This window comes from Pseudomonas sp. ME-P-057 (assembly GCF_030208975.1).
Classification (GTDB): Bacteria; Pseudomonadota; Gammaproteobacteria; order Pseudomonadales; family Pseudomonadaceae; genus Aquipseudomonas; species Aquipseudomonas lutea.
Genome location: NZ_JARVSX010000023.1, coordinates 1 through 114,753 on the forward strand (window position 1 = coordinate 1; position 114,753 = coordinate 114,753).

A 114,753-nucleotide genomic window follows, 5' to 3' on the forward strand; every position below is an offset into this window, starting at 1 on the left:
TCCCCCGTTTGCTGCGCGACAGCGCGGCGTCTGGACGACGGGGGATCTCCTACAGTCGTGTTGCAGGCCGAAAATGCGCCAGCAAGCCGGTTTCTGTGGTTGTGTTGCAAACGGACATGCACGGAGCGCCGGGGGCGGCATTCCCACGGGGACCGTGGGAACGGCCATCAACAACTGCGGCGCTTACCCCTTCCACACCTGCGCATTCACCAGGTCCTGCGGCTTTTCGCCCAGCAGCGCGGCACGCAGGTTTGCGTAGGCGCGGTCGGCCATGGCCTGACGGGTTTCGTCCGTCGCCGAGCCAATGTGCGGCAGCGTCACGGCGTTGCTCAACGCAAACAGCGGCGATTCGGACAGTGGCTCCTTCTCGTAGACATCCAGCCCGGCGCCGCGAATCGTGCCGTCCTGCAGGGCTTTGATCAGCGCAGGCTCATCAACGATAGGGCCGCGGGCGATATTGACCAGAATCGCGCTCTTCTTCATCAGCGACAGCTCTCGCGTGCTGATCATGTGTTTGGTTTTTTCACTGAGCGGCACCACCAGACAGACGAAGTCCGATTCGGCCAGCAGCTGATCGAGGGTACGAAACTGGGCGCCCAGCTCCTGTTCGATGGCAGTCTTGCGGCTGTTGCCGCTGTACAGAATTGGCATGTTGAAACCCAGCCGACCGCGACGCGCAACCGCTGCGCCGATGTTGCCCATGCCGACGATGCCCAGCGTCTTGCCGTAGACGTCCGTGCCGAAATGAGGCGCTTCGATGCTGCGCTTCCAGTTGCCTGCCTTTGTGTACGCGTCCAGTTCGGCGACGCGGCGGGCGCTGCTCATGATCAGCGAGAAGCCCAGGTCTGCGGTGCTTTCCGTCAGCACGTCGGGGGTGTTGGTCAGCATGATGCCGCGTTCGGTGAGGTAGCCGACGTCGTAGTTGTCGTAGCCAACCGAAATGCTCGAGACCACTTCCAGTTGCGTCGCGCTTTGCAGCTGTTCGCGACCCAGCTTGCGTCCGGCGCCAATCATGCCGTGGCTGTGGGGAAGGGCGTCGTTGAACTGCTCGTTGAGATCACCCTTTTTCGGGTCAGGGATGATCACATTGAAGTCTTGCTGCAGGCGCTCGGCCATTTCCGGGGACACGCGGCTGAAGGCAAGGACGGTCTTTTTCATCGGATAGCTTCTCTCGGGCGATTCAGAAGGGCGTTGCGTAGCACGCTAACATTCTTGCCGAGGGATTGGCAGGGCCCCACTGATCGCTCTCACAGGCAGGGTGGCCTTGCGTTTAACTGGTCTGTGGCAGCACATGGGTTTGCAGATCGGCTTCATGGGCCGCCATGATTTCCGGCAGCGAGCCGCGCAGGTATTCCACCCAGGTTTTGATCTTCGCATCCAGGTACTGCCGCGACGGATAGATCGCATACAGGTTCAGCTCGTGGGAGCGGTACTGCGGCAGCACCCGCACCAGCGAGCCATTGCGCAACCCTTCGATCGCCGAGTAGATCGGCAAGATGCCGATGCCCATTCCGCTGCTGATCGCTGCCTGCATGGCGTCGGCCGAATTCACCAGAAACGGCGAGTTGCCGATGGTCACAGTCTCCTGACCTTCAGGGCCGTCAAAGGCCCATTTTTCCAGCGGGAAGACCGGGCTGACCAGGCGCAGGCAGGCATGATTGAGCAAATCAGCCGGTCGGTGCGCCATGCCGAATGCCTTGATGTAGGCGGGTGAGGCGCAGACGATGCTGTACGTGATGCCCAATCGCTGGGACACGAAACCCGAGTCCGGCAGCTCGCTGGCGAGCACGATGGACACGTCATAGCCTTCTTCAAGCAGGTCCGGGACGCGGTTGGTCATGGTCAGGTCAAACGACACGTCCGGGTGATTGCGCCTGTACCGGGCAATCGCGTCAATGACGTAATGCTGACCCACGCCGGTCATTGAATGGACTTTCAGCTGCCCGGCCGGACGCGCATGGGCATCGCTGGCTTCTGCTTCCGCTTCTTCGACGTAGCCCAGAATCTGCTCGCAGCGCAGCAGGTAACGCTTGCCGGCTTCGGTCAGGGCAATACGCCGCGTGGTGCGGTTGAGGAGGCGGGTCTGCAGGTGGGCTTCAAGATTGGAGACAGCGCGCGAAACGTTGGCGGTGGTGGTGTCCAGTTGTGCGGCGGCAGCGGTGAAGCTGCCCGCTTGCGCCACGCACGTGAAGGCGCGCATGTTTTGCAGAGTGTCCATTGGCCGTTCTCAGGTGAGATAGCAAATTGTGACATGAAGTTACTGATCCATGTCAGCCATACCCGAGGATTATCTCCGGTTCGGTAACAAAGATTCGCAGAAGTCCCGGCTTATCGCCGTGCTAGACGCCCCCTAGAATCGCTGCACTCCAGATTCCCCTCCCATTCAGGTAATTGCAGCAGTGCCGCGTCGTCTCGTCAGAGGGCTCAAGCCCCTCAGTGTGTGGGCTTTAACGTTACTCATCAGCGGCTGCATCGGAACTGGCGGAATCGCCCCACAAGGCACCTCGTTGTCGCCTGACACACTGGCTACCGACGATGCCATCAAGGCAGCGGACAAAGACGCTCACTGGCCTGCCGGGCAGTGGTGGCGCGCTTATGGCGACGAACAACTCAACCGCTGGATCGAACTTGCCGCGCTTGGCAGTCCAAGCCTGGCGCTGGCGGCTGCACGCGTTCGTCAGGCCAAGGCCATGGCGGGCATTGCCGAATCCGCAGAGTCACTGCACGTCTCAGGCGACAGCACGCTGAAACGGCATAACTGGCCGACGGATCAGTTCTACGGGCCAGGTGAGCTCTCGAACACCAGCACGTGGGACAACAGCGCCTCGCTGGGCCTGAGCTATTCCCTTGACCTGTGGGGCCAGGAAAGCAATCACTCCGAGCAGGCGCTGGACATGGCGCACATGGGCGCGGCGCAAGAGCGTCAAGCCCAGCTGGAGTTGCAGGACAATATCGTCCGCGCGTACATCCAGTTGTCGCTCAATTACGCCCAGCGCGACATCGCCCAAGCCACGCTCGCTCAGCAGCAGCAGATCGTCGAACTGGCCCAGCGCCGTTTGAACGGCGGCATCGGTACTCATTTTGAGGTCAGTCAGGCCGAAGCCCCGTTGCCTGAAACCCGCCGCCAGATTGATGCGCTGGACGAAGCCATCACGCTGAGCCGCAATCAAATCGCCGCGCTGGCAGGCAAAGGGCCGGGCGAGGGCGCAAGTCTGCAGCGTCCGACGCTGTCCTTGAATACCGCGTTGAAGTTGCCGTCGGCGCTGCCGGCCAAACTGCTCGGGCAGCGGCCGGATGTGGTCGCCAGCCGCTGGCGCGTCGCTGCGCAGGCACGGGGCATCGATGTGGCCCACGCTGCGTTTTATCCAAATGTTGATCTGATGGGCAGCCTGGGCTACATGGCCACCGGCGGCGGCATGCTGGAATTTCTCGCGGGCAAGAAATTCAACTACAGCGTGGGTCCGGCGATCACGTTGCCGATTTTTGATGGCGGGCGCTTGCGATCTGAACTTGGCGTGGCGTCAGCGGGTTATGACGAAGCTGTCGCGCAGTACAACCAGACCCTGGTGATGGCGCTGAAGGGCATTTCCGATCAGTTGATCCGCCGTGAGTCGATGGACAAGCAGCAACAGTTCGCCGATCAGTCGGTGGCAGCGGCGCAGAAAACCTATGACATCGCGATGGTCGCCTACAAACGCGGCCTGACCGATTACCTCAACGTGCTCAACGCGCAAACGCTGCTGTTTCACCAACAGCAGGTACAGCAGCGCGTCCAGGCCGAGCGCCTGACGGTGCATGCGGAGTTGGTGGTGGCGCTCGGAGGCGGATTGATGGCCGGCCATGATTCGCCCTCGCCGGAAAAGACCGCCGTGCCGAAGACGCCGGTGTCGTTGGCGGTGTTTGATCGATGAACCAGATGATTTTGTGTTGCCTGCGCCGGCCCCATCGCGGGCAAGCGCGCTCCTACAGTGGTATGTGCTTGCCCATTGATGACCGATCCGCCATCGGCGCCGGTCGGGGTGGCCATAGGGCGGGATTTGCCATCGGCGCCGGCGGGGCGGATGACGATCGGGCGCGGTTTGGCATCAACGCCGGCGGGGCAGGCAGGACCCTGTCACCTGTAGGAGCGCGCTTGCCCGCGAATGCGGCGGGTCGGCCGCTGCAGGTCTTGGAACTGACATGAGCCAAGCCCTGCACTGGTTAAAAGCCCTGGAATGGCGCCGCGGTCTCAATGACTGGGCACGCAGCGACGGCGTGACCTGGATCTACATCTTCAAGGTGCTGGCTGCAGCGTTCCTGACCTACTGGATCGCCATGCGCCTGGAACTGCCGCAACCGCGCACGGCCATGATCACGGTGTTCATTGTCATGCAACCGCAAAGCGGTCAGGTGTTCGCCAAGAGTTTCTACCGTCTGCTCGGCACCGTCGCCGGCTCCGTGGTGATGGTCATGTTGATGGCCTTGTTTGCGCAGAACAGTGAGCTGTTCCTCGGCAGCCTGGCGATCTGGGTCGGCTTCTGCTGTGCAGGTGCTGCGCGCTATCGCAACTTTCGCGCGTACGGTTTCGTGCTCGCCGGCTACACCGCTGCAATGACTGGGTTGCCGGCCCTTGCGCACCCGGATACCTCGTTCATGGCGGCCATGTGGCGGGTCCTTGAAATCTCGCTCGGCATCGTCTGCTCGACATTGGTGAGCGCTGCCATCCTGCCGCAAAGTGCGGGTGCGGCGATGCGCAACACCCTGTACCAACGCTTTGGCACCTTCGCCCAATTCGTCATCACCGGCCTGCGCGGCGAAAGCGATCCGGCGTCCTTTGAAGCGAGCAACGTGCGCTTCATTGCCGATGCGATCGGGCTCGAAGGCCTGCGTGCGGTCACGGTGTTTGAAGACCCGCACATGCGTCGGCGCAACGGTCGGTTGAATCGGCTGAACAGCGAGTTCATGACCATCACCACGCGCTTCAACGCGCTGCACCAGTTGCTCGAACGCCTGCGTCGGCGCGGTGTGACACCGGCAGTTCAAGCCATTCAACCGGGCCTCGCTGCATTGACCCGGTTGCTGGAGCCCTTCGCCGGACGCGCGCTGACCAACGCCGACGCCGCGCTGCTCGCCAATCGGCTGAGTGTCTACAAGGCGGATTTGCCGGAGCACGTGCGCAGCCTTCGTGCCGAATTCGTCGGGACCGACCCAAGCGACGACGAGCTGCTGGATTTTCATACTGCCTACGAACTGCTGTATCGCTTCGTCGATGACCTGCATGACTACGCCCAGACTCACGCGTCGCTGGCCGATCACAACCATGTGCGGGAAAAGTGGGTCGAACCGTTTGTCTCCACCACCAGTTGGTTATCGTCCCTGGCATCGGGCGTGCGCGCGACGTTTATTCTCGCGGTCATGTCGGTGTATTGGGTAGCGACGGCCTGGCCAAGCGGCGCCTCGATGACCCTGGTGTCCGCCGCGACCGTGGCGCTTTCCGCGACCACGCCCAATCCCAGGCGCATGGCGTTTCAGATGGCCTGCGGGACATTTGCAGGCGCACTGCTGGGGTTCTTTATCACCTTTTTCGTGCTGCCGCGCATCGATGGTTTCCCGCTGTTGTGCGTGGTGCTGGCGCCGGTGTTCGTGTTCGGCACATTCCTGACCACCCGCCCGCAATGGGTCGGTTACGGGCTGGGGCTGTTGATCTTCTTCTGCATCGGATCCGCGCCGGACAACCTCACGGTGTACAACCCCTATGGGTTCATCAACGACTACATCGCAATGGTCCTCGGCATGCTTCTGTGCGCCGCAGCGGGGGCGATCATTTTGCCGCCCAACAGCCGCTGGTTGTGGCAACGGCTGGAAGGCAATCTTCGCCAGCAAGTCAGTTTTGCGATCAGCGCGCCGCTGCGCGGGATTCGGTCCCGTTTTGAAAGCCGCACGCGAGACTTGATGCACCAGGCGTACGGGCTGGCGGCCGGCAAGCCCGAGGTCCAGCGCAATCTATTACGCTGGATGTTTGTGGTGCTGGAAATCGGCCAGGCGATCATCGAACTGCGCCGTGAACAGGACATTCTCCCGGTGCATCCCAGCTACGCCGAATCGCAGCCCTGGCGGCAGGCGATTCGGGCCATGGGCCGTTCGCTGATTCGTCTGTTCATACAGCCGGACCGCCACAACCTGGCCCGCAGCCTGTCCGCTGTCGATCACGCGATTGTCTGCGTGCAAAACACCGACGAGCCCTTCGCCCCGCACTTCGACACCTCGGCGCTGCGCCGGGTAAAAAGTTACCTGCACTTCATCCGCACCTGTCTGCTCGACCCGCAATCGCCGCTGGCAGGTGATGGGGCAGAGCAGGCTGTCGAGGCCACGCCACAAGGACAACCCCATGCCACGTGAACTGGCCTTTCATGGCGTTTACATGCCCACCGTCACCGTCATGTTTCTGGCCGCGATGGTGCTGTCCTGGGCGCTGGACCGCTTCATGTCCGGCCTCGATCTGTACCGTTTTTTCTGGCATCCGGCGCTGCTGCGCCTGAGCCTGTTCAGCTGCATTTTCGGCGCCATGGCGCTCACTGTTTACCGTTGAGGCTCATGGTTTGAGATGAAAAAGTTTTTCAGTCTGATCGCGACTTTGTTGATTCTGGCGTTGGCCATCTGGATTGGCCGGCTGCTGTGGATTCACTACATGGACACGCCCTGGACGCGCGACGGTCGGGTGCGCGCCGACGTCATCAATGTCGCAGCGGACGTCAGCGGCGTGGTGATCGATGTCCCGGTCAAGGACAACCAGCCGGTGAAAAAAGGCGATCTGTTGATGCAGATCGATCCCGAGCATTACCAGTTAGCCGTCAAGCAGGCCGAAGCGATGGTCGCGTCGCGCAAGGCCACGTGGGAGATGCGCAAGGTCAATGCCAGCCGGCGCAAGGACATGGACGCCTTGGTGATCTCTGCTGAAAGCCGTGAAGACGCCAGCAATGTCGCCACCTCTGCCCAGGCGGATTACCAGTTGGCCATCGCCCAACTCGACGCGGCGAAGCTGAATTTGCAGCGCACCAGAGTGCTGGCGGCCGTTGATGGCTACGTCACCAACCTCAACGTGCACCGCGGCGATTACGCGCGAATGGGCGAGGCGAAGATGGCCGTCGTCGACCAGAACTCGTTTTGGGTGTACGGCTTTTTTGAGGAAACCAAACTGCCCCACGTCAGGATCGGTGATCCGGCGGACATGCAGCTGATGAGCGGCGAAGTGATGAAAGGCCACGTCGAAAGCATCGCCCGCGCCATTTACGACCGCGACAACCCCGAAAGCCGCGAGCTGATCGCCGACGTCAACCCGACGTTCAATTGGGTCCGGCTGGCCCAGCGGGTGCCCGTGCGCATTCATCTGGATCAAGTGCCGGAGGGTGTTGTGCTGGCGGCGGGGATTACCTGCACGGTGATCGTGAACCCCGAGACGGAAGGCCCGAAACACAACCTGTAGGAGCGCGCTTGCCCACGAAGGCATCAGCACGGACGACAGAGATGCGTCGGACACACCGGCGCCTTCGCGAGCAAGCTCGCTCCTACAGGACCGTGGGCGATCCGGCATTTCTTATCCGCTGACAGGACCGTGGGCGACTCGGCATTTCTCACCTGCTGACAGAGCCGGGTTGGACGCATGAACTCCGCACGCCGCAGGCATTGTGGGAGTGAGCTTGCTCGCGATGGCTGCATCCCGGCCGCTGGATATGTAGCGGATGTACCGACGTCTTCGCGGGCAAGCGCGCTCCTACAGCTGATATTGGCAACCACCCCAAACCTTCGGCGTGCCTCGGATTTGTAGGCGCGTGAGGGAGTCGGTATTTCTCACCTGCCGACAGAGCCGGGTTGGACCCAGGATGTCGGCACGCCGCAGGCATTGTGGGAGTGAGCTTGCTCGCGATGGCTGCATCCGGGCCGCGGGATATGTAGCGGATGTACCGACGTCTTCGCGGGCAAGCGCGCTCCTACAGCTGATATTGGTAGCCACCCGAAACCTTCGGCGTGCCTCGGATTTGTGGGAGTGAGCTTGCTCGCGATGGCTGTATCCCGGCCGCTGGATATGTAGCGGATGTACCGACGTTTTCGCGGGCAAGCGCGCTCCTACAGCTGATATTGGTAGCCACCCGAAACCTTCGGCGTGCCTCGGATTTGTGGGAGTGAGCTTGCTCGCGATGGCTGTATCCCGGCCGCTGGGTGTGTAGCGGATGTACCGACGTCTTCGCGGGCAAGCGCGCTCCTACAGCTGATATTGGTAGCCACCCGAAACCTTCGGCGTGCCTCAAGTTTGTGGGCGCGCGCTTTGAGTTGCGTCATGCGGCAGATTCCTGTCATCCGGCAGGTTGCGGTGCCGCCAGCAGCGTTCAGGGTGTTTTATCCAGTTTGAAACGCTTGCTCAGGATCCACTCAATCAGCGCCTTTGGCAGCAGGCGTTCTATCAGGGGCAAGGCGCGGCTGCCGTTGCCGGATCGCAGCAGGCGCGGCGGGTGGCGGCGCTGTACCGCATCAAGCACGTCGCGGGCAAAGTGGCCGGGCGGTGTTGGATTGCCCTGAGAGGCATTGGCCCTGGCACGAATGCTTTCACGCCATGGCCACCAGGGCGAATCCGGGTGGATGACCTGCTCGGCCTCGCGGCTGGCAGTTTGTGCAAATTGCGTGTCGATGGCGCCGGGCTGGACTTCCATTACGCGTATCCCGAAGGGTGCCAGTTCCATGCGCAATGCATCGCTCAACGCATGTACGGCGGCCTTTGACGCGCAATAGGCGCCGGCGAAAGGCGTCACCAGCACACCGGAAACGCTGCCGATGTTCACCACCAAACCTCGGTTGCGGCGCAGCAACGGAAACAACGCATCAGTCACCCCAACCACCGAAAACACGTTGGTCTCGAATTGCCTGCGCATGGCCTCAACGCCGCCGTCCAGCAAGGGCGCGATACCTCCGTAACCCGCATTGTTGATCAACACATCCAGCCCTTTGCCGTGCTCATCCAGACTCGCGGCCAACTGCTCAATCGCAACGCTATCGTTCACGTCCAGCGCGACAGCGTGAAACCCGGCTGCAACCAGCGCTGCTACGTCGGCGGGCTTGCGCGCCGTGGTCCACACGTCATGGCCCGCTTCCTTGAAAGCATCCGCCATGGCGCGGCCGATGCCGCTGGAACAACCGGTGATCAACACCACAGACATGATTCATTCCTTGGAAAAAAAAGGCTGGCGCTCAGCCCGAGAACGCGCCCTGCAGCCGTTCGGCCCGGAACTCCAGCGTCTGCGGCCGGTAACCTTGGCGGAGCGTCGGCAGCGGCAAGCAATCTTGCCACTGGCTACCGGGCAGCAATTCTCCGGGCCCGCGATAGCGCGGAGCGGTGTAGGTGTCTTCGGCCAGATTAACGGTGTCACCCGGCGCGTATGCCGCGATTTTCCAGCGCAGCTCAGTCAGTGCGACGCTATTGCCGTTGTCGATCAGCACCAACAACGGACGTCCCGCCGGACATTGCTGCGGCGCGTAGTCGACGCGCATCTGAAGACGCTCCAGGCGTTGCTCGTCGCGGCTGTCTTCCCAGACCACAAAAGCAGCCACGATGCCCAGGCCCAAGGCGGCCGCCAATGAGACTGGCAGCGCCCTGGACGGATAGCGCAACAGCAGGACCAGCCAGGTGAACAAAAGCACGGCGCCGAAAATCATCGTGTCGATCTCGCGATGGCAGAGGTGGGCATCGTACCGAAAGGGGAGGGGATTGAGCTAATGGTGGATCATCAGATCCAACCCAAATCTGTAGGAGCCGGCTTGCTGGCGAACCCGGTTCAAACGCCACTGGCGCAGTGGCTGAAGGTATTGGTTGGCCTGCAACTAACCGGCGCGGGGTCATGGAGCCGAGAGCGCGCATAAAAAAGCCCCCGAAAACCCTCTGCGGATGGGGAATACGCAGAGGATTGACGGGGGCTTAATACTACTGGGTGAAGCGGTATTAACGGGCGATGGTCTGAGTCTTCACGCCAGCTTCCAAGCCTGGGGTGGAGCGACCGTACACGTCTTCGAAGCGTTCGATGTCGTCTTCGCCCAAGTAGCTACCCGACTGGACTTCGATGATTTCCAACGGGATCTTGCCTGGGTTGCGCAGGCGGTGGACCGAGGCAATCGGGATGTACGTGGACTGGTTTTCGGTCAGCAGGAACACGTTGTCATCGCAAGTCACCTGAGCGGTACCCGACACAACGATCCAGTGCTCGGCACGGTGGTGGTGCATCTGCAGCGACAGGCTCGCGCCCGGCTTCACCGAAATGCGCTTGACCTGGAAACGGCCGCCCATGTCCACGGAGTCGTACGAGCCCCACGGGCGATACACTTCGAGGTGGTTCTGGGTTTCGCTGCGGCCTTGCTCGTTCAGCGTGTTGACCAGTTGCTTGACGCCCTGAACCTTGTCCTTGTGGGCAATCATCATGGCGTCTTTGGTTTCGACGACAACGATGTTGTCCAGGCCAATCACGGTGACCAGTTTGCCGTTGCCCTGAATCATGCAGTTGCGGCTGTCCTGGATAACCACGTCGCCTTTGGTGACGTTGCCGTTTTCGTCTTTCTTGTGCACGTCCCACAGCGACGACCAGCAGCCGACATCGCTCCAGCCCGCATCCAGTGGCACTACGCAGGCGCGTTGGGTTTTTTCCATCACGGCGTAGTCGATGGAATTGTCCGGGCAGCAAGCGAAGCTCGCCTCGTCCAGGGAGATGCTGTCGCCTTCATGCTTGCTGCGCTCAAGGGTCAGCAGGCAGTTGTCGTAGATGTCCGGATCGTGCTTTTTCAGCTCTTCCAGATAACGGCTGGCGCGGAACAGGAACATGCCGCTGTTCCAGTAGTAACCGCCGGCTTCAACGAACTCGATGGCGCGTTGCTCATCCGGTTTCTCAACGAACTGCTGCACGCGGCTTACGCCTTCAGGCAACAGCGCATCGGCGGTGGACTTGATGTAGCCATAGCCGGTTTCAGGCTTGGTCGCCGGAATCCCGAACAGCACCATCTCGCCGCGCTCTGCAGCAACGGTTGCCAGAGCGAGGGCGCGCTGCAGGGCTTTCTGATCGTCGATCACGTGGTCGGCTGGCAGCACCAGCATCAACTCGTCACGGCCTTCGTTGGCCAGCATCATTGCGGTGATGGCGACGGCAGGCGCAGTGTTGCGGCCAAACGGTTCCATGATCACAGCCTGAGTTTCCAGACCCAATGCACCGAGCTGCTCGGTGACGATGAAACGGTGGTCCTTGTTGCACACCACAACCGGGTGCTGCATGCCGTCGAACTGCAGGCGCTCAACGGTCTGCTGGAACAGGGTGTGTTCGCCGGTCAGTGCCAGGAACTGTTTAGGAAACTGTTTACGCGAAAGAGGCCAGAGTCGGGAACCGCTACCACCTGACAAGATCACTGGAATCATTTTGTTTCTCCGTTAAGCAAAAATCGTTCGAATGGGCTGTAGGTACTTCGGTCTTTCTGGTTTTTGTCTTGCATCGTTCGGCGTCCTCCTGGCTGGCTGCTTGCTCCGCAGTGCCTGACGCCGACCGCTTGATTCCGTGAATCTGGCGGCGCGCTCGGGATCAAGCGCGCCCGCGGTCTTTCGACCGGCTTCAAACCATTACTGAGTGGCAGTCGGGCGCTTGACCCAAACTGGCGACAGGTTGCTGCCGCTGCCGGTGACGTACAGCACGGCGGCTTCACCACGCTCCAGCGCAACAGGCTTCAGGTCGCTGACTTTCTTGTCACCGTCGAACAGCGCGAAGCTGACTTTGACCGGGTTGATTTCGCGCTCGCCGGTGCCCTTGGCAGCGACAGCCTTGACCACGTCGGTCTTGCCGTCAGCAGTTTTCAGGGTCAGCGACTTGTCGCTCAGGTTCTGTACGCGAACCAGCGACTTCTGCTTGTTCTTGAATGGCGGCTCTTCAACCAGCTGTGGAGCACCGGACGTGTTGTTCACGATGGTGTAGTAGTGATCGCTCGCCAGTTTCACCGGCAGGCTCTGGCTACCGATTTTGGCGGTGTAGTCGCCCTGTGGCATGAAGCCGAAGTCACTGCTGGCCAACGGGCCGATGTCGTTGAGGCTGGTGTTGCCGACGCTGGCGGTGATTTCGCTGTTGCTGGCGTTGTACACACGCACGAAGGTCGAACCTTTTGGTGCGGTTGGGCCGTACAGGGCTGCGTCACCACCGGCGAAAGCGGACAGGGACACAAAGCCCAGGCTTGCGGCGAGTACACAGGTTTTCAGCAGGTTGGTTTTGCGCGAACGAACTGGCATTGGGTTCTGCGAAGTCATAGTCAATAGTCCTCTCAGTTTTGCGCCCGAACGGGCGGCTTGGAGTTGTTGGCGTTGTCGGCCAGATTCTGTTGGGGGTCACGGGCCTTTTTGAGTTCAGCGATCCACTGGGGGTCGAACTCGGTCAGGTCGTTGTGAGCGGGCAGGTAACGCTCCGGGAATTCCCAGATGAGCACCTGCGGCGGGCTGCTCTTGAAGGCGTCGGTTTGCAGATACTTGAGCATCGGCAGGATCGGGCCATGGCCGTCTTCGGCGTAGTTCACGACGTCGGCGTGCAGGGCCTGCTTCAAGGCACCGGCAAAGTTCCAGTTGGGGTTGGCGCTGTAACTGGTGCCGACCAGGCCGACTGCGACCGAATTGTCTGCGAACAGCGCGTCGCCGCTTTCCCCACCGGCATCAGCCGGGTTGGTGCTGCGCTGTTGCAGATCGTCCGGCTTGGGCAGCAGGTTGCTGAACAGCGGATCCAGCGGCAGGAAGTTGGTCAGATCGCCCTTGTAGGGTTCAGTCGACTTGGCTTCGGTGACGAAGTTCTGCGGCTCAACGTTCAGCGGTGCCTGTTGCGCAATCACGGTGCCCAGCTGCTGAGCGACCACTTCGGCGCCCATCGGAGTCCAGTGAGTGTCGGTGCGCAGGAATACCTGGCCCTTCTCTTTGGCACCTTGCAGCGGCGTCAGCAGGTCAGGGGCGAGGATGCCGGCCTGATTCACTTGCGCGTGGAATTGCTGATACAGGTCGGTGTGCAGCGCAGCCGGCGTATTGTCGCCCACGTGCTCCGGGTACAGACGCGTCTTGGCCGGAACGATTGCCAGCACCAATTGCGTACCCTGCTTCTTCAGCGTGTCGCGTACGCCCTGGATGATTGCCAGGTTGTCTGCTTCGTTCTGCTCGCTGTTGGCGACGGCATCGAACTCTTCGTCGGTGTACAGCCACTGGTCCTTGCCGAGGATGACGCCCGGACGGCCTTCGTTGAACAGCTTGTAATCCAGCGCGGCCCAGAGGTTGGTGCCCAGACGCTTGATCGGAAACTCTTCGTCGTAGTGGGTCTCCACCGCCTTGGTCCAGTGACCATTGAGCACGGTGGTTTCCTTCGACGTCGAGAAGCCGACAAAGCTGCGCAGCGACCACAGGCCCAGCACCAGCAGAATCGCCAGGAACAGGAAGATGTAGAGGAAACGTAATGAACGGGTCATGTCAGGCTCCTCAGAACTGGAAGTAAAGGAACGGCGAGAAGCTGGCCGCCGAAAGTTTAAGAATCGAAGCAACGAACATCAGCAGGATCAGCGCGCGCATCAGATAGCGCGACCAGTCGACGGTCCAGTAGGCAGGCTGAACCTGCGCTTCGGTGCCGACGATGAAGCCCGGTTGATGAATGCTGCCCGGGTTGTCGCCCGGTACGGCCTTGATCAGGCCTGGCTCGGCAGCGGCAGGACCGTCGGTTTGAGCAGTCTTGTCTGTCGGCTTGGCGGGAGCACGGTTGCGGTAGAAGTCACGCAGGCCGAAGAAGGCGAGGGTGATGTACGCCACAACAAGCGTTGCAACCTGCAGACCGGTGAGGCTTGCGCGGTTGAGCTCCGAGAGGCCCAGATCGCTGAAGCTGAACATCGCGCCATACATGCGAGCGGCAACGTGCAGGTTTTCAGAGCGGAAGATGACCCAGCCCATGACCACCAGCAGGAAGGTGAATGCCCAGCGAACTACGTTGAAGGTGCGCGGTGCGGTGTTCAGACCGATCGCCTTTTCAATCGCCAGCCATACACCGTGCCAGGCGCCCCAGACGATGTAGGTGATGTTGGCGCCGTGCCACAGACCGCCCAACAGCATGGTCAGAAACAGGTTGCGGTAAGTTGCGACCTTGCCGCCACGGTTGCCGCCTAGGGTGATGTAGAGGTAATCACGCAGCCAGGTCGACAAGCTGATGTGCCAGCGACGCCAGAACTCGGTGATCGACTGGCTGATGTACGGCTGCTTGAAGTTTTCCATGAAGCGGAAACCCATCATCAAGCCCAGACCGATGGCCATGTCGCTATAACCGGAGAAGTCAAAGTACAGCTGTGCGGTGTACGCCAGTGCGCCCAGCCAGGCATCGCCCGTGGTGGGGTTTTGCAGTGCAAAGCAATGGTCGGCGACCACGGCCAGCGTGTCGGCAATGAAAACCTTCTTGATGAAGCCCTGCATGAACCGCGTGCAGCCCTCGGAGAACTTGTCCAGGGTGTGCGTGCGGTTGTTGAACTGGTCGACCAGATCGCGGAAACGCAGTACCGGCCCGGCAATCAGGTGCGGGAAGATCGCCACAAATGCCGCGAAGTCGATGAGGTTGCGGGTCGCTGGTGTGTCGCCGCGGTAGACGTCGATGATGTAGCTGATGGACTCGAAGATGTAGAACGAGATACCAATCGGCAGCAACACATGCGTGAGAATGAAAGGCTCAAGACCTACGGACGTCATCATCGCGTTGATGCTGTCCACGCCGAAGTTGGCGTACTTGAAGTAGCCGAGGATGCACAGGTCGACGGCCACGCCGAGCAGCAGCCAGCGCTGTGCCGGTTTGGTTCTGACCCCGGCGGCGCCTACGCGCAGGCCGATCCAGTAGTTCCATAGCGTCACAGCTGCAAACAGTGCCAGGAAGTCCACTCGCCACCACGCATAGAACACGTAGCTGGCGACCAGCAGCAGCAGGTTGCGATAGCGTTGCCCGCTCAGGTAGTACAAGCCGAGAAACACCGGCAAGAACAGGAACAGGAACACGTTGGATGAGAAAACCATCCTTTATCTCTCCATTTGTCCAACATCAAAGGCCGAAGCCCCCCAAACCCCCCATGAAAAAATGGAGGGGTGAAACATGCATCTGCCGACTCCCTGCAGGAGTGAGCTTGCTCGCGATGAGGCCAGTACATCCGACATCGTTATGTCGTCTGGAAAATCGCTTTCGCGGGCAAGCGCGCTCCTACAGGTCTTGCGTCCGCCGGACTACTCCGGCGCGGCTGCTCTCAAGAACCGCCCTTGTCACCCTTGTCATGCGTCGGGTCATAGGTACGGGTCAGGTCGCCGCCGAGGCGGAAGTTCTTGAACGGCTGCATCTTGTGTTTCTGTTCAAGCACATCCGGGCCGCAGTCGTACAGAGAGCAGTACGGTTCGAGCCAGGCAAATTTCATGTCGGTCTTGAGGTCCGTCATGTCCTGATCCTGACCGTCCCGGGCCTTAAACTCGCTGCCCGAGTTCTTCACGCCGGCCAGCACGCGATCACCCAGGCGCTTGAGCGCACCGTTGTTTTCCTGACGCAGATCGACGCCGTTGGCCTGCGCGAAACTCGCGATCATGGCCAGCGGAGGAAGTGCGTAGTTGTGGTACGCCAGCGCGCGTTGCTTGCGCTTCAACTCGTTCGGCAGGAAGCCTTGCGGGTCAACCTGATTGGCGGCGATCTTGAATTCCTTCACCGACCAGTCAAAGAGGTCCTGACGGTTGGTCGCCACTGCCGTCGACATCACGGCCCAGGCCGCCCAATACGAGTGGTTGTTAGTCTTGTCGAGCGGCAAATTGTTCCAGTCGCTGACGACGTGATCCGCAAGTTTGCTGAACCAGCTTTCGATGATCTGCGTTTCCTGCTGGCGGGCGGCCAACGGGTGCGATTCCGAGAACTTCAAGCGCAGATATGCAGAGGACATGCTGCCCAGTGCCCATTTGCGCATCGACTTGCCGGTGTGGTTGAAATCCGTGGACTCCAGCGCATCGGCCTTGGCCCAGGTTGTCAGCATGTTAAGTGCACAATCGAGCTGTTCCGGGCGACCATCACGCATGTATTGCATCACCACCTTGCTGGTGGCGCGTTCCATGGTAGTGATGTCTTTGGTCGCATCGCGAAAAGCCTGATCGGAGACGACATTCAATGTGGCGCGTGCCTTGTCCGAACCCTCGTACTTGCTGCGGAACTGCAGCGGGCCGGTGTAGGGCTGCGGAATGGCGTCACAGTTGAACTTGTTCTGACCGCTCTTGAATTTCTCGACACCCTCGTAGTAACCCTGCGGCGGCACAAGTGCCGACGCAGCGCTCGCGCTGGTGGCAAAGACTGTCGAGGACAGCATTGCCAGCGAGAGAAGGGTGGGGAGCATCAGTTTTGGAGTGTGCATAGGAGCCTCATAACCCGGCTTGCGCGGTTTGATGCGCGACATTCGGGAACACGTTGCGTTTGCATACTTTCGCTTCGACCTGCTGAGGCGCAGTGCCCGCTTCCGGGCCCTGAACTTCCAGTGCAAGCAATTGCTGGTCAGCCCAGTCTTTGTCATCGCGCAGTTCGAAGGAGAAGCGCCCGTCGGTTTCAGATGTTTCAGGTTTCTCGATCTTCAAGTCTTCGTGGCGACCGTTCATGTACCAGAGGCGCGCCTGAAGAGTCTTCACCGAGTTGTCGGCGAACTTGATGTCGATCTGATTACTGCCGTTGCGCACATCCTTGATGCCGTTTTTGCCGTTGACCAGCAACTCGTTGATCCCTGGTTTGAGGGTGGTGCTGCTGCTCATGATTGCCGGTTTGCCTTCACAGCCGTTGTCCAGCAGCGACATCATCTGGCGATAGATAGTCTCCTGGTCCAGGCGATAAAGCGGCGAGAATTCCCAGATCAGAATCTTGGGAGGGTGTTTCTGGAAGTCTTCGCTGCCCAGGTACTGCAGCATCGAACCTTCGAGGCCGCCGCCCGGGAAGGCGACGTTCAGCACATCAGCACCAATGAATTCCTGCAAGAAGCCGGCGAAGTTGTAGTTCTTGCCGCTGTGGCTGGTACCGACCAGGGTAATTTCCGGGTTACCGGAATCACCAAACAGGTCGCCGTCGGCAGCTTCGCCTTTGGGTTCCGTCTCAAACTGGTCCATGTACTGGATGGCGTAACTCGTGCCGCACAATTGACCCGCCATATTGTGAAGAGTGCCCTTCTTGCCCATGCGACCTGACAAGTGGGTCTCGAATTCACGACGCGGAACACCGGCAAACGCCTGCATCTTCTTCACGGATTCGGCCACGATTTTCGCCGTGCGCTGGGCGCCATACGGCGTCCAGTGCTGGTCACCGCGGAAGTAGAAATCGTGAGCCTGCTGCTCGTTGGTCAACGGCGACAGGTCCGGCACGGTGTAGCCCATTTTCGCGAAGCGACCGAGCATGGCCTGGTAGTTGCGCAGCGCGGTGTTGTAATCGAACTTGTCGCGCTCGGCCGGGAACAGCTTGTTACGGTCAACCAACCCGCGGGTCGGCTGGTAAACGACCACCAACTCCACGCCCTTGCTCTTGAAGGCATCGTGCAGTTGCTGCATGCGGCGATAGCCTTCCGGCGTGGTGTCGAATTCGGTGCGCAGGTCTTCGCGGGTCCGGAACAGCCAGTCGCCCTGGGCCTGAACCAGCGTGGTGAAGTTCTGCTGGTAGCGGCTGACGTAGTTTTTCTCGTCGTGTGCTTCAGGGCACAGGCTGCAGCAAGGCTCGGCAGTAAAGCTCGGGGCAGTCGTGTCTGCGGCGTACGCCGCGTTGCTGGCGGCGAACAGTGCAGCGGTCAGGCCCGAGAGGCTGAGCAGTTTGATCAAGTGTGCGTGCATAGAAATATCTTCCTCAGTCCCGGAGTTGTTTCTGGCTTTCTACCGGGTCGATCAACACGGCTTTCTGCTGGCGCACCAGCAGATCGAGGATTTCGTCCTGACGATCGCCCAGAACACCGTTGAAGCTGATCCCGCTGGCTTTGGTCGGTGCAAGCATCGCGACCTTGTACAGCTCGACGCTCAGTGGCGAATCGATGGACAGCGGTCCTGAACCGTTGGAGGTCAGTTCACCGCCGACCATGATCATCGAGACTTCTGCATCGAACGGATCGAGCTTGATGTCCCGGTCAGTGTCCGACAGGTCTTTGATGTGGCCGTAGACGCCCATCAGGCCGTTGCCGATGGCCAGGTTTTCGTACAGCTTGATGTTGGTGCTATTACGTACCCGGATGCCGTGACGTTTGTTGGCGAACACGCGGTTGCCCCACAGCAGGTTGTCGGCGCTCTCGTACAACGTGATGCCGTCTGTGTGGTTGCGATAGATCTCGTTGTACGCAACCAGGTTGTTCACGCTGTTACGGTCAAGGACGATGCCGGACAGGTGGTTGTCGTAGCTTTTGTTGTTGATGATGAAGCTGTCGTTCACCTCACGGGAGACGATGATCCCGTGCTTCTTCTTCGTGCCGTACACCGTGTTTTCAGCAATGATCAGACCGTGCGAACGGTCGTGTGGGTCGATGCCGTAAACGATGTTGTCGTGGTAGGTGCTGCCCTTCACCACGAAGTCGCGGGTTTCATAGCAGTAGAAGCCGTACCACATGTCCGAGAATTCGGAGTTGACGATCCAGCCCGTAGGGTCCGGGCGGTTCATCTTCGCCTTGGTGTTCGGGGTGTACTGGGAAATACTGATCCCGTACGACTTGCTGTTGTTGTAACCCAGGCTCGCCACTTTGGTGTTGAACATGTAGGTCTGGGTACCGCCCCACGACAACAGGAACGGACGGAATTCCTTCGGCGACTTGTACGTCGACGGGCCGTTGGCCGCTTCGCTCCAGCCGGTCAGCTTGGTGTCGGACATGAACAGCATGTTGTCGTTGACCAGGAACGCACCGGCGTCCTGGGACAGACGCAGCTCGACGGTTCTCTTGTCGATTTCAAGAATGCCTTTTCTGCCGACCACGATCGGCAGACGTGCCAGGAACACGCCCGGCGACGTTTCGCTCAGGTACTGCTTGGGCACCTTTTTAGCGAGGTCCTGCAGGGTCATGTAGCCGTCGTCCACGAAGATGGCTTCGGGAATGCCGTGCTGACGCGCAACCCATTCGGCCATCTTGTTATCGCCGCCGATGAACTCCTTGAGCGAGTCCTCCTGCATCATGCGTTTGATCGAAGCCTTGCCGGGCTTGGTGCGCACGATCTTTTTCTGCATGGCCTGCTGGGTGTAACCGGACAGGTCGGGCAACTTGGGCTTGTCCATGAGCAACGGCTCGATGGGCGCGCTGGTGATGGAGTAGGTCTTGGCCTGATGCAGGCCTTTGACCACTTCACCCTTGCCGTCAGCTGGGTGCGCCGCCGGTGCAGGCACCGGCAGAGGACTGTTGGCCATCGCAGTCGTGCTGGCCAATAGCAAGGCGCTGCTCAGCACCGCGCTTCTCAGCACGGAGCTTTCCAGCAGGGCATGTGGCCATGCCCGGTGACGCAATCTGCTTGCTTGACTGTTCATCTCATTGCACTCCTATCGCGGCTTGCATCAGAAGCGCCAGATGACGTCGACGATGGCGCGGTGCATGTAGTTGTCCACACCGCTTTGGTACGCATCGCCCGGCTTGAAAACGCCTGCGCGGAGACGGATCAGCGCCGACGGTTCGTCGAACGACTGGCTCACCGCCGCGGGCAGCAGGCCCTGCTTGAAGTACTTGGTGACGACCAGATCCATCTCCTGGCCCAGGTCCTTGTTGCCGTCTTGCAGCTGCAAAGACTGGAGAACGCCGGAAACGTCTGTACTTTCTGGCGCTGGATTGACGCCGGCGCCGCCGATAGGGGAGTGGCCATCAACGCGGCGGAACTTGTGGTAGATCAGCGAGGCGTCGTACTCGTCCTGCATCTGCCAGGAGGCAAACAGCGAGCCGGACTCTACGTTGGCCATCTCGCCCTGGAACGCTTCACCGAAGCGATGCACGCGCGAGCGGGTACCGGTCCAGTTCGAGCGGTTGCTTTCCAGACCGTTCTGTTCGTAGTTCTTGCTGGCGCGGGAGTAAGCGCCGCCCACTTGCCACATCGGATCCAGACGGAAACGCAGACCCAGGTCAGTCGCCCAGCCGTTGACGTTTTCGTCGGTCTTTTCGCCCGCCACGTCCTGATCGCCAATGGCGTCGAAGCGGCTGCCGATGCGATCGCGGTCGCCGGTCAGCCAGGTCAGGCTGCCCCAGTAGTTGACGGTGTTCAGATTGCGGTAGTTGTACGCGTCGCTGTTGGCCTGCAGACCCAGCCAGGTCAGATCACCGCGGCTGGTCTTGTCGAGGTCATCGATGGGTTCGCCCTGGTGTTTCAGGCTGCCGCCGTCGTGACTGTGGTGCGCGCGAATCCCTGCCCATTGGCCGGGTGTCCACTGGTATTCCACGTCGCCGTACAGGTGCGAGCGGTCCTTGTCCTGCGCCGAAAGCTCGGTCAGGTCAGTACGGTATTCGCTGAAGCGTTGCGCGGCACCCACTTCGGCTTTGAGCAGCGTGGTGTCGAAGGTCCAGTTGACGGCTTCGATGTTGGTGTCGTGCCACTGACCGTCGTCATTGCGCAGGCGCTGACGGCCCACTTTCAGGATCTCGCCAGGGTAGGCCGTGAAGCCGCTGTAACCGATCCAGAATTCGCGCAGCGCGGCATAGCTGTCATCCACTTTGCGGCTGTTGGAAGTGCTGCGCGAGCGTTGGGTGCTCTGGCCGTTCGCGTCGGTAACCTGCTGATCCAGCGGGTCAGTCTGAATGGTGTCGGTAGCAGCGACTACCTGGCCCATCGCGTAAGCGCTCCAGTCGCCCGACTCGCCATACGCCCATGGGCGCAGGTCCAGACCGACACCATTGACGTCGCCACCGCTGCGGGTGCCGAGGTCACGGTCGTCTTCCATCTGCCCGGTCACCTTGACTTCGAGGCCGAAATTCTGAGTGTCGGTCAGGGCTGCCAGAGTCGGCGTGGCCCACATCATGGAAAAACCCAGGCCCACTCCAGCTGCCATCAGAGGGTTCAACTTAAGCTTCATAGAGGTGCGTCCCCGCCGTCTTTTTCTTCTTGCAGGGTCTGCAAGGCCAGCGCATTTTGTGCTGTGGTGCCTCGGACCTGCTGTTCACGCTGGAGAAGACTCTGCGCCTGGGCGCGCTTCTCAGGCGGCAATTGTTCGTTAAGTTGTTGCGCAAGATCCGTCGCTTGCGGCGTGCCCTGAGCCAGTGCGAGCTGACCGAAGACCCACGCGTTGACCGGATCAGGCTTGATGCCTTTGCCTTGCGAGAACAACTGCGCGAGGGCGAAGTCGGCACTGTTCTGGCCACCGCGTGCGGAGGTCAGCAGCTGGTCGACAGCTTTCTGCGGGTCTGGGTGGCCCAGATAACCCCGGCGATAAAGCTGACCCAGGTAGTAATGCGCGGAGATCTGCGTCGCAGCGGCCTTGGTCAGGTGCTCTTCGGCTTTCTTCGCGTCCGGCAAGACCAGCTTGCCTTCGTAATACAGTTTGCCCAGCAACAGTTCGGCGCGCGGTTGGTCCGCGGCACGGCCGTTGTCCAGGTATTCCATCATCTTGTTGACGTCGCCCAGTTCCGGGTAGTCGTACAGCAACTGCGCCAGGCTCACCCATGAAGCGGGGTAGCCGGGAGCCACTTTTTCGAGCAGCGTTTGCGCAGTCTTTTCGTCCGGCTTGCCCAGGGTCGAATCAGCCAGCACCCGGGCAACGCTGTCCACGCGCATGGCAGGTACGCTGCCCATGGCGTAGCCGCTTTGCATCTGCTGGATCAGCGCAGCCTGCTTGTCGGTTTCGCCACGCTTCTGGTAAACGGTCGCCAGCTCGGTGTAGCAAACGTCCGTCGTGCGCAGCGCCTGCTTGCAGATGCTTTCCACGTCGGCCAGATGCTGGTCATAGGTGCCTTGAGTGCGATACAGCAGCACCTGGGCCAGGCCAGCTTCCGGGTAACCGGTGGCGCGCCACTCGTTGATCTTCTGCTGCGCGTTCACGTTCGGGAACGTGTGCGGGTATTGCAGATAGAGCATGGCCAGCGGGATCAGCGTACCGGCTTCGCCGTTGGCGAAAGCGGTCTTCAACAGGCCTTCGGCTTCACGTTGCTCGGCTTCGGTGGAGTTCGGCTTGACCGCCAGCAGCTTGCCCAGGCGCGATTGCGCCCGGGGCGAAGTGGCGGCCGCAGCGCGGTAAGTCGCCTCGGCCTGCTTGATCAGCTCCGGGTCGCGGGTACCCACCTGGATGTCCGCGAGGCCGACCTGTGCGTCGCTGTAGCCCAGGTCCGCCAGTTGCCGATAGTTTTGCTCCGCCAGCGCGGTGTCGCCGCGTTTCAGGGCTTCGTTGGCCAGGCGCTGATCGGGCAGGCCGGCACAGCCGCCCAAACCGATAGCGATCGCCAGGCTCAACAATGTAGGGGCTGACAAGCTTCGTAGTGGGCTAGCCATGTTTAGAAACCTGCCGCCGTGGCTTTGTCGATCAGCCAGTTCAGCGATGGGCCACGGTTGCTCACCACTTCAACCGGACGACCTGCCAGGTTGCTGTTGATGGCTTCGTCTGGCTGGATCTGAACGCGGATGTCGGAAGACAGGTCAGCCGGGCTCAATGCCGTGGCGCTGACGATCTTGCCGCTGTGGTTGCCTTCTTCGCCCGCGACCTGGAAGTTCACGCTGGCGCCCGGCTGGACGTCGGCGAACTGGCGGTAGGTGAAGCGTGCTTCGACGTTGGCGGCAACATTGCGCGGCACCATCTGGAAGATCACTTGGCCCTTGCTGGCGTACTGACCGTCGGCGACCAGTTGCTTGGCCACGACGCAGTCGCATGGGCTGGTCATGGTGCCGGCCAGCTGACGACCGAACAGCTCTTCGATCTTGGCAGGCTGCATTTCGTCCGGGTCCAGGTTGCCTTTCAACATGTCCAGCATGCTGGTGTTGAAAGTGGCCAGCGGAGCGCCTTTGGCCACTTCGCCGTTCGCGGTGACCAGACTGGTCACGGTGCCTTCACGAGGCATGGTTACGTCCAGGCTCGGTACGCTGACCAGACCCGACGTGGAGTGGCTGACGAAGTACATGCCGTAGACCGACTTGGCGACGAAGCCGAAGGCAGCCAGGCCGACGATGAAGATACCGGCGCTGAAGGTCACTGCACGCAGACGACCGAACGCGCTCTGGCCGCTGCCGGAGTCTTTGTTCTTGCGCGCCTTGGTGAAGTTGTCGCGCTGCAGGGTCGCGAGCACTTCGCCCATGCTGATGAGATCGCCCGACAGGTGCGAAGTGATCAGGTGGCGCAGCGTTGCGATGTCCTGAGCTTCCAGGTGCTGGAACTGGCAACCCACACGGCCGGTCGCGGAATCGATGGTGCGCACTTGCAGGTCGATGTCCATGGCCAGACCGAGGTTATCGATCAGGAACTGCAGGCGGCCTTTGATGACCTGACCCACGCTTGGGCGCAGATTGGCAGGAGCAACGAAGCTCAGACCGCCGGCGGAAAGGTCTTCGACGCGAACCAGTGGAGCGTTCGGCTGCCCGTTGAGCAGTCGCAGCTTGGCCGGGATCTTGACCCGTGCGTGCTGACGCTGGGCTTCGGATTCATGTACGACATTGGCATTCACGGCTGTATTCATGGTGATAATTCCTGATTAATCGAGTTGATCCATTGTTTCGGTCAGAGGCCCGTTCAGACCATTGTCAGCAGCACGGCAACGAAGATGCTGCCAGCCGAGAAAGTCATGGTCCGCGACGACCAGGTGTTGAACCAACCCTGGAAGCTGGCCATGTCGCGGCTCAGTTTTGTGTCCTGGCGGGTCCAGGACTGTCGGTCGAGACGGAAGAAGACGTAGATCTTCATCAGGGCGCCGACGATTTGGTTGTAATACAGAATGATCGGGTAGGCCGGTCCGATCCTGTGTCCGCTGCACGACAGCAGCAGGGTCAGAATCAGGCGGGTGATGCCGATCCAGAGCAGGTAGGCCAGCAGGAACTCGATGCCGTACTTGAGGCTCGCCAACATGGCGACCGTCAGGCCCAGCAGGGAGGTCCACATCGACACGCGCTGGTCGAACAGCACGATGCTGGTGAAGATACCGAGACGGCCTACACCCAGGCCCAGCGCGCGGGAGTTCTGCCGAAGGTTGTTGCCATACCAGCGATACATCAGCTTGCGGCTGGCCTTCAGGAAGCTCTTTTCCGGCGGGTGCTCAACGGTGTTGATCGCGGCATCGGGCACGTAGAACGTGTCATAGCCCAGGCGCATCAGGCTGAACCAGCTCGACTTGTCATCGCCGGTCAGGAACTTGAAGCGGCCCAGACGCCAGTGCTGCAGCGAATCGCTTTCAACGTCGGCGATGAACACAGGGTCGGTCACCACGGTGGCGCGGAACACCGACATGCGGCCGGTCATCGTCAGCACGCGCTTGGACAGAGCCATCGAGCACATGTTGATGTGACGCTGAGCGAAACGCAGTTTGTGCCACTCGCTCATGATGTAGCCGCCGCGGACTTCGCAGAACTCGTTGGTGGTCAGGCCGCCGACATTGCCGAACAGCTGGAACCACGGAACGGTCTTCTGCACAACGCCTTCAGCCAGCACGGTGTCGCCGTCGATCACGGCCACTACGGCGCGGTCGTCGGGCATGTGACGGGAGATGGCGCGGAAGCCGAATGCCAGGCCGTCACGCTTGCCGGTACCGGCAATACGCACGAAATCCAGCTTCACGTGTTCCGGCGGGTTGTATTTGGCCCACAGCGCCTTGACCAGCAGCTCATCGGACATTTCAACCAGCGAGCACACGATGGTGGTCGGGAAGCCGCAGTTGATCGCTTCGCGGATCACCGAGCTGTACACCTGAGCGGTGGTCAGCGCATCGATACGAAAGCTGGTAACCATCAGGAACACATGGGACGGATCGGCCGCCTTGCCCAGCTTGCGCACTTTACGGCGCAGGTGCGGGTAGACGATGTACAGGAAAATCATGCCGCGCACGAAGTGCGTTGCGCCCATCGAGTAGCGCCAGATGCCGACGATACCAATGAGGAAAATGAAATTTTTGGAATGCGAGTCAAACAGCGATGCAGGCAAGGCCATAGCAATGGCAGCCAGCAAACTCAGATAAAACAGCCAACCTGCGGCCTGGAGGAAGCCGTGCTTCAGCCTTTGCATAATGTGTATCCCTAAGTCAGTTGCAAACTCAAGCCGCAAGCTTCAAACCTCCAGCCGCAGGCATTGCTGCCTGGGGCTGGAGGAATGAAGCCTGAAACTTGCAGCTCGTGGCTTGCAGCTTGCTGAGTGTTACCAGCAGATACCTTCGATTTGACCGTTTTCAGTGGTGGTGCCTTTCATGAAGCCCACCAGGTCAATCACGCGCTTGCCAGCTGGCGCGTTGTTGGCGAGTGCACGGAAGCGCTCGTCGCGGTTGCCCAGGATGATCACGTCGGATTTGTCGATGACTGCGTCGAAATCCGAGTTCAGCAGAGAGGAAACGTGCGGGATCTTGGACTCGATGTAGTCCTTGTTCGCACCGTGGACGCGGGCGTATTCGACGTTGCTGTCGAAGATGCTCAGGTCGTAGCCTTTACCGATCAGCATTTCAGCCAGCTCGACCAGTGGGCTTTCGCGCAGGTCATCGGTACCGGCCTTGAAGCTCAGACCCAGCAGGGCCACTTTGCGAGTGTCGCTGGCGGCAACGATGTCGAATGCGTTCTGAACCTGGGACACGTTGCTGCGCATCAGGGAGTTGAGCAGAGGTGCGTCAACGTCCAGGCTGCTGGCGCGGTAGGTCAGGGCGCGAACGTCCTTCGGCAGGCAGGAACCGCCGAAAGCGAAGCCTGGGCGCATGTAGTACTGCGACAGGTTCAGAGCCTTGTCCTGGCAGACCACGTCCATCACTTCACGGCCATCGACGCCGACTGCCTTGGCGATGTTGCCGATTTCGTTGGCGAAGGTGACTTTGGTCGCGTGCCATACGTTGCAGGTGTACTTGATCATTTCGGCAACGGCGATGTCCTTGCGGATGATCGGTGCGTCGAGTTCTTCGTACAGGGACTGCAGAACGTCGCCGGACGCCTTGTCGAATTCGCCGATAACGGTCATCGGAGGGTGATCGTAGTCGGCGATCGCGGTGCTTTCACGCAGGAATTCAGGGTTTACCGCGACGCCGAAGTCAACGCCGGCTTTCTTGCCCGAGCAGTCTTCAAGGATCGGGATAACCACGTTGGCAACGGTGCCTGGCAGAACGGTGCTGCGGACGACGATGGTGTGACGGGTAGTCTTGTCACGCAGCACGAAGCCGATTTCGCGGCAGACCGATTCAATGAAGTCCAGCTCCAGATCGCCGTTCTTTTTGCTTGGGGTGCCGACGCAGATCATCGACAGGTCAGTAGCGCGAATCGCTTCGGAGAAGTCGGTGGTGCCGCGCAGTTTGCCGGTCTTGATACCGGTTTGCAGCAGCTCGCCCAGACCAGGCTCAACGATTGGCGACTTGCCGTTGTTGATCAGATCGATCTTGGCAGCGGAGATGTCCACACCCACAACATCATGACCACGCGCAGAGAGGCAACCAGCGCAGACAGCGCCGACATAGCCCAAACCAAAGATGCTGATACGCATAGTAATCTCCTCGATGTTTACGCCATTTAGTTGGCCGAAATATAAAAATTGTCTTACAACTTTCGCGCACTCGTACGCACGGCAAATGAATGTCGCGTGACAAGCACAGGCAGAATTAAGGGTGAGTTACCTATATGAAAGGCAAACCCGAATTTTACAGATCTACAGTGTCGAGTAGCCCATACATATCTATATAGGTTCCCGATCTGGGATATGGCAGGACACTCCAACGGGTGGTTAGCGCGTCGCGCCCGGGCGCTCTAGGACAAGGTTTCTGGCCTTCCCCCAATGAATCGACTCCGGTTAGCGACTGCGGGCACCCGAATGGTGCTAGCTCAATTTACTTCAACTAGTTTGGTGCGTGACTCCTTGTACGTACCACTTGACCCGTGGGTCTAACTTCGTTGAGAAGCAACTTCCAGATCTGTCCATGTGCCATGTAAGAGATGTCCTACATGGGGGACGAGAATTGTTACGGGATGTAGGAGCGTGGGCAATACCCATAAGTTCCGGGCCACTCGTCCTCTTTTTGAGATTTTTCGTAACACCGGGGTGACGTCAGGTGGGGTCGCGACCGGGCCAGGCTTGGTTAGGCCCAGCCCACACGGGGGTTTTAGCGCTATTAGAGTCAAAGCGCCACTACTGCAAACGAGGGCACTGTTTTAGATGAAAAAAGTTGTTAAATTTTTGAGAAAAAAAGAGGGGCTTAGTTTCCGCCTTATACTTGGCGCCAATTACTCGCCAGCACTACCGTTTGTCCGCTTAAATTGCAGGATTTGAACTAAGCGATCGTCGGATTTTGCGAAATCCATCACTGTTTAATTTGCCACCAGTTGGAGGGTGACGCACATCCGAATGAAGGGGAGGCCGGTTAGAAGCTGAATTGAGGCGGACAGACGCCTCAATTAAAGGCATCGAACCAGGCGAAAACGATCGCGCGGCGTCCTTGCCGCGACAGCGTAACCCAGTGCAAAGCCGGGTTGGCTTGCTGCAATCACGCGTCCTGCTCGTCGCGCAGGAACACCAGCTTGTCGGTGGATGACAGTTCCTTGCTGTAGCGGTAGCCCTGAGCGTCGAACTGCATCAGATCCTTGGGCTTGCTGATGCGCTCAGTGATGACAAAGCGACTCATCATGCCGCGGGCTTTCTTGGCGTAGAAGCTGATGATTTTGTACTGGCCGTTTTTCTGGTCGCGGAACTCGGTCTCGATCACCCTGGCTTTCAAGGCTGGACGCTTCACGGCCGAGAAGTATTCGTTGGACGCCAGGTTGAGCAACAGATCGTCGCCTTGCTCTTCAAGCGCCTCGTTGAGCCACTCGCTGATACGATTGCCCCAGAATGCATAGAGGTCTTTGCCTCTGGCATTGGGCAATTTCGTGCCCATTTCCAGGCGATACGGCTGCATCAAGTCCAGAGGGCGTAACAGGCCGTAAAGCCCGGACAGCATTCGCAGGTGTTTTTGCGCGTAGTTCAAATCGGCTTTTTTAAGGGTCTCGGCTGCCAGGCCTGTATAGACGTCGCCCTTGAACGCCAGCAGCGCCTGCTTGGCGTTATCAGGCGTGAACGCAGGGTCCCAGCTGCCGAAGCGGGCGGCATTGAGGCCTGAGAGTTTGTCGGACAGGTGCATCAGTTCGCCGATCTGCGCCGGTGAAAAGTCGCGCAGCTGGCTGATGAGTTCCTGAGAGTGGTCGAGAAATTGCGGCTGGGTGTAGTGCTCTGTCGTCGGCGGCGTCTCGAAATCGAGGGTTTTGGCGGGGGAAATCACCATCAGCATGCGCAGTTCTCCTTTAATCGTCCGCCGATTCTAGGGGTTGCACGCAGAGGACTCCAGCTATGGCACTCATAGGTGCGCTGCTGCAGGTGTCCAGCTCCAATCCGGCATTCTGGAGCGAAGCAAATCCGCTATAGTGCCTCGCCGGTTTCGGCCTCTTTATAAAGGATTGGGAGCACGTCGTTTTGCGCATGCTGTTATTGATCGGCGCCTGCTTGCTGGGCCTCAACGCACAGGCAGCCACGGGCGAGATTGCGATGCTGGATCGTACGGTCTGGCCAGAGGCACTCGAAACTCCGCAGCTGTTCGATGTCGCGTCTCGTGCGCAAATTCTCAGCTTCGCCCACCAGTTGCTGGAAAGCGAAAACCTCAGCGATGCACAGCTCAGTGCTCGCCTGGGCCTGCGACAGGTCAACCTGCCAACGGTCAATCTGATCCGCACACGGTTATGGACACGCCTGTTCGAAAACTGGAAAGCCGCCGAAAAAACCTGCGGAGCCGACGCCTCGTTTTGCGTGCTGGTCGATGACGTGCCAATGCTGCGTCAGCGGGCTGGGGAATATAAGGTCGCCGATGATTCCTTTTATGCGGGCTGGGCGGCGCCGGCCGATGCATTTAACCAGCGGTACCTCAACGAGCTGCTGCGCATGGCCGCCTTGTTCCCGCAAACCAGCAGCGAGGTCGAGCGGTTCAACTCCGACGAGCTCAGCGGCGACGAGATGCCGGACAGAACCTTCCTGCTCAACTTCGAGAGCGGTCCGACCACCGCCGATGGCGCCACCGACTGGCTGGCCGACTTCATGCGTCAACAGCAGATCACTGCGACGTTTTTTGTATTGGGTAAAAGCCTGCAGAGCCGGCTCGACGCCAGCTCGCCCCAGGCGTTGCAAAACCTTTACCGCCAGCAGTGCGTCGGGCTTCAGGGCTGGGAGTTTCGGTCCCATGCCCACTGGCGCGACTGGCAAGACTCCATCGAACGCACCGCCGCGTTGCTTCAGCAAGTCTTGCCGGACAACTTCGTGCCCTTGTTCCGCCCACCCTATGGCCATCGACGCGCAAACAGCGCGCCGTTTTTCCGGGACCAACAGCTTCGCGTCTCGCTCTGGAACATTGATTCCCAGGACAGCACCGGGCGCATCAGCGCCGAGCAGGCTGCCAATCGAGTCCTGACGCTGATGCTGCTGTGGCGACGCGGCAACGTGGTCTTCCATGACAGCACTGACCGTGCTCAGCAGGCAGTGCCATGGCTGATGGCCAATACCGCGCAAAGCGGAGTGACGTGGGAGGACTGCCACATCTATCCGCAGCAGTTGGCGGACGAAGAGGACAATCAGGACGAAGAGACCGACACCCCGGACGAAGACGCGACGGACGAGGAAACGATGGACAAGAGGCAGGAAGAGGAGCCCGTTCAGCCTGATGCAAAGGCGACGGAGGCAGCGACTGAGCAAAAAGCGGGGGAGTGAGGGGGGTAGCCAGAAGCGTTGAAGGCCGGAAATTTCTGAAGAATTGTCCTCGACCGGACTTTCGACTTTAAACGCGCCCAAGGCATCCGCCAAGGCCTTTTTGTCGCCTGAAAAATAAACTTCAAAAAGCGTTGAAACGCGTTTTTATGTCATCGGTTTTGCGGTATTACGACAACAGACCGCCGAACCCTGCAACACAGGTGGCGTCATCCCAGACCCACTTTGCGCATTTTTCTCCTGCCTCAAGGAGAAAGCCTCGGCGGCCTTTTCGTGGCGCAGCATCGCTGTGTGTTGCGTCACTTGGCTTCTACAAAGGTGAGCGAGTATGGATGACCACGGACGCACCCCTTCCTCTAACCAGCCAATCCTCTATGTGCTCGATACCAATGTATTGATTCACGATCCAAACGCGCTTCTGAATTTCGAAGAACATCACGTTGCCCTGCCCATGACCGTCCTAGAAGAACTGGACAAGCTCAAGGCGGGCAAGCACTCGGTGGCGGCTGAATGCCGTCAGGCGATCCGTCTGATCGACAAGACACTCGGCGAGGCGACCCCGGAGGAGGTCGAGCAAGGCGTTCCCATTGACCGAGGCACAGGCGTATTCAAAGGGTACCTGTCCATTCTCATGAACAAACGGCAGGATCCCAACCGGCTGCTGCCCGACAACCTCAATGACAACATCATCATCAACCAGTTGATCGACCTGCACGCGCTGAAAAAGGACACGCGCATCGTGCTGGTCACCAAAGACATCAATATGCGCCTCAAGGCGCGGGCCTGCGGCATCGAAGCGGAAGATTACAGCACCGATCAGTTGGTCGATGACGTATCGATGCTGTCGCCCGGCTATCACACCATGACCGGTTCTTTCTGGGACCGTGTCAGCAAAGTCGATACCCGTCAGGACCATGGCCGTACCTGGCATAAGGTGCAGATGATCGAGCAGATCCCGGCCGTTCATATCAACGAGTTCATCATTGATGAGCAAGGTTTTGTGGGCTGGATCAAGGGCGTCAAACCGGATGAGCTGCTGCTGCTGGACATGCACCAGGAGCCGTTGCTGCACCAGGAGGCGTGGGGGCTGAAACCCCGCGACATTTATCAGGGGCTGGCGCTGTTCGCGTTGCTCGATCCGGATATCCATCTGGTCAATCTGTCGGGCGCAGCCGGTTCGGGCAAGACCATTCTCGCGCTGGCCGCTGCTATCGAGCAGACCATGGTGAGCAAGCGCTATCGACGCATCATTGCGACACGCAGCGTGCAGGGGCTTGACCAGGAGATCGGCTTTCTGCCAGGTACCGAAGCAGAGAAGATGGAACCATGGCTTGGCGCGATCACCGATAACCTGGAAGCGCTGCACATGGACGATGAAAACACCCACGGCAGCGTTGATTACATCCTTAGCAAGGTGCCACTGCAGTTCAAATCCTTGAACTACATTCGCGGCCGTAGCTTCCAGCAAAGCCTGATCCTGATCGATGAATGCCAGAACCTGACGCCGCACCAGATGAAGACCATCATCACGCGTGCCGGTGCAGGGTCCAAGGTGGTCTGCCTGGGTAACCTGGCGCAGATCGATACCCCATACCTGTCGGCCACCAGTTCGGGGCTGACCTATCTAACGGAGCGATTCAAGGATTTCCCCAACGGCGTGCACATCAGCCTGCAAGGCGTACCGCGCTCGATCCTGGCGGAATACGCGGAGAGCCATTTGTAACCCTCTGATCCATGGACATCAACTGAATGTCCATTCACCGCTGAACCTGTAGGAGCCGGCTTGCTGGCGAACGCTTTCGGTCATGCGCTGCAACTGCAACTGACCCACTGCATTCGCCAGCAAGCCGGCTCCTACGGTCACGCGTTCGACCCGGTTTCTACGATCACACGTCCGGCCCGGCGTCTACGGTCATACGTCCGGCCCGGCTCCTGCGGTCACGTGCTCGCGGGCAAGCTCCTACAGTTAGGTCTCCATCAGCGTTACAATCCCTGCTCCTGTCCAGGAGTTATCCCGTGCTTACCCATCTCGATTCCCAAGGTCGCGCCCACATGGTCGACGTCACCGAAAAAGCCGTGACGTTCCGTGAAGCCGTGGCCGAAGCGCGTGTGCGCATGCTGCCCGAAACCCTGCAAATGATCGTTGCCGGCGGGCACCCCAAAGGCGACGTGTTTGCCGTGGCGCGCATCGCCGGCATTCAGGCAGCCAAGAAGACCAGCGACCTGATCCCTCTGTGCCATCCCCTGATGTTGACCGGCGTGAAGGTCGAGCTCACGGCCGAAAGCGCAAACACCGTGCACATCGTCGCCCGCTGCAAACTGTCCGGACAGACCGGCGTGGAAATGGAAGCGCTGACCGCTGCCAGCATTGCCGCTCTGACGATCTATGACATGTGCAAGGCGGTCGACCGCGGCATGACCATCGAGCATGTGCGGCTGCTTGAAAAGCTTGGCGGCAAGAGCGGCCACTTCATCGCTGACGAACCCGTGAGTGCCCAATGACTATTCATGTCCAAGTTCAGTATTTCGCGCGCTTTCGCGAAACCCTCGGTACCGAAAGCGAGCACCTGGAAGGTACGTTTGCGACCGTCGAAGCGGTGCGCCAGCATTTGCTAGAGCGCGGTGGCGTGTGGGAGGTGCTGAGCGAAAGCGGCATCATGTGCGCGCGCAATCAGGAGCTGTGCTCGCTGGATGAGCCGATTGAGCCGGGCGATGAAGTCGCATTCTTCCCGACTGTCACTGGAGGCTGAGATGAGCGTGCGAGTCCAGGCGGCGGCGTTCAATCCGGGTGCCGAAGTCAATGCCATGCACGATGCCAATGTCGGCGTGGGTGCGGTGGTGAGCTTTGTCGGCTACGTGCGTGATTTCAACGACGGACGTGAGGTGGCAGGCATGTTCCTTGAGCACTACCCCGGCATGACCGAAAAGGCACTGTTGAAAATCGTCGACGAGGCTCGGCAGCGTTGGCCGTTGCTGAAGCTTGAGGTGATCCATCGAGTAGGCGAGCTGGAGCCGGGCGAGCCGATCGTATTCGTCGCGGCTGCCAGCGCCCATCGTCAGGCCGCTTTCGAATCCTGCGACTTCGTGATGGATTACCTTAAAACCCGCGCACCCTTCTGGAAGAAGGAAAGCACCGCACAAGGACCGCGCTGGGTTGAAGGCCGGGACAGCGATCACAAGGCGGCGGACCGCTGGAAGTAGTCGTGCTGGTGCAACCAGGCGTCTGCGGGTCTGGGTCTGCAACCAGCTTCGCTTGTTCGCGGTCGCAACCGGTCATGAGCACCGTATCCAATTCATGACGGGGATGTTTATTGTTGACGTCAGGAAGACGTCGCACTAGCATGTGCCCGTTTTGATATCACTGTGATATCTCTCAGGGAAGAGCACGTCTAATGAGAACGCCTCAATCGGGTTCTGTCGCGTCACTCTCTTAATACCTTTGCCTCTCTAACCACGCCCGTCGTGAGCGCCTGCTTGCGCCTGCGGATCATTGCGGGTGGGCCTGACAGCGGAGTCGCAGCGAGTCATCAGTATTAAACGTCCTCCGGAGACGACCGTTTAGCGCGGCGTTTATATCGGAGCACGGAACGGAATTTATTAGCGGGGAGCGTAGGTGTGAACAGACTGCAGCAGGTTTTCATTTCAGGGATTGCGGCAGCGACGCTGGCGTTAATGGGCGGCTGTGCGACGGAAAGCTCGCGCGCCATGCCGGTGGAGAAGGTCGAAAGCTTCAATACTGCTTACGCAGGTGTGCGCACGCCAATCGCCGTCGGCAAATTCGACAACCGTTCGAGCTATATGCGCGGGATCTTTTCCGACGGCGTCGACCGCCTGGGCGGTCAGGCCAAGACCATCCTGATTACCCACATGCAGCAAACCAACCGCTTCAGCGTGCTGGACCGCGACAACATGTCGGAGATCGGTCAGGAAGCGGCGATCAAAAACACTGCCCAGCAACTCAAGGGGGCCGATTACGTGGTCACCGGCGACGTCACTGAATTTGGTCGAAAGGAAGTCGGTGATCAGCAGCTGTTCGGTTTGCTGGGCCGCGGCAAGTCGCAGATCGCCTACGCCAAAGTGGCGCTGAACATCGTCAACATCAGGACCTCCGAGGTGGTGTACTCCACGCAAGGTGCTGGTGAGTATCAACTGTCCAACCGTGAAGTTATCGGATTCGGCGGCACCGCCAGCTATGACTCCACGCTCAACGGCAAGGTGCTTGATCTGGCCATGCGCGAGGCGGTCAACAATATGGTCCGCGCCATTGACGCAGGTGCCTGGAAACCGGCCATCAAGTAATCACGACAGGGAGCTTATTTAACATGGAAACGAAAATGAACGGTTTACGCGTGATTGCAGTGGCTGCTGCGGCCTTATGGCTCAGCGGCTGCGCCCAGCCCAAGACGCTGTACCAGTGGGGCAGTTATCAGCCTGAAGTCTACGAGTACTTCAAAGGCGAATCCAAAGAGTCGCAGGTCGCCAAGCTGGAGGAAGACCTGCAGAAAATTCGCTCCACCAACGGCAATCCGCCGCCGGGTTATCACGCGCAGCTGGGCATGCTATACGGCAGCCTGGGCAAGGATGATCAGATGGTCCAAGAGTTTCGCACTGAAAAAACGCTGTTTCCCGAGTCGGCGACCTATATGGATTTCCTGATGAGAAACGTCAAGACAGGAGTCGCGTCCAAATGAACCGTATCTTTCTGAAACTCGCGGCCGGTCTGTTCGCCGCAACGCTGCTGGGTGGGTGTGTCGCCCCCAAGACTGTCGATTATTCGGCGTTCAAGGAAAGCAAACCACGTTCGATACTGGTGATGCCGCCGGTGAACGAGTCGCCCGACGTAAAGGCAACGTACAGCCTGCTTTCCCAAGTGACCTTTCCGCTGGCCGAGGCGGGTTATTACGTCGTGCCAGTTGCCCTTGTCGACGAGACGTTCAAACAGAACGGCCTGACCAACGCAAACGACATTCAGGAAACCTCCCCGGCCAAGCTGCGGGAAATCTTCGGTGCGGATGCGGCGATGTACGTCAAGGTGACGCAGTACGGCACCACCTACATGGTGATCAGCAGTCAAACGGTCGTGACTGCCACTGCCAAATTGGTGGACCTGCGCAGCGGCACGACGCTATGGACGGGCACTGCGACCGCTTCCAGTGACGAAGGCGGCAACAACAGCGGCGGCGGATTGATTGGCATGCTGATCACTGCAGCGGTCAAGCAGATCATCAACAGTTCCACTGACGCGGGTCATCCAATTGCCGGGATCACCAGCCAGCGTCTGCTTTCTGCGGGCCAGCCGGCCGGCTTGTTGTACGGTCCACGCTCCCCGCGATACGGGACAGACTGACGCCGGACAGGCATAAAAAAAGCGCAACCCCCGGGTTGCGCTTTTTTGTTTGCAGCAAGCCAGCAGCTTTCAGGGCTGCACTCTCACTACTGGCCTCAACAACACAGTCGGCGGCGTCTCGCAGCTGATCTTGCGGCCGAGCTTTTCTTCGATGGACGGCAGCTGGTAGGAGTCGTCCTCGCCGGCGAAGCTGATCGAAACGCCATCTGCGCCTGCGCGGCCGGTGCGGCCAATGCGATGCACGTAGTCGTCCGGCACTTCGGGCAGGGTGAAGTTGATCACGTGGCTGATGCCGTCGATGTGGATGCCACGACCGGCCACGTCGGTGGCCACCAGCACGCGGATCTTGCCTTCGCGGAAGCCTTCCAGCGTCTTGATCCGCTTGTGCTGCGGTACGTCACCGGACAACTGCGCCGCATTGATGCCGTCACGCACGAGACGTTCTTCGATGCGCCGCACTTCATCCTTGCGGTTGGCGAAGACCATCACGCGTTCCCAGCCGTTGTCATTGATCAGGTTGAACAACAGCTTGTACTTGTCCGCTCCCGCCACGGCATAAATGTGCTGCTCGACGGTGTCGCTGGCCACGTTCAGGGATTCGATTTCGACGATTGCAGGGTCGGTCGTCCACTGTTTCGCGAGGTTCATCACGTCTTCGGTGAAGGTGGCGGAGAACAGCAAGGTCTGGCGCTCACCCTTGTGCGGGGTCTGGCGGATGATCGAGCGCACTTGAGGGATGAAACCCATGTCCAGCATGCGGTCGGCCTCGTCCAGCACCATGACTTCGACCATGTCCAGGTGCACTTCACCGCGTTGGGCGAAATCGAGCAAGCGGCCCGGGGTCGCAACCAGAATGTCGCAGTGGCGCGCTTCGAGGTGCTTTAGTTGCTTGTCGAAGTCCATACCGCCAACAAACGTCATGACGTTGAGATCGGTGTACTTGGTCAGCGCCTCGGCGTCCTTGGCGATCTGCACGACCAGCTCGCGGGTCGGAGCGATGATCAGGGCACGGGGCTCACCCATGTAGCGCTCCTTGGGCGGAGGCGTTTGGGTCAACTGGGTGATGATGGAAATCAGGAACGCAGCGGTCTTGCCGGTACCAGTCTGTGCGCGGCCGATGGCATCGCGACCTTTGAGCGTGTAACCCAGAACGCCTGCCTGGATCGGCGTGCAATACGGGAAGCCCAAGTCCTGAATGGCGTGCATCAGCTCGGGCGCGAGCGGGAAATCGTGGAAGCGGGTTTTGCCTTCCTGGGGTTCGACGACGAAGTCCTCGGGTTTCCAGGGAATGACGACGGGCTTGGGCGCACGTTCACGGCGGGGGCGTTCAGCCCTGGCAGGCGCAATGACGGCCGGTTCAGTGACGGCGGGCTCAATGGCTTCCAAATGCTCGGCCGCAGGCACGTGCACTTCTGCTGCTGACGGTTCCTGCGAGACGCTTTCGGTCTGACGCTGGGGGACGGGGAGGGGAGCAGCAGGTGCGAGCGGCTCAGCCTCGCTTTTACCGAACATCTTTTTAAGTGCTTTGAGCACGGTGATCTCATCGGTTGATTAAGGAAAGTACGCCGGGAGTGTAAAGCAAGATTCCGGCGCGGCGTAGTGTCCTAACAAATCTGCAACGCAATTGGGAGGTTCAAATGAGGGGACTAGCGAAGCCGATCCGCGAGCCAGACACCTATGTCGGAAATTTCCTGCGGTAACACTTCGTGCTCCATTGGGTATTCCTGCCATGCCACGGTGACGCCCTGGGCTTTCAAGTGCTCGTAGGCAGCGCGTCCCATGGCATGCAGAACCACTTGGTCACGGCTGCCGTGCAAGCAATAGGCCGGGATGCGTTGCTGGCTGGCGGACAGGCTCATTTCGTCGCTGAACGTCGGCGCGTAAGTGGACAGCGCGAGCACACCGCCAAGGGGGCCTTCCCAGCGCAGGAAGGCTGTATGCAGCACCACGGCGCCGCCCTGGGAAAACCCTGCGAGGAAAATTCGCGCCGGGTCTATGCCACTGTCGCGCTGCTCTTCGATCAGCTTGATGACGTCTTGCGCTGAGCCTTCCAGCTCGCCAGTGTCGATGGCGCGGGCCGGGTTCATGGCCTTGATGTCATACCAGCTGGGCATTGCGTAGCCGCCGTTGATGGTGACGGCGCGGGTAGGCGCTTGCGGCAAAATGAATCGGGTGGTCGTCAGCGTCCTCTGCAGCATCTCGGCAACGGGCATGAAATCGTAGCGATCGGCACCCAGCCCATGCAGCCAGATCACGCAGGCGTCGACGGGCAATTGCGGCTCAATGATCAGTGGGTCAGTCATGTGTGCTCCATTAGTGTGCGGTCGCTCTACCTCAACGCTTTAAGGCGGTGCGCAGGCTCGCTGACGCGTTATCGAATATGTCGCAAGGTTACAAGTTTTGATCTTGACCTGTCGCTAATTCGACATTGCCAGCATGGTGGTACGGGCTTTGCTACAAAACCCGCGGAGTGAAGGCGCTCACCTCGGGCGGTAACACTAATGGGCTATCAAGCAGACGGCCTTGTGTTGCGCCAGAGGCAGCATGGAATCATTCAGCAGGATTCCCGGCACGATTCGCTTTGAACCTCGGGGTTCAAGGACATCATGGGGCTTCAGTCCGTCGGACTCGCATCATGCCGATCCTGCAGCGTCCAGTTGCCTGGCGCGTAGGGCGGTAATCGGGTTCAACGTCGCATGACCCAAAAAAAAGCCAGCACGGGTCGTTAATGCCTCACAAGGGTGCGACGGGGCTAAAGCTCCTACACAACAAAGAGCAAACTGGAGGTTTGAATGAAGATGTTGAAATCCACCCTGGCTGTCGTGGCCGCTGCTGCAGCGCTCGGTCTGACCGGGTTCGCTCAAGCGGGTGCCAAGCTGGACGCCATTCAGAAGAAGGGCTTTATTCAGTGCGGCGTCAGTGACGGTCTGCCAGGCTTCTCGGTTCCGGACGCAAGCGGCAAGATCCAGGGCATCGACGCCGACTTCTGCCGCGCTGTCGCTGCCGCAGTATTCGGTGACGCGACCAAGGTCAAATTCAGCCAGCTGAACGCAAAAGAGCGTTTCACCGCGCTGCAGTCCGGCGAAATCGACATCCTGTCGCGTAACACCACCTGGACCAGCTCCCGTGACGCGAGCATGGGTCTGGTGTTCCCCGGCTTCGTCACCTATTACGACGGCGTTGGCTTCCTGGCCAACAGCAAGCTGGGGGTGAAAAGTGCCAAGGAGCTGGACGGCGCGACTATCTGCATTCAAGCCGGTACCACCACTGAGCTGAACGTGTCGGACTATTTCCGCGCCAACAACCTCAAGTACACCCCGATCACGTTCGACACCTCCGATGAAAGCGCCAAGTCGCTGGAATCCGGTCGTTGCGACGTACTGACCTCCGACAAATCCCAGCTCTACGCACAGCGCTCCAAGCTGGCTTCGCCGAAGGACTACGTCGTTCTGCCTGAAACCATTTCCAAGGAGCCGTTGGGTCCTGTCGTCGCTCGTGGCGATGAAGACTTCACCACCATCGTTCGCTGGGTGGGCTACGCCCTGCTGAACGCCGAAGAAGCAGGCGTCACGTCGAAAAACGTTGAAGCCGAAGCCAAATCCACCAAGAACCCTGACGTGGCGCGCCTGCTGGGTGCCGACGGCGACTACGGTCCGCAGCTCAAGCTGAAGAAAGACTGGGTCGTGCAGATCGTCAAGCAAGTGGGTAACTACGGCGAAATCTTCGAGAAGAACCTGGGCGCAGCCACTCCTCTGGAGATCGCTCGTGGTCAGAACGCTCTGTGGAACGCTGGCGGCATTCAATACGCACCACCAGTGCGTTGATTGACCTGCGCCCGGCTGCGTGATCCGCAGCCGGGCGCTTTGTTGCATTTCTTCCGGGGCACTCCATGCAAAATCAAATCAGCGCACCCAAGCAGAGGCTCAGCTTCAGCGACCCTAAAGTGCGTGCGTGGCTATTTCAGATAATTACGGTTGTCGCCGTAGTCGCGATGGGTTGGTATCTGTTCGATAACACCCAGACCAACCTGCAACACCGGGGTATCACCTCAGGTTTCGGTTTCCTTGAAAACAGTGCCGGCTTCGGCATCGCGCAGCACCTGATTCCGTTCACGGAGTCGGACACCTACGCGCGGGTTTTCCTGATCGGTTTGCTTAACACGCTGCTGGTGACATTCATCGGCGTGATCCTCGCGACCCTGCTGGGCTTCATCGTCGGCGTCGCGCGTCTGTCCAACAACTGGATCATCAACAAGCTGGCGACGGTCTACGTCGAAGTCTTCCGTAATATCCCGCCACTGCTGCAGATCCTGTTCTGGTACTTCGCAGTGTTCCTGACCCTGCCGGGTCCGCGGGCTGCACACGGGTTTTTCGGGTCGTTCTTCGTCAGCAGCCGCGGCCTGAACATGCCGGCCGCGATTGCCACCGATGCCGCGTGGCCTTTCGTGATCAGCGTGGTGCTGGCCATTGTTGCCATCGTGTTCATGACACGCTGGGCGAACAAACGCTTCGAAGCCACCGGCGTCCCGTTCCACAAGTTCTGGGCAGGCCTGGCGCTGTTCATCGTGATCCCGGCGCTCTGCGCGCTGATCTTCGGTGCACCGGTGCATTGGGAAGTACCTGAACTGAAAGGCTTCAACTTTGTTGGCGGCTGGGTGCTCATCCCCGAACTGCTGGCTTTGACCCTCGCACTGACGGTCTACACCGCCGCGTTCATCGCAGAAATCGTGCGCTCGGGCATCAAGTCGGTGAGTCATGGGCAGACCGAGGCGGCACGTTCGCTGGGCCTGCGTCCAGGGCCGACACTGCGCAAGGTCATCATCCCGCAGGCACTGCGGGTGATCATTCCGCCGTTGACCAGCCAATACCTGAACCTGGCGAAGAACTCTTCGCTGGCCGCCGGCATCGGTTACCCGGAAATGGTTTCGCTGTTCGCCGGTACCGTGCTCAATCAGACCGGTCAGGCCATCGAAGTCATTGCCATCACCATGAGCGTGTACCTGGCGATCAGTATCAGCATTTCCCTGCTGATGAACTGGTACAACAAGCGCATTGCGCTGATCGAGCGGTGAGGAAACGCGCATGACATCCCATACTTTCAAACCTGACATGCCCCCGCCGAACAAAGTCTTCGGCCCGGTGGCATGGATGCGCCAGAACCTGTTTTCGAGCTGGATCAACACACTGTTGACCCTGTTCGCGATTTACTTGATCTGGCTGGTCGTACCACCGCTGCTGAGTTGGGCCATCTTTGATGCCAACTGGGTCGGCACCACGCGTGCCGACTGCACCAAGGCCGGCGCCTGCTGGGTGTTCATTGAACAGCGCTTCGGCCAGTTCATGTACGGCTACTACCCGCAGGCGCTGCGCTGGAGGGTTGATCTGACCGTCTGGCTGGCGATCATCGGCGCCGCGCCGCTGTTCATCAAAGTGATGCCGCGCAAGGCGATCTACGGCCTGTCGTTCCTGTTCATCTACCCGGTCGTGGCCTACTTCCTGCTGCACGGCGGTGTGTTCGGCATGGACCTGGTTGCAACCAGTCAGTGGGGCGGCCTGATGCTGACCCTGGTGATCGCCACGGTGGGTATCGCCGGTGCGTTGCCACTGGGGGTGGTCCTGGCCCTGGGGCGTCGCTCCGAAATGCCGGCCATCCGCGTGATGTGCGTGACGTTCATCGAGTTCTGGCGGGGCGTTCCGCTGATCACGGTGCTGTTCATGTCGTCGGTGATGCTGCCGTTGTTCCTGCCTGAAGGCATGAACTTCGACAAGCTGCTGCGGGCACTGATCGGCGTGATCCTGTTCCAGTCGGCGTATGTGGCCGAGGTAGTGCGCGGCGGCATGCAGGCCATTCCGAAAGGTCAGTACGAAGCGGCTGCGGCGATGGGCCTCGGTTACTGGCGCCGCATGGGGCTGGTGATTTTGCCGCAGGCCTTGAAGCTGGTCATCCCCGGTCTGGTCAACACCGTTATCGCGTTGTTCAAGGACACCAGTCTGGTGATCATCATCGGCCTGTTCGACCTGCTCAACAGCGTCAAACAAGCTGCCGCCGACCCCAAGTGGCTCGGCATGGCGACCGAGGGTTATGTTTTCGCGGCCCTGGTGTTCTGGATCTTCTGTTTCGGCATGTCCCGCTACTCCATGCATTTGGAGCGTAAGTTGGACACAGGCCACAAGCGTTAGGAGTTTTGTGATGAGTGAAGCTATCAGTAAGCCTCTGGGCGCCGAAGGCATGATCCGGATGGAAGGCGTACACAAGTGGTACGGCCAGTTCCACGTGCTGAAAGACATCAACCTGAACGTGCGCCAGGGCGAGCGGATTGTCCTGTGCGGCCCTTCGGGTTCGGGCAAGTCGACAACCATCCGTTGCCTCAACCGTCTGGAAGAGCACCAGCAGGGTCGTATCGTGGTCGATGGCACCGAGCTGACCTCGGATTTGAAGCAGATCGAGACGATTCGTCGCGAAGTCGGCATGGTGTTCCAGCACTTCAACCTGTTCCCGCACCTGACCATCCTGCAAAACTGCACGCTGGCGCCGATGTGGGTGCGCAAGATGCCCAAGCGCAAGGCCGAAGAAATCGCCATGCACTACCTGGAGCGCGTGCGTATTCCTGAGCAGGCGCACAAGTATCCAGGCCAGCTGTCCGGTGGCCAGCAGCAGCGCGTGGCAATTGCCCGCGCGCTGTGCATGAAACCGAAAATCATGCTGTTCGACGAACCGACTTCGGCCCTCGACCCCGAAATGGTGAAAGAAGTGCTCGACACCATGGTCGGCCTGGCGGAAGAGGGCATGACCATGCTCTGCGTGACCCACGAAATGGGTTTTGCGCGCACGGTGGCGAACCGCGTGATCTTCATGGACAAGGGCGAGATCGTCGAACAGGCCGCGCCGAACGACTTCTTCGATAATCCGCAGAGTGACCGTACGCGGTTGTTCCTCAGCCAGATCCTTCATTGATCGTTTGAAGTGGCAGCGTGAGAAACCCGGACTCAGGTCCGGGTTTTTTTATGCCTGCTGATCGCCTTGTGGGAGCGCACTTACGCATACATACCTGTAGGAGCGCGCTTGCCCGCGAAAAATCTGTCAGGCGATGACGAAAGGTCGCACCTACCTAAATCTTCGCGGGCAAGCGCGCTCATACAGCATTGCGTATGTCCGCTCCAACGCCCTCCGGACAGAAGCACATCTGCGGGTCTTAAAACTGTACCCAATCCTCGTAAAACTTGTGTTCTCCGTCGATCTCCAACAGGATTACGCTTTTGCGCAATGCGCTGTTACATCCTCCTGCCCCCACGAGAATCCCATGACGACCAAGGCGCCGACGGCGAGCAGTCCCCGTTCCAATGCTTCGACCCCCCATGAAATAGACAAGCTGCTGATCGACGCGGAAGCGGATGACGAGCAGGTGCAGCAATCGCACCCTGTGCTCAAGCGCCCCTGGTTCCTGCTGCTCGGGCTGGTGCTGGTAGCGCTGAACCTGCGCCCGGCCTTGTCGAGCATGGCGCCGCTGTTGAGTGAGGTGTCACGAAGCCTGGGACTTACTGCTGCCACGGCTGGCTTGCTGACGACCTTGCCGGTGCTTTGCCTGGGGCTGTTCGCGCCGCTTGCGCCGATCCTTGCGCGGCGCTTTGGCAGCGAACGCGTCGTGCTGGGCATCCTGCTGACACTGGCAGGCGGCATCGTGTTGCGCAGTTCGCTGGGTGAGTTCGGGCTGTTCGCCGGCAGCATCATGGCCGGCGCCAGCATTGGCATCATTGGGGTGTTGCTCCCTGGCATCGTCAAGCGCGACTTCGCCAAACAGGCTGGCGCCATGACCGGTGTCTACACCATGGCGCTGTGCCTGGGCGCGGCTGTGGCCGCAGGGTCCACGGTCCCGCTGAGCGAGGCACTCAGCGACGGCAACGGCAGCAACTGGATGCTGGGCCTGGGGTTCTGGATCGTCCCGGCTATTCTCGCCGCCATTTTCTGGTGGCCGCAGACGCGCCAGCGTCACGGTCAGCACCAGGTGGCCTACCGGGTGCGGGGCTTGCGTCGTGATCCGCTGGCCTGGCAAGTCACCCTTTATATGGGCCTGCAATCGTCGCTCGCCTATATCGTGTTCGGCTGGCTGCCATCGATTCTCATCGGTCGCGGGCTGACCGCGACCGAGGCGGGGCTGCTGCTCTCCGGCTCGATTCTGGTGCAACTGGTCAGCTCGTTGACCGCGCCATGGCTGGCCACGCGCGGCAAGGATCAACGCGTTGCCATCGTGCTGGTCATGCTGCTGACGCTCGCCGGTCTGTTTGGCTGTCTGTACGCACCGCTTGAGCAATTGTGGGCCTGGGCGATTGTGCTTGGACTGGGGCAGGGCGGTACGTTCAGCCTGGCGCTGACGCTGATCGTCTTGCGCTCACGCGACTCCCATGTCGCTGCGAACCTCTCCAGCATGGCGCAGGGCTTCGGTTACACACTGGCATCGCTCGGGCCATTCGCCGTCGGCGTGGTGCATGACTGGACCGGTAACTGGGACTCGGTGGGCTGGATCTTCGGCATCATCGGCGTTGCGGCGATCATCGCCGGGCTGGGCGCGGGCCGGGGGTTGTACGTTGGCGTCACCAGCGAGAAGGTGTGAGGAGGCACTTCTCATGCGAATGCTCATGGCAAAACGCTGCGCGGCCGCTTATCGTGCAGGCATCCAATCTCCACGGACGGCGTTCCCATGAGCGAAACCTTTACCAGTGAGCACAACAGCGCGTTGATCACGCGCTTCTACGAGGCGTTCAGCCGTCTGGACGCCGAGGCGATGGCCGCGTGCTACAGCGAAGACGTGGTGTTTTCCGACCCGGTGTTCGGCGAGCTGCGCGGACGGGATGCCGGCGACATGTGGCGCATGCTGACGTCACGCGCGCGGGATTTTTCGGTGGTCTTCGATCAGGTCCGCGCCGACACCCATACCGGCGCTGCGCACTGGGTCGCGACCTATCTGTTCAGCCAGACAGGTCGCACGGTGGACAACGACATTCAGGCGCGGTTTGTATTTCGCGACGGCAAGATCTGCGAGCACCACGATCACTTCGACCTGTGGCGGTGGGCGCGGCAGGCGCTGGGCACCAGGGGCGCTTTACTGGGCTGGGCGCCATTTGTTCAAAATGCTATCCGTGCTCAGGGGCAGAAAGGGCTGAAGGCTTTTCAGGCGGCTCGCTGAGGCTCTGATGGAACCCGTTCCCCTCGACTCACCTGCTCAGCCGTGCATGGCAGTCACCGGCCTTGTCGTCGAACCTCCGCAGGCCGATGTGCCGGCGAAATCCTGGTTCGTGTACCTGGTGCGCGCGGCCAACGGCTCCCTGTACTGCGGCATCAGCACTGATCCTCAACAGCGCTTCGTTAAACATCAAAGCGGCAAAGGCGCGCGGTTTTTCAGTTCGAGCCCCGCAGTGGCGCTTGTGTATGTGGAGCGTTGCCGCGACAAAGGTGATGCCTTGCGCCAGGAGAGGCTGATAAAAAAGCTGCGTAAAAGCGCCAAGGAGTGCCTGGCTGCGAGCTATATCCAGCCGGGTGATGCGCAGCCATCAGTCTGAGCGGGTATGCCATCAGCGCCTGTGCGGCTAAGCTGGCGGTTTCCCCCTACGGATGGCCCGAAGCATGTCTGAGTTGATTCTTCACCACTATCCAATGTCCCTCTTCGCGGAAAAAGCCCGGCTGATGATGGGCTTCAAAGGCCTGTCCTGGCGCTCGGTGATCATCCCGTCGATCATGCCCAAGCCCGATCTCATGCCCCTCACCGGCGGCTATCGCAAGACCCCCGTGCTGCAAGTAGGCGCAGACATCTATTGCGACACTGCGCTGATTGCTCGTCGACTTGAGCAGGAAAAGGCCTCACCCACGTTCTACCCTGAAGGCCAGGAATTCACCTCGGCAAGCCTGGCGGCGTGGGCGGATTCGGTGTTGTTTCTGAACTCTGTCAGTCTGGTGTTTCAACCTGCCTCAATGGCCGCGCGTTTCGCCAAGGTCCCGCCTGAGGCGGTGAAGGCATTCGTTGCCGACCGCGCCACGTTGTTCAATGGCGGCAGCGCCAATCGCGTGCCGCTGGAAGTGGCGCAGCATCAATGGCCAACCCTGATGGCACGTCTGGAAACCCAGCTCGAGCGCAACGGCGACTTCCTTCTCGGCGCACCTTCGATCGCTGATTTCTCGGTCGCCCACACCCTTTGGTTCCTGAAACAGACCCCGGTGACATCCCCGCTGGTGGACGCCTACCCGGCCGTCCTGAGTTGGTACGAGCGGGTTATCGCGTTCGGGCATGGCGCGCCGAGCGAGCTGGATTCGGCCGATGCGGTGGAAATCGCTCGCTCTGCCACGCCTGCGCCGCTGCCTGAAGAGGTATTCAGCGACCCCAACGGCTTTACCGCCGGCCAGCAGGTCTCGGTGTCAGCGGTGGATTACGGCGTTGACCCGGTGGAAGGGGAACTGATGTTCAGCGGGCGCGAAGAAATCATCCTGCGGCGGGAGGACGAACGCGCGGGCACTGTGCATGTGCACTTCCCGCGGTACGGGTTTCAGATAAAAACGGCCTGATCCGCCAGCGCAACCTCCGGCGCCGTGCGCCGGAGCGTTCAATCACTTCAAAGCGGCGAGAATCTGCTCTTCGCTGAACCCTCTGATCAACGTGCCATTCACGTCGATCAGGGGAATGCCGCGGCCACCCAGGGCTTCATAGGCCTTGCGGCCTGCGGCATCTTTTTCGATATCGAATTCGGTGTAGCGAATCCCCTGGCTGTCGAGAAAGCGCCGCGTCTGTTTGCAGTAGCCACACCAGTCGGTCGCGTACAGCGTGACCTTGGCGTTGGCCTGGGCCTGCTGCGACACGACCGAAGAGGAGGGGTGGACGAAGTTCTCGATCTTGCCCCAGTTCTGATAGACGACCACTACCAGCATGATCAGCAAAAACTTCTTGAGCGTACGTACGAACATTCGGGCGGCTCCTCGGCAGGCTCAGCGGCGCTTGAGCTGGTCGGTCAGTTGCGTCGGCAGGCCCTTGATGATCAGCGTGCCTTTCTCTTCGTCATACTCGATCTTGTCGCCAAGCAAGTGCGCTTCAAAGCTGATCGACAGGCCTTCGGCGCGCCCGGTAAAACGCCGGAATTGATTGAGCGTGCGTTTGTCGGCCGGAATCTCTGGCGAAAGGCCGTAATCCTTGTTGCGGATGTGCTCGTAGAACGCCCGCGGGCGGTCTTCGTCGATCAGGCCGGACAGCTCTTCAAGCCCCATGGGCTCACCCATTTTGCTCTGGCTGCTGGCGTAGTCGACCAGTGTCTTGGTCTTCTCGCGGGCTGAGTCTTCGGGCAGGTCCTCGCTCTCGACGAAGTCGCTGAATGCCTTGAGCAGTGTGCGGGTTTCGCCAGGGCCGTCGACGCCTTCCTGGCAACCGATGAAGTCGCGGAAGTACTCCGAAACCTTCTTGCCGTTCTTGCCCTTGATGAACGAGATGTACTGCTTGGAAGCCTTGTTGTTTTGCCACTCGGAAATGTTGATGCGGCAAGCAAGGTGCAGTTGACCCAGGTCCAGATGCCGGGAGGGTGTCACGTCCAGCGCATCGTTCACCGCCACGCCTTCGCTATGGTGCAGCAGCGCGATGGCGAGGTATTCGGTCATGCCCTGCTGGTAATGGGCGAACAGCACGTGCCCGCCCACCGACAGATTCGACTCCTCCATCAGCTTCTGTAAATGCTCCACGGCGACACGGCTGAACTGGGTGAAGTCCTTGCCCTCGTCCAGGTATTCCTTCAGCCAGCCACTGAACGGGTGCGCGCCGGACTCGGCATGAAACAGACCCCAGGCCTTGCCCTGTTTGGCGTTGTAGCTCTCGTTGAGGTCCGCCAGCATGTTCTCGATGGCCTGCGATTCGGCGAGTTCGGAGTCCCGGGCGTGAAGGACGGCGGGCGTGCCGTCGGGCTTTTTGTCGATCAGGTGGACGATGGCATGGCGGATCGGCATGGAATTCTCGGCTGCTGAAGGGGAACTGAACGGGACCAGACCAGGCCCGTGCGAAAGTCGGCAAGTGTACCGCACACCGGCTGCCGAACGCTCTGGAAGGGCCGAAAACCCTGACCTGAGCGCATTAATATGACTTTTTTACCGGTCATGGGCGATAAAGCTGACCAAATGGGTAGGTAGGGGCGGATATTTGCGTTGCGCTGTGCTAGTTTTGCCCGGTCCTGAGCGCCAAACCGCGCCAGGCATGCAGTTTGTGGGCGTTTGGCCGAACCAAAGGTCGAATACAGCATCTACATTTCGCGTCTGTACCACACTCTGCAAACCATTCGAATTTGATAGGGAAGGAACACCACCATGGCTCTGACTAAAGACCAATTGATCGCCGATATCGCAGAAGCAATCGACGCGCCGAAAACCACCGCGCGCAACGCTCTCGACCAATTGGGTCAAATCGTCGCTGACCAACTGGAAAACGGTAGTGAAATCACTCTGCCAGGCATTGGCAAACTGAAAGTCACCGAGCGTCCAGCACGCACTGGCCGCAACCCTTCGACTGGCGCAGCCATCGAAATCGCCGCCAAGAAAGTCGTCAAGTTCGTACCGGCCAAAGTGCTGACTGACTCGGTCAACAAGTAAGCGAAAACGCTGCCTGGTTGAGGAAACCGTGTGACGGAGTGATCCGGACACGGTTTTTTTGTGCCTGCGATTCAGATGCCGCAGCAGCACAGCAATCGGTTACCTGGAGGGTGCCCAGCGTTCCGCACGCCAAGACGCCTGCCTGGCCTTGTCCTGAAAGGTCCACGCCACGAAGCGGCTCTGCTTCTGGCCTTGCCCCATTTCGATCGTGTGGCTTTCCACGGCCCCGGCTTTTTTCAACGCGCTCTGAATCAGCGGCAGGTTCGAGGCCTTCGACACCAGCGTGCTGAACCACAGCACCTGCTGCGCCACTTGGGCGCTTTCAGTGATCAACTGCGTCACAAAGCGTGCTTCGCCACCCTCGCACCACAGCTCGGCAGCCTGGCCGCCAAAATTCAGCACCGGCAATTTACGTTTGGGGTCTGCCTTGCCGAGGGCTCGCCACTTGCGTTGGCTGCCGCGTAACGCTTCCTCCGCCGAAGCGTGGAAGGGCGGATTGCACAGGCTGATGTCGAAGCGCTCATCAGGCTCGAGCAGGCCGGTCAGGATGTGTTTACGGTTGATCTGCTCCCTGAAGCCGATGCTTTTGCTCAAACCATTGGCTTTGACGATGGTACTGGCCGAAGCAAGGGCAATCTTGTCGATGTCCGAGCCCAGGAAGGACCAACCGTATTCGCCCTGGCCGATTAGCGGGTAGATGCAGTTGGCGCCAGTGCCGATGTCCAGCGCCGCCACGGACGCGCCGCGCGGGATGACCCCGTCGTTGCGCTCCGCCAGCAGGTCCGCCAGAAAATGCAGGTAGTCCGCGCGCCCGGGAATCGGCGGGCATAGGTAGTCCGCCGGAATGTCCCAATGGGCGATGCCATAAAAGGCCTTCAGCAAGGCGCGGTTAAACACGCGCACCGCAGCAGGATTGGCGAAGTCGATGCTTTCTTTGCCGTAAGGGTTGAGGATCACAAACTTGCCCAGCTCGGGGCTGCTTTTGATCAGGCGCGGGAAGTCGTAATGACCCTGGTGACGGTTGCGCGGGTGCAATGTCGCTTTCTCGCGCGGCGCGGCCGAGGTGGCCTGTTGCGCGGGTTTGGGCTTTTTGCGTTGGGAATTGCGTTGGGGCTTGGGGGCGTCGGGGCTGGTCATCGGTGATGCATTCTCGTGAAAGCACAACCCCTGTAGGAGTGAGCTTGCTCGCGATAACCGTGTATCAGCAACGGTTGGGTTGCTGACATACCGATATCGCGAGCAAGCTCACTCCTACAGGGGTCATGGTCGTCAACCGGCCCGCGATTCAGGCCGGCTGATTTAGTCGAATTACAGACTCGCGATCCGAGCGTGCTGCTCGGCGAGTTTGCCAAGCGCCTGTTCAGCTTCGGCCATCTTCGCGCGCTCCTTGGCGATCACTTCAGGCGGGGCTTTGTCGACGAACGCAGCATTGGAAAGCTTGCCACCGACCCGCTGCACTTCGCCTTGCAGACGCTGGATTTCTTTGTCCAGGCGCGCCAGTTCGGCATCCTTGTCGATCAAACCGGCCATCGGCACCAGCACTTCCATCTCGCCGACCAGCGCGGTCGCGGACAGTGGTGCTTCGGCGCCAGCTTCCAATACCGTGAAGGACTCCAGCTTGGCCAGCTTTTTCAGCAGGTGCTCGTTCTCGTTCAGGCGGCGCTGGTCTTCGGCGCTGACGTTCTTGAGGAACAGTTGCAGCGGCTTGCCCGGACCGATGTTCATTTCGCCACGGATATTGCGCACGCCGAGCATCAGGCTTTTCAGCCACTCGATATCGCCTTCGGCTGCGACGTCGATGCGCGCATCGTTCGCCACCGGCCACGGCTGCAACATGATGGTTTTGCCTTCGATACCGGCCAGTGGCGCCAGGCGCTGCCAGATTTCTTCGGTGATGAACGGCATGAACGGGTGCGCCAGACGCAGCGCGACTTCCAGCACGCGCACCAGCGTGCGACGAGTACCGCGCTGACGCTCGATCGGTGCCGTTTCGTCCCACAGGACCGGTTTGGAAAGCTCCAGGTACCAGTCGCAATACTGGTTCCAGATGAACTCGTACAGCGCTTGTGCCGCCAGGTCGAAACGGAACTGATCGAGTTGACGGGTCACTTCGGCTTCGGTGCGCTGCAACTGCGAGATGATCCAGCGATCGGGCAGCGAAAGCTCGAACGCTTCACCGTTCTGACCGCAATCTTCACCTTTGTCGAGCACGTAACGCGCGGCGTTCCAGATCTTGTTGCAGAAGTTGCGATAGCCTTCGACACGGCCCATGTCGAACTTGATGTCGCGGCCGGTCGAGGCCAGCGAGCAGAAGGTGAAACGCAGGGCGTCGGTGCCGTAACTGGCGATGCCGTCGGCGAACTCGTCACGGGTCTGCTTCTCGATTTTTTTTGCCAGCTTGGGCTGCATCATGCCCAAGGTGCGTTTTTGCACCAGGGCTTCAAGCTCGATGCCGTCAATGATGTCCAGCGGATCAAGGACGTTGCCCTTGGACTTGGACATCTTCTGGCCCTGACCGTCGCGTACAAGCCCGTGTACATAAACGGTCTTGAACGGTACCTGCGCAGTGCCGTCTTCGTTTTTCACCAAGTGCATGGTGAGCATGATCATCCGGGCAACCCAGAAGAAAATGATATCGAAGCCGGTGACCAGCACGTCGGTCGGGTGGAAGGTCTTCAGGAAGTCGGTCTGTTCAGGCCAGCCCAGGGTGGAGAACGTCCACAGACCGGAACTGAACCAGGTGTCGAGGACGTCGTTGTCCTGCTGCAGCGCGACGTCCGGCCCCAGATTGTGCTTGGTGCGTACTTCGGCTTCGTCGCGGCCGACATAGACCTTGCCGGATTCGTCGTACCAGGCCGGAATGCGGTGGCCCCACCAGAGCTGACGGCTGATGCACCAGTCCTGGATGTCGCGCATCCACGAGAAGTACATGTTTTCGTATTGCTTGGGCACGAAAGCGATGCGGCCGTCTTCGACAGCGGCGATGGCAGGCTCGGCCAGTGGCTTGGTCGACACGTACCATTGGTCTGTCAGCCACGGCTCGATAACGGTGCCGGAACGGTCGCCCTTCGGCACCTTCAATGCGTGATCGTCGACGCTGACCAACAGGCCCGCGGCGTCGAAGGCTGCGACGATCTGCTTGCGGGCTTCGAAGCGGTCGAGGCCTGCATAGGCGGCGGGCAGGGTGCCGTCGACCGTGTCGTTGAGCGTGCCGTCGAGGTTGAACACCTGGGCAGCGGGCAGCACAGCGGCATTCTTGTCGAAGATGTTCAGCAAAGGCAGGTTGTGACGCTTGCCGACTTCGTAGTCGTTGAAGTCGTGGGCGGGGGTGATTTTCACGCAGCCGGTGCCGAACTCGGGGTCGCAGTAGTCATCGGCGATGATCGGAATTCGACGGCCTACCAATGGCAACTCGACGAACTTGCCGATCAGCGCCTGGTAGCGCTCATCGTTCGGGTTGACGGCAACGGCGGCATCGCCAAGCATCGTTTCGGGACGCGTCGTGGCGACGATCAGATGATCCAGCCCTTCAGCGGTCTTGGCACCGTCGGCCAGCGGGTAGCGCAGGTTCCACAGGTGGCCTTTCTCGTCGTGGTTTTCCACTTCGAGGTCGGAGATGGCGGTGTGCAGTTTGGTGTCCCAGTTGACCAGACGCTTGCCGCGGTAGATCAGGCCGTCTTCGTGCAGGCGCACGAAGGCCTCTTTAACGGCCTCGGACAAACCGTCGTCCATCGTGAAGCGTTCGCGGCTCCAGTCGACCGACGAGCCCAGGCGACGAATCTGACGGCTGATGTTGCCGCCGGACTGATCCTTCCATTCCCAGACTTTTTCCAGAAATTTATCGCGACCCAGGTCGTGGCGATTCTGGCCCTGCGCCTCCAGTTGACGCTCCACCAGCATTTGCGTGGCGATACCGGCGTGGTCGGTGCCCGGCTGCCAGAGGGTGTTGCGACCCTGCATGCGTCGGAAACGGATCAGGGCGTCCATGATCGCGTTGTTGAAACCGTGGCCCATGTGCAGGCTGCCGGTGACGTTAGGCGGCGGAATCATGATGGTGTACGAGTCGCCCGCACCTTGCGGAGCGAAATAGTTTTCGGACTCCCAGGTCTGATACCAGGAAGTTTCAATGGCGTGCGGCTGGTAGGTCTTGTCCATGGGAGGCGGGAACCTGATCTGCTTTAAGTCGGAAAAGCCGACGAGTATAGCTTTTCAGGTCAACCGCAAGCTACCGGCGGTAATCGGCGAGCGTATGGACGGCGGCTCACCGGCGCTGGAGAGCCGCCTGCGGTAGGCGACTCAGTTCTGGTACTCGCTTGCTCAACTTTGGTATTGAGTCAAGAGGCGTTCCATCCGCGCATCCAGACGGCGCTTGATTTCGTTCTCGATGTGCGGGGCGAAGTCGTGGATCACGTCCTGCATGATCAGCTGTGCCGCTGCGCGCAGTTCGGCATCAATGTGCAGCAGCGCATCGGAACTCGCCGCGCGGGACGCGGGTTCCGCCGGAGCAGGTGCAGGCGGGACGAGTGCAGCGGAGGGCTCGGGAGTGAGCAAGGGAATGTTGTCGGCGCTGGCTTCATGCTCTTCGGCGGTTACCACCTGCCCTGTGACGACATCGAACAGCACGGGAATTTGCTCATCGGCGTGAACAGACTCGGTCAACAGCGGCGGTTGGGCCGGATCATCGCCCAGCAGTTGGCGAATGGACTCGAGGTCATCCAGCAGGTGCGCTGAATCTTTCAGGTGTTTTGAATTATCCATCGTGTGCTCAAAGACGCTGCAGCCTGTGATCTTGCAGAGGATAGCCCTGTTCGCGGTAGAAGCGAAAACTCTCGCGTGCCGCCAGGCGAATGGCTGGATCCTCGACAACGATCTCGGCGACACGCGCGAATCGTTTGAAGAATTCCGGGATGCGCAGGTCAAGATTGACCAGCAGATCCTGATGTTGTCCGGGGTCGCTGCCCATACCCAGCGCCACCGGAGCGTCCTGATCGTCCTCGACCGAACCATGGGGCACGAAGGCCTCGCCCCTGAACCGCCACAACCGGGCATCCAGCTCTTCGCGTTGTTGGGCATCGCTGCAATGCAGGTACACCTTATGGCCAAGGCGCCATGCCTTGTCCGTCAGTTTGCAGGCGAAGTCCAGGCGCGCGAGCGGGTCGGCACTGGGCAAAATGTAAAAATCGACTTGGGTCATGGAGGTTCCAGAACGCTGAACGCGCCGGCCGGGGGAGGTCGGCGCGCCCGGTTCAGCTTAAACGCCGGCGCGGTCGATCAGGTATTGGGTCAGCAGCGGCACCGGACGGCCTGTGGCGCCCTTGTCCTTGCCGCCGCTCAGCCAGGCCGTGCCCGCGATGTCCAGGTGCGCCCACTCATAGGCTTTGGCGAAACGCGAGAGGAAGCACGCTGCGGTGATGGTGCCGGCCTTGGGGCCGCCAATGTTGGCGATGTCGGCAAACGGGCTGTCCAGCTGCTCCTGATACTCATCGAACAGCGGCAGCTGCCAGGCGCGGTCGTCGGCGCGCTTGCCGGCTTCCAGCACCTGGGTGATCAACGCGTCGCTGTTGCCCATCAGGCCCGACGTGTGACCGCCCAGTGCAACGACGCAGGCGCCGGTCAATGTGGCGATGTCGATGACGGCCTGCGGCTTGAAGCGTTCGGCATAGGTCAGCGCGTCGCACAGCACCAGACGGCCTTCGGCGTCGGTGTTGAGGATCTCGACGGTCTGGCCGCTCATGGTTTTGACGATGTCGCCAGGGCGGGTCGCGTTGCCGCTTGGCATGTTTTCAGCCGCTGCGACGATGCACACCAGGTTGATCGGCAGCTGCAGCTCCAGCACAGCATTCAGGGTCCCGAACACGCTGGCCGCGCCACACATGTCGAACTTCATTTCGTCCATGCCTAGGCCTGGCTTGAGGCTGATGCCGCCAGTGTCAAAGGTGATGCCCTTGCCGACCAATACGTAAGGTTTTTCGCTTTTCTTGCCGTTGGAGTACTGCATGACGATCAGACGTGGCGGCTGTGCGCTGCCCTGACCGACTGCCAGGAACGAACCCATGCCCAGTTTTTCGATGTCTTTCTCATCCAGGACTTCGACCTTGAGGCCCTTGTTGGCCTTGCCCATCGCTTTGGCTTGCTCGCCCAGGTAGGTCGGGTGGCAGATGTTGGGCGGCATGTTGCCCAGGTCGCGGGTCACGGCCATGCCGGCGGCAATGGCTTGCGCATGCCTGGCGGCGCGCTCGACATCGGCGACGTTGGCTTTGGCGGTCAGCAGGGTGACTTTTTTCAGGGCGCGAGGGTCGACTTTCTGGCTCTTGAACCGGTCGAAGACGTATTCGCCGTCGGCCAGGGTTTCGACCAGCAAACGGTTCTTGCCGTAGACGTCACGGTTTTTGACGTTCAATTGATCCAGAGCAAACGCCGCATCAACGCCACCCAGCGTCTTCAGGGTGCTGAGCGCACCGCTGATGATTTTGCGGAACTGGCGGTCGCTGAGTTCAGGCTCTTTGCCCGAGCCCACCAGCAATACACGTTCGGTTTTGAGGTTGGGCAAGCTGTGCAGCAGCAGGCTTTGCCCGACTTTGCCCGAGAGGTCGCCACGCTTGAGGACTGCGCTGATCGCGCCGCCGCTCAGTGTGTCCAGGCTGCTTGCGGTGTCGCTCAGCGTGCGGCCTTCACCGACGGCGACCACCAGCGTGGCGGTCTTCAAGGTTTCTGCACTGACGCTTTTAACAACCAATTCCATGTCGGGGTCCCCGAATAAACTGTGAGTTATCGCACTTGAGCACACGGCTCGGCAGCGGCGCGGAGGTCTTACGCACCGGCGTGCCTGCGGCAAGGCCCGCAGTTTGACCCCGCTGACCAATGGATGACAACCCCGTGCGGGTGCGCGCTTGTGCCGGTTAGAGAAGTATCCCGCGCGCGCAGTGACAGACACACCCAATCACAGGATAATGCCGCATATTTTTTCGGTGGTTCGCCGTCGCGCGCATCATGCGCTGATCCATTTCATTGTCATGCCGCTTGCGTGTGACAACCCTGGAGTGTCTGGTTTGATTGTCTTCCGTTACCTGTCCCGAGAAGTGCTGGTTACCCTGAGCGCTGTCAGTGCTGTGCTGCTGGTAATCATCATGAGTGGCCGCTTCATCAAATACCTGGCTCAGGCCGCGTCGGGCGCACTTGATCCGGGCGTGCTGTTCCTGATCATGGGCTTCCGTCTGCCGGGCTTTCTGCAGCTCATCCTGCCACTGGGGCTGTTCCTCGGCATTCTTCTGGCGTACGGCCGCCTCTACCTCGAAAGCGAGATGACCGTGCTCGCCGCCACCGGCATGAGCCAGCAACGCCTGCTGGTCATTACCCTCGCGCCGGCCGCGCTGGTTTCTCTGCTGGTTGCCTGGTTGAGCTTCAGCCTCGCTCCACAAGGCGCCACCCAGTTTCAGCTGCTGATCAACAAGCAGGACGCGATGACCGAATTCGACACGCTGGTGCCGGGCCGTTTCCAGTTGCTGCGTGACGGCAGTCGCGTGACCTACACCGAAACCATGTCCGACGATCGCATCAACCTGGGCGGCGTGTTCATCTCCGAGAAGAAGCTCGACGAGAAGAAAGACCACGGCATCACCGTGCTGGTCGCAGAAAAAGGCCGGCAGGAAATCAAACCCGACGGCACCCGCTACCTCATTCTGGATAACGGCTATCGCTACGACGGCAACCCCGGTCAGGCGGATTACCGTGCAATCAAGTACGACACTTATGGCGCGTTGCTCCCTAAACCGGACATCAGCGATGAAGTCACCGACCGCGACGCGATCTCGACCAACGAGCTGCTGACCGGCGAGCCGAGTCTGCGCAACAAGGCCGAGTTGCAGTGGCGCATTTCGCTGCCGATTCTGGTGTTCATCGTGACGCTGATGGCCGTGCCTCTCGCCCGAGTCAATCCTCGTCAGGGCCGGTTCCTGAAGCTCCTTCCTGCGATTCTTCTTTATATGGCTTACCTGACCATCCTGATTGCCGCCCGTGGCGCGCTTGAGAAAGGCAAGATCCCGATGGGCCTGGGCCTGTGGTGGGTGCATGCGTTGTTTCTGTCCATCGGACTGGCGTTGCTCTACTGGGAGCCTCTGCGCCTGAAGCTTGCGAGTCGCCGCAGCGTGTCGGAGGTGGCTCATGGTTAAGCTCGATCGGTACATCGGCAAAAGCGTGTTCATGGCGATTCTTGCGGTACTGGGGATCATTCTGGGCCTGGCATCGCTGTTCGCATTCATTGATGAGATGGCCGACATCAGTGACACCTACACCTTCTGGGACGCCGGCAGTTTTGTAGTAATGACCGCGCCGCGCCGTCTTTACGACATGCTGCCGATGGCGGCGCTGATTGGCTGCCTGATCGGCCTCGGCGCGCTGGCCAGCAGCAGCGAACTGACCATCATGCGGGCAGCCGGTGTATCAATCGGCCGTATCGTCTGGGCCGTCATGAAACCCATGCTGGTATTGATGGTGGCTGGCCTGTTGATTGGCGAATACGTGGCACCGGTGACTGAGGCCCAAGCGCAGGCCGCACGTTCGCTGGCCCAGGGTACTGGCGATGCGCAGAGCGCCAAGCACGGCCTTTGGCACCGTCAGGGTGACGAGTTCATCCACATCAACACCGTTCAGCCCAATGGCTTGCTGTATGGCGTGACGCGTTACCGTTTCGATGACCAGCGCCATATGTTGACGTCGAGCTTCGCCAAGCAGGCCAACTTCAAGACCGATTACTGGTTGCTGAAAGACGTGACCACGACAGTCTTCCGTGAAGGCCGCACCGAAGTAGTGACGGCGCCGGAAGAGCGTTGGAACGTCGCGCTGAGTCCGCAGTTGCTGAGTACCGTGGTGCTGCCGCCTGAATCGCTGTCCATGACCGGCCTCTACGGTTACGCGCGCTATCTGGCCGATCAGGGGCTGAACAACGGTCGTTACTGGCTGGCGTTCTACACCAAGATCCTCCAGCCGCTGGTGACCGTCGCCCTGGTGCTGATGGCCATTTCTTTCATCTTCGGGCCGCTGCGCTCGGTGACGCTGGGGCAGCGTGTGTTCACCGGTGTGCTGGTGGGCTTCACCTTCCGCATCGCTCAGGACCTGCTGGGCCCGTCGAGTCTGGTATTCGGCTTCTCGCCACTGTTCGCCGTCCTGGTGCCGGCTGGGGTGTGCGCGCTGGCGGGTATCTGGTTGTTGCGCCGCGCGGGCTGATTGCTGCTGCTTGATGAAAAGCCGACCTCAGGGTCGGCTTTTTTGTAGGCGCGTTGCAGGGCTAAAAATCGTTCGCGATTGCCTGTGTGCGCTGACTTTGTGGCGGATGATCCAGCGTGGATGTCGGCCTGACTCTGTAGGAGCCGGCTTGCTGGCGAAAGCGTTATCACTGATACCTGGAAGTCGGCTGTGCTATCCCGTTCGCCAGCAAGCCGGCTCCTACACACTCAATTGTTCATACAAACGGGGGAGGGTGCTCAGCTTTCCTGGGCGTAACTACCGCCTGCCTTTGGGCACCCGCACCAGTTGCGTTTCGGAGTACCGGTCGTGCCAGCAGCGTTTCTGCTTGTCGAACAGGCTCCAGAAAAACCCGAGCCCGAGGCACAGCCACGATGCGATAGCGACCACGAAGCGGAGCAGTGCCTGCCACAGGCTGATCGCCGTCCCATCGGGATGCTGTACGCGGACTCCCCAAACCTGCATGCCCAGGGTTTGGCCGGAGTGAGTCCAGAACCTGGCGAAAAAGCCGAACAGCGTCATCAGCAGAATCGAGGACAGCAACGGGTCGGCGTCGAGCGCGCCCGACTCCGAGAGTTGGCGCAGTCCGGCTTCACCGACAAAGCCCATCCACACCAGCTTGTAGATGAACGTCGTCACCATCAGCAGCGCAATGCACAGCAGCGTGTCGTAGCAGATCGCAGCCATGCGCCGACCCAGTCCTGCGGGTGGAAAGTCGCCCTTAGGGCGTAATACGTGACGGGTCATGGGGGCGCTCGGATGCCGAAAACGCACAGTTTACGAAATCGCAGGCATAAAAAAGCCCCTGACGTTGGCCATCAGGGGCTTTTTGCGTGGGCTTATCAGGCTTCCGCTTGGACTTCGTCAGCCTGCATGCCTTTTTGGCCCTGCACTGCAACGAATGTCACTTTCTGGCCTTCTTTCAGGCTCTTGAAACCGTTGCCCTGTATCGCGCGGAAATGGACGAACAGATCCGGACCGCTTTCTGGCGTGATAAAACCAAAACCTTTTTCATCGTTAAACCACTTAACGGTACCGCTCTGACGTGTAGACATTTTCTTATTCCCAAGAGCATAAAATTAATGACAGTCTCTTTCACACGAAAGAGTACTGGGCTGGTTGCAGGAAGAAGAAACGTAGAGCGGGTTGTAGCATTGCTTTTGGCGCTACTGCCCGGGTCACGATCCCAGCGACCCATGCAAACACAGTCGAGAAACTCTACGCTAACCTGCGAGGAAAAAACAAGCCCCGTTCGGGCCCGTATTCACGGGGGTTAAGCCATTATTTAAAAACATTAACCGCGCTGGAATGATCGATAGTTTTTAATGTTTTCTGTCTTTCTGAAGTTCAATATTTTGACAGTTCCATTGTTATAAAGCCTGGCGCCATACTGCGGCAACCGTACAGTTCCATGCACTGTTGCGGTGCCGCAATGTGTTGATAACTTCCTTCAGCCGCGGAAGTAACGTGGCGCAACGAAAGGCATTTTAGCGACAAGCATCGGAACTTTCTTGCCTCGCACGATCGCCCAGACAGGCGTGTCCAGCGTGGCAAACTTGACGTCGACGTAACCCATGGCCAATGGCGCGCTCAGTGTCGGGCCGAAGCCGCCGCTGCAGACTGTTCCAATGGCTGCTCCGTCGGCGTCGACTATTTCCGCGCCCTCACGCACAGGCGTACGCTCCTGAGGCAACAGGCCTACGCGCTTTCGCGCCGCACCGCTTTGGTGCTGGGCGAAAATCCGGTCAGCGCCGGGGAAGCCTCCTGCGCGGGCGCCGTCTGCACGCCGTACCTTGGAGATGGCCCACAGCAGGCTGGCCTCGATCGGGGTGCTGCCGGTGTCCATGTCATGACCGTAGAGGCACAACCCGGCTTCAAGGCGCAACGAGTCGCGCGCGCCAAGGCCGATGGGGGCGACTTCGGGCTCTGCCAGCAGCCGGCGCGCCAACGCTTCAGCGTGGTCCGCCGGCACCGAAATCTCGTAACCGTCTTCTCCGGTGTACCCCGAGCGGCTGATATAGCAGTCGATGCCATCAATCTGCGTCGAGGTGTACTGCATGAAGGTCATCTTCGCGACGTCCGGCGCCAGTCGGGACAGAGCGGTTACAGCCTGTGGGCCTTGCAGCGCGAGCAACGCACGCTCCTCGAACAGCGGGGTGATGGTGCAATGGGTGCCGATGTGCTGCTGCAAATGAGCCAGATCATCGTTCTTGCAAGCAGCGTTAACCACCAGCATGAGCTGATCGTCGCCCAGGTTGGCAACCATCAGGTCGTCAAGGATGCCGCCGTTCTCGTTGGTAAACATCGCGTAGCGTTGCATGCCTACAGGCAAGTCGATGATGTCCACCGGCACCAGTGTTTCCAGCGCTGCGGCTGCACCTGATCCGCTCAAAAGGATCTGGCCCATGTGCGAAACGTCGAACAGGCCCGCTTGGGCACGGGTATGCAGGTGTTCTTTCATGACGCCGGCAGGGTACTGGACGGGCATGTCGTACCCGGCAAATTCAACCATCTTCGCGCCGAGTTCACGGTGCAAGGCGTTAAGCGGGGTTTTCAACAATTCGGTGGTCATGGGCTATTCCTTGGAAGCGATTCCGGCTCCCCGCGCAGGCAGGGAGCGCTCTGACTGTAGGGTTGAATCAGCACTCGATGATGTTCACGGCGAGGCCGCCACGGGCTGTTTCCTTGTATTTGCTTTTCATATCTGCGCCGGTCTGGCGCATGGTGCGGATCACCTTGTCGAGCGAGACAAAATGCTGACCGTCGCCGCGCAACGCCATGCGCACCGCGTTGATGGCCTTCACCGAACCCATCGCGTTGCGCTCGATGCATGGCACCTGGACCAACCCGCCGATCGGGTCGCAGGTCAGGCCAAGGTTGTGTTCCATGCCGATTTCGGCGGCGTTTTCCACCTGCTGCACGTTGCCACCCAAGACCTCACACAGCGCACCAGCGGCCATGGAGCAAGCGACGCCGACTTCGCCCTGGCAGCCGACTTCGGCGCCCGAGATCGACGCATTTTCCTTGTACAAAATACCGATAGCGGCAGCCGTGAGGAGGAACCGAACGACGCCATCCTCATTGGCTCCGGTAATAAAGCGCATGTAGTAATGCAGCACGGCCGGAATGATCCCGGCGGCGCCGTTGGTGGGCGCGGTTACCACGCGGCCGCCGTTGGCATTTTCTTCGTTGACCGCCAGCGCGTACAGATTGACCCAGTCGAGCACTGACAAGGCATCACGCAACGCCGCTTCCGGGTTTTTGCACAGTTGGCGATGCAGGGCTGCCGCCCGCCGCTTGACCTTCAGGCCGCCCGGCAAAATCCCCTCGTTGCGGCAGCCGGCTTCAACGCAATCCTGCATGACCTGCCAGATGCGCAACAGGCCTTGACGGGTCTCTGCTTCGGGACGCCACGCGGCTTCGTTGGCCAGCATCACCTGGCTGATGGAAAGGCCGCTCGCCGTGCAATGCGCCATCAAGTCTCTGGCAGTCTTGAAAGGGTAAAGCAGCTGCGTCTGGTCTTCGACGATACGGTCGGCGCCTGCAGCATCCTCATCCACGACAAAGCCGCCGCCGACCGAGTAGTACTCGCGGCTGCGCACTTGCAGACCCGAGGCATCGAAGGCACGGAAGATCATGCCGTTCGGATGGTAGGCCAACGGCTTGCGAATCATCGCCAGGTGATGTTTTTCGATGAACTCGATGCTGTGCTTGCCCAGCAGATTCAGGCGTTCGTTACTGCGGATGTGTTGCAGGCGTGCTGCTACGGTTTCGGTGTCGACGGTGTCAGGATGCTCGCCCTCCAGGCCGAGCAAGACCGCCTTGTCGCTGCCGTGGCCCTTGCCGGTGGCGCCGAGAGAGCCGTAAAGCTCGACCTTTACGCAGACGATGGTCTCGAGCAGGGCGTCGCGCTGCAAGCCCTCGACGAAGCGCGCCGCAGCCCGCATGGGGCCAACGGTGTGGGAACTGGACGGTCCAATGCCGATCTTGAACAGGTCAAACACGCTCAGGGACATGATGGGGTTCCGGGAAGTGAAGCCGTAACAAGCAGCAAGCTGCAAGCCGCAAGTAAAAGCTGACCGGCTTTCACTTGTAGCTTGCGGCTTGAAGCTCGTGGCTGGGTTAAGCGTAGTCTTCGATCGACGGGCAGGCGCAAACCAGGTTGCGGTCGCCGAACACGTTGTCGACGCGACCGACCGGCGGCCAGTATTTGCTTTCGATCAACGAGGCGACCGGGTATACGGCCTGCTCGCGGCTGTACGGATGGCTCCATTCGCCCACCAGTTCAGCAGCGGTGTGCGGTGCGTTTTTCAGCGGGTTGTCGTCCTTGTCCAGAGCACCGCTTTCCACCGCGCGGATTTCTTCGCGAATCTTGATCATCGCGTCACAGAAGCGGTCCAGTTCCTCTTTGGATTCGCTCTCGGTCGGCTCGATCATCAACGTGCCGGCAACCGGGAAGGACATGGTCGGCGCGTGGAAGCCGAAGTCGATCAGGCGTTTGGCGACGTCATCCACGCTAATGCCACTGGTTTCCTTCAGCGGGCGCAGGTCGAGGATGCATTCGTGCGCGACCAGGCCGTTGCTGCCGGTGTAAAGCACGGGGTAGTGCTCTTCCAGGCGACGGGAGATGTAGTTGGCGTTGAGAATCGCCAGCTGCGAAGCGCGCTTGAGACCTTCGCCGCCCATCATGCGGATGTACATCCAGGTGATCGGCAAGATGCTCGCGCTGCCGAACGGGGCTGCACAGACCGCACCCTCCTTGCGCTCCATACGTGCGTGACCCGGCATGAACGGCGCCAGGTGGGATTTCACGCCAATCGGGCCAACGCCCGGGCCGCCACCGCCGTGGGGGATGCAAAAAGTTTTGTGCAGGTTGAGGTGGGACACGTCGCCGCCGAACTTACCCGGAGCGCACAGGCCGACCATGGCATTCATGTTGGCGCCGTCGATATACACCTGGCCGCCGTTGTCGTGAATGATGCCGCAGATTTCGCGGATACCTTCTTCGAACACACCGTGGGTGGACGGGTAGGTGATCATCAGTGCCGCGAGGTGCTCGCGGTGCTCGATGGCCTTGGCGCGCAGATCCTCAATGTCGACGTTGCCGCGTGCGTCACACGCCGTTACCACCACACGCATGCCCGCCATGTTGGCGGTTGCTGGGTTGGTACCGTGGGCCGACGAGGGGATCAGGCAGATATCGCGACGCTCATCGCCACGGCTCTGGTGATAGGCACGAATCGCCAGCAGACCCGCATATTCGCCCTGGGAGCCGGCGTTTGGCTGCAGGGAGATCGCGTCGTAACCGGTGGCGGCGCAGAGCATGGCCTCCAGTTCGTCGGTCAGCTGCTGATAACCCGCACTTTGCTCGGCAGGGGCAAACGGATGGAGATTGCCGAATTCTGCCCAGGTGACCGGAATCATTTCGCTGGCGGCGTTGAGCTTCATGGTGCACGACCCCAGCGGGATCATCGTGCGGTCCAGTGCCAGGTCCTTGTCCGCCAGGCGACGCAGGTAGCGCATCAGCTCGGTTTCGGAGTGATAGCGGTTGAATACCGGGTGGCTGAGAATCGCCGATTGGCGTTTCAGCTCGGCAGGCAAGCGTGCTTCGACGCTGTCTGCCAGCGCGGCGAAGTCCGGCAGAGCCTGGCCTTCAGCAGCGAACAGGGACCACAGCACTTCGACGTCGGCTTGCTTCGTGGTTTCGTCCAGCGAGACACCCAGGCGCTGGCCGTCTACCTCACGCAAATTGATTTCCTGTGCGCGGGCCTTGGCATGCAGGTCAGCCGTGCTGGCGCCGGTGTTCAGGGTGATGCTGTCGAAGAAGAACGACTGCTCGGCGTTTACGCCCAATTGGCTCAGGCCCTTGGCCAGGATTGCGGTCAGATGATGCACGCGGTTGGCGATGCGGGTCAGGCCGCGCGGGCCGTGGTACACGGCGTACATGCTGGCGATGTTGGCGAGCAGAACCTGCGCGGTGCAGATATTGCTGGTGGCCTTCTCGCGACGGATGTGTTGCTCGCGGGTCTGCATGGCCAGACGCAGGGCGGTCTTGCCGAAGCGGTCGATGGACACACCGACCAGCCGGCCAGGCATGTCGCGCTTGTAGGCGTCGCGGGTGGAGAAGTACGCGGCGTGCGGGCCGCCGAAACCCAACGGCACACCGAAGCGCTGCGCGCTGCCAATCGCGACGTCTGCACCGAACTCGCCGGGCGGGGTGAGCAGGGTCAGGGCCAGCAGGTCGGCTGCCACGGCCACCAGGGCATTGGCGGCATGGAAGCGCTCGACCAGCTCGCGGTAGTCGAACACGTCGCCATTACTGGCAGGGTATTGCAGCAGCGCGCCGAAGAACTCGCTGACGTCGGTCAGTTGCAATTCGTCTGCGACGACCACCTCAATGCCCAGCGGCTCGGCGCGGGTTTGCAGCACGTCGAGGGTTTGCGGGTGGCAGTGAGCGGAGGCAAAGAATTTATTGCTGCTTTTGTTCTTGCTCAGGCGTTTGCAGAAGGTCATCGCTTCAGCGGCGGCAGTGGCTTCGTCAAGCAGCGAGGCATTGGCGATCGGCAGGCCGGTGAGGTCGCTGATCAGCGTCTGGAAATTCAGCAGCGACTCAAGGCGACCTTGGGAGATCTCTGGCTGATAGGGCGTGTAAGCGGTGTACCACGCCGGATTTTCCAGCAGGTTGCGCAGGATCGGTGCCGGCGTGTGGGTGTTGTAGTAACCCTGGCCAATGTAGGTTTTGAACAGCTTGTTCTTGGCGGCAATGGCTTTGATATCAGCCAGTGCATCGGCCTCGCTCTGGCCGGCGGACAGGCCTAGCACGCTGGTGCCTTTGATGGATTCAGGAATGACGCTGGCGGTCAGCGCGTCAATGGAGTCGTAGCCCAGCGTGGTCAGCATGGCCTTTTCGTCAGCGGCGCGCGGGCCGATGTGGCGGGCGATGAACTCGTTGGCGGTGCTCAATTCGGTACGGTCAGTCATTGCGCGCTCCTCAGGCTTCGGCGTTGGCTTTGATCAGACGATCATAGGCGTCTTGAGTCAGCAACTGGCCGACTGCATCGGGATTGGAGGGAATAAAGCGGAAGAACCAGCCTTGGCCCAGCGGGTCTTCGTTGACCAGTTCAGGGCTGGCATCCAGTGCGGGGTTGGTTTCCACGATCTCGCCATCGAGCGGCATGTAGACGCCGCTGGCTGCTTTAACCGACTCGACGGTCGCCGCTTCTGCACCTTTATCGTAGGACTGCAGCTCCGGCAGTTGCACGAAAACCACATCGCCCAACGCGTCCTGCGCGAATGCGGTGATGCCGACCGTAACGCTGCCGTCGGTTTCGGCGCGCAGCCACTCGTGGTCTTCGGTAAAACGCAACTCGCTCATGAAATCTCCCCAGATGGTAAATCGCCCGTTATGCCCGAGCGTGATGGGGGAGTGCATAGCAAGTTTGCGGCCAAGGTGGGGAAGCTCCAGCGAACAGGGGGCTGCAGCGATCCCGCTGATTGCCAGCTTGCAAGGCACTGGAACGAAAACATTACATGGGAGAGGTGTGTTTAAGCGATTAGCTAAATTCCGGCCCTGCGCGTGCTAGCTTAGCCGTGACGGAATGAATTCGTTACGCTGTTTCGATATCGTGCCAACAAGGTTTGCTAATCTCTGACCCCTGACCGCTGACCGCTGACCGCTGACCGCTGACCGCCGATTGTAGGAGCCGGCTTGCTGGCGAACGCATTCTGATCGCTATCACCTAGGTATTTGGCACGACCGATTCGCCAGTAAGCCGGCTCCTACAGGTTTGCATCGACTGCCGCGCGGATTGAGATGTCGGGGAGGCCTGGGCAGCACACATGATGCCTGCGTCCTAACCTTTGCCGGAAATACCGTATTTTCGCAGGCGATGAGCGATCGCGGTGTGGGATGTCTGCAACCGCACCGCCAGTTGGCGGGTAGAGGGGTATTGGCTGTACAGCTTCTCAAGCAGCGTTTTCTCAAACTGCTCGACCGCTGCCTCAAGGCTTTCGACTTCGCCCTCGACGCCTTTGGCCACAGACGTGCCGGCGATGTCGAGGTCACCGATGTCCACTAGTGAGCTATCGCTGATCGCTGCGGCGCGGAAGATAACGTTTTGCAGCTGCCGAACATTGCCCGGCCAGCGATTTCCAAGCAGGGCAGGGTAGGTAGCAGGTGCCAGGCGGCAGACGGGGCGCTGGATCTGCGCGCAGGCCTGCTCCATGAAATAGCGCGCCAGCATCAGAATGTCCTGGCCACGCTCGCGTAAAGGAGGCACTTCAAGGTTCAGCACATTGAGGCGATAAAACAGGTCTTCGCGAAAGGTGCCCTCGGCGACCATCTTCTCCAGGTCACGGTGCGTGGCGCTGAGAATGCGCACATTGACCTGCACTTCCTTGTCGCCGCCGACCCGCCGAAAACTGCCGTCATTGAGGAAGCGCAGCAACTTTGCCTGAAGGTAAGGCGACATTTCACCGATCTCGTCGAGAAACACCGTGCCCTTGTTGGCGAGCTCCATCAGGCCCGGCTTGCCGCCTCGCTGGGCGCCGGTGAATGCGCCGGGGGCATAGCCAAACAGTTCGCTTTCGGCGAGATTTTCCGGCAGCGCTGCGCAGTTCAGCGCAAGAAAAGGCGCTCCGTTGCGAGCACTGACCGCATGGCAGGCGCGTGCAACCAGCTCTTTACCGGTGCCGGTTTCACCCTGGATCAAAAGCGGCGCATCCAATGCTGCGACCCGTTGTGCACGTGCCTTGAGGGTTCGGATTGGCGCCGAATCGCCCAGCAGTGCGTCAAAGCCTTCAGCGTGATCGTGATGCAGCGCCGATAGGCGTTCGCCGATTCGGCTGGGCAGATAGAGGGTGAGCAACGCGCCCGCGTCAGTGATGGGGGTCGCGTCCAGCAGCAGGGCCTCGCCATTGAGCGTGACCTCGCGCAGCGGCAGACGAAAGCCATTTTCCAGCAGCGCCGACTGCAGGCCCGTATCAGAAAACAGTTCACCGACGGGCTCGCCAGTGGGTTCGCGGCCACACAGTGCGACCAGTGCGGGGTTGGCCAGCAACACGTGGCCGGCACTGTCCAGTGCGAGCACCGGGTCGGTCATCGCTGCGAGCAGGGCGTCGAGCTGCAGATGTCGGCGCTGCCCAGGCAGAATATCGACCACGGTAATGGCTTCGACACCGCGCACCCTAAACAGCCGATCCTTGAGTTCTTCGAGCACCTCATGGCTCAACGTGGGGGCGTCGATGTAGACGTTGGGCGGCACCATCTCCACGGCGTCGAGGTTCAGGTTGCGCGCGCCGAGGATGGCCAGCACCTCTTGAGTGATGCCGACGCGGTCAATGAACGTAACGTGAATACGCATGAGCAGGGAAAAGATTCGCGGGAATGAGGGCGGCGATTATGCCAGTAATCCCCGCACCAATCGCGGCCCCAAAGTCACTTTGCCAGCCGGGGCAGGTTACTGCAGATGCTCTGGTTTGACCGGATCACCGGATTTCATGCCGAGCTTGTGGCGGATGTCCTCGAACATCTGGTCGTACTCGCCGTGCATCGCGTGCAGGTCGGTGGTTTTTGGCAGGCCATGCTTTTCGAGGCGGCGAGACGCCTCGCTGGCGAAGTTGTAGGCCTTGTCCTTGGGCAGGTCAAAGGTCTCACTGACCGCCTGGCCGTTGACGTCGCCTTCAAGGGTGAACTGCATGCCCGGACCTGAGTCTGTCTCGCTGACCTGATAGCGAATGTGAAGATCGTAGCCGACCTCGTCGGGTTGCAGGGCCGCGCGGGTGATATGCAGATGACCTGGCTCGAACATGGCAGTGGCTCCGTGAAAGCGGTGGGCAGTATGAGGACAGACCCCCATGCCTTCCCCGGGTTCACCTGCGGCGCGAGGTTTGTGGGACCGGCTTTAGCCGGGGAAGGTGTCAGACTCAAGCCCCGGAACTGAGGGTATTCAACCTGCCTATTCCCGGCTGAAGCCGGTTCTACACTTTACTTTCCGGCTGGAGCCGCGATGGTTCCGGCCGCGACCATATCCACACGTTGACCAGCACCATGCCGGCCACCGCGAAGTAGATCCACCAGTTGTGTTTTAGCAGCACCAGCATCATGGCCGCGCAGAGCAGCATCGTCACCGTCGCGCTGATCTTGGCTTTGCGGGCGATCATTTTGCCGTTGCGCCAATTACTCAGCATCGGGCCGAACACACGATGGTTTTCAAGCCAGGCACTCAAGCGCGGCGAGCTTCGAGTGGCGGCCCATGCTGCCAGCAGGATGAACTCGGTGGTGGGCAGGCCCGGGATGAAAATCGCGACGATGCCGATCGTCAGGCTGACGTAAGCGAGGATGCCAAACAGGATGCGGGACAGTTTGCTGCCGGGTGGAATACTGGTCATGGTCTCGGTAATGCAAAGTAAGCAGGTGTTGCGGGGCTTTGAGGTCCCGCAAAGGCGCTCAGCTTATCAGTGCCGAACGCAAAAGGCCCGGTGTCAGGCGGGTTCGGTTTCAGCGGTCGGAGCATAGACGTGCTGCAGCAGCGCGTTGAAACGCTCGAAGGCCGCCACCGCGCCCCGGTCGATTTCATGTTCCTGTTCGGGGGTCAGCGGCAGGTCGTCAATCATCCTGACAAAACGTTTCCATCCCTCCGCCCGACCTCCTGCGGGTTCGCCCAGATGCCGCGCCCCGAATGTGTCGCTCAGGTTCAGCGCCACGGCACGCTTGATCAGAAATGCTGCACCCAGCTTCGAGCCTTCCGAAACGAACAGCCAGCCGAGGGCTTCCGCAAGGCTCGGTGCATCGACGCCGCCAGTGACCGGATCGGGAATGGAGGCCTTGAGGTCTTGCAGGTCCGCTTTCGCCTGTTCGGCGCGACAGCGCTCGGGGAGGTCGGTCATCAGCTCGATCAACAACGGCTGGGTGTACAAGGTTTTCAGCTCTGCCTGAAACAGATACTGAGCAGTGAGGAATCGGCAATAGCTCGCCAGCGTTTCAAACGGCGCGTGGGCTCTGACGGCCTTGTCCAGTTGTTCATGAGGCGCGTCGGTGATTTGGTTGAGTCGTTGCGAGCGGCGAATGGCTTCGGTGGTCATGCGTTCTTCCTTGTGGGCGGGGCGCTTGTGGACGAGACGAACGAGCGTCGTCGGAGCGTAAAAAAACCGCTCCGACGACCGGGGACGATCAGATGGCCCACACCACATTGACGGCGAAGTTGCGGCCTGGCTGCGTCAGGCGATCAAGATTGGCAGGGGCAGTGGCGCCCGCTTCGCCGGTGCTGTCGTAGCCGCGAACGTCATCCCACTGCCAATATTTTTTGTCCGCAAGGTTGTACAGACCGCCACTGACCGTGACGTCCTGGGTGACGTTGTAATAGCCGGTGAGGTCGACGAGGCCGAAGCCCGGCGTCTTGAACGGGGTTGACCCATCCGGGGCGTGGTAATTGCTGCTGTCCACCCGCGTTTTGCGTTTCACCAGCGTCCAGTTCAGCAGGCCCCCGTAACTGCCTTGGTCATAACCCAGGCCAAACACACCGGTCAGTGGATTGATGCTGTTGATCGGCTGGCCTGTGTCGTCGTTACGGCCGTACAGGTATGCCAGCGAGCCCCGGGTATAGACGCCTGCAGGCGCGCCGAAGCTGTCCAGGTTCAGGCGACCCTTGAGCTCGACCCCCTTGATCGTGGCGTGCTTGATGTTGTTGGACTGGAACGTCATCGAGGTAGACGTCGCCGGGATGATCGCGTCCTCATTTATGAAATTGCGGTACTTGTTGTAGAACACGGCGAGATCAAACGTGCCTTCGTCGAAATGCCCGCGCAGGCCGGTTTCGTAGCTGTTGCTCTTCTCCGGTTCGAGGTCGGGGTTGGGCGCCACGAGATAACCCGCCGCTGTGTTCTCAAACCGGCCATACAGCGCTTTGGCGCTCGGCGTGCGGAAGCCTTCGGCGTACTGGCCGTACCAGGTGTAGGCATCGGAAAGGGCATAGGTCAGCCCCAGTTTGGGCGACAGGCGATGCCATTTTTTGGTGCTGTCGTCGAATTGGTCCTTGCTGGTCAACTTGAAGGGCTGAAGAAACTCATCTGTGGCGTGCGGGTCGAGGGCGGTGTAGTCGTAACGCGCGCCAGGCATGAATGTCCAGTCGCCCCATTTGATTTCATCCTGAGCGAACAGGGCGTAGGTGGTGATGGTCGGGTTCGGGAAATCGTTGGTCCTGTTCAGGCGATCGGCCGCTGACGGCGAGCCGATGACAGTGCATGAACCCGCCACAGCCGCGCAGGTGCCGGCGCCGCTGCGCTCGCCCGTCACTTTCTGCTGCTTGAGGGTGGTTCCGTAAGTCAGCAGGTGTTGGGTGTCGCCGATGTCGAACGCCTTATCCAGCTGCGCGTCGAGGATCCACTGACGCTCCTTGTAGCGCGTGTCTCGGGTTCGCCAGACATCGCGCAGAACCGAACCGGTCCGTGGGTTGCTGGGTAAATATCTCTCCAGCGTAGTTTGATCAGTCTTGGCGATCTGGTAATTCAGGCTCCACCGGGCGTTGTCGGCCAACAGCGTGTCCAGGACGAAGCTGTTCTCCAGCCAGAAACGTTCGCGGGTGACGACGTCGTTGCCCTCGCGGCTTCGGTACATGCCCATGGCTCTACCACCGCCGAAAGGCCCGCCCACGACGCTTTTCTGATCCGTGTGGGTATCGTCCTTGTACTTCTCGTAGGTGAAAGCAAGGCGGTCGGTGTCGCCGTAGTTCCAGCCCAGCTTGCCCAGCACATTGGTTGCGCGGGCGTCCTCGGGGTTGGCCGCGGTGCGCGCCAGCCCGGTGCCGCCATGCTCGCCGTATGACTCGGTCTCCCGTCCGTTACGCTGACTGACGTGCAGCAACGCATCAAAATCGCCCGCGCGTCCGGCCACCGTGGACGAATTCAGCCAGCTGTTATCCGCCGAGCTGTAACCGGTTTTCAGGCGAGCGCCAACATCGTTGCCCGGCTTGATGATGTCCTCCGGATCAAGCGTGTAATAGCTCACAGCACCGCCAATGGCGCTGCTTCCGTACAGCGCCGATGCAGGGCCGCGCAGGATCTCGACGCGCTTGATGACCTCCGGGTCCACGTAGTTGCGATGGGTGTTGGCAAACGGGCCCTGGAAAAAGTTGTCCGGCACTTCTACGCCGTCCACCTGAGTCAGGATTCGGTCCCCGTCGATGCCGCGAATGTTGTAACCGCTGGTGCCTGCTCGCTGGCCGGCGCCGCCCACGGAAACGCCAGGCTCGTCGCGTGCCAGATCACGGATCGTATTGACGTTTCGCCGATCCAGCGCCGTACGGTCCTGCACCGTCACCGTACTGGGCACCGAATCGACCGATTGCGCCTGACGGGTGGCGCTGACCGTGATTTGCGCCAGTGCCAGCGCGCCATCCGCACGCGGCTCCAAAACCACGCTGTCGGCACTCAGGTTCCGGTAATTCAGGTGGCTGCCGGCCAGTAAGCGTTCAAGCGCCTGCTTCGGGGAAAGGGTGCCGCTGACGGGGGGCGAGGTGATGTTGTCTGCCAACTCCGCCGATAGCCCCACTTGCCAACCGGTGGTCTGGCTGAACTCGTTCAGCGCAGAGGCCAGGGGCTGTTGCTTGATCGCAAATGAATAGCTGCCCGCCACGCGCTCCAGTTGCTCGGCGGCGACGATGTTTGGGGTGTGCATCACCGCGCTGAAAATAGCCAGCGTCAGCAGCGAAAGTCCGAGATGGCGAGCGGGTCTGGTTGAGACGGGTGGGGTGGCATTGAACGTGGACAGCATGTATAGCGCTCCCTGGCGTGCGGGTCGTCTTAGGTGTTGCGAAATGATTCAAATAAGAATCAGTTGCATTGGCTATGACTAGACGTACGGCGGGTCGCTATCGCGTAAAAATAGTTTTGCTCAGTTCAGAATCACCAGTGCCGGAAGCTCGTGCAGGTGGGCGGAAGTGATATGCGCCAGTGAGCGAACGATGTCCAGAGGGCTGTCCAACCGGTAATTACCGGTCACGGTTACCCGGTCGAGCGAACGGTTGGTGTTGATGATCCAGCCGGGGTAATAGCGTCGCAACTCGGTCAGCACCTCGGCCAGCGGGCAGTTTTCGACGATTAGCCGGCCCTGCACCCACGCCAGGCTTTTGCGTTGGTCGGCCTTCTCCGGCAACCCGAAACCTTCGGGGCCGACGCGAAGGCTGTCTCCGGCAACCAGATTTACGTCGGCATCGCCGCGCATCGCCTGCACCCGTACGTCGCCGCGCTGGACTTGAATCTGCGCCACGCCATCCAGATAGCGCACGGCAAATGCTGTGCCTGCTCCGTGCATACGTGCAGGGCCGGCTTGCACTTCCAGCGGCATGCTCTTGCTGTCAGGCACGTCGAAAAACGCTTCGCCTTGCAGCAGGCGCGCCAGCAGAACGCCGTTGCCAGGTGCGCTGGATAACGCCGATTGGGTATTGAGTAGCACCTTCGAACCGTTTGTGAGCGCCAAGTGCTGCCGTTCGCCTGCGACCGTCAGATGATCGGCCCGAACGCGCAAGGGCAGGTCGCTGAACAAGAACACGCCGAGGAGTACCAACGCGGCCGTCGCCACAGGCAGCCAAGTCTTGCGACTGCGTGCCGGCACGCCTGATTTTTCAGGAGCAGATAGCATCTTCGCGGCGTCGAGCACCGGCTGCGAATGCCACACCGCCCTGGCTTCTGTAAAGGCATCACGATTTGCCGGATCTGCGTCGAGCCAAGCTTCAAAAAGCTCGTGCTGCTCGGCATCGGCGACCTCCAGCTCTATCAGCCAGGTCAGCGCCTGATCCATCGCCTCGGCAGGGTGAGAGGCTTCGGCCTGAGGGTGGCGGTTTGATTGTGGTGGCTTCAAGAAGCGTCCTCGGGGCGACGATTTTGGCGGCAGTGTAGCGTCAGCAACACAGGGCCGGCTGACGATTTTGACGGCGGGATCAGTGATCCAGACGCGCGGCCACACTGAGACAAAGCGCCATGACCAGCTTGAGTTCTTTCTGCACGGTGCTGGTGGAAACGCCCAACTGCTCTGCAATCTCCAGATAGCTCGCGCCGTGGAGCCGACTCAGCGTGAAGATGCTTTGTTGCCTTGGCGTGAGGGTTTCCAGGCTCGCGTTGAGGCCTTCGAGCAAGCGGTTGGCGTGGGCCGCGTCCTCCAGAGCGCCATTTGGAGCAACCACGTTATGGATGTCGCTCACCGGTGCATCGTCGACCAGGGTTCGGGCATGAATGCGCTGGGTACGCAGAAAATCCAGCGCCAGGTTACGCGCCGTTTGAAATACGAAGGGTTCGAGGTGCTCGATTGCGCGCTCGGCCAGCGCGCGAGCCACACGCAGATAGGTTTCCTGGAGCAGATCTTCGGCAGTCGTGTGGCTGCGGACCATGCGCTGAAGGGTGCGCAGCAGAATGGTTCGGCGGGCCAGGAAAACAGTATTGAAATGCGACTGAGTCACGGAAGCGCTCGACCAAAAGTTAGCAGATGATAATGCTTCTCATCTGTAGGTCAGGTCAAGGCCGTGGTCGGTAAGAATTGTAAGCGCCGGGAGTTCGCTGTCGGCCCTCAATAGAACAATACGCTGTCGCGTGATGAATCGGCCTAAACCGCTGACGTACAGCGGTTTAGACATCGACATCACGACCAGGCGCTGCCCTGCGGAACAGGCATCACTTGCTTACTCGGCATTCATCAGCGCAAGGCAGTTGTCGAGCATGCGGTTGGAGAAACCCCATTCGTTGTCATACCAGGCCAATACTTTCAGCAGGCGACCGCTGACCTTGGTGTGGTTGGCATCGAAGATGGACGACAGCGGGTTGTGATTGAAATCATGGGAGACCAGCGGCAGGGTGTTGTAGCCGAGGATTTTCGAGTGCTGCGCGGCCTCTTTCATGATCGCGTTCACCTCTTCAGCCGTCGCATCGCGCTTGAGCTGAATCGTCAGGTCGACCAGTGACACGTTGATCACCGGCACGCGAACCGCCATACCGGTCAGCTTGCCCGCCAGTTCCGGCAATACCAGGCCAACGGCTTCGGCAGCGCCTGTCTTGCTCGGAATCATCGACTGGGTGGCCGAGCGCGCCCGGTACGGGTCGGTGTGGTAAACGTCGATCAGGTTCTGGTCGTTGGTGTAGGCATGGATGGTGGTCATCAAACCACTTTCGATGCCCAGTTCACGGTTCAGCACTTGTGCGACCGGGGCCAGGCAGTTGGTGGTGCATGACGCATTGGAGATGACCTGATGCGACTGACGCAGCACGTCATGGTTAACGCCGTAGACGATGGTCGCGTCGGCGCCTTTGGCCGGGGCCGAGATGATGACTTTTCTGGCTCCGGCAGTGATATGCGCCGCCGCTTTGTTGCGATCCGTGAACAGGCCGGTGCATTCAAACACCACGTCGATGTCCAGGGATTTCCATGGCAGCTCAGCAGGGTTGCGAATGGCGCTGACGGCGATGCGGTCACCATTGACAGTCAAGCTCTGGTCATCGTGCTCGACGGTGCCATGGAAGGGGCCGTGCACGGTGTCGAATTTCAGAAGATGGGCGTTGATCTCGCTGTCGCCCAGATCGTTGATGGCGACGACTTGCAGGTCTTGACGGTAGCCTTGGGTATAGAGTGCGCGTAGGACGTTGCGGCCGATGCGGCCAAAGCCATTGATTGCGATGCGGAGAGTCATACACCCGTCCTCAAGAATTTGTTGTTGGAATTACAAGATTATTCTCATAAAAATAGAAAACAACCCCTTTTAGTGGCAGTATTTTGGTTTATCTACAAATAGAAACTCGTCTAGCCGTCACAACTGGCTGAAAATCAAGCGCTTGCCGACGCTCGTGTCTGAGCCTCGCGATGATCGCCGCCGTGTGAAAGCGCCTGAACGGGTGACCACATCCGCTAGCCTGGAGTTCATGACATGCATCCCCGCGTCCTTGAGGTAACCGAACGGCTGATTGAACGCAGCCGTGAAACCCGTCAACGCTACCTGCAATTGATCCGGGGTGCGGCGAGCGACGGGCCGATGCGCGGCAAATTGCAATGTGCCAACTTCGCCCACGGCGTGGCGGCATGTGGTCCCGAAGACAAGAACAGCCTGCGCATGATGAACGCGGCCAACATCGCCATCGTGTCCTCCTACAACGACATGCTCTCGGCGCATCAGCCGTACGAACATTTTCCCGAACAGATCAAAAAGGCGCTGCGCGAAATAGGCTCGGTTGGCCAGTTTGCCGGTGGCGTTCCGGCTATGTGTGACGGCGTCACCCAGGGCGAGCCGGGCATGGAGCTGAGTATCGCCAGTCGAGAAGTCATTGCGATGGCAACGGCAGTGGCGCTTTCCCACAACATGTTCGACGGTGCGCTGATGCTGGGCATCTGCGACAAGATTGTGCCCGGCCTGCTGATGGGGTCGCTGCGCTTCGGTCATCTGCCGACCATTTTTGTGCCGGGCGGGCCGATGGTGTCGGGCATCTCCAACAAGGAGAAAGCCGACGTGCGTCAGCGTTACGCCGAAGGCAAAGCGACCCGCGAAGAGCTGCTGGACTCTGAGATGAAGTCCTATCACGGCCCGGGTACCTGCACCTTTTACGGCACGGCGAACACCAACCAGTTGCTGATGGAGGTCATGGGGCTGCATCTTCCGGGTGCCTCTTTCGTCAATCCCTACACGCCGCTGCGCGATGCCCTGACCCGCGAGGCGGCGTTCCAAGTCACGCGCCTGACCAAACAAAGCGGCGACTTCATCCCTCTGGGAGAGATTGTGGACGAGCGTTCGCTGGTCAACTCGATTGTTGCCCTGCACGCGACCGGCGGTTCCACCAACCACACGCTGCACATGCCGGCGATTGCCCAGTGCGCGGGCATTCAACTGACGTGGCAGGACATGGCTGACCTGTCGGAAGTCGTGCCGACCCTTTCGCACGTCTACCCGAACGGCAAGGCTGACATCAATCACTTCCAGGCCGCAGGCGGCATGTCGTTCCTCATCCGTGAGCTGCTTGATGCAGGCCTGATGCATGAAGACGTCAACACCGTGGTCGGTCGCGGCCTGCGCCGTTACACCCAGGAGCCTTTTCTGGAAGAGGGCAAGCTGGTATGGCGTGACGGCCCGATCGAGAGCCTGGACGAAAACGTTCTGCGCCCCATCGCGCGGCCCTTTTCTGCCGAGGGCGGCCTGCGGGTCATGGAAGGCAACCTGGGCCGCGGCGTGATGAAGGTCTCCGCCGTTGCCCTGGAACATCAGATCGTCGAAGCGCCCGCCAAGGTGTTCGAGGACCAGCAGGATCTCGCTGACGCCTTCAAGGCCGGTGAACTGGAATGCGATTTTGTCGCGGTGATGCGTTTTCAGGGCCCCCGTTCCAACGGCATGCCCGAGCTGCACAAAATGACGCCGTTCCTTGGCGTATTGCAGGATCGAGGCTTCAAAGTGGCGCTCATTACCGACGGCCGAATGTCCGGTGCCTCGGGGAAAATCCCCGCCGCGATTCACGTGTGCCCCGAAGCGTCGGACGGCGGACCGCTGGCGTTGGTGCGTGATGGGGATCTCATTCGTGTCGATGGCGTAAAAGGAACGTTGCAACTTCTGATCGAACCGGCAGAATTGGCCGCCAGAGAGCCGGCGATCGGCCGCCTGTCACACAATGTGGGCAGCGGGCGTGAACTGTTCGGCTTCATGCGCATGGCCTTCAGCTCGGCAGAGAAGGGCGCCAGCGCCTTTACTTCGAATCTGGAGACGCTCAAGTGACATTGGCGATGGTGGGTGATATCGGCGGCACAAATGCGCGTTTCGCCATTTGGGAAGATGACCAGTTGCACTCGATCAGGGTGTTCGCGACGGCCGATTACGCCAGTCCCGAGAAGGCCCTGTTGGTCTATTTACAAGATCTGGAATTGCAGCGCGGCGATGTCACGTCCATTTGTCTGGCCGTGGCGGGGCCGGTGATCGGCGACGAGTTTCACTTCACCAACAGCCATTGGACGATCAATCGGCAGGCGTTTTGTGCCGAATTGAAAATCGACCACCTGTTGATGGTCAACGACTTCACTGCCATGGCGTTGGGCATGACCCGTCTGAAAGATGACGAGTACCTGACCATTCGCCATGGCAAGGGTGATCCGCAGGGCGCCCGCGTGGTCATCGGGCCTGGCACCGGCCTGGGCGTCGGCACGTTGATCCGCACCGGCGAGGCGCGTTGGTCTGCGGTGCCCGGCGAGGGCGGCCATGTGGATCTGCCCATCGGCACGCCGCGCGAAGCGATGCTTTGGATGCGTCTGATGGCCACACATGAACACGTCAGCGCCGAGACCATCCTGAGCGGCGCCGGTCTGTTGCTGCTTTATCAGGTGAGCTGCGGGCTGGATAATATCGAGCCCGAACTCAAATCGCCGGCGGCCATTACGTCGGCGGCCCTCAAGGGCGATCCGGTTGCCAGCGCGGTCCTTGAGCAGTTCTGTGTATTCCTCGGTCGCGTGGCAGGCAACAATGTTCTGACTGTGGGCGGGCGCGGCGGCGTGTATATTGCCGGTGGCGTGATCCCGCGGTTTGTTGATTTCTTCATGCAAAGCGGCTTCAACAAGGCTTTCGCCGAAAAGGGCTTGATGAAGGATTACTTCAAGGACGTGCCGGTCTGGCTGGTGACGGCCGAATATCCCGGCCTGACGGGTGCCGGCGTGGCGCTGGATCAATTCGCGACGAGTCGCTAGCGGCAAGCGGCAAGCGGCAAGCTCCAAGCTGCAAGCTAAGACCGCGCACGTCTGGCTGTGAGCTTTGAGCTTTGAGCTTTGAGCTTGAAGCTTGTAATTTTGAGGCTTGCGACTGCTTTACCCAACCATTGCCCACAAGGACGACCTACGTGAACGCTGTCAGTAAATCGATTCTGGTGGTCGACGATGACCAGGAGATTCGCGAGTTGCTGCAAGCCTATCTGAGCCGCTCCGGCTTTCAGGTGCGCACGGTCGGCGATGGCGCCGAGTTCCGTCAGGCATTCAACGAGGAAGCGAGCGACCTGCTGATCCTCGATGTCATGCTGCCCGATGAAGACGGCTTCAGCCTGTGTCGCTGGGTCAGGCAGCACCCGCGCCAGCCGCACATACCCATCATCATGCTCACCGCCAGTTCTGACGAGGCTGACCGCGTCATAGGTCTGGAACTGGGCGCTGATGACTACATGGCCAAACCCTTCAGCCCGCGTGAACTCCAGGCTCGCATCAAGGCCTTGTTGCGTCGCGCCCAGTTCGGTCAGGAACGCAGCGGCGGCGAAGTCCTGGTGTTCGATGAGTGGCGGCTGGACATGGTCAGTCATCGGCTGTTTCACAACGATGGTGAAGAAGTGATTCTGTCCGGCGCCGACTTTGCGCTGCTCAAGCTCTTCCTCGACAACCCCCAGCAAATCCTTGATCGCGACACTATCGGCAATGCGACCCGCGGCCGCGAGCTGATGCCGCTGGAGCGCATCGTGGACATGGCCGTCAGTCGGCTGCGTCAGCGGTTGCGAGACACTGGCAAGGCGCCGCGACTGATCCGTACCGTACGAGGCAGCGGTTATCTGTTGGCAGCCAATGTGCTGCCGCAAGCCGGTAACGGTTATTAACCCTTGATCGTGACCGACAAGAAGCGCCGTTTGCCGGTACCGCGTTCCTTGCTGGGGCGCATGTTGTTGCTGACCTTGCTTGCCGTGCTGATGGCGCAGACGCTGTCCAGCCTGATCTGGCTGTCGCAGTTACGCGCCACGCAGATGGAAGGCCTGGTCACCAGTGCGCGCAGCCTGGGGTTCTCCATGGCTGCCAGTGTCAGTTACTTCCGCTCGCTGCCCGTTGCCTTCCGCCCGCTGGTGCTTGATCAGCTTCGCAGCATGGGCGGCACCCGCTTCTTCGTCTCGCTCAACGATCGGCCCCTGGAAATGCAGGTGCTCGAACCCACCGCTCGCAAGACCGCAGTGATCGATGTGGTAGGGCAGGTCCTGCGGCAGAACCTGGGCGCCGACCCGGATATCCTCGTCAGATTCGTGCGGCCTGAAGACCTGCGTATTTTCAACAGCGGCCTGAGACTCGACGAGCTGCCACGGTCGTGGGCTCATTACGCGCTTACCCTCGAACCCGTGAACCCCCCTGTGCTGGTGACGCAGATCGAGCTGTCACCGGGAGAATGGCTGTACATCGCGTCTTTGCTGCCCGAGCCCTACACCATGCTTGAGTCTGAAGGCCTGCCGTCGCAGCAGGTCTGGTTTATCGCACTGACAAGCCTGTTCCTGCTGCTCTTTATCGGCCTGCTGGTGCACTGGCAAAGCGGCCCGCTGAAGCGTCTGGCCCATGCCGCGCGCGATTTGTCGCTGGGTGCCGACGTCGAGCCGGTAGTCGAAGGTGGCGGCAGTGAGGTGGTGGAAGTCACCCGAGCCTTCAACACCATGCGTGACCGCATCAGTCGTTACCTGACCGAGCGTGGCCAGTTGTTCAGCGCCATTTCCCATGACTTGCGCACGCCTATCACCCGGTTGCGACTGCGGGTCGAATTGCTCGAAGACGAGCAGATGCAGGCCAAATTCACCCGCGATCTGGACGAGCTGGAGCTGTTGGTCAAAGGCGCGCTGCAATGCGTGAAGGACACTGACATTCACGAGAACATCGAACCGGTCGATCTCAACCATGCGCTGCATTGCCTGATCGAACCCTATCTGGCGCCGGACGGGGCAGGGCGTGTCACGCTGCAGGGCAAGGCGATGTCGATGTTTTACGGCAAGCCGCTGGCCTTGCGCCGTTGCATGGGCAACCTCATCGACAACGCCATCAAGTACGGCGACCGCGCGCACCTGTTTGTCGAAGACGACGCCGAGGCGTTCATCCTCCACGTCGAAGATGAAGGTCCGGGCGTGCCGGAACAGCGAATGGAACAGGTCTTCGAGCCGCACTTTCGGCTGGCCGGCAAGCATCAGCAGGGCTATGGCCTGGGCCTTGGAATTGCCCGGAATATTGCCCATAGCCACGGCGGCGAAGTGACGTTGCAGAACATGCGCGAAGGCGGCTTGCGCGTGACGCTGTACCTGCCGCGCGGCGTCGAGTGAGCCGCCGCTGAAGCTCTGCTCCACCTCCGCTGACACTCTACTGCAACGCGCTGAAACTCGGTCCAACTTCGCTGAAACCCCGCTGACGGTCCACTGCAACTCACTGAAATTCCGCTCCATCTCTGCTGACACTCCGCTCCAACACCGCTGGAACTCCTCTGCAACACGTCGACGCTCCACTGCAACGTGCTGAAACCGCGCTGTAGGAGCGCGCTTGCCCGCGAAAAATTGTCCAGACAACAAGGGATGCCCGGGGTGGATTACCATGAGCCCGAGCAAGCACGCGACTACAGTCGACAGAGCCATTTGCGCAATGTCACTGCTCTGTGACATTTGCGCATCCCTTCGTTACCGTCCGCTCTAGCCCCTTGGTTAGAATCCACGCAGCGCAAGCGCCACGACTTGCTCATGCATAACAACAAGAAAGGTCAAATATGAATTCGATTTCCCGTCTCGCTGCACTTATTTCTCTCGCCTCGTTGTTCCCTCTGAGCGCCATGGCTGCTGATGCCAAAGGCACCGTTGAAGTCGTGCACTGGTGGACTTCCGGTGGCGAAAAAGCGGCCGTCGATGTGCTTAAAGCCCAAGTCGAGAAAGACGGTTTCACCTGGAAAGACGGCGCTGTTGCCGGTGGCGGCGGCTCCACTGCAATGACCGTGCTGAAAAGCCGCGCGGTTGCCGGCAACCCGCCCGGTGTTGCCCAGATCAAAGGTCCGGACATTCAGGAATGGGCGTCTACCGGCCTGCTTGATACCGATGTGCTGAAAAACGTCTCGAAAGAAGAGAAGTGGGACAGCCTGCTCGACAAGAAAGTCTCCGACACCGTCAAGTACGACGGCGACTACGTTGCCGTGCCGGTCAACATCCACCGTGTGAACTGGCTGTGGATCAACCCGGAAGTCTTCAAGAAAGCCGGTATCGAAAAAGCCCCTACCACCCTCGAAGAATTCTACGCAGCGGGCGACAAGCTCAAGGCTGCGGGCTTCATCCCTCTCGCCCATGGTGGTCAGCCTTGGCAGGACAGCACTGTCTTTGAAGCCGTTGTTCTGTCCGTGATGGGCGCCGACGGTTACAAGAAGGCACTGGTCGATCTCGACAACGCTGCGCTGACCGGTCCAGAGATGGTCAAGTCGCTCACCGAACTGAAGAAAGTCGCCACCTACATGGATGCCGACGGCAAAGGCCAGGACTGGAACCTGGAAGCTGCCAAGGTCATCAATGGCAAGGCCGGCATGCAGATCATGGGCGACTGGGCCAAGAGCGAGTGGACTGCCGCCAAGAAAGTCGCCGGCAAAGACTACGAGTGCGTAGCGTTCCCGGGTACCGACAAGGCGTTCACCTACAACATCGACTCACTGGCTGTGTTCAAGCAGAAAGATGCCGGTACGGCTGCCGGTCAGCAGGACATCGCCAAAGTCGTGCTGGGTGAAAACTTCCAGAAAGTCTTCAGCATCAACAAGGGCTCGATCCCGGTTCGTAACGACATGCTCGCCGACATGGGCAAGTACGGTTTCGACTCGTGTGCCCAGACCGCTGCCAAGGACTTCCTGGCAGATGCCAAATCCGGCGGTCTGCAGCCAAGCATGGCCCACAACATGGCCACCACGCTGGCGGTACAGGGCGCGTTCTTTGACGTTGTGACCAACTACATCAACGACCCGAAAGCCGATCCGGCTGACGCGGCGAAGAAACTGGGCGCAGCGATCAAGTCTGCCAAGTAACAACGCGGTTTACCCGTAGGAGTGAGCTTGCTTGCGATAGCGTCGTGTCAGCCTAAGTTGCTGTATCAGACATTACGTATCCGCGAGCAAGCTCACTCCTACAGGTGGCGTTCGTAATTCATATTCTCTGTACTGGATTTCACCATGAGTTCTGTTGCTGTGTTCAGCAAAGCCTCGCCGTTCGATGCACTGCAGCGCTGGCTACCCAAACTGGTGCTGGCGCCCAGCATGTTCATCGTACTGGTGGGCTTCTACGGCTATATCCTGTGGACGTTCGTTCTGTCGTTCACAAACTCGACTTTTTTGCCGACCTACAAATTCGTGGGGCTGGCGCAATACGCCCGGTTGTTCGACAACGACCGCTGGTGGGTGGCCAGTAAAAACCTGGCGGTGTTCGGTGGCATGTTCATCGGCATCAGCATGGTGGTAGGCGTGCTGCTCGCGGTTTTCCTGGATCAGCGTATCCGGCGTGAAGGCTTCATCCGCACCATTTACCTCTACCCGATGGCGCTCTCGATGATCGTCACCGGTACCGCCTGGAAATGGCTGCTGAACCCTGGCATGGGTCTGGACAAGCTGTTGCGTGACTGGGGCTGGGAAGGCTTCCGTCTGGACTGGCTGATCGATCCCGACCGCGTTGTCTACTGCCTGGTGATTGCTGCGGTATGGCAAGCGTCGGGCTTCATCATGGCGATGTTCCTGGCAGGCCTTCGCGGGGTCGACCAATCGATCATCCGCGCCGCGCAGATCGACGGCGCGAGCATGCCAAAAATCTACTGGAAGGTAGTGCTGCCAAGCCTGCGTCCGGTGTTTTTCAGCGCGGTGATGATTCTCGCGCACATCGCAATCAAGAGCTTCGACCTGGTTGCCGCCATGACGGCCGGCGGCCCGGGTTATTCATCCGACTTGCCTGCCATGTTCATGTACTCGTTTACCTTCAGCCGTGGCCAGATGGGCATGGGTTCCGCCAGTGCGATTCTGATGCTGGGCGCTATCCTCGCCATCCTCGTGCCTTATCTGTATTCCGAGCTAAGGGCCAAGCGCAATGACTAGTTTCGCCAACAAGCCAGCCCTCAGCCTGAGTCGCGTGGCTATCTACGCGGTGCTGATCGTCGCTGTCTTTATTTATCTGGTGCCATTGGTGGTCATGCTGTTGACCAGCTTTAAATCACCGGAAGACATTGGCAGCGGCAACCTGCTCAGTTGGCCCACCGAAGTGACAGGCATTGGCTGGATCAAAGCCTGGGCGACGGTAAAAGGCTACTTCTGGAACTCGTTCCTGATTACTGTGCCGGCCGTATTGATCTCCACCACCATCGGCGCGCTGAACGGCTATGTGCTGTCGATGTGGCGCTTTCGCGGTTCGCAGTTGTTCTTCGGCCTGCTGCTGTTCGGCTGCTTCCTGCCGTTTCAGACGGTCCTGCTGCCAGCGTCGTTCACGCTCGGCAAAATGGGGCTGGCCAGCACAACGACGGGGTTGGTATTCGTCCATGTCGTCTACGGCCTGGCCTTTACCACGCTGTTCTTTCGCAACTACTACGTCAGCATTCCGGATGCGCTGGTAAAAGCGGCGCGCCTTGACGGTGCCGGGTTTTTCACTATTTTCCGCAGGATCATTCTGCCGATGTCGACACCGATCATCATGGTCTGCCTGATCTGGCAGTTCACTCAGATCTGGAACGACTTCCTGTTCGGTGTGGTGTTCTCCAGTGGGGATTCCCAGCCGATCACGGTTGCGCTGAACAACCTGGTCAACACCAGTACTGGTGTGAAGGAATACAACGTTGATATGGCGGCGGCGATGATCGCCGGGCTGCCGACCCTGCTGGTCTACGTGGTCGCAGGCAAGTATTTCGTGCGCGGGCTGACGGCCGGCGCAGTCAAGGGGTAATCATGGCAACGCTTGAACTACGCAATGTAAACAAGACTTATGGGGCCGGTCTGCCGGACACCCTGAAGAACATTGAACTCTCCATCAAAGAAGGCGAGTTCCTGATTCTGGTCGGCCCTTCGGGCTGCGGTAAGTCGACCCTGATGAACTGCATCGCCGGGCTGGAAAACATTACCGGCGGCGCGATCATGATTGGCGATCAGGACGTCAGCGGCATGAGCCCCAAGGATCGTGACATCGCCATGGTGTTCCAGTCCTATGCGCTGTACCCGACCATGAGCGTGCGCGAGAACATCGAGTTCGGTCTGAAGATTCGCAAGATGAACCAGGCTGACATTGACGCTGAAGTCGCGCGGGTTGCCAAACTGCTGCAGATCGAGCACCTGCTCAACCGCAAGCCGGGGCAACTCTCCGGTGGCCAGCAGCAGCGCGTGGCCATGGGCCGGGCGCTGGCCCGTCGTCCGAAAATCTACCTCTTCGACGAGCCGCTTTCCAACCTCGACGCCAAGCTGCGCGTCGAGATGCGGACCGAAATGAAGCTAATGCACCAGCGCCTCAAGACCACTACGGTCTACGTCACCCACGACCAGATCGAGGCGATGACCCTTGGTGACAAGGTTGCGGTCATGAAAGACGGCATCATCCAGCAGTTCGGCACGCCCAAACAGATTTACAACGACCCGGCGAACCTGTTCGTGGCGAGCTTCATTGGCTCACCGCCCATGAACTTCATCCCTCTGCGTCTGCAGCGCAAGGATGGTCGTCTCGTCGCGCTGCTCGACAGCGGTCAGGCGCGCTGCGAGCTGCCCATGAGCATGAACGATGCGGGCCTTGAAGACCGTGAGGTGATTTTGGGTCTCCGTCCCGAGCAGATCGTGCTAGCGTCCGGTGATGCTGCGACGCTGCCGACCATTCGCGCGGAAGTCCAGGTCACCGAGCCAACCGGTCCGGACACGCTGGTATTTGTGACCCTGAACGAGAGCAAGGTCTGCTGCCGTCTGGCGCCGGACATTGCGCCTGCCGTGGGCGAGACCTTGACGTTGCAGTTCGATCCGGCGAAGGTTCTGCTGTTCGACGCCAAAACCGGCGAACGCCTTGGGGTTCTGGCGGCAAGTCAGCCAACTGAAAACATGGGGAATGTCACGCGGCTTAACCGTAACTGACCCCCCCAGGGTGCAGGAGCACTGCGCCCACGAGCACATATGATGGGTGGATGTCTGCCGTACCAAGCCCGTCATGCACACGAAGTAAGTGGTTCAACGCTGTTCAAAAAGCTAATAACAATAAAACGAGGATCTAAGGGATGAAGAAGGTACGTAACAAGTCGCTGAACCAGTTTCAGCTGATCGGTGGGTTGTCTGTCCTGAGCGCGTTGACTATTTCCGGATCGGCATCCGCGATGGAGCCGTTCAAGGCCAGCGAGCACATGACGGGCGACTGGGGCGGTCTGCGCCAGGAGCTGTATGACAAGGGCTACGATTTCCCGATTGAATACGTGGGCGAAGCCGCCTCCAACCTCAACGGTGGTTACAACGACGACCGTACCGGCCGCTACAGCGACCAGTTTGCGTTCGGCGTGCAGATGGACCTGCAGAAGATCCTCGGCTGGCACGATGCGGAATTCAAACTCGCGATCACCGAGCGTAGCGGCAACAACATTTCCAATGACCGTATCGGCGATCCGCGTGCCGGCACGCTCAGCTCATCCCAGGAAGTCTGGGGCCGGGGTCAGACCTGGCGCCTGACCCAGATGTGGGTCAAGCAGAAGTACTTCGACGGCAAGCTGGACATCAAGGTCGGCCGTTTCGGTGAAGGCGAAGACTTCAACAGCTTTCCATGCGACTTCCAGAACCTTTCGTTCTGCGGCTCGCAGGTCGGTAACTACGTAAACACCTGGTACAACTGGCCTGTCAGCCAGTGGGCAGCTCGCGTCAAGTACAACATCACGCCTGAGTTGTTCGCGCAGATCGGTGTCTACGAGCAGAACCCTTCGTACCTCGAAACCGGCAACAGCTTCAAGCTGAGCGGCAGTGGCTCCAAAGGCACCGTCGTACCGGTTGAAGTCGTGTGGTCGCCAAGCGTCAACTCGCTGCCAGGCGAATACCGTCTGGGTTACTACGTGAGCAACCCGAGCGCAGACGATCTCTACGAGAACGAGAACGGCCAGCCTCAGGCAACTGCCGGCGGTGACTTCAAGTCGCACAAAGACAAGCACGGCTGGTGGGTCGTTGCGCAGCAGCAGCTGACTGCCCACAACGGCGACGCGTCGCGTGGTCTGAGCATCTTCGCCAACGCGACTGTGCATGACAAAGCGACCAACTTCGTCGACAACTACCAGCAGATCGGCTTCGTCTACAAAGGCCCATTCGATGCACGTCCAAAGGATGACATCGGTGTTGGCGTCGCACGTATCCACGTCAACGATGACGCGCAGGACAACCGTCGTCTGGTTAACGCCGTCAACGGTATCGAAGACTACGACAACCCAGGCTACCTGCCGATCCAGAAGACCGAATACAACTCGGAAATCTACTACGGCGTGCATGTAACCGACTGGCTGACCGTGCGTCCCAACCTGCAATATGTGAAGAGCCCGGGCGGCGTGGACGATGTCCAGAACGCACTGGTTGCCGGTATCAAGATTCAGTCGAAGTTCTAACGCAAGGCGGACGCTCCTCCGCGCTTCACAAACGATCAAAGGTCGTGTGTGCTTTACGGGCAGCCAGGCTGCCCGTTTTTTTTTGCGTACTTTTCGCCACCGACGTTTCTGTTCGGAAGCATTTTTTCTCGCCTGAGTAACTGCCATCTGGAGCGCCATACCGATGCCCTTCAGCGAAACCGGCTCGATCGAGCATCCTCTCCAGCGTTTTTTCACCGCGGTCCGCCCGCAGCCGACTTTTCAGTGGGAGCGCTATCAACAGCGCGATGTGCTCGTTATCAATCACGAGCAGTGTCGGGCAGTGTTCAGTCGGCAGGGCGCCCAGTTGCTGCATTTCGAGCCTTGCGGGCAGAAACCGTGGTTATGGTGTGCCGCGCAGTGGCCTCTGGTCGGCGCGATACGCGGCGGTGTGCCGGTCAGTTGGCCATGGGTGGGGCGGCATCCGGGAGAAAGCGGCTGGCCTGCAAATGGCTGGGGGCGCTTGCTGGACTGGAAGCTTGTGGACAGCCAAGAGCACGCCGGGGGTGTGACATTACACTGGCAGCTGAAGCTGTGGGACTGGCAGGCAGACTTGTATGCAGAGCTGGGGCAGGGGATGGATCTGCGTTTGACGACGCGGCACCAGGACAGCGAGGTTTGTCACTTTGGTCACGGGTTTCATCCCTACTGGCGGATCAGCGATGTGGCAGATGTCGCATTGCAGGGCCTTGAGGGGACGCACGGCTACGACGAGCTGACCCGCAGCGCCTGTGAGCACGAAGGCGATCTGCGCATTCTGGGCAGTTGTCAGCGCGTCTTCGAGCACGCAGGCGTACTCGAACTGCGAGACGACGCCTGGCAGCGAAGTCTGAGCATCGACACGGGCGACAGCGACAGGACGGTGGTCTGGCATCCCGGCAACCGACCCTTACTCGGTGTAGGAGGCGAAGAGGCCATGGGTTTTCTACGGGTAGAAGCGGCGTCTGGTGTGGATGAATGCCTGAGCCTGGCACCGGGTCAGCACGCCACGCTGAGCCTGCAAGCCACGTTGGTCCACTGAGCGACGTAAAAAGCTATCCATCGGCATCCACGGCCAAAAGAGGCTCACGCCTGCCCGCGAACGCAGGGTGTCAGCGCGGTTATATCTGCCTGATCCACCGCATTCGCGAGCAAGCTCACTCCCACAGGTATTTTGTTCGTACCGAAAATTCTCGATCACAGCCAACCCCTGTAGGAGCGCGCTTGCCCGCGAACGCAGGGTGTCAGAACGGCTATATCTCCCTGACCCACCGCGTTCGCGAGCAAGCTCACTCCCACAGGTATTTTGTTCGTACCGAAAATTCTCGATCACAGCCAACCAGTGTAGGAGCGCGCTTGCCCGCGAACGCAGGGTGTCAGCGCGGTTATCTCTCCCTGACCCACCGCCTCGCGAGCAAGCTCACTCCCACAGGTATTTTGCGGTCCCGAAATTATTGATCACGGCCAACCCCTGTAGGAGCGCGCTTGCCCGCGAACGCAGTGTGTCAGCGCGGTTATATCTGCCTGATCCACCGCCTCGCGAGCAAGCTCACTCCCACAGGTATTTTGTGATCCCAAAATCCTTGGTCAGGGACTGGAACTGTAGGAGTGAGCTTGCTCGCGAAAGCTTTTCAAGCCATTGAGATGTGGAAAGCCGGAATGCCTAATCACGGACAAGCGCGGTCCTGCAAACTCAGCGTTTGCTCAATTCAGCTCATCGTCCGCCGGATAGCGGCTGGCGTTCAGGCTCTCTTTGATCTTGCGCAGGTGCGGCTGGAAGTCGACGCCCCGGCGCAGCGTCATGCCCGTCGCCAGAACATCCAGAACCGTCAGCTGCACGATCCGCGAGGTCATGGGCATATAGATGTCGGTGTCTTCCGGCAGCGGTATGTTCAGGCTCAACGTGCTGGCTTTCGCCAAGGGCGAGTTGGCAGCCGTCAGGCCCAACACTGACGCGCCGTTTTCCCTGGCGATGCGTGCCACTTCCACCAGCTCGCGGGTACGCCCGGTGTACGAGATGATGACGAATAGCTCGCCCGTGTGCGCGACCGACGCCAGCATGCGCTGCACCAGCACGTCGGCATGGGCGGTAACGGCCAGGTTGAAGCGGAAAAACTTGTGTTGCGCATCCAGTGCGACCGGCGCAGACGCGCCAAGGCCGAAGAAGTGGATCTGACGGGCCTGTATCAGCAGATCGACCGCTTTGCTGATCAGATTCGGGTCAAGCACCTGACAGACACTGTCGAGGGAGGCAATCGCGCTGCCGAAGATCTTCCGCGTGTAGGCTTCCGGGTTGTCATCGGCTTCCACCGCGCGGCTGACGTAGGCGGCGCCGCTGGCCAGGCTCTGCGCCAGCTGCAACTTCAACTCGGGATAGCCGCTGACATCGAACGAGCGGCAGAATCGATTGACCGTCGGTTCGCTGACCTTCGCGGCCTGCGCCAACGCGGCGATGCTGAATCGGGTGGCCTGTTGGGGATTGCTCAGAATCGCCTCAGCGACCTTGCGCTCGGCCTTGTTCAGCTCTTCCAGACGACTCTGGATCTGCTCCAGAAGATTGCGTACGCGGTCCATTGATTGTCCTTCTGATGAAACGGCAACAGGCCGGTCGGCGGGCCTTTATTAAAAGAGTCGGAATTTGGGCCTTTAGCCTGTCGCAAAGGTGGCCTATCGTACTGAGGGCCTGTGGTGATCACCACTCTAATGTGGTTTTGGTGGGGATGTTGTGGTTATTACTACATTTGGCCTTGAGTAACGCCTTTAAAAAAGGTATTTGTAGCCTAACTTGATAAAAGAACCAACATTATGCTCTCGATTACGGTTGAACCGTGCACTTTTGCGTTGTTTGGCGCCTTGGGTGACCTGGCGGTACGCAAACTGTTTCCTGCGTTGTACCAGCTTGATCGAGCTGGACTGCTGCATGCCGAGACCCGAATTATTGCGTTGGCCCGTGAGCCCGGGACGCCTGAAGAGCACCTGGCTTACATCGATAAAAGCCTGCGTCGCTTCGTTCCCGAGGCGCAGCTTGAGACCGAGCACGTGGAGCGTTTTCAGGCTCGCCTGAGTTACCTGCACGTGGACTTCCTCAAGGGCGACGATTACGTCGCGCTGGCTGAAGCCGTAGGCGACGCGCCGACCATGATTGCCTACTTCGCGACCCCCGCGTCGGTCTATGGCGCCATCTGCGAAAACCTCGCGCTGGTCGGCTTGACCGAGCGTACTCGCGCCGTGCTGGAAAAGCCCATCGGGCATGACCTCGCCTCGTCGCGTAGGGTCAATGATGCCGTCGCGCAGTATTTGCCCGAGACCCGTATCTACCGGATCGACCACTACCTGGGCAAGGACACGGTGCAGAACCTCATTGCGCTGCGTTTCGCCAACAGTCTGTTCGAAACGCAGTGGAACCAGAACCACATCTCCCACGTGGAAATCACCGTGGCAGAGAAGGTTGGCATTGAGGGGCGCTGGGGCTATTTTGATCAGGCCGGCCAGTTGCGCGACATGATTCAGAACCACCTGCTGCAATTGCTCTGCCTGATCGCGATGGACCCGCCCAGCGACCTCTCGGCCGACAGCATCCGCGACGAGAAGGTAAAAGTGCTCAAGGCACTGGCGCCGTTCACGCCGGAGCGTCTGGCCACGCAAGTGGTGCGCGGGCAGTACATCGCCGGCTACAGCGACGGCAAACCGGTGCCCGGTTACCTTGAAGAAGAAAACTCCAATACCCAAAGCGACACCGAGACGTTCGTCGCGATTCGCGCCGACATCCGTAACTGGCGCTGGTCAGGCGTGCCGTTCTACCTGCGCACGGGCAAGCGCATGCCGCAAAAACTGTCGCAGATCGTGATCCACTTCAAAGAGCCGCCGCACTACATCTTCGCCCCCGAACAGCGCTTGCAGATCAGCAACCGGCTGATCATCCGCCTGCAGCCCGATGAAGGCATCTCGCTGCAAGTGATGACCAAGGATCAAGGCCTGGACAAAGGTATGCAGCTGCGCAGTAACCCGTTGCAGCTGAGTTTTTCCGATGCCTACCGCAGCGCGCGTGTACCGGACGCCTACGAGCGTTTGCTGCTTGAGGTCATGCGAGGCAACCAGAATCTGTTTGTCCGCAAAGATGAAATTGAATACGCATGGCAATGGTGCGACCAGTTGATCGCTGGCTGGAAGAAGGCGGGCGACGCGCCCAAGCCTTATCCCGCCGGTTCATGGGGGCCGATGAGCTCCATCGCTCTGATTACGCGTGACGGGAGGTCCTGGTATGGCGATATGTGAACTTGAATTTCCGGCGGGTCTGAAGACTCACGAATTCGATAATTCTGAAGTGCTTGCGAACGCGCTGGCCGATCACGTGGCTGAGCGCCTGGGTGCTGCGATTTCCAGTAATCCCCACGGCACGGCCACGCTGGTGGTATCGGGTGGCAAAAGTCCGGTGGCGTTTTTCAAAGCGCTGACCCAGAAGCCACTTGAATGGTCGAAAGTCTGCGTCACTCTGGCTGACGAGCGCTGGGTGCCGACCGAGCACGCCGACAGCAACGAAGGCCTGCTCAAGCGTTTTCTGCTTCAGGGCCCGGCGGCCGAGGCGGGTTTCTTTAGCCTGTACCGTGCGACGACGACGGTGGATGAAGCCGCGGCCGAGACCGACAAGGCCCTCACCGAGCTGCCGAAGATCGACGTGCTGATTCTGGGGATGGGCGACGACGGCCACACCGCATCGCTGTTCCCCGAGAGTCCGCATCTGAAGGAAGCGCTGGACCTCAACAGTGATCGTCGCTGCCTGCCCATGCTCGCGCCGACCGTCCCGCATCAGCGTCTGACCCTGACCCGGCCCGTACTGGCGTCGGCAGCGACCACCATCCTGTCCGTTTCAGGGCAGGCCAAACTCGACACATTGCGCGCGGCCCTGGCAGGCGATGACCTCGCCGAAATGCCCGTGCGTGCGTTCCTCAACCCGTCTCTAGAGATCTACTGGTGCCCATAAGCAAAGGATCAGCCGCCATGGAAAATACCCAAGTGAAGCAGCCGTTGAACAGCATGGCGAGCAAGATTGCCCAGATCGACGCGCTCTGCGCGAAAGCGAAGATTCTCCCGGTCATCACCATCGCCCGCGAACAGGATGTCTTGCCGCTGGCCGACGCCCTGGCCGCAGGCGGTCTGAATGCGCTGGAAATCACCCTGCGCTCGGAGTTTGGGCTGAAGGCCATCCGCATGCTGCGTGACGCGCGTCCGGAGATGAGCGTGGGTGCCGGGACCATTCTTGATCGTCACATGCTCAAGGCCGCGGAAGAGGCGGGTTCCCAGTTCATCGTCACGCCTGGCAGCACTCAGGATTTGCTGGAAGCCGGCGCGCAGAGCGAATTGCCTTTGCTGCCGGGAATCAGCAGCGCTTCGGAAATCATGATCGGGTATGCGCTGGGTTATCGCCGCTTCAAGTTGTTCCCCGCAGAGATCAGCGGCGGTGTGGGTGCCATCAAGGCGTTGGGCGGCCCGTTCCCGGAAGTCCGCTTCTGCCCAACCGGCGGCGTCAGCGCGGCCAACTTGAAAAGCTACATGGCGCTGCCGAACGTGATGTGCGTGGGCGGTACCTGGATGATCGACAACGCATGGGTGAAGAACGGCGACTGGCAGCGCATTACCGACGCCACGGCCGAGGCGATTGCCTTATTCGACTGAGCCCAAGCGCTGGCGCACAGGTGCAAGGCCCTTCAGCCTTCGTTCAAGTGAAGGCTGGTTAAATACTGAATATGATTGGATTGAAACGCTCTGCGGGGCGTTGCTGCAGAAGTCGTTGTTGTTGCATGGCTATTTAGCGGTGCTCCTTGGTCGGGAGCGCCGCTTTTTTTTCGAGTTTTTCTGCACGACATAAATATGTACCCCGCGAAGTCTCGCGAGGACGTTTATCTTTGCCGCTCCTTTGTAGTTCGTTTCTCGATGGTTTATGCGGCGTCTCCGTGATGGAGGCGCCGTTTTTTTTTTTGGTTAAGGGGTCGTCTTGGTCAGGCTATTCATGCAGGGTCAGGCGAGGGCGCGCAATGCGGAGACCAAGTGTTCAATGTCCTTGATGGAGGTGGTGAAGCCCGGGGTGATGCGAATGCATGTCCCGCAAGCCGACCCTTCCCGCGTCACCGCGAAGATTCCGTACTCATCCAGCAGGCGTTTAACCATGCGTTCCTGATCGGCGTGACGGCTGAACCTGAATGAGGTAATGCCGCAATACAGCCGAGGATCGTCCGGCGTGAGCACGTCAATGCCCTCAATTGCTCGCGCCTGAGTCACCCAACAGTCTCGCAGGTAAGCCAGCCGGGCACCCTTGGCGGTCGCACCTCCCATGGCACGGTGGTCTGCGAAGACTTTGGGCAGCGTCATCAGTGCTGGAATATTCGGCGTGCCATACGGGACGCGTCCGAGAATATCGTCCGCCCCATAACGTTCGTCCGCCATGTCCGGATCAATAGCACTCAGGCGCGCCTGCTTTACGTAGATAAAGCCCAGGCTCAACGGTGCGCCTATCCACTTCTGCAAATTGAACCCGGCAAACGAGACGCTCAGGTCCGCGAGCTCGAAATCCAGTAAACCCAGCGCATGAGCGCCGTCAAGAATCACTTCCACGCCGTGATCACTGGCCAGCTCAGCGATTGCCTTGACCGGCATCACCAGCCCGGTCCGGTGGGTGACGTAGGTCAGTGCAACCAGCTTGAGGCGGGGATGGGCAGCGAATGCTTCACGGTAGGCCTGCAATAGCGCGTCGTGGCTGGCAGGGTGCTGGTGGGTGATTTCGATCACCTCCACGCCACGGTTCTTCGCCAGCCAGCGCATGCCGGTTTGAACGCTGTTGTAATCCAGGTCACTTACGAGCACCTGATCACCGGGAGCCAGGCCGTTGTAGTTGCGAATCAGCGACTGTACCGATTCGGATGCGGAGCGGGTCAAGGCGACGTCCCGCACGGGCACGTTGAGCAGGCTTGCAAGGTCGGCGCGGATGGTCTCGCTGTCCAGTGTGTCGAACTGTTGCCTCACATAGACCGAGTTGCTGCGGTTGACGTAAGCAAGGTTTTGCTCGTAGTCCTGAAGTGCCCCGCGGGTCATGCGGCCGAAATAGCCGTGCTCAAAGTTGACCGGGCCAGGCTCCAGATCATACTGCGCAGCAATCTGCCCCCAGAACTCCTCGTCCCGAGCCTGCTCATCCACTGTTTCCGGTGTCGCGTATGCTGTGCTGTTCATCAGGCTGCTCGCTGTGGTCATTGGCCATTCAGTTGAAGCGTATGGGGGCTTTCGATGGGCCGCTGCGCAAGGGCTCGCGGGGACGTGTACGCAGGGGGTCGAGCAATGCCGAGAGTCCGTTGTGGTCGATCTCGTGCATAAGTGCCAGCAAGCTGCCGAGCTCGCCTGCAGGGAAACCCTGCCGCGTAAACCAGTTCAGATAGTCGCCGGGGAGGTCGGCCAATAAGCGGCCCTGATACTTGCCGAACGGCATCTCACGGACGACCAGCAGTTTGAGTTTTTCAGGTTCCATGCAAAACCGCATATCCATTGGGGTGAATCCGGACAATACGTGCATTCTGCAATTGCGAAAACATACAGATCATGCAGAAAGCGCGGTGCAACTGTCGCTTGATAAGTATAAGTGACTGAAATAAAAGGATATTTCATTTGCGGAAAAGCTGGCATGCACAGTGCAATATTACTTGCATAGAGCGTTTCGCTTAATCGAACCTTTGATAAACCTGCCAGAAAGGAACCGCAAAATGTCGGATATCAACAAAGAAGCCATCTCTGTTCTGAATGACTTGATCGAGACCAGCATTGACGGTGAAAAAGGTTTCCACACTGCTGCTGAAGACGCCAAGAACCCAGAAATCAAGGCTTACCTGCTTTCCCGCTCTTCCGGCTGCAAAACCTCTGTTGCCGAGCTGCAAGCCGAAGTGCGTGCACTGGGCGGCGACCCAGAAGATTCCTCGAGCGTCGCTGGCGGCGCACACCGTCTGTGGGTAAACCTGAAAAGTGCCCTGACCGGTAAGAGCGACGAAGCCGTTCTCAACGAAGTCGAAAGCGGTGAAGACCACGCCCTGAAGGCTTACAAAAAAGCTGCACAGGAAGCCACCGAGAAGAACCTGCCAGCCAACGTCACTGCCCTGATCCAGCGTCAGCTGCAGGGCGTGCAGGCGAACCACGACAAGGTCAAAGCCCTGCGTGACACCGTTCGTGCTGCCAACAAGTAAGTTGCAGTAGCTCGAAAAAACGCCAGCCAGTCTGGCGTTTTTTTATGCCTGGCGTTCGGCGTCTGGATGAACGTAGGGTTCGACCTCCACGCGATTTCTGCCATATTTCTTCGCGCGATAAAGCGCTCGGTCGGCAGCGTGAAACAGTGGCTCGGGCAAGTCGTGGGTCGCTGGCAGATGCGTGGCGACGCCGATGCTGATGGTGATAGGTACGGTGTCATCAGCGAACGGCGGAAGACCTTCGACGGCCAGGCGCAGTTTTTCGGCGATTACGCATGCACCGGACTTGTCCGTTTCAGGGAGCACGATCATGAATTCCTCACCGCCATAGCGCGCCGCCAGATCCCCGGGCCTGCGAATGTTCGCAGCAAGGGTCTGGGCAACGCTGCGCAGTGCGACATCGCCACCGTGATGCCCATGCCGGTCGTTGAAAGCCTTGAAGTGGTCCACATCAATCATCAGTAATGCCAGCGGCCTGCCCGTGCGTATACCTCGCGCCCATTCCTGCTTCAGGACCTGATCCAGCCTGCGCCGATTCGCCAGCCCGGTGAGGCCATCGGTCGCGGCCAGGCCGGCCAGTTCACGCTCCGCCTTATGACGAAGGCGCAACTGCCGGCCGAGTAACCATGACAGCCACACAATCCCGAGGCAGAGCAGGCCGGTCGCGCCTGCCACCAACAGTGCATTGCGTTTCCATACGGCGTAGACATCGTCCCGTGACTGGGCCACCACGACAATCAACGGCAAGTCGCCCACACGGGAGAAGGTATAAAGGCGTTGCGCGCCATCCAGCTCGGAAACTGCCGCAAAACTGCCATTAACCTCTTTCAGGATCCGTTTGAAGTTCGGTCGCATGCTGAAATTCTGGCCGATGAATGTCCGGGTGTTGTCATCCGGCTGACGCGCAAGCAATACACCCTCTGCACTGAGCAGGTTAACCGTGCTGGTCGGCCCGATGTCGAGGGTGCGGAACAACTGATCGAAATAGGAAAGCCGCATCGATGCGCTGGCGACCCCGACGAACCTGCCATCATCAGACGGGAGACGGCGGCTTAAACTGATGCAGAGGTCCTTGAAACCCCAGCGCGAAAGAAAAGGCCCGTCCACCCGCAACGCCAGCGAGCCACTGTTCTTGAGGTCGGAAAAACCCGGACGATCCGAAAAATCGTCTTGCCGTGGTATGAGCGATGTGGAATCGGCGATGATCCGGCCAGTATCGTCAAGCAGCACCAGGTCCCCTTTATAGGGGGCAGCCGTGGCGCGATCGAACAGGACCAATTGCCGTAGCTCCGGGGAAATGGTCATGAGGTCGGGCCGGCGCCATGCAGCGATCAAGCCCTGAAGAGAGGTGTCGTACAGCTCGGCATTGCGCTGCACGTCGGCGTCGATCAGTTGCACGACATTGTTTGCCGAGCGCACGGCGGCCTCGCTGGCAGTGCCGAGTTCGCGAAAGAGCAGCCATCCCACGATGGCCAGAATAGCCGCCACGGCCACCACGCTGCCCAGCATCAGTATCTTCTCGGACCCTGATCTGACCCCTCGCGCGTCGGGAGGCATGGCTGTCAGTGGCATCGATCATCTCAGGCAGGAAGGAGGGCTTTGCTCAGGGGAGAGGTTTATTCGCCTTCGTCGAACTTGTTGTTGATCAGATCCGTCAGGCCTTTGAGCGCAGCATCTGCCTCCTCGCCTTCAGTTGCCAGGTGGATCTCGGTGCCCTTGCCAGCAGCGAGCATCATGACGGCCATGATGCTTTTGCCGTCGACCATGGACTCTGGCGTGCGGCCGACCCTGATCTGGCATGGGTACTTGCCGGCGACGCCCACGAATTTGGCTGCGGCACGGGCGTGCAAACCCAGCTTGTTGATGATGGTGATTTGTAGAGCGGGCATCGCGATGGAGGTCCTTTCAGCTTAGGTCGCGGTGGCGAACCTGAACATTCTTGAGCGATTGCTGCAGGACCTGACCCAGGCGTTCGGTCAGGTAGACGGAGCGGTGGTGCCCGCCCGTGCAGCCAATGGCGATTGTGACGTAGGCGCGGTTACTGGCGGCGAAGCGCGGCAACCACTTGTTGAGGTATGAAAAGATGTCCTGAAACATCTCTTCGACATCCGGCTGGGCCGCCAGGTATTCAGCCACTGGCTTGTCGAGGCCCGATTGCTCGCGCAGTTCGGGCTTCCAGTACGGATTGGGCAGGCAGCGCACATCGAAGACCAGATCAGCGTCGACGGGCATACCACGCTTGAAGCCGAAAGATTCGATGAGGAACGCCGTGCCTGGCTCAGGCTTGTTCAGCAGCCGCAGTTTAAGAATGTCGCGCAGCTGATAAAGATTGAGGTGGGTGGTGTCGACCGTCAGGTCAGCCAGATCGATGATCGGGCCGAGCAGGGTCTTCTCGTCGCGGATGGCTTCTGCCAATGAACGCGTGGCCGTGCTGAGCGGATGACGACGACGTGTCTCGGAAAAGCGTTTGAGCAGGGTGGCTTCATCCGCGTCCAGAAAGAGCACGTCGCACTGGATGTGCCGCGCGCGGACTTCTTCGAGCATGCGCGGGAATCGGGTCAGGTGACTCGGCAAATTGCGTGCGTCGATTGAAACCGCCAACAGCGGCTCCGCCAGCTCGGTGTTGATCAACGCGCGTTCGGCAAGCTCCGGAAGCAGGCCCGCAGGGAGGTTGTCGACGCAATAGAAGCCGCTGTCTTCGAGGACATCGAGAGCCGTGCTCTTACCGGAGCCGGAGCGACCGCTGACGATGATCATGCGCATGGTCAGTGACCGTTCTGGGCGTCGAGGACGACGTTATACAAATCTTCGCTGGTTTTGGCGCCGCGCAGGCTTTTACGCACGTCTTCGCGATCAAGCATGCTGGCGATCTGACGCAGCAGCTCGAGGTGAGCGTCGGTCGCCGCTTCAGGCACAAGAAGCACAAACAGCAGATCGACCGGCGCGCCGTCGATGGCGTCGAAGTCAATGGGTTTCTCGAGATGCAGAACTGCGCTCACGGGTGTGGTGCAGCCCTTCAAGCGGCAGTGAGGAATGGCAATGCCGTTGCCAAAGCCGGTCGAACCCAGCTTCTCACGGGCAATAAGGCTTTCAAACACCACCTCTTCGTCGAGATCGGGCACTTCTCTGCCGATCATCTTGGCAATGTTTTGGAGTACGGCTTTCTTGCTGCCGCCTGGCACGTTCACGAGTGAACGGCCAGGGGTCAGGATGTTTTCAAGTCGGATCATGAGTGGGGAGTATCAGCGAGCAGTCGCGCCTTGCAGCAGACTTTGCTGTTTTTCCTTATGTTTTTTGAGTTGGCGGTCAAGCTTGTCGGCAAGCAGGTCAATGGCGGCGTACATGTCGTCGTGTTCAGCGTTGGCAACCACTTCTGCGCCAGGCACATGCAAGGTGGCTTCAATTTTCTGCTTGAGCTTCTCGACCTCCATGGTGACCTGTACGTTGGTTATCTTGTCAAAGTGGCGTTCCAATCGGGCGAGCTTCTCGCCGATGTAGGTACGCAGAGGTTCGGTCACTTCCAGCTGGTGTCCACTGATGTTGACTTGCATACAGCTTCTCCTTCGTTGCCAGTGCATTAAGAGGCAGGCGTAGTGCCTGCCGCTGGAACGCTTTGACGCATGACCTTACATCAGTCGCTTGCGTTCGCTGGACGGCGCAATCCCCAGGGATTCGCGGTACTTGGCGACTGTGCGACGGGCCACTTGGATGCCTTGTGCTTCCAGTAAACCAGCGATCTTGCTGTCACTCAACGGCTTTTTCTGATTTTCCGCGGCGACCAGTTTTTTGATGATCGCGCGAATGGCCGTTGACGAGCATTCGCCGCCTTCCGAGGTGCTGACGTGGCTGGAAAAGAAATACTTGAGCTCGTAAATTCCGCGTGGGGTGTGCATGAACTTCTGCGTCGTAACGCGCGAGATCGTGGATTCATGCATGCCCACCGCTTCAGCGATGTCGTGCAGGACCAGCGGCTTCATCGCCTCGTCGCCGTACTCCAGAAAGCCACGCTGATGTTCAACGATTTGAGTGGCCACTTTCATCAGCGTTTCGTTGCGGCTTTGCAGGCTCTTGATGAACCAGCGCGCTTCCTGCAACTGGTTGCGCATGAAGGTGTTGTCGGCACTGGTATCGGCACGACGCACAAAGCCGGCGTACTGCGGGTTGACCCGCAAGCGTGGAACGGACTCCTGGTTCAATTCCACCAGCCAGCGCTCGTTGTCCTTGCGCACGATGACGTCAGGGACGACATATTCAGGTTCGCTGGATTCGATCTGCGAGCCGGGGCGGGGGTTGAGGCTCTGGACCAGCTCGATGACCTGACGCAGGTCATCTTCCTTGAGCTTCATGCGGCGCATCAGCTGTGAGTAATCGCGGCTGCCCAGTAGATCGATGTAATCACCGACCAGCTTCTGCGCTTCGGCCAGCCACGGGGTCTTGGCCGGTAACTGTCGCAGCTGCAACAGGAGGCATTCGCTCAGGTTGCGAGCGCCAATGCCGGCAGGCTCGAACTGCTGAATACGATGCAAAACCGCTTCGATCTCGTCCAGCTCGATGTCGAGTTCAGGGTCGAAAGCGTCGAGCAGCTCTTCCAGTGTCTCGTCCAGATAGCCCTGGTTGTTGATGCAGTCGATCAGGGTCACGGCGATCAGGCGATCGGTGTCCGACATCGGCGCCAGGTTCAGCTGCCACAGCAAGTGGCTTTGCAGGCTCTCGCCAACCGAGGTGCGGGTGGTGAAGTCCCACTCATCGTCATCGTTGCTGGGCAGGCTGCTGGCGCTGGTCTGATAAACGTCTTCCCACGCAGTGTCGACGGGCAGCTCGTTGGGGATGCGCTCGCTCCAGTCGCCTTCTTCAAGATTGTCCACAGTCGGCGCCGACTCCTGATAGGTCGGCTCCTGAACATCGGCGTTGGGCTTTTGATCTATGTTATCGGCCAAAGGGTCGGCGTTATCGAAATCGTCGCCTTCCTCTTGCCGTTCCAGCATCGGGTTCGACTCCAGCGCCTCTTGAATCTCCTGTTGGAGATCCAGCGTCGACAACTGAAGTAAACGGATTGCCTGTTGCAGCTGCGGGGTCATCGTCAGCTGCTGGCCCATTCTCAAGACTAGCGAAGGTTTCATGGCAGGGCTAAACACCTTATTCGCCGGCGCACTGCGCGCCATTTACTACCAGGGCGCCAAGGGCGCCAACTTAAGCAAATTATATGCCTGAAGCAGGAGGGTTTGCCTAGAGCGTGATGACAATTAAAAGCGAGGCGGCGACGGAGCGTATGCGGCTCGTCGCCCGATGCCCCGTCATCACTCGGTCAGAGCCGGAACTCGTGACCCAGATACACTTCCTTGACCAACTGGTTGGCCAGGATGGATTCAGCGTTGCCCTCGGCAATCAATTGCCCATCGTTGACGATGTAGGCGGTTTCGCAGATATCCAGCGTTTCACGCACATTGTGGTCAGTGATCAGAACACCGATCCCTTTAGCCTTGAGGTGGTGAATGATCTGCTTGATGTCGCCAACGGAGATCGGGTCAACGCCGGCAAAGGGCTCATCGAGCAGAATGAATTTTGGCGAAGTGGCCAGTGCTCGGGCGATTTCGACGCGGCGACGTTCGCCGCCTGAAAGGCTCATGCCCAGGTTGTCGCGGATATGGGTGATGTGGAATTCCTGCAGCAGGCTTTCGAGCTCCTTGCGGCGGGCGGCGCGATCGAGTTCCTTGCGGGTCTCCAGGATCGCCATGATGTTGTCCGACACCGAGAGCTTGCGGAAGATCGACGCTTCCTGGGGCAGGTAGCCGATGCCGGCGCGTGCACGGCCATGCATCGGCTGGTGGCTGACGTCCTGGTCGTCGATCAGGACGCGACCCTGATCGGCCTGGACCAATCCCACGATCATGTAGAAGCAGGTGGTCTTGCCGGCGCCGTTCGGGCCGAGCAGGCCGACGATCTGGCCGCTCTCGATGGACAGGCTGACGTCACGTACGACCTGACGGCTTTTATAGGCCTTGGCCAGGTGTTGGGCTTTCAGCGTCGCCATTACTGGGCCTTCTGCTGGTCGGTTTTCTTTTTCGGCTGGATGACCATGTCGATGCGCGGACGCGGCGCAGTCACCTTGGTGCCATTGGCACGGCCAGCGTTGACGACCTGCTTGACGGTGTCGTAGACGATTTTCTCGCCTTCGGAGGTGTTGCCGTCATTGACCACTTTGGCTTTGTCGATCAGGACGATGCGGTTCTGGGCCGCGAAGTACTGAATGGTGACGCCCCATGCCTGAACGATGGGCTTGTCCACGCTGGGCTTCTGCTCGTAATAGGCCAGGTTGCCCACTGACGTGAAGACGTCCACGTCACCTTGTGGCGTACGGGTGATGGTCACCGTGTTACCGGTGATTTTCATCGTGCCCTGAGTAATGATGACATTGCCCTTGTAGGTGGCGATGCCCTGCTTGTCGTCCAGTTGCGCGTCATCCGACTGAATATGGATGGGTTGATCGCGATCCGTCGGCAGAGACCAGGCGCTCGCGCTTCCCAGTGCTGCGCCCAGGCCGAGCAAAAAAGGAAGGGTTTTAACGAGCCTCATACTGTCCTCTTACGTTGGATAGCAGGTTCATCCTGCTTTCTTTCAGATACGCTTTCATACCCGTGCCGGTCGTTACACCGCCAAGACCGTCGATTCTAACGGGTTGGGCAGTTTCCGCATATTGCTTCTGAGGGAATACAGTCATGCGGCTGCTGGTGATGATGGTGGTGCGGTTCTTCTCGTCGGTGCGGTTGATGCGCACCGAGTCGATCAGTTCGACATGATCACCGCCCGGCGATACTTCAGCGCGAACGCTCTGCACATGCCACGGGAAGGTTGAGCCCCGATACATCTGCAGCACCGGCGTAGTCATCAGCGTGACGTCGGTGGCTTTCAGGTGCTCGACCTTGTCCGCGGTCATGTCGTATTGCATGGTCCCGTCGGGCAGGTACTGGATGCTGTGGGCATTGGTGGCGTAATAGTCGACAGCGCTTTCATCCACGGCAGCCTTGGGTTGATCAAGGAAGCTCTCGGGGCTGATGTTCCAGTAGCCGACCGCGGCCAGCAGCAGCGCCAGCACACCGAACAGCAGAAACGTACGAAACTTTTTGCTCAGCATAAATGCACTTCTATAGGTAGGCGGCGTGAGCCGCTTCGAGGTTGCCCTGAGCGTTCAGGATCAGCTCGCAGAATTCGCGGGCAGCGCCTTCGCCGCCACGTGCCCGGGTGGTGCCATGTGCATGCTCGCGCACAAACCCGGCGGCGTTGGCGACAGCCATGCCCAGGCCTACGCGGCGTATCACAGGCAGGTCAGGCAGATCGTCACCCAGGTACGCGACCTGTTCGTAGCTTAGATTCAGTTGCTGTAAAAGCTCGTCCAGAACCACGAGCTTGTCTTCGCGGCCCTGATACAGATGAGCGATACCAAGATTTTTTGCACGCCGCTCTACCACGGGGGTCTTGCGGCCACTGATGATTGCAGTCGCCACACCCGAATTGATGAGCATCTTGATGCCTTGCCCATCGAGGGTGTTGAAAGTCTTGAACTCGCTGCCGTCTTCGAGGAAATACAGACGACCATCCGTCAGCACGCCATCGACGTCGAAGATGGCCAGTTTGATGTTCTTGCCGCGTTGCATCAGGTCGTTCATATCGGCGCTCATTTACATGACTCCTGCACGAAGCAGGTCTTGAAGGTTGAACGCGCCAACCGGGCGATCGTTCTCGTCGACCACAATGAGTGCGCCGATCTTGTTGTCTTCCATGATTTTCAGCGCCTCGGCTGCAAGCATTTCGGGGCGCACGGTCTTGCCGTGTACGGTCATGACCTCATCGATGGTCGCCAGGCGTATGTCGATGGGGCGGTCGAGCGTGCGCCGCAGATCGCCGTCCGTGAAGATGCCGGCGAGACGGCCGTCGCTTTCGAGGATGGCCGTCATGCCCAGGCCCTTGCGCGTCATTTCCATCAGCGAGTCACGCAGCGGCGTGCCTCGCGCCACCTGGGGCAGGTTCGCGCCAGTGTGCATGACGTGCTCGACCTTCAACAGCAGCCGGCGGCCAAGCGCCCCGCCGGGGTGGGAAAACGCGAAATCTTCAGCGGTAAAGCCTCGGGCGTCGAGCAGCGCGACGGCCAGGGCATCCCCCATGACGAGCGCCGCCGTAGTGGAGGAGGTCGGCGCCAGATTGAGCGGGCAGGCTTCTTTTTCGACCCGTGCATTGAGATTGACATCAGCGGCCTTGGCCAGCGTCGACTCCGGGTTACCGGTGAGGCTGATCATTTTGATGCCCAGGCGTTTGATCAGTGGCAGCAGCGTGACGATTTCGGCCGTCGTGCCCGAATTGGACAACGCCAGGATGATGTCGGCGCTGGTGATCATGCCCATGTCACCGTGACTGGCCTCAGCCGGGTGCACGAAAAAAGAAGGAGTGCCCGTGCTGGCGAGGGTCGCGGCGATCTTCTTGCCAATGTGCCCTGATTTGCCCATGCCGACCACGACCACGCGGCCCTGACTGCCCAGAATCAGGTCGCAGGCGCGGACGAAATCGGCATTGATGTGCGCGAGCAAACCTTCCACGGCTTCTATTTCAAGGCGGATGGTGCTCTGTGCCGATTCAATCAGGTCGCGGGCATTGGACATATCGGAAGGGGTCGCTTGGTGAAAAGCCGGGGATTATAGCGGCAATGTTCAAAAGCCTCACGCTTCATCGCTGCTGTTTGTTTAATGAAGCGGCTGGTCCTTCAGCAGGCGCTTTAATAAGGCTGGCGACAGGTAGGAAATTTCAACGCAGTCTTTAATCCACTTCTTTGTTTGCGACTTGACACGTTGGAGCTTGGGCGGCGTATGAGAGCGGTGGTATAGTCCGCCGCTTGTTCGGCCCCTCCGAAAGTGTGTCGTTCGTCAAGAACGCGGCATCTGAGAGACAGGTTGCATCGCAAGGAGTTTAGATGAGTGCCGATAACGCCTACGCGGTCGAGCTGAAGGGCGTTTCCTTCAAGCGCGGTACGCGCAGCATTTTCAATAATGTGGACATCCGCATTCCCCGGGGCAAAGTCACCGGCATCATGGGGCCATCGGGCAGTGGTAAAACCACGCTGCTGCGACTGATGGGAGCACAATTGCGCCCGAGCGCAGGCGAAGTGTGGGTCAACGGCCAGAATTTGCCGAAGCTTTCGCGCAGCGATCTGTTCGATGCCCGCAAGCAGATGGGCGTGCTTTTCCAGAGCGGCGCGCTGTTCACCGATCTCGACGTTTTTGAAAACGTAGCGTTTCCGCTGCGGGTTCACACCAAGCTGCCTGAAGACATGATCCGCGACATCGTCCTGCTGAAGCTGCAGGCAGTCGGGCTGCGCGGTGCCGTGGAATTGATGCCTGACGAGCTGTCGGGCGGGATGAAGCGCCGGGTCGCACTGGCCCGGGCCATCGCGCTGGATCCGCAGATCCTCATGTACGACGAGCCCTTCGTCGGTCAGGACCCTATCGCAATGGGCGTGCTGGTTCGGCTGATCCGGCTGCTCAACGATGCGTTGGGTATCACCAGTATCGTGGTGTCTCATGACCTCGCCGAAACCGCGAGCATCGCCGACTATCTGTATGTCGTCGGCGACGGCCAGGTTCTGGGGCAGGGCACGCCGCAGGAACTCATGCAATCGGATAACCCTCGTATACGTCAGTTCATGACGGGCGATCCTGACGGGCCGGTACCTTTCCATTATCCGGCACCGGATTATCGCGAAGATCTTTTGGGGAAGCGCTGATGCGCAGAAAGTCATTGATGGATCGCGTACGCCTGATGGGGCGCTCCGCGATCGACATAGTTGCAGTACTGGGGCGTTCGGGCATTTTTCTGGTTCACGCATTGCTGGGGCGTGGTGGAATCGGCGGCGGTTTTCAGCTGCTGGTTCGTCAGTTGCACTCAGTGGGCGTCATGTCGCTCGCCATCATCGTCGTGTCGGGTGTGTTCATCGGCATGGTGCTGGCCCTGCAAGGGTTCAGCATTCTTGCCAAGTATGGATCCGAGCAGGCTGTGGGGCAGATGGTCGCCCTGACGCTGCTGCGTGAGTTGGGCCCGGTAGTGACCGCGCTGCTGTTCGCTGGTCGTGCAGGCTCTGCACTGACCGCCGAAATCGGCAACATGAAATCCACCGAGCAGCTGTCCAGTCTGGAAATGATTGGCGTCGACCCCCTCAAATATATTGCTGCCCCGCGTCTTTGGGCGGGCTTCATTTCGTTGCCGGTGCTGGCGCTGATTTTCAGCGTGGTCGGCATATGGGGTGGTTCGTGGGTGGCGGTGGACTGGCTGGGCGTCTACGAAGGCTCTTTCTGGGCCAACATGCAGAACAGCGTTTCGTTTTCCGATGATGTAATCAACGGTGTCATCAAGAGCGTGGTATTCGCTTTTGTCGTCACCTGGATTGCCGTGTTCCAAGGCTATGACTGCGAGCCCACGTCCGAAGGGATCAGTCGCGCCACGACCAAGACCGTCGTGTACGCCTCGTTGGCCGTATTGGGCCTGGACTTTATTTTGACCGCCTTGATGTTTGGAGACTTCTGATGCAAAACCGCACCCTCGAAACCGGTGTAGGCCTGTTTCTGCTGGCCGGGATTCTGGCTTTGCTCCTGCTCGCCCTGCGCGTCAGCGGTCTGAGCGCCAGCGCGACCAACGACAGCTATAAACTTTACGCAAATTTCGACAATATCGCCGGTTTGACTGTCAGAGCGAAAGTGACCATGGCCGGTGTGACCATCGGCAAGGTCACTGCAATCGATCTGGATCACGATACCTTCATGGGCCGTGTGACGATGGAAGTGGACAAGCAGGTCAACAATCTGCCTTCGGACTCCACCGCCTCTATCCTGACCGCAGGCCTGCTGGGTGAGAAATACGTCGGCATCAGTGTTGGCGGCGATGATCAGCTGTTGAAAGACGGCGGCACCATCCATGACACCCAGTCCTCGTTGGTACTTGAAGACCTGATCGGTAAATTCCTGCTCAATTCAGTGGGCAAAGACGCCAAATGAGGAGTTTTTTCATGATCTCGATTCTGCGCCGTGGCCTTCTGGTGCTACTGGCCGCGCTGCCTTTGTTCGCTAACGCAGCAGCGTCCGATTCCGCACACGATCTGGTTGACCGTACCACCAAGCAATTGCTGGCGGATCTCTCGGCCAACAAGGAAACCTACAAGTCCAATCCTCAGGCCTTCTACGATGCGCTCAACGGTATCGTCGGCCCGGTCATCGACGCTGATGGCATCTCCAAAAGCATCATGACCGTGAAGTACTCGCGCAACGCCACTCCGGCGCAGATGCAACGCTTCCAGGAAAACTTCAAGCGCAGCCTGATCCAGTTCTACGGCAACGCGCTGCTTGAGTACAACAACCAGGGCATCACTGTTTCCCCGGCCAAGCAGGAAGCGGCTGATCGCACTTCCGTCGACATGTCGGTCAAGGGCAACAATGGCGCGGTCTACCCGGTTTCCTACACGCTCGTCAAAATCGGCGGTGAGTGGAAGGTGCGCAACGTGATCATCAACGGCATCAACATCGGCAAGCTGTTCCGCGATCAGTTCGCAGATGCCATGCAGCGCAACGGTAACAACCTGGACAAAACCATCGACGGTTGGGCCGGCGAAGTCGCCAAGGCCAAGGAGACCTCCGAAGCGTCCAGCGACAAGGTCGTCAAATGAGTCAAGCGTCCGTAACTGCCGCTGGCGGCGGGGAGCTGATGCTCACCGGCGTGATCGACTACCGGACCGGCCCCGCCTTGCGTGAGCAGGGCGCGGCGCTGATCAAGGCAAGCATCGCCGCAGGGTTGACGCTGGATTGTTCCGGTGTCCAAAAGTCGAGCAGTGTAGGTCTGGCTTTGATTCTTGCCTTCATGCGGGATGCGCAGGCGTTGAATAAGTCACTTACCGTTCAGGCTTTGCCCGAGGACATGCAGGAAATCGCCCAGGTATCGGGCCTGACCGAGTTGTTGCAGCACCATTAATTGCTTTCATCATTCAAGCCCCTCGTCCGTCCCTTTCAAAGTAGGGTTCGCAACGAGAGGGCTTTTTTGTATGATGGCCGACCCGCGCGCGTAGGGCGCCGATAGAGGTTAAGCATGCAGGCCGTAGAAGTTAAAAGCTTCCTGGAAGCGAAGTTGCCAGACATCCAGGTCGAAGTTGAAGGCGAAGGCTGTAATTTCCAGCTCAACCTGATTAGCGACGAACTGGCCGCACTGAGCCCGGTCAAGCGCCAGCAGCAGATCTACACGCATTTGAACCCATGGATCGCCGATGGCAGCATCCACGCGGTCACCATGAAATTTTTCAGCCGCGCTGCGTGGGCCGAGCGCACCTGAGCCAAAACGGCGTCGAGATTCCAATGGATAAACTGATTATTACTGGCGGCATTCGTCTTGATGGCGAAATCCGCATCTCCGGGGCGAAAAACTCTGCCCTGCCGATTCTCGCAGCCACGTTGCTGGCTGATGGTCCCGTGACCGTCGCCAACCTGCCGCACCTGCACGACATCACCACCATGATTGAGTTGTTCGGTCGCATGGGTATCGAGCCGATCATCGACGAGAAGCTCAGCGTCGAAATCGATCCTCGCACCATCAAGACGTTGGTAGCTCCGTACGAATTGGTAAAGACCATGCGTGCGTCCATTCTGGTCCTGGGCCCTATGGTTGCCCGTTTCGGTGAAGCCGAAGTCGCACTGCCTGGCGGCTGCGCCATCGGTTCGCGTCCGGTCGATCTGCACATCCGTGGTCTTGAAGCCATGGGTGCGATCATCGACGTGGAGGGCGGCTACATCAAGGCCAAGGCGCCGGAAGGCGGGCTGCGTGGTGCGAATTTCTTCTTCGACACCGTCAGCGTGACCGGCACCGAAAACATCATGATGGCCGCTGCTCTGGCCAACGGCCGCAGCGTCCTGCAAAACGCCGCGCGCGAGCCGGAGGTCGTCGATCTGGCGAACTTCATCAACGCCATGGGCGGTAAAGTTTCGGGTGCCGGCACTGACACCATCACCATCGACGGCGTGAAACGCCTGGGCTCAGCGACCTATCGCGTGATGCCTGACCGTATCGAAACCGGCACCTATCTGGTGGCAGCGGCGGCGACTGGCGGTCGTGTGAAGCTCAAGGACACCGATCCGACCATCCTGGAAGCAGTGCTCGACAAGCTTCGCGAGGCCGGCGCCGAAATCACCACCGGCAATGACTGGATCGAGCTGAATATGCACGGCAAGCGTCCGAAAGCGGTCAACGTGCGCACTGCGCCGTACCCGGCTTTTCCGACCGACATGCAGGCGCAGTTCATCTCGCTCAACGCCATCGCCGAGGGCACTGGCGCGGTCATCGAAACCATCTTCGAAAACCGCTTCATGCACGTGTATGAAATGCACCGCATGGGCGCGCAGATTCAGGTTGAAGGCAACACTGCGATCGTCACCGGTTGCACCAAGCTCAAGGGCGCGCCAGTCATGGCCACTGACCTTCGTGCTTCGGCGAGCCTGGTGATCTCCGCTTTGGTGGCTGAAGGCGACACGCTGATCGACCGCATCTACCACATCGACCGTGGTTACGAGTGCATCGAAGAAAAACTGCAGATGCTGGGCGCGAAGATCCGCCGCGTTCCAGGCTAGTCCGCTGCCGCACGCTCGCCCGGGTCGATGTGAATAACCCGGGCAGCGTGCCCGGCCACTGCGCCTAGACCTTCTGATTCGTTTCACTTCGGCCCACTAAGGCCGGAGGTTGCCGGGCGCCAGTTGCGACCCGGCGCGCGCTGCTGATAAGGACTGACGTTTCCCATGTTGACCATCGCACTGTCCAAGGGCCGTATCCTGGATGACACCTTGCCGCTTCTCGCTGCGGCGGGCATCGTGCCGACTGAAAATCCGGACAAGAGCCGCAAGCTGATCATCCCGACCACCCAGGACGACGTACGCCTGCTGATCGTCCGTGCGACAGACGTGCCGACCTATGTCGAACACGGCGCGGCCGACCTTGGCGTTGCCGGCAAGGACGTGCTGATGGAGTACGGCGGGCAGGGGCTTTATGAGCCACTGGACCTGCAGATCGCTCAGTGCAAATTGATGACAGCCGGCGCCGTCGGCGCGGTCGAGCCCAAGGGCCGGCTGCGCGTGGCGACCAAATTCGTCAACGTTGCCAAGCGCTATTACGCCGAGCAGGGGCGTCAGGTCGACATCATCAAGTTGTACGGCTCCATGGAGCTGGCGCCGCTGGTGGGTCTTGCCGACAAGATCATCGACGTGGTCGACACCGGCAATACGCTGCGTGCCAACGGCCTTGAGCCGCAGGAGATGATTGCTCACATCAGCTCGCGTCTGGTGGTGAACAAGGCATCGATGAAGATGCAGCATGCGCGTATTCAGTCACTGATCGACACCCTGCGCACTGCCGTGGAGTCGCGACACCGCGGTTGACTGCATCGCGTGCCCCTCAACGGGGTGACGCCCAGCTATCCGTGTCATAGCCAAATTTCTCAGGTGCCCGCGCGGATGGCTTGCTAGCTTAGGCAGTTGCCTATCCCGGCAATTGAAATCGCCACCTGAGAAATCGCCATATTGAGGCCCACGCTATGACCACTTCCAATGCCATTCGCCGACTCAACGCTGCCGATCCGGACTTCTCCCGTCATCTGGACCATCTGTTGAGCTGGGAAAGTGTGTCTGACGACTCGGTCAATGAGCGCGTGCTGGACATCATCAAGAACGTGCGCGAGCGCGGCGATGCAGCCCTTGTGGAGTACACCCGGCGCTTTGACGGGCTGGACGCGGCCTCAATGGCAGACCTGATTCTGCCCCGCGAGCGTCTGGAACTTGCGCTGACCCGAATCACGCCTGCTCAGCGGCAGGCGCTCGAGAAAGCTGCCGACCGTGTGCGCAATTACCACGAGCGGCAGAAGCAGGATTCCTGGAGCTACACCGAAGCCGACGGTACCGTGCTGGGCCAAAAAGTCACTCCGCTGGACCGCGCCGGCCTCTACGTGCCGGGAGGCAAGGCGTCCTATCCGTCGTCAGTGCTGATGAACGCCATTCCGGCGAAGGTCGCGGGCGTGGGTGAAGTGGTCATGGTCGTCCCGACACCTCGCGGCGAGCTCAACGAACTGGTGTTGGCGGCGGCCTGCATTGCGGGAGTGGACCGGGTATTCACCATCGGCGGCGCCCAGGCGGTTGCAGCACTGGCGTATGGCACCGAGAGCGTTCCGCGGGTCGACAAGGTAGTGGGTCCGGGGAACATCTATGTGGCCACTGCGAAGCGTCACGTCTTCGGCCAAGTGGGCATCGACATGATTGCCGGTCCGTCGGAGATTCTGGTGGTCTGCGATGGCCACACCGATCCAGACTGGATCGCCATGGACCTGTTTTCCCAAGCCGAGCACGACGAAGACGCCCAGGCGATTCTGGTCAGCCCGGATGCCGAATTTCTGGATCGAGTCGCAGCGAGCATCGCCAAACTGATGCCGACCCTGGAGCGCGCTGAAATCATCCAGACCTCGATCAATGGTCGAGGCGCTCTGATCAAGGTGGCCGACATGGCTCAGGCAATCGAAGTGGCGAACCGCATCGCGCCGGAGCACCTTGAGTTGTCGGTGGCCGATCCCGAAGCCTGGCTGCCGCAGATTCGCCACGCCGGTGCGATCTTCATGGGGCGTCATACCTCCGAGGCGCTGGGCGATTATTGCGCAGGCCCCAATCACGTGCTGCCCACCTCGGGCACCGCACGCTTCTCGTCGCCCTTGGGCGTCTACGACTTCCAGAAACGCTCCTCGATCATTTTTTGCTCGGAGCAGGGGGCATCGGAACTGGGGAAAACCGCCTCGGTGCTGGCGCGCGGGGAGTCCCTGACCGCCCACGCACGCAGCGCTGAATACCGCATCGTCGACACTGAACAAGAGGGCAAATGAGCATGAGCAAATTCTGGAGTCCCTTCGTCAACGAACTCGTGCCGTACGTGCCCGGCGAGCAGCCCAAGCTGACCAGGCTGACCAAGCTCAACACCAATGAGAATCCGTATGGCCCGTCGCCCAAGGCGATCGAAGCGATGCGTGCAGAGGTCAACGACAACCTGCGTCTGTACCCGGACCCCAACAGCGATTTGCTGAAACAGGCCGTGGCACGCTACTACGGCGTGGAGGCGAATCGGGTGTTTTTGGGCAACGGTTCGGACGAAGTGCTGGCCCACGCCTACAATGCATTCTTCCGGCAGGACAAGCCGCTGCTGTTCCCGGACATCAGCTACAGCTTCTACCCGGTGTATTGCGGGCTGTACGGCGTCGACTTTGAGGCGGTGCCGCTCGACGATCAATTCCAGATTCGCCCGGCAGATTACGCGCGCCCCAATGGCGGCATCATCTTTCCCAATCCGAACGCGCCTACCGGCTGCCTGCTCGCACTCGAAGCCGTCGAGCAGATCATCAGCAACAGCCCGGATTCGGTGGTGATCGTCGACGAGGCGTACATCGACTTCGGTGGCGAAACCGCCATCAGTCTGGTGGACCGTTATCCCAACCTGCTGGTCACCCAGACGCTGTCCAAATCGCGTTCGCTCGCCGGGCTGCGGGTTGGCCTGGCGGTGGGGCATCCGGATCTGATCGAGGCGCTGGAGCGGGTCAAGAACAGTTTCAACTCCTACCCGCTGGACCGCATGGCGATCGTGGGTGCAGCAGCCGCATTTGATGACCGTGAGTATTTCGAGGCCACCTGCCAGCGCGTGATCGCGGACCGCGAAACCCTCGTTGAGCAGCTCAAGGGCAAGGGTTTCGAGGTGCTGCCGTCCGCCGCCAACTTCATCTTCGCCCGCCATCCCCAGCATGATGCCGCCAGTCTGGCAGCCAGGGTGCGCGAGCAGGGTGTGATCGTGAGGCACTTCAAGCAGGCGCGCATCGCGCAGTTTTTGCGCATCACCATCGGCACGCCTGAACAGAATCAGGCGCTGGTGGAGGCACTGGGCGATTTGTCGATCTGAACCAAAGGCGGCTTGAGCGGCCGCCGATCAATTCTCCGCTGCAGGCGCTGTGGTCTGCGGCGGACGAACGCCAACCTCGGCGGTCAGCTTCAATTCCTTGCCGTTACGCATGACCTGAATGGCGATTTTGTCGGTCGGTTTGGTCCTGGCCACCTGGTTCATTGACCGGCGGCCGTCGCCTGCAGGCTCGCCGTTGATACTCAAGATCACATCGCCCAGCTGCAATCCGGCCTTCTGCGCGGGTCCGTCGCGAAAAATCCCCGCGACGACAATGCCCGGTCGATCCTTGAGGCCAAACGATTCCGACAGCTCTTCCGTCAGCGGCTGGACCTCGATCCCCAGCCAGCCGCGAATCACCTGACCGTGCTCGATGATGGATTTCATCACCTCAAGCGCCAGCTTGGTCGGAATGGCGAAGCCAATGCCTTGCGAGCCCCCGGACTTGGAGAAGATCGCTGTGTTGATCCCGGTCAGATTGCCGTTGGCATCAACCAGCGCGCCCCCTGAGTTGCCGGGGTTGATGGCGGCGTCCGTCTGAATGAAGTCCTCATAGGTATTGAGGCCCAGTTGATTACGCCCGGTGGCACTGATGATGCCCATGGTAACGGTCTGGCCAACGCCGAACGGGTTACCGATGGCCAGTGCAACGTCACCGATGCGGATGCTGTCAGAACGACCAAGCGTGATGGAGGGCAAGTTTTTGAGGTCGATCTTCAGCACTGCAAGGTCGGTCTCCGGGTCGCTGCCCACCACCTTGGCGATCGTCTCGCGGCCGTCCTTCAGTGCCACCACTATCTGGTCAGCCCCGGAAGTCACGTGGTTGTTGGTCAGCAGGTAGCCTTCGGGGCTCATGATCACGGCCGACCCCAGGCTTGACTCCATGCGCCGCTGCTTGGGTAGGTTGTCACCGAAGAAGCGCCGAAACTGCGGGTCTTCGAACAACGGGTGGTTGGGCTTGTTGTTATTGACCATTTTGGTCGTGTACAGGTTGGCCACCGCCGGGGCAGCACTGCTGACTGCGTCTGCGTACGAGATCGGGCCTTGTTGTATGAAGGTGGGTTGCGGCGCTTGCTGCAGGTTGACGTCCTGGCTGGGCAGCCCGACCCACTCGGGGTAACGCTGGATAATCAATAAAGCGATAAGCACACCAGCGAGCAAGGGCCAGCCGAGAAAACGCAGCGCTTTGAACATTGAGCGGAGTCCTGAAGGTAGAAGCGCCTGACTGCGCCATAATGGCCGGCATTATACGAGGACCGGCACGGTCTGAACTGCATATTTAGGAGACTTTTATGGCCGTTGCCTTGAGCACACTGGTAGAAGAAGCTGACCGCTATCTGGGCAGCGCGCGGATTCAGGATTACTGCCCCAACGGGCTTCAGGTCGAAGGCCGGCCGCAGGTCAGACGCATCGTTTCTGGCGTGACGGCGAGTCAGGCGCTGCTGGACGCGGCCGTCGAGGCCAACGCCGATCTGGTGCTGGTGCACCATGGTTATTTCTGGAAGGGCGAAAACCCCTGCATCACCGGCATGAAGCAGCGTCGGCTCAAGACATTGCTCAAGCACGACATGAGTCTGCTGGCCTATCACCTGCCGTTGGACGTACACAGTGAAGTCGGCAACAACGTTCAATTGGCGCAGCAACTGGAGATCACGGTTGAAGGTCCGCTGGACCCCGACAATCCGCGGACCGTTGGGCTGGTCGGTTCGCTCGGCGAAGCGATGACTCCGCGCGATTTCGCGCGACGGGTACAGAGTGCGCTGGGCCGCGAGCCGTTGTTGATTGAAGGCGAGGGCATGATTCGCCGGGTCGGCTGGTGCACCGGCGGCGGACAGGGCTACATAGACCAGGCCGTTCTGGCTGGAGTGGATTTGTATTTGAGCGGTGAGGCATCGGAGCAGACGTTTCACAGTGCCAGGGAGAACGGCATCAGCTTCATCGCCGCCGGCCATCACGCCACCGAGCGTTACGGCGTTCAGGCATTGGGTGATTATCTGGCGCGGCGCTTCGCCCTTGAGCATCTGTTCATTGACTGCCCGAACCCGATTTAACGACCTCGGCAGTCCAAAGCACGAGCTATATGGTTAGATCGTTTCGATCTATCCCTGCCGCTGAATAGAATCAGGGCCCATGATAAAGTGCCTCGCTCGATAGAGCCCGCAGGCTCTCCATACACGTACGTTATCCCGTGAGTAACCATGGTCGACAAACTGACGCATCTGAAACAGCTGGAGGCGGAAAGCATCCACATCATCCGCGAGGTCGCCGCCGAGTTCGATAACCCGGTGATGCTGTACTCCGTCGGTAAAGACTCTGCCGTGATGCTGCATCTGGCGCGCAAAGCCTTTTTCCCGGGCAAGTTGCCGTTCCCGGTGATGCACGTCGATACCCGCTGGAAATTCCAGGAAATGTATCGTTTCCGCGACAAGATGGTCGAGGACATGGGGCTGGACCTGATCGTGCACGTGAACCCGGACGGCGTCGCGCAGGGTATCAACCCGCTGACCCACGGCAGCGCCAAGCACACCGATATCATGAAAACCGAAGGCCTCAAGCAGGCCCTCGACAAGCACGGGTTTGATGCCGCATTCGGCGGAGCCCGTCGTGACGAAGAGAAGTCCCGCGCCAAAGAGCGTGTGTATTCGTTCCGCGACACCAAGCACCGCTGGGACCCTAAGAACCAGCGCCCCGAGCTGTGGAACGTCTACAACGGCAACGTCAACAAAGGCGAGTCGATCCGCGTCTTCCCGCTCTCCAACTGGACCGAGCTGGACATCTGGCAGTACATCTACCTCGAAGGCATCCCCATCGTCCCGCTGTATTTCGCCGCCGAGCGCGAAGTCATCGAGATGAACGGCACCTGGATCATGATCGACGACGATCGTTTGCGTAACCACCTGTCCGACGAGGACAAGAAGCGCATCGTCAAGAAGAAGGTCCGCTTCCGCACGCTGGGCGACTACCCGTTGACAGGCGCTGTCGAGTCCGAGGCCACCAGTCTCACCGACATCATTCAGGAAATGCTCCTGACGCGAACTTCCGAGCGCCAGGGCCGGGTCATCGACCACGATGGCGCAGGCTCGATGGAAGAAAAGAAACGTCAGGGTTATTTCTAATTAGGGTGTCTGAACATGTCGCATCAATCTGAATTGATCAGCGAGGACATCCTCGCCTATCTGGGCCAGCACGAACGCAAGGAAATGCTGCGTTTCCTGACCTGTGGCAACGTCGACGACGGCAAGAGCACGTTGATCGGGCGTCTGCTGCACGACTCCAAAATGATCTACGAGGATCATCTTGAAGCCATTACCCGTGATTCGAAGAAATCCGGTACCACCGGCGATGACGTCGATCTCGCGCTTCTGGTCGATGGCCTGCAGGCCGAGCGGGAGCAGGGCATCACCATCGATGTCGCCTACCGCTATTTTTCGACCTCGAAACGCAAATTCATCATCGCTGACACCCCCGGCCATGAGCAGTACACCCGCAACATGGCCACCGGTGCGTCCACCTGTGATCTGGCGATCATCCTGGTCGACGCCCGCTATGGCGTGCAGACCCAGACCAAGCGCCACAGCTACATCGCTTCGCTGCTGGGCATCAAGCACATTGTGGTGGCCATCAATAAGATGGACCTCAATGGCTTCGACGAGAACGTCTTCGAGCAAATCAAGGCCGATTATCTGACCTTTGCCGATCGCATCGCGCTGAAACCGACGACCATGGCGTTCGTGCCGATGTCAGCCCTGAAAGGCGACAACGTGGTCAACAAGAGCGAGCGTTCGCCCTGGTACACCGGCCAGTCGTTGATGGAGATTCTTGAGACCGTCGAAATCGCCAACGACCGCAACTTCTCTGACCTGCGTTTCCCGGTGCAATACGTTAACCGGCCGAACCTGAATTTCCGTGGCTTCGCCGGTACCCTGGCGAGCGGCATCGTGCACAAGGGCGATGAAGTCGTTGTGCTGCCGTCGGGCAAGAGCAGCCGAGTGAAATCCATCGTCACGTTCGAGGGTGAACTGGAGCAGGCAGGGCCGGGTCAGGCGGTTACCCTGACCATGGAAGACGAAATCGACATTTCCCGTGGCGACCTGCTGGTGCATGCCGACAACGTGCCGCAAGTGGCCGACGCCTTTGACGCCATGCTTGTGTGGATGGCCGAAGAGCCCATGCTGCCGGGCAAGAAAT

At 59.8% G+C, this 114,753-nt stretch carries 105 protein-coding genes and 1 pseudogene (1 of these 106 only partly in view); 50 read left to right on the forward strand and 56 right to left on the reverse strand.

The features are described from left to right. Nucleotides 1-183: 183 nt before the first annotated feature. Both QRN48_RS13120 and QRN48_RS13125 read right to left on the reverse strand, forming a co-directional pair. Nucleotides 184-1,158, reverse strand: coding sequence for a 2-hydroxyacid dehydrogenase (locus QRN48_RS13120; RefSeq protein ID WP_191942911.1), 975 nt, complete (start codon nt 1,156-1,158; stop codon nt 184-186). Between the two features lie 112 nt (nt 1,159-1,270). Further along, the gene (locus QRN48_RS13125; RefSeq protein ID WP_037014999.1) at nt 1,271-2,218 is read right to left on the reverse strand and encodes a LysR family transcriptional regulator; all 948 of its coding nucleotides are present in this window, start codon (nt 2,216-2,218) and stop codon (nt 1,271-1,273) included. Between the two features lie 181 nt (nt 2,219-2,399). Here QRN48_RS13125 and QRN48_RS13130 point away from each other — a divergent pair, with 181 nt between their 5' ends. The 4 genes from QRN48_RS13130 to QRN48_RS13145 all read left to right on the forward strand — a co-directional run bounded on the left by QRN48_RS13130 (nt 2,400) and on the right by QRN48_RS13145 (nt 7,462). Next, nucleotides 2,400-3,911 (forward strand): efflux transporter outer membrane subunit, encoded by a 1,512-nt coding sequence (locus tag QRN48_RS13130; RefSeq protein ID WP_191942912.1) that lies wholly within the window; start codon nt 2,400-2,402, stop codon nt 3,909-3,911. Between the two features lie 268 nt (nt 3,912-4,179). Continuing rightward, nucleotides 4,180-6,378: an FUSC family protein gene (locus QRN48_RS13135; protein ID WP_191942913.1), complete on the forward strand. Its 2,199-nt coding sequence runs from the start codon at nt 4,180-4,182 to the stop codon at nt 6,376-6,378. Continuing rightward, the gene (locus QRN48_RS13140; RefSeq protein ID WP_037014992.1) at nt 6,368-6,568 is read left to right on the forward strand and encodes a DUF1656 domain-containing protein; all 201 of its coding nucleotides are present in this window, start codon (nt 6,368-6,370) and stop codon (nt 6,566-6,568) included. Before QRN48_RS13135 ends, QRN48_RS13140 begins: the two co-directional genes overlap by 11 nt. 15 nt (nt 6,569-6,583) lie before the next feature. Then, nucleotides 6,584-7,462, forward strand: a complete 879-nt coding sequence (locus QRN48_RS13145) for an efflux RND transporter periplasmic adaptor subunit (RefSeq protein WP_037014989.1) — start codon at nt 6,584-6,586, stop codon at nt 7,460-7,462. A 901-nt stretch (nt 7,463-8,363) separates the two neighbouring features. Here QRN48_RS13145 and QRN48_RS13150 read toward each other — a convergent pair. The 15 genes from QRN48_RS13150 to yaaA all read right to left on the reverse strand — a co-directional run bounded on the left by QRN48_RS13150 (nt 8,364) and on the right by yaaA (nt 28,395). Next, complete coding sequence (locus QRN48_RS13150) at nt 8,364-9,188, reverse strand: SDR family oxidoreductase (protein ID WP_285351053.1); 825 nt, start codon at nt 9,186-9,188, stop codon at nt 8,364-8,366. A gap of 31 nt (nt 9,189-9,219) precedes the next feature. Beyond that, the gene (locus QRN48_RS13155) at nt 9,220-9,684 is read right to left on the reverse strand and encodes a hypothetical protein (RefSeq protein ID WP_037014985.1); all 465 of its coding nucleotides are present in this window, start codon (nt 9,682-9,684) and stop codon (nt 9,220-9,222) included. 283 nt (nt 9,685-9,967) lie between these two features. Beyond that, complete coding sequence (locus tag QRN48_RS13160; RefSeq protein WP_037014980.1) at nt 9,968-11,422, reverse strand: mannose-1-phosphate guanylyltransferase/mannose-6-phosphate isomerase; 1,455 nt, start codon at nt 11,420-11,422, stop codon at nt 9,968-9,970. Nucleotides 11,423-11,620: 198 nt separating this feature from the next. Then, nucleotides 11,621-12,277 carry an alginate O-acetyltransferase AlgF gene (locus tag QRN48_RS13165; protein WP_037017384.1) on the reverse strand — a complete coding sequence of 219 codons (657 nt, stop codon included), beginning with the start codon at nt 12,275-12,277 and terminating at the stop codon, nt 11,621-11,623. Nucleotides 12,278-12,309: 32 nt separating this feature from the next. Next, nucleotides 12,310-13,485 (reverse strand): alginate O-acetyltransferase, encoded by a 1,176-nt coding sequence (locus tag QRN48_RS13170; RefSeq protein WP_285351056.1) that lies wholly within the window; start codon nt 13,483-13,485, stop codon nt 12,310-12,312. A 10-nt stretch (nt 13,486-13,495) separates the two neighbouring features. Then, nucleotides 13,496-15,058, reverse strand: a complete 1,563-nt coding sequence (locus QRN48_RS13175; protein WP_285351059.1) for an MBOAT family O-acyltransferase — start codon at nt 15,056-15,058, stop codon at nt 13,496-13,498. 224 nt (nt 15,059-15,282) lie between these two features. Then, on the reverse strand, nt 15,283-16,419 hold the full coding sequence (locus tag QRN48_RS13180) for a mannuronate-specific alginate lyase (protein WP_285351060.1): 1,137 nt from the start codon (nt 16,417-16,419) through the stop codon (nt 15,283-15,285). A 7-nt stretch (nt 16,420-16,426) separates the two neighbouring features. Then, nucleotides 16,427-17,866, reverse strand: coding sequence for an alginate O-acetyltransferase (locus QRN48_RS13185; protein WP_191942918.1), 1,440 nt, complete (start codon nt 17,864-17,866; stop codon nt 16,427-16,429). Nucleotides 17,867-17,879: 13 nt separating this feature from the next. Continuing rightward, on the reverse strand, nt 17,880-19,529 hold the full coding sequence (algG, locus tag QRN48_RS13190) for a mannuronan 5-epimerase AlgG (RefSeq protein WP_285351062.1): 1,650 nt from the start codon (nt 19,527-19,529) through the stop codon (nt 17,880-17,882). A 27-nt stretch (nt 19,530-19,556) separates the two neighbouring features. After that, a complete protein-coding gene (locus QRN48_RS13195) occupies nt 19,557-21,056 on the reverse strand; it encodes an alginate export family protein (RefSeq protein ID WP_285351064.1) in 1,500 nt (499 codons plus the stop codon). After that, nucleotides 21,053-22,465, reverse strand: a complete 1,413-nt coding sequence (gene algK / locus QRN48_RS13200) for an alginate biosynthesis TPR repeat lipoprotein AlgK (RefSeq protein WP_191942920.1) — start codon at nt 22,463-22,465, stop codon at nt 21,053-21,055. Before algK ends, QRN48_RS13195 begins: the two co-directional genes overlap by 4 nt. A gap of 2 nt (nt 22,466-22,467) precedes the next feature. Further along, nucleotides 22,468-23,640: a PilZ domain-containing protein gene (locus QRN48_RS13205; protein WP_037014963.1), complete on the reverse strand. Its 1,173-nt coding sequence runs from the start codon at nt 23,638-23,640 to the stop codon at nt 22,468-22,470. A gap of 53 nt (nt 23,641-23,693) precedes the next feature. Beyond that, complete coding sequence (gene alg8, locus QRN48_RS13210) at nt 23,694-25,175, reverse strand: mannuronan synthase (RefSeq protein ID WP_037014961.1); 1,482 nt, start codon at nt 25,173-25,175, stop codon at nt 23,694-23,696. 129 nt (nt 25,176-25,304) lie between these two features. Continuing rightward, on the reverse strand, nt 25,305-26,621 hold the full coding sequence (locus QRN48_RS13215) for a nucleotide sugar dehydrogenase (RefSeq protein WP_037014959.1): 1,317 nt from the start codon (nt 26,619-26,621) through the stop codon (nt 25,305-25,307). A 994-nt stretch (nt 26,622-27,615) separates the two neighbouring features. Beyond that, a complete protein-coding gene (gene yaaA / locus QRN48_RS13220) occupies nt 27,616-28,395 on the reverse strand; it encodes a peroxide stress protein YaaA (RefSeq protein WP_285351067.1) in 780 nt (259 codons plus the stop codon). 182 nt (nt 28,396-28,577) lie between these two features. On the opposite strand from yaaA, the pseudogene QRN48_RS13225 reads away from it, so the two are divergent. Together QRN48_RS13225 and QRN48_RS13230 are read left to right on the forward strand one after the other, a co-directional pair. Continuing rightward, a pseudogene (locus tag QRN48_RS13225) lies at nt 28,578-29,735 on the forward strand (polysaccharide deacetylase family protein); the annotation flags it as partial. Between the two features lie 448 nt (nt 29,736-30,183). Next, nucleotides 30,184-31,578, forward strand: coding sequence for a PhoH family protein (locus QRN48_RS13230; RefSeq protein ID WP_285351069.1), 1,395 nt, complete (start codon nt 30,184-30,186; stop codon nt 31,576-31,578). Nucleotides 31,579-31,596: 18 nt separating this feature from the next. On the opposite strand, the gene QRN48_RS13235 is transcribed toward QRN48_RS13230, so the two are convergent. Next, the gene (locus tag QRN48_RS13235) at nt 31,597-31,719 is read right to left on the reverse strand and encodes a hypothetical protein (RefSeq protein WP_285351071.1); all 123 of its coding nucleotides are present in this window, start codon (nt 31,717-31,719) and stop codon (nt 31,597-31,599) included. A 152-nt stretch (nt 31,720-31,871) separates the two neighbouring features. Between QRN48_RS13235 and moaC the strand changes: the two genes are divergently transcribed. The 6 genes from moaC to QRN48_RS13265 all read left to right on the forward strand — a co-directional run bounded on the left by moaC (nt 31,872) and on the right by QRN48_RS13265 (nt 35,202). Next, nucleotides 31,872-32,357 carry a cyclic pyranopterin monophosphate synthase MoaC gene (gene moaC / locus QRN48_RS13240; protein WP_037014950.1) on the forward strand — a complete coding sequence of 162 codons (486 nt, stop codon included), beginning with the start codon at nt 31,872-31,874 and terminating at the stop codon, nt 32,355-32,357. Nucleotides 32,358-32,359: 2 nt separating this feature from the next. Continuing rightward, nucleotides 32,360-32,605, forward strand: a complete 246-nt coding sequence (locus tag QRN48_RS13245; RefSeq protein WP_152597711.1) for a MoaD/ThiS family protein — start codon at nt 32,360-32,362, stop codon at nt 32,603-32,605. Nucleotide 32,606: 1 nt separating this feature from the next. After that, complete coding sequence (gene moaE / locus QRN48_RS13250) at nt 32,607-33,056, forward strand: molybdopterin synthase catalytic subunit MoaE (RefSeq protein WP_285351073.1); 450 nt, start codon at nt 32,607-32,609, stop codon at nt 33,054-33,056. 471 nt (nt 33,057-33,527) lie between these two features. After that, complete coding sequence (locus tag QRN48_RS13255; protein WP_285351256.1) at nt 33,528-34,154, forward strand: CsgG/HfaB family protein; 627 nt, start codon at nt 33,528-33,530, stop codon at nt 34,152-34,154. Between the two features lie 23 nt (nt 34,155-34,177). After that, nucleotides 34,178-34,546, forward strand: a complete 369-nt coding sequence (locus QRN48_RS13260) for a DUF4810 domain-containing protein (RefSeq protein WP_497292425.1) — start codon at nt 34,178-34,180, stop codon at nt 34,544-34,546. Continuing rightward, nucleotides 34,543-35,202: a DUF799 domain-containing protein gene (locus QRN48_RS13265; RefSeq protein ID WP_037014937.1), complete on the forward strand. Its 660-nt coding sequence runs from the start codon at nt 34,543-34,545 to the stop codon at nt 35,200-35,202. The genes QRN48_RS13260 and QRN48_RS13265 overlap by 4 nt, the downstream gene beginning before the upstream one ends. 69 nt (nt 35,203-35,271) lie before the next feature. On the opposite strand, the gene rhlB is transcribed toward QRN48_RS13265, so the two are convergent. Together rhlB and QRN48_RS13275 are read right to left on the reverse strand one after the other, a co-directional pair. Then, nucleotides 35,272-36,735 (reverse strand): ATP-dependent RNA helicase RhlB, encoded by a 1,464-nt coding sequence (gene rhlB / locus QRN48_RS13270; protein ID WP_497292427.1) that lies wholly within the window; start codon nt 36,733-36,735, stop codon nt 35,272-35,274. Between the two features lie 113 nt (nt 36,736-36,848). After that, the gene (locus QRN48_RS13275) at nt 36,849-37,505 is read right to left on the reverse strand and encodes an alpha/beta hydrolase (RefSeq protein WP_285351079.1); all 657 of its coding nucleotides are present in this window, start codon (nt 37,503-37,505) and stop codon (nt 36,849-36,851) included. A gap of 489 nt (nt 37,506-37,994) precedes the next feature. Here QRN48_RS13275 and QRN48_RS13280 point away from each other — a divergent pair, with 489 nt between their 5' ends. The 8 genes from QRN48_RS13280 to QRN48_RS13315 all read left to right on the forward strand — a co-directional run bounded on the left by QRN48_RS13280 (nt 37,995) and on the right by QRN48_RS13315 (nt 45,753). After that, nucleotides 37,995-39,026 (forward strand): amino acid ABC transporter substrate-binding protein, encoded by a 1,032-nt coding sequence (locus QRN48_RS13280; protein ID WP_037014931.1) that lies wholly within the window; start codon nt 37,995-37,997, stop codon nt 39,024-39,026. 65 nt (nt 39,027-39,091) lie between these two features. Beyond that, complete coding sequence (locus tag QRN48_RS13285; protein ID WP_037014929.1) at nt 39,092-40,273, forward strand: amino acid ABC transporter permease; 1,182 nt, start codon at nt 39,092-39,094, stop codon at nt 40,271-40,273. A 10-nt stretch (nt 40,274-40,283) separates the two neighbouring features. After that, the gene (locus tag QRN48_RS13290; RefSeq protein WP_037014926.1) at nt 40,284-41,381 is read left to right on the forward strand and encodes an amino acid ABC transporter permease; all 1,098 of its coding nucleotides are present in this window, start codon (nt 40,284-40,286) and stop codon (nt 41,379-41,381) included. Between the two features lie 10 nt (nt 41,382-41,391). Continuing rightward, nucleotides 41,392-42,156 (forward strand): amino acid ABC transporter ATP-binding protein, encoded by a 765-nt coding sequence (locus QRN48_RS13295; protein ID WP_037014923.1) that lies wholly within the window; start codon nt 41,392-41,394, stop codon nt 42,154-42,156. 346 nt (nt 42,157-42,502) lie between these two features. Continuing rightward, nucleotides 42,503-43,810, forward strand: coding sequence for a CynX/NimT family MFS transporter (locus tag QRN48_RS13300; RefSeq protein WP_191942924.1), 1,308 nt, complete (start codon nt 42,503-42,505; stop codon nt 43,808-43,810). A gap of 87 nt (nt 43,811-43,897) precedes the next feature. Further along, nucleotides 43,898-44,383 carry a nuclear transport factor 2 family protein gene (locus QRN48_RS13305; protein WP_285351082.1) on the forward strand — a complete coding sequence of 162 codons (486 nt, stop codon included), beginning with the start codon at nt 43,898-43,900 and terminating at the stop codon, nt 44,381-44,383. 46 nt (nt 44,384-44,429) lie between these two features. Beyond that, nucleotides 44,430-44,756 carry a GIY-YIG nuclease family protein gene (locus tag QRN48_RS13310; protein WP_191943099.1) on the forward strand — a complete coding sequence of 109 codons (327 nt, stop codon included), beginning with the start codon at nt 44,430-44,432 and terminating at the stop codon, nt 44,754-44,756. A 64-nt stretch (nt 44,757-44,820) separates the two neighbouring features. Further along, entirely contained in the window at nt 44,821-45,753 is a 933-nt protein-coding gene (locus tag QRN48_RS13315; protein WP_285351083.1) for a glutathione S-transferase family protein, read from the forward strand. A 42-nt stretch (nt 45,754-45,795) separates the two neighbouring features. Here the strand turns inward: QRN48_RS13315 and QRN48_RS13320 are convergent, their stop codons facing one another. After that, nucleotides 45,796-46,149: a glutaredoxin family protein gene (locus QRN48_RS13320; RefSeq protein WP_037014911.1), complete on the reverse strand. Its 354-nt coding sequence runs from the start codon at nt 46,147-46,149 to the stop codon at nt 45,796-45,798. Between the two features lie 21 nt (nt 46,150-46,170). Continuing rightward, nucleotides 46,171-47,172 (reverse strand): nucleoid-associated protein YejK, encoded by a 1,002-nt coding sequence (gene yejK / locus QRN48_RS13325; protein WP_037014908.1) that lies wholly within the window; start codon nt 47,170-47,172, stop codon nt 46,171-46,173. 354 nt (nt 47,173-47,526) lie between these two features. Here yejK and QRN48_RS13330 point away from each other — a divergent pair, with 354 nt between their 5' ends. Then, nucleotides 47,527-47,808: an HU family DNA-binding protein gene (locus QRN48_RS13330; RefSeq protein ID WP_037014905.1), complete on the forward strand. Its 282-nt coding sequence runs from the start codon at nt 47,527-47,529 to the stop codon at nt 47,806-47,808. Between the two features lie 99 nt (nt 47,809-47,907). Here QRN48_RS13330 and rlmF read toward each other — a convergent pair whose 3' ends face one another. The 5 genes from rlmF to QRN48_RS13355 form a co-directional block, all read right to left on the reverse strand. Then, nucleotides 47,908-48,945 carry a 23S rRNA (adenine(1618)-N(6))-methyltransferase RlmF gene (rlmF, locus tag QRN48_RS13335; protein ID WP_285351086.1) on the reverse strand — a complete coding sequence of 346 codons (1,038 nt, stop codon included), beginning with the start codon at nt 48,943-48,945 and terminating at the stop codon, nt 47,908-47,910. Between the two features lie 171 nt (nt 48,946-49,116). After that, complete coding sequence (locus QRN48_RS13340) at nt 49,117-51,963, reverse strand: valine--tRNA ligase (RefSeq protein WP_285351088.1); 2,847 nt, start codon at nt 51,961-51,963, stop codon at nt 49,117-49,119. Between the two features lie 162 nt (nt 51,964-52,125). Next, nucleotides 52,126-52,566 carry a DNA polymerase III subunit chi gene (locus tag QRN48_RS13345; RefSeq protein ID WP_285351090.1) on the reverse strand — a complete coding sequence of 147 codons (441 nt, stop codon included), beginning with the start codon at nt 52,564-52,566 and terminating at the stop codon, nt 52,126-52,128. Between the two features lie 7 nt (nt 52,567-52,573). Further along, complete coding sequence (locus QRN48_RS13350; RefSeq protein WP_037014895.1) at nt 52,574-53,002, reverse strand: DNA polymerase III subunit chi; 429 nt, start codon at nt 53,000-53,002, stop codon at nt 52,574-52,576. 57 nt (nt 53,003-53,059) lie between these two features. After that, a complete protein-coding gene (locus QRN48_RS13355) occupies nt 53,060-54,550 on the reverse strand; it encodes a leucyl aminopeptidase (RefSeq protein ID WP_285351091.1) in 1,491 nt (496 codons plus the stop codon). 307 nt (nt 54,551-54,857) lie between these two features. On the opposite strand from QRN48_RS13355, the gene lptF reads away from it, so the two are divergent. Continuing rightward, nucleotides 54,858-55,976: an LPS export ABC transporter permease LptF gene (lptF, locus tag QRN48_RS13360; protein WP_037017376.1), complete on the forward strand. Its 1,119-nt coding sequence runs from the start codon at nt 54,858-54,860 to the stop codon at nt 55,974-55,976. Next, a complete protein-coding gene (lptG, locus tag QRN48_RS13365; RefSeq protein ID WP_285351092.1) occupies nt 55,969-57,030 on the forward strand; it encodes an LPS export ABC transporter permease LptG in 1,062 nt (353 codons plus the stop codon). Before lptF ends, lptG begins: the two co-directional genes overlap by 8 nt. 276 nt (nt 57,031-57,306) lie before the next feature. Here the strand turns inward: lptG and QRN48_RS13370 are convergent, their stop codons facing one another. The 14 genes from QRN48_RS13370 to gap form a co-directional block, all read right to left on the reverse strand. Next, on the reverse strand, nt 57,307-57,795 hold the full coding sequence (locus QRN48_RS13370; protein WP_285351094.1) for an RDD family protein: 489 nt from the start codon (nt 57,793-57,795) through the stop codon (nt 57,307-57,309). A 95-nt stretch (nt 57,796-57,890) separates the two neighbouring features. Then, nucleotides 57,891-58,103 carry a cold-shock protein gene (locus tag QRN48_RS13375; protein WP_003227496.1) on the reverse strand — a complete coding sequence of 71 codons (213 nt, stop codon included), beginning with the start codon at nt 58,101-58,103 and terminating at the stop codon, nt 57,891-57,893. Between the two features lie 395 nt (nt 58,104-58,498). Further along, on the reverse strand, nt 58,499-59,620 hold the full coding sequence (gene gcvT / locus QRN48_RS13380; RefSeq protein WP_285351101.1) for a glycine cleavage system aminomethyltransferase GcvT: 1,122 nt from the start codon (nt 59,618-59,620) through the stop codon (nt 58,499-58,501). A gap of 67 nt (nt 59,621-59,687) precedes the next feature. Then, nucleotides 59,688-61,064, reverse strand: coding sequence for an L-serine ammonia-lyase (locus QRN48_RS13385; RefSeq protein ID WP_285351102.1), 1,377 nt, complete (start codon nt 61,062-61,064; stop codon nt 59,688-59,690). A 106-nt stretch (nt 61,065-61,170) separates the two neighbouring features. After that, complete coding sequence (gene gcvP / locus QRN48_RS13390) at nt 61,171-64,029, reverse strand: aminomethyl-transferring glycine dehydrogenase (protein WP_285351104.1); 2,859 nt, start codon at nt 64,027-64,029, stop codon at nt 61,171-61,173. 10 nt (nt 64,030-64,039) lie between these two features. Beyond that, nucleotides 64,040-64,423: a glycine cleavage system protein GcvH gene (gene gcvH, locus QRN48_RS13395; RefSeq protein WP_037014877.1), complete on the reverse strand. Its 384-nt coding sequence runs from the start codon at nt 64,421-64,423 to the stop codon at nt 64,040-64,042. A gap of 478 nt (nt 64,424-64,901) precedes the next feature. After that, entirely contained in the window at nt 64,902-66,410 is a 1,509-nt protein-coding gene (gene gcsR / locus QRN48_RS13400) for a transcriptional regulator GcsR (RefSeq protein WP_191942936.1), read from the reverse strand. Nucleotides 66,411-66,506: 96 nt separating this feature from the next. Further along, nucleotides 66,507-66,857 carry a DUF5064 family protein gene (locus QRN48_RS13405; protein WP_191942937.1) on the reverse strand — a complete coding sequence of 117 codons (351 nt, stop codon included), beginning with the start codon at nt 66,855-66,857 and terminating at the stop codon, nt 66,507-66,509. Nucleotides 66,858-67,026: 169 nt separating this feature from the next. Next, the gene (locus QRN48_RS13410) at nt 67,027-67,437 is read right to left on the reverse strand and encodes a YbaN family protein (protein WP_285351106.1); all 411 of its coding nucleotides are present in this window, start codon (nt 67,435-67,437) and stop codon (nt 67,027-67,029) included. A gap of 93 nt (nt 67,438-67,530) precedes the next feature. Continuing rightward, nucleotides 67,531-68,130: a biliverdin-producing heme oxygenase gene (locus tag QRN48_RS13415; RefSeq protein ID WP_285351108.1), complete on the reverse strand. Its 600-nt coding sequence runs from the start codon at nt 68,128-68,130 to the stop codon at nt 67,531-67,533. An 88-nt stretch (nt 68,131-68,218) separates the two neighbouring features. Then, nucleotides 68,219-70,816, reverse strand: a complete 2,598-nt coding sequence (locus QRN48_RS13420) for a TonB-dependent receptor (RefSeq protein ID WP_285351109.1) — start codon at nt 70,814-70,816, stop codon at nt 68,219-68,221. A 120-nt stretch (nt 70,817-70,936) separates the two neighbouring features. After that, nucleotides 70,937-71,902: a FecR family protein gene (locus tag QRN48_RS13425; protein WP_420850582.1), complete on the reverse strand. Its 966-nt coding sequence runs from the start codon at nt 71,900-71,902 to the stop codon at nt 70,937-70,939. Between the two features lie 79 nt (nt 71,903-71,981). Further along, complete coding sequence (locus QRN48_RS13430; protein ID WP_191942940.1) at nt 71,982-72,497, reverse strand: RNA polymerase sigma factor; 516 nt, start codon at nt 72,495-72,497, stop codon at nt 71,982-71,984. 219 nt (nt 72,498-72,716) lie between these two features. After that, nucleotides 72,717-73,718, reverse strand: coding sequence for a type I glyceraldehyde-3-phosphate dehydrogenase (gene gap / locus QRN48_RS13435; protein WP_285351112.1), 1,002 nt, complete (start codon nt 73,716-73,718; stop codon nt 72,717-72,719). A gap of 234 nt (nt 73,719-73,952) precedes the next feature. On the opposite strand from gap, the gene edd reads away from it, so the two are divergent. The 10 genes from edd (at nt 73,953) to QRN48_RS13485 (ending at nt 86,402) form a co-directional block, all read left to right on the forward strand. Next, nucleotides 73,953-75,779, forward strand: a complete 1,827-nt coding sequence (edd, locus tag QRN48_RS13440) for a phosphogluconate dehydratase (protein ID WP_191942942.1) — start codon at nt 73,953-73,955, stop codon at nt 75,777-75,779. Next, nucleotides 75,776-76,738 carry a glucokinase gene (locus QRN48_RS13445; RefSeq protein ID WP_191942943.1) on the forward strand — a complete coding sequence of 321 codons (963 nt, stop codon included), beginning with the start codon at nt 75,776-75,778 and terminating at the stop codon, nt 76,736-76,738. The genes edd and QRN48_RS13445 overlap by 4 nt, the downstream gene beginning before the upstream one ends. A gap of 149 nt (nt 76,739-76,887) precedes the next feature. Next, nucleotides 76,888-77,625 carry a response regulator gene (locus QRN48_RS13450; RefSeq protein ID WP_037014852.1) on the forward strand — a complete coding sequence of 246 codons (738 nt, stop codon included), beginning with the start codon at nt 76,888-76,890 and terminating at the stop codon, nt 77,623-77,625. Between the two features lie 60 nt (nt 77,626-77,685). Next, a complete protein-coding gene (locus tag QRN48_RS13455) occupies nt 77,686-79,092 on the forward strand; it encodes an ATP-binding protein (protein ID WP_152597710.1) in 1,407 nt (468 codons plus the stop codon). A 434-nt stretch (nt 79,093-79,526) separates the two neighbouring features. Then, the gene (locus QRN48_RS13460) at nt 79,527-80,813 is read left to right on the forward strand and encodes an ABC transporter substrate-binding protein (protein WP_037014847.1); all 1,287 of its coding nucleotides are present in this window, start codon (nt 79,527-79,529) and stop codon (nt 80,811-80,813) included. 144 nt (nt 80,814-80,957) lie between these two features. Beyond that, entirely contained in the window at nt 80,958-81,866 is a 909-nt protein-coding gene (locus QRN48_RS13465; RefSeq protein ID WP_037014845.1) for a carbohydrate ABC transporter permease, read from the forward strand. Beyond that, on the forward strand, nt 81,859-82,704 hold the full coding sequence (locus QRN48_RS13470) for a carbohydrate ABC transporter permease (RefSeq protein ID WP_037014842.1): 846 nt from the start codon (nt 81,859-81,861) through the stop codon (nt 82,702-82,704). The genes QRN48_RS13465 and QRN48_RS13470 overlap by 8 nt, the downstream gene beginning before the upstream one ends. Nucleotides 82,705-82,706: 2 nt before the next feature. After that, nucleotides 82,707-83,867 (forward strand): ABC transporter ATP-binding protein, encoded by a 1,161-nt coding sequence (locus tag QRN48_RS13475; protein WP_191942944.1) that lies wholly within the window; start codon nt 82,707-82,709, stop codon nt 83,865-83,867. Nucleotides 83,868-84,007: 140 nt separating this feature from the next. Beyond that, the gene (locus tag QRN48_RS13480) at nt 84,008-85,363 is read left to right on the forward strand and encodes a carbohydrate porin (RefSeq protein WP_037014837.1); all 1,356 of its coding nucleotides are present in this window, start codon (nt 84,008-84,010) and stop codon (nt 85,361-85,363) included. A gap of 163 nt (nt 85,364-85,526) precedes the next feature. Beyond that, on the forward strand, nt 85,527-86,402 hold the full coding sequence (locus tag QRN48_RS13485; protein WP_191943101.1) for an aldose epimerase family protein: 876 nt from the start codon (nt 85,527-85,529) through the stop codon (nt 86,400-86,402). A gap of 662 nt (nt 86,403-87,064) precedes the next feature. Here QRN48_RS13485 and QRN48_RS13490 read toward each other — a convergent pair. Beyond that, entirely contained in the window at nt 87,065-87,934 is an 870-nt protein-coding gene (locus tag QRN48_RS13490; RefSeq protein ID WP_037014835.1) for a MurR/RpiR family transcriptional regulator, read from the reverse strand. A 231-nt stretch (nt 87,935-88,165) separates the two neighbouring features. Between QRN48_RS13490 and zwf the strand changes: the two genes are divergently transcribed. From zwf to QRN48_RS13505, 3 genes are read left to right on the forward strand one after another with little or no spacing between them, the layout of a single operon-like run. Continuing rightward, entirely contained in the window at nt 88,166-89,635 is a 1,470-nt protein-coding gene (zwf, locus tag QRN48_RS13495) for a glucose-6-phosphate dehydrogenase (RefSeq protein ID WP_037014832.1), read from the forward strand. Beyond that, nucleotides 89,622-90,341, forward strand: coding sequence for a 6-phosphogluconolactonase (gene pgl / locus QRN48_RS13500; protein ID WP_285351120.1), 720 nt, complete (start codon nt 89,622-89,624; stop codon nt 90,339-90,341). The genes zwf and pgl overlap by 14 nt, the downstream gene beginning before the upstream one ends. A gap of 17 nt (nt 90,342-90,358) precedes the next feature. Continuing rightward, complete coding sequence (locus QRN48_RS13505) at nt 90,359-91,033, forward strand: bifunctional 4-hydroxy-2-oxoglutarate aldolase/2-dehydro-3-deoxy-phosphogluconate aldolase (RefSeq protein ID WP_037014828.1); 675 nt, start codon at nt 90,359-90,361, stop codon at nt 91,031-91,033. Nucleotides 91,034-91,375: 342 nt separating this feature from the next. On the opposite strand, the gene QRN48_RS13510 is transcribed toward QRN48_RS13505, so the two are convergent. Together QRN48_RS13510 and QRN48_RS13515 are read right to left on the reverse strand one after the other, a co-directional pair. Next, the gene (locus QRN48_RS13510; RefSeq protein ID WP_285351122.1) at nt 91,376-92,581 is read right to left on the reverse strand and encodes an aminotransferase class V-fold PLP-dependent enzyme; all 1,206 of its coding nucleotides are present in this window, start codon (nt 92,579-92,581) and stop codon (nt 91,376-91,378) included. 28 nt (nt 92,582-92,609) lie between these two features. Next, the gene (locus tag QRN48_RS13515; protein ID WP_285351125.1) at nt 92,610-92,873 is read right to left on the reverse strand and encodes a DUF3820 family protein; all 264 of its coding nucleotides are present in this window, start codon (nt 92,871-92,873) and stop codon (nt 92,610-92,612) included. A 232-nt stretch (nt 92,874-93,105) separates the two neighbouring features. Between QRN48_RS13515 and QRN48_RS13520 the strand changes: the two genes are divergently transcribed. Next, complete coding sequence (locus QRN48_RS13520; RefSeq protein WP_037014826.1) at nt 93,106-93,579, forward strand: PA2169 family four-helix-bundle protein; 474 nt, start codon at nt 93,106-93,108, stop codon at nt 93,577-93,579. Nucleotides 93,580-93,621: 42 nt separating this feature from the next. On the opposite strand, the gene QRN48_RS13525 is transcribed toward QRN48_RS13520, so the two are convergent. The 11 genes from QRN48_RS13525 to QRN48_RS13575 all read right to left on the reverse strand — a co-directional run bounded on the left by QRN48_RS13525 (nt 93,622) and on the right by QRN48_RS13575 (nt 102,230). Further along, entirely contained in the window at nt 93,622-95,151 is a 1,530-nt protein-coding gene (locus tag QRN48_RS13525) for a sensor domain-containing diguanylate cyclase (RefSeq protein WP_191942947.1), read from the reverse strand. A gap of 44 nt (nt 95,152-95,195) precedes the next feature. After that, nucleotides 95,196-95,468 carry an HPr family phosphocarrier protein gene (locus QRN48_RS13530; protein ID WP_037014815.1) on the reverse strand — a complete coding sequence of 91 codons (273 nt, stop codon included), beginning with the start codon at nt 95,466-95,468 and terminating at the stop codon, nt 95,196-95,198. Nucleotides 95,469-95,484: 16 nt separating this feature from the next. Beyond that, nucleotides 95,485-96,342, reverse strand: a complete 858-nt coding sequence (gene rapZ, locus QRN48_RS13535) for an RNase adapter RapZ (protein WP_037014813.1) — start codon at nt 96,340-96,342, stop codon at nt 95,485-95,487. 2 nt (nt 96,343-96,344) lie between these two features. Then, nucleotides 96,345-96,809 carry a PTS IIA-like nitrogen regulatory protein PtsN gene (gene ptsN / locus QRN48_RS13540; protein ID WP_037014804.1) on the reverse strand — a complete coding sequence of 155 codons (465 nt, stop codon included), beginning with the start codon at nt 96,807-96,809 and terminating at the stop codon, nt 96,345-96,347. 12 nt (nt 96,810-96,821) lie between these two features. Then, nucleotides 96,822-97,130, reverse strand: coding sequence for a ribosome hibernation-promoting factor, HPF/YfiA family (hpf, locus tag QRN48_RS13545; RefSeq protein WP_037014798.1), 309 nt, complete (start codon nt 97,128-97,130; stop codon nt 96,822-96,824). A gap of 75 nt (nt 97,131-97,205) precedes the next feature. Next, the gene (locus QRN48_RS13550; protein ID WP_191942948.1) at nt 97,206-98,699 is read right to left on the reverse strand and encodes an RNA polymerase factor sigma-54; all 1,494 of its coding nucleotides are present in this window, start codon (nt 98,697-98,699) and stop codon (nt 97,206-97,208) included. Nucleotides 98,700-98,884: 185 nt separating this feature from the next. Then, nucleotides 98,885-99,610 carry an LPS export ABC transporter ATP-binding protein gene (lptB, locus tag QRN48_RS13555; RefSeq protein WP_037014794.1) on the reverse strand — a complete coding sequence of 242 codons (726 nt, stop codon included), beginning with the start codon at nt 99,608-99,610 and terminating at the stop codon, nt 98,885-98,887. Beyond that, nucleotides 99,610-100,152 carry a lipopolysaccharide transport periplasmic protein LptA gene (gene lptA, locus QRN48_RS13560; protein WP_037014791.1) on the reverse strand — a complete coding sequence of 181 codons (543 nt, stop codon included), beginning with the start codon at nt 100,150-100,152 and terminating at the stop codon, nt 99,610-99,612. The genes lptB and lptA overlap by 1 nt, the downstream gene beginning before the upstream one ends. Continuing rightward, a complete protein-coding gene (lptC, locus tag QRN48_RS13565) occupies nt 100,139-100,711 on the reverse strand; it encodes an LPS export ABC transporter periplasmic protein LptC (RefSeq protein WP_037014789.1) in 573 nt (190 codons plus the stop codon). The genes lptA and lptC overlap by 14 nt, the downstream gene beginning before the upstream one ends. 10 nt (nt 100,712-100,721) lie before the next feature. Next, complete coding sequence (gene kdsC, locus QRN48_RS13570) at nt 100,722-101,255, reverse strand: 3-deoxy-manno-octulosonate-8-phosphatase KdsC (protein WP_052075297.1); 534 nt, start codon at nt 101,253-101,255, stop codon at nt 100,722-100,724. After that, nucleotides 101,256-102,230, reverse strand: coding sequence for a KpsF/GutQ family sugar-phosphate isomerase (locus QRN48_RS13575; RefSeq protein WP_037014787.1), 975 nt, complete (start codon nt 102,228-102,230; stop codon nt 101,256-101,258). It abuts the gene before it with no gap. Nucleotides 102,231-102,538: 308 nt separating this feature from the next. Between QRN48_RS13575 and QRN48_RS13580 the strand changes: the two genes are divergently transcribed. The 10 genes from QRN48_RS13580 to hisC all read left to right on the forward strand — a co-directional run bounded on the left by QRN48_RS13580 (nt 102,539) and on the right by hisC (nt 110,568). After that, a complete protein-coding gene (locus tag QRN48_RS13580) occupies nt 102,539-103,348 on the forward strand; it encodes an ATP-binding cassette domain-containing protein (RefSeq protein WP_037014785.1) in 810 nt (269 codons plus the stop codon). Next, nucleotides 103,348-104,145: a lipid asymmetry maintenance ABC transporter permease subunit MlaE gene (mlaE, locus tag QRN48_RS13585; protein ID WP_037014782.1), complete on the forward strand. Its 798-nt coding sequence runs from the start codon at nt 103,348-103,350 to the stop codon at nt 104,143-104,145. The genes QRN48_RS13580 and mlaE overlap by 1 nt, the downstream gene beginning before the upstream one ends. Beyond that, nucleotides 104,145-104,612 (forward strand): outer membrane lipid asymmetry maintenance protein MlaD, encoded by a 468-nt coding sequence (gene mlaD / locus QRN48_RS13590; protein WP_191942949.1) that lies wholly within the window; start codon nt 104,145-104,147, stop codon nt 104,610-104,612. The genes mlaE and mlaD overlap by 1 nt, the downstream gene beginning before the upstream one ends. A gap of 11 nt (nt 104,613-104,623) precedes the next feature. Further along, complete coding sequence (locus tag QRN48_RS13595) at nt 104,624-105,277, forward strand: MlaC/ttg2D family ABC transporter substrate-binding protein (RefSeq protein WP_037014772.1); 654 nt, start codon at nt 104,624-104,626, stop codon at nt 105,275-105,277. Then, nucleotides 105,274-105,579 (forward strand): STAS domain-containing protein, encoded by a 306-nt coding sequence (locus QRN48_RS13600; protein ID WP_191942950.1) that lies wholly within the window; start codon nt 105,274-105,276, stop codon nt 105,577-105,579. Before QRN48_RS13595 ends, QRN48_RS13600 begins: the two co-directional genes overlap by 4 nt. Before the next feature lie 114 nt (nt 105,580-105,693). Then, the gene (locus tag QRN48_RS13605; RefSeq protein WP_037014766.1) at nt 105,694-105,933 is read left to right on the forward strand and encodes a BolA family protein; all 240 of its coding nucleotides are present in this window, start codon (nt 105,694-105,696) and stop codon (nt 105,931-105,933) included. Between the two features lie 23 nt (nt 105,934-105,956). Continuing rightward, nucleotides 105,957-107,222 (forward strand): UDP-N-acetylglucosamine 1-carboxyvinyltransferase, encoded by a 1,266-nt coding sequence (gene murA, locus QRN48_RS13610; RefSeq protein WP_037017356.1) that lies wholly within the window; start codon nt 105,957-105,959, stop codon nt 107,220-107,222. Nucleotides 107,223-107,387: 165 nt separating this feature from the next. Beyond that, a complete protein-coding gene (hisG, locus tag QRN48_RS13615) occupies nt 107,388-108,023 on the forward strand; it encodes an ATP phosphoribosyltransferase (protein WP_037014763.1) in 636 nt (211 codons plus the stop codon). A 155-nt stretch (nt 108,024-108,178) separates the two neighbouring features. Further along, nucleotides 108,179-109,507, forward strand: coding sequence for a histidinol dehydrogenase (hisD, locus tag QRN48_RS13620; protein ID WP_191942951.1), 1,329 nt, complete (start codon nt 108,179-108,181; stop codon nt 109,505-109,507). A 2-nt stretch (nt 109,508-109,509) separates the two neighbouring features. After that, nucleotides 109,510-110,568: a histidinol-phosphate transaminase gene (gene hisC, locus QRN48_RS13625; RefSeq protein ID WP_191943102.1), complete on the forward strand. Its 1,059-nt coding sequence runs from the start codon at nt 109,510-109,512 to the stop codon at nt 110,566-110,568. A gap of 27 nt (nt 110,569-110,595) precedes the next feature. On the opposite strand, the gene algW is transcribed toward hisC, so the two are convergent. Then, nucleotides 110,596-111,759: a Do family serine endopeptidase AlgW gene (algW, locus tag QRN48_RS13630; RefSeq protein ID WP_191942952.1), complete on the reverse strand. Its 1,164-nt coding sequence runs from the start codon at nt 111,757-111,759 to the stop codon at nt 110,596-110,598. Nucleotides 111,760-111,857: 98 nt separating this feature from the next. Between algW and QRN48_RS13635 the strand changes: the two genes are divergently transcribed. The 3 genes from QRN48_RS13635 to cysN all read left to right on the forward strand — a co-directional run. Further along, entirely contained in the window at nt 111,858-112,616 is a 759-nt protein-coding gene (locus tag QRN48_RS13635) for a Nif3-like dinuclear metal center hexameric protein (RefSeq protein ID WP_037014754.1), read from the forward strand. Between the two features lie 147 nt (nt 112,617-112,763). Continuing rightward, nucleotides 112,764-113,681: a sulfate adenylyltransferase subunit CysD gene (gene cysD / locus QRN48_RS13640; RefSeq protein WP_037014752.1), complete on the forward strand. Its 918-nt coding sequence runs from the start codon at nt 112,764-112,766 to the stop codon at nt 113,679-113,681. A 15-nt stretch (nt 113,682-113,696) separates the two neighbouring features. After that, a protein-coding gene (gene cysN / locus QRN48_RS13645) for a sulfate adenylyltransferase subunit CysN (protein ID WP_037014749.1) crosses the window boundary here: on the forward strand, nt 113,697-114,753 show its 5' portion. Its footprint extends 842 nt past the window's final position; the window shows 1,057 of its 1,899 coding nt (coding positions 1-1,057); it begins with the start codon at nt 113,697-113,699; its stop codon lies off the right edge, out of view.

Coding starts and splice junctions, on each gene's coding strand:
- QRN48_RS13120 (WP_191942911.1), bottom strand. CDS start 1,158: ATGAAAAAGACCGTCCTTGCCTTCAGCCGCGTGTCCCCGGAAATGGCC.
- QRN48_RS13125 (WP_037014999.1), bottom strand. CDS start 2,218: ATGGACACTCTGCAAAACATGCGCGCCTTCACGTGCGTGGCGCAAGCG.
- QRN48_RS13135 (WP_191942913.1), top strand. CDS start 4,180: ATGAGCCAAGCCCTGCACTGGTTAAAAGCCCTGGAATGGCGCCGCGGT.
- QRN48_RS13140 (WP_037014992.1), top strand. CDS start 6,368: ATGCCACGTGAACTGGCCTTTCATGGCGTTTACATGCCCACCGTCACC.
- QRN48_RS13145 (WP_037014989.1), top strand. CDS start 6,584: ATGAAAAAGTTTTTCAGTCTGATCGCGACTTTGTTGATTCTGGCGTTG.
- QRN48_RS13150 (WP_285351053.1), bottom strand. CDS start 9,188: ATGTCTGTGGTGTTGATCACCGGTTGTTCCAGCGGCATCGGCCGCGCC.
- QRN48_RS13155 (WP_037014985.1), bottom strand. CDS start 9,684: ATGATTTTCGGCGCCGTGCTTTTGTTCACCTGGCTGGTCCTGCTGTTG.
- QRN48_RS13160 (WP_037014980.1), bottom strand. CDS start 11,422: ATGATTCCAGTGATCTTGTCAGGTGGTAGCGGTTCCCGACTCTGGCCT.
- QRN48_RS13165 (WP_037017384.1), bottom strand. CDS start 12,277: ATGCCAGTTCGTTCGCGCAAAACCAACCTGCTGAAAACCTGTGTACTC.
- QRN48_RS13170 (WP_285351056.1), bottom strand. CDS start 13,485: ATGACCCGTTCATTACGTTTCCTCTACATCTTCCTGTTCCTGGCGATT.
- QRN48_RS13175 (WP_285351059.1), bottom strand. CDS start 15,058: ATGGTTTTCTCATCCAACGTGTTCCTGTTCCTGTTCTTGCCGGTGTTT.
- QRN48_RS13180 (WP_285351060.1), bottom strand. CDS start 16,419: ATGCACACTCCAAAACTGATGCTCCCCACCCTTCTCTCGCTGGCAATG.
- QRN48_RS13185 (WP_191942918.1), bottom strand. CDS start 17,866: ATGCACGCACACTTGATCAAACTGCTCAGCCTCTCGGGCCTGACCGCT.
- algG (WP_285351062.1), bottom strand. CDS start 19,529: ATGAACAGTCAAGCAAGCAGATTGCGTCACCGGGCATGGCCACATGCC.
- QRN48_RS13195 (WP_285351064.1), bottom strand. CDS start 21,056: ATGAAGCTTAAGTTGAACCCTCTGATGGCAGCTGGAGTGGGCCTGGGT.
- algK (WP_191942920.1), bottom strand. CDS start 22,465: ATGGCTAGCCCACTACGAAGCTTGTCAGCCCCTACATTGTTGAGCCTG.
- QRN48_RS13205 (WP_037014963.1), bottom strand. CDS start 23,640: ATGAATACAGCCGTGAATGCCAATGTCGTACATGAATCCGAAGCCCAG.
- alg8 (WP_037014961.1), bottom strand. CDS start 25,175: ATGCAAAGGCTGAAGCACGGCTTCCTCCAGGCCGCAGGTTGGCTGTTT.
- QRN48_RS13215 (WP_037014959.1), bottom strand. CDS start 26,621: ATGCGTATCAGCATCTTTGGTTTGGGCTATGTCGGCGCTGTCTGCGCT.
- yaaA (WP_285351067.1), bottom strand. CDS start 28,395: ATGCTGATGGTGATTTCCCCCGCCAAAACCCTCGATTTCGAGACGCCG.
- QRN48_RS13230 (WP_285351069.1), top strand. CDS start 30,184: ATGGATGACCACGGACGCACCCCTTCCTCTAACCAGCCAATCCTCTAT.
- moaE (WP_285351073.1), top strand. CDS start 32,607: ATGAGCGTGCGAGTCCAGGCGGCGGCGTTCAATCCGGGTGCCGAAGTC.
- QRN48_RS13255 (WP_285351256.1), top strand. CDS start 33,528: ATGGGCGGCTGTGCGACGGAAAGCTCGCGCGCCATGCCGGTGGAGAAG.
- QRN48_RS13260 (WP_497292425.1), top strand. CDS start 34,178: ATGGAAACGAAAATGAACGGTTTACGCGTGATTGCAGTGGCTGCTGCG.
- QRN48_RS13265 (WP_037014937.1), top strand. CDS start 34,543: ATGAACCGTATCTTTCTGAAACTCGCGGCCGGTCTGTTCGCCGCAACG.
- QRN48_RS13275 (WP_285351079.1), bottom strand. CDS start 37,505: ATGACTGACCCACTGATCATTGAGCCGCAATTGCCCGTCGACGCCTGC.
- QRN48_RS13280 (WP_037014931.1), top strand. CDS start 37,995: ATGAAGATGTTGAAATCCACCCTGGCTGTCGTGGCCGCTGCTGCAGCG.
- QRN48_RS13285 (WP_037014929.1), top strand. CDS start 39,092: ATGCAAAATCAAATCAGCGCACCCAAGCAGAGGCTCAGCTTCAGCGAC.
- QRN48_RS13290 (WP_037014926.1), top strand. CDS start 40,284: ATGACATCCCATACTTTCAAACCTGACATGCCCCCGCCGAACAAAGTC.
- QRN48_RS13295 (WP_037014923.1), top strand. CDS start 41,392: ATGAGTGAAGCTATCAGTAAGCCTCTGGGCGCCGAAGGCATGATCCGG.
- QRN48_RS13300 (WP_191942924.1), top strand. CDS start 42,503: ATGACGACCAAGGCGCCGACGGCGAGCAGTCCCCGTTCCAATGCTTCG.
- QRN48_RS13305 (WP_285351082.1), top strand. CDS start 43,898: ATGAGCGAAACCTTTACCAGTGAGCACAACAGCGCGTTGATCACGCGC.
- QRN48_RS13310 (WP_191943099.1), top strand. CDS start 44,430: ATGGCAGTCACCGGCCTTGTCGTCGAACCTCCGCAGGCCGATGTGCCG.
- QRN48_RS13315 (WP_285351083.1), top strand. CDS start 44,821: ATGTCTGAGTTGATTCTTCACCACTATCCAATGTCCCTCTTCGCGGAA.
- QRN48_RS13320 (WP_037014911.1), bottom strand. CDS start 46,149: ATGTTCGTACGTACGCTCAAGAAGTTTTTGCTGATCATGCTGGTAGTG.
- yejK (WP_037014908.1), bottom strand. CDS start 47,172: ATGCCGATCCGCCATGCCATCGTCCACCTGATCGACAAAAAGCCCGAC.
- QRN48_RS13330 (WP_037014905.1), top strand. CDS start 47,527: ATGGCTCTGACTAAAGACCAATTGATCGCCGATATCGCAGAAGCAATC.
- rlmF (WP_285351086.1), bottom strand. CDS start 48,945: ATGACCAGCCCCGACGCCCCCAAGCCCCAACGCAATTCCCAACGCAAA.
- QRN48_RS13340 (WP_285351088.1), bottom strand. CDS start 51,963: ATGGACAAGACCTACCAGCCGCACGCCATTGAAACTTCCTGGTATCAG.
- QRN48_RS13345 (WP_285351090.1), bottom strand. CDS start 52,566: ATGGATAATTCAAAACACCTGAAAGATTCAGCGCACCTGCTGGATGAC.
- QRN48_RS13350 (WP_037014895.1), bottom strand. CDS start 53,002: ATGACCCAAGTCGATTTTTACATTTTGCCCAGTGCCGACCCGCTCGCG.
- QRN48_RS13355 (WP_285351091.1), bottom strand. CDS start 54,550: ATGGAATTGGTTGTTAAAAGCGTCAGTGCAGAAACCTTGAAGACCGCC.
- lptG (WP_285351092.1), top strand. CDS start 55,969: ATGGTTAAGCTCGATCGGTACATCGGCAAAAGCGTGTTCATGGCGATT.
- QRN48_RS13370 (WP_285351094.1), bottom strand. CDS start 57,795: ATGACCCGTCACGTATTACGCCCTAAGGGCGACTTTCCACCCGCAGGA.
- QRN48_RS13375 (WP_003227496.1), bottom strand. CDS start 58,103: ATGTCTACACGTCAGAGCGGTACCGTTAAGTGGTTTAACGATGAAAAA.
- gcvT (WP_285351101.1), bottom strand. CDS start 59,620: ATGACCACCGAATTGTTGAAAACCCCGCTTAACGCCTTGCACCGTGAA.
- QRN48_RS13385 (WP_285351102.1), bottom strand. CDS start 61,064: ATGTCCCTGAGCGTGTTTGACCTGTTCAAGATCGGCATTGGACCGTCC.
- gcvP (WP_285351104.1), bottom strand. CDS start 64,029: ATGACTGACCGTACCGAATTGAGCACCGCCAACGAGTTCATCGCCCGC.
- gcvH (WP_037014877.1), bottom strand. CDS start 64,423: ATGAGCGAGTTGCGTTTTACCGAAGACCACGAGTGGCTGCGCGCCGAA.
- gcsR (WP_191942936.1), bottom strand. CDS start 66,410: ATGCGTATTCACGTTACGTTCATTGACCGCGTCGGCATCACTCAAGAG.
- QRN48_RS13405 (WP_191942937.1), bottom strand. CDS start 66,857: ATGTTCGAGCCAGGTCATCTGCATATCACCCGCGCGGCCCTGCAACCC.
- QRN48_RS13410 (WP_285351106.1), bottom strand. CDS start 67,437: ATGACCAGTATTCCACCCGGCAGCAAACTGTCCCGCATCCTGTTTGGC.
- QRN48_RS13415 (WP_285351108.1), bottom strand. CDS start 68,130: ATGACCACCGAAGCCATTCGCCGCTCGCAACGACTCAACCAAATCACC.
- QRN48_RS13420 (WP_285351109.1), bottom strand. CDS start 70,816: ATGCTGTCCACGTTCAATGCCACCCCACCCGTCTCAACCAGACCCGCT.
- gap (WP_285351112.1), bottom strand. CDS start 73,718: ATGACTCTCCGCATCGCAATCAATGGCTTTGGCCGCATCGGCCGCAAC.
- edd (WP_191942942.1), top strand. CDS start 73,953: ATGCATCCCCGCGTCCTTGAGGTAACCGAACGGCTGATTGAACGCAGC.
- QRN48_RS13455 (WP_152597710.1), top strand. CDS start 77,686: ATGTTGTTGCTGACCTTGCTTGCCGTGCTGATGGCGCAGACGCTGTCC.
- QRN48_RS13460 (WP_037014847.1), top strand. CDS start 79,527: ATGAATTCGATTTCCCGTCTCGCTGCACTTATTTCTCTCGCCTCGTTG.
- QRN48_RS13465 (WP_037014845.1), top strand. CDS start 80,958: ATGAGTTCTGTTGCTGTGTTCAGCAAAGCCTCGCCGTTCGATGCACTG.
- QRN48_RS13470 (WP_037014842.1), top strand. CDS start 81,859: ATGACTAGTTTCGCCAACAAGCCAGCCCTCAGCCTGAGTCGCGTGGCT.
- QRN48_RS13475 (WP_191942944.1), top strand. CDS start 82,707: ATGGCAACGCTTGAACTACGCAATGTAAACAAGACTTATGGGGCCGGT.
- QRN48_RS13480 (WP_037014837.1), top strand. CDS start 84,008: ATGAAGAAGGTACGTAACAAGTCGCTGAACCAGTTTCAGCTGATCGGT.
- QRN48_RS13485 (WP_191943101.1), top strand. CDS start 85,527: ATGCCCTTCAGCGAAACCGGCTCGATCGAGCATCCTCTCCAGCGTTTT.
- QRN48_RS13490 (WP_037014835.1), bottom strand. CDS start 87,934: ATGGACCGCGTACGCAATCTTCTGGAGCAGATCCAGAGTCGTCTGGAA.
- zwf (WP_037014832.1), top strand. CDS start 88,166: ATGCTCTCGATTACGGTTGAACCGTGCACTTTTGCGTTGTTTGGCGCC.
- pgl (WP_285351120.1), top strand. CDS start 89,622: ATGGCGATATGTGAACTTGAATTTCCGGCGGGTCTGAAGACTCACGAA.
- QRN48_RS13505 (WP_037014828.1), top strand. CDS start 90,359: ATGGAAAATACCCAAGTGAAGCAGCCGTTGAACAGCATGGCGAGCAAG.
- QRN48_RS13510 (WP_285351122.1), bottom strand. CDS start 92,581: ATGAACAGCACAGCATACGCGACACCGGAAACAGTGGATGAGCAGGCT.
- QRN48_RS13515 (WP_285351125.1), bottom strand. CDS start 92,873: ATGGAACCTGAAAAACTCAAACTGCTGGTCGTCCGTGAGATGCCGTTC.
- QRN48_RS13520 (WP_037014826.1), top strand. CDS start 93,106: ATGTCGGATATCAACAAAGAAGCCATCTCTGTTCTGAATGACTTGATC.
- QRN48_RS13525 (WP_191942947.1), bottom strand. CDS start 95,151: ATGCCACTGACAGCCATGCCTCCCGACGCGCGAGGGGTCAGATCAGGG.
- QRN48_RS13530 (WP_037014815.1), bottom strand. CDS start 95,468: ATGCCCGCTCTACAAATCACCATCATCAACAAGCTGGGTTTGCACGCC.
- rapZ (WP_037014813.1), bottom strand. CDS start 96,342: ATGCGCATGATCATCGTCAGCGGTCGCTCCGGCTCCGGTAAGAGCACG.
- ptsN (WP_037014804.1), bottom strand. CDS start 96,809: ATGATCCGACTTGAAAACATCCTGACCCCTGGCCGTTCACTCGTGAAC.
- hpf (WP_037014798.1), bottom strand. CDS start 97,130: ATGCAAGTCAACATCAGTGGACACCAGCTGGAAGTGACCGAACCTCTG.
- QRN48_RS13550 (WP_191942948.1), bottom strand. CDS start 98,699: ATGAAACCTTCGCTAGTCTTGAGAATGGGCCAGCAGCTGACGATGACC.
- lptB (WP_037014794.1), bottom strand. CDS start 99,610: ATGGCGACGCTGAAAGCCCAACACCTGGCCAAGGCCTATAAAAGCCGT.
- lptA (WP_037014791.1), bottom strand. CDS start 100,152: ATGAGGCTCGTTAAAACCCTTCCTTTTTTGCTCGGCCTGGGCGCAGCA.
- lptC (WP_037014789.1), bottom strand. CDS start 100,711: ATGCTGAGCAAAAAGTTTCGTACGTTTCTGCTGTTCGGTGTGCTGGCG.
- kdsC (WP_052075297.1), bottom strand. CDS start 101,255: ATGAGCGCCGATATGAACGACCTGATGCAACGCGGCAAGAACATCAAA.
- QRN48_RS13575 (WP_037014787.1), bottom strand. CDS start 102,230: ATGTCCAATGCCCGCGACCTGATTGAATCGGCACAGAGCACCATCCGC.
- QRN48_RS13580 (WP_037014785.1), top strand. CDS start 102,539: ATGAGTGCCGATAACGCCTACGCGGTCGAGCTGAAGGGCGTTTCCTTC.
- mlaE (WP_037014782.1), top strand. CDS start 103,348: ATGCGCAGAAAGTCATTGATGGATCGCGTACGCCTGATGGGGCGCTCC.
- mlaD (WP_191942949.1), top strand. CDS start 104,145: ATGCAAAACCGCACCCTCGAAACCGGTGTAGGCCTGTTTCTGCTGGCC.
- QRN48_RS13595 (WP_037014772.1), top strand. CDS start 104,624: ATGATCTCGATTCTGCGCCGTGGCCTTCTGGTGCTACTGGCCGCGCTG.
- QRN48_RS13600 (WP_191942950.1), top strand. CDS start 105,274: ATGAGTCAAGCGTCCGTAACTGCCGCTGGCGGCGGGGAGCTGATGCTC.
- QRN48_RS13605 (WP_037014766.1), top strand. CDS start 105,694: ATGCAGGCCGTAGAAGTTAAAAGCTTCCTGGAAGCGAAGTTGCCAGAC.
- murA (WP_037017356.1), top strand. CDS start 105,957: ATGGATAAACTGATTATTACTGGCGGCATTCGTCTTGATGGCGAAATC.
- hisG (WP_037014763.1), top strand. CDS start 107,388: ATGTTGACCATCGCACTGTCCAAGGGCCGTATCCTGGATGACACCTTG.
- hisD (WP_191942951.1), top strand. CDS start 108,179: ATGACCACTTCCAATGCCATTCGCCGACTCAACGCTGCCGATCCGGAC.
- hisC (WP_191943102.1), top strand. CDS start 109,510: ATGAGCAAATTCTGGAGTCCCTTCGTCAACGAACTCGTGCCGTACGTG.
- algW (WP_191942952.1), bottom strand. CDS start 111,759: ATGTTCAAAGCGCTGCGTTTTCTCGGCTGGCCCTTGCTCGCTGGTGTG.
- QRN48_RS13635 (WP_037014754.1), top strand. CDS start 111,858: ATGGCCGTTGCCTTGAGCACACTGGTAGAAGAAGCTGACCGCTATCTG.
- cysD (WP_037014752.1), top strand. CDS start 112,764: ATGGTCGACAAACTGACGCATCTGAAACAGCTGGAGGCGGAAAGCATC.